The sequence below is a fragment of the Sinorhizobium sp. 7-81 genome (genome assembly GCF_030124405.1).
In the GTDB taxonomy this organism is placed as follows: domain Bacteria; phylum Pseudomonadota; class Alphaproteobacteria; order Rhizobiales; family Rhizobiaceae; genus Sinorhizobium; species Sinorhizobium psoraleae.
Genome location: NZ_JASKLT010000001.1, coordinates 35,055 through 150,397, shown reverse-complemented (window position 1 = coordinate 150,397; position 115,343 = coordinate 35,055). Strand labels below are relative to the sequence as shown.

At 62.0% G+C, this 115,343-nt stretch carries 100 protein-coding genes, 1 tRNA gene and 2 pseudogenes (1 of these 103 only partly in view); 48 read left to right on the top strand and 55 right to left on the bottom strand.

Annotated elements, in window-relative coordinates; all coding sequences use genetic code 11:
- Positions 1-685, bottom strand: the 5' portion of a protein-coding gene (locus QN224_RS00680; RefSeq protein WP_283975168.1) for a hypothetical protein. It extends 53 nt beyond the left edge of the window; the window shows 685 of its 738 coding nt (coding positions 1-685); its start codon is at positions 683-685; its stop codon lies off the left edge, out of view.
- A gap of 256 nt (positions 686-941) precedes the next feature.
- Between QN224_RS00680 and QN224_RS00675 the strand changes: the two genes are divergently transcribed.
- From QN224_RS00675 to QN224_RS00665, 3 genes are all read left to right on the top strand, one after another.
- Complete coding sequence (locus QN224_RS00675) at positions 942-1,931, top strand: KpsF/GutQ family sugar-phosphate isomerase (RefSeq protein WP_283976072.1); 990 nt, start codon at positions 942-944, stop codon at positions 1,929-1,931.
- Between the two features lie 201 nt (positions 1,932-2,132).
- Positions 2,133-4,178, top strand: a complete 2,046-nt coding sequence (locus QN224_RS00670; protein ID WP_283975167.1) for an acyltransferase family protein — start codon at positions 2,133-2,135, stop codon at positions 4,176-4,178.
- Positions 4,179-4,266: 88 nt separating this feature from the next.
- On the top strand, positions 4,267-4,734 hold the full coding sequence (locus tag QN224_RS00665) for a hypothetical protein (protein ID WP_283975166.1): 468 nt from the start codon (positions 4,267-4,269) through the stop codon (positions 4,732-4,734).
- A gap of 260 nt (positions 4,735-4,994) precedes the next feature.
- On the opposite strand, the gene QN224_RS00660 is transcribed toward QN224_RS00665, so the two are convergent.
- Positions 4,995-6,311 carry a polysaccharide pyruvyl transferase family protein gene (locus tag QN224_RS00660; protein WP_283975165.1) on the bottom strand — a complete coding sequence of 439 codons (1,317 nt, stop codon included), beginning with the start codon at positions 6,309-6,311 and terminating at the stop codon, positions 4,995-4,997.
- Between the two features lie 331 nt (positions 6,312-6,642).
- On the opposite strand from QN224_RS00660, the gene QN224_RS00655 reads away from it, so the two are divergent.
- Both QN224_RS00655 and QN224_RS00650 read left to right on the top strand, forming a co-directional pair.
- On the top strand, positions 6,643-8,448 hold the full coding sequence (locus QN224_RS00655) for an ABC transporter ATP-binding protein (protein ID WP_283975164.1): 1,806 nt from the start codon (positions 6,643-6,645) through the stop codon (positions 8,446-8,448).
- Between the two features lie 351 nt (positions 8,449-8,799).
- Positions 8,800-9,540, top strand: a complete 741-nt coding sequence (locus QN224_RS00650) for a sulfotransferase family 2 domain-containing protein (RefSeq protein ID WP_283975163.1) — start codon at positions 8,800-8,802, stop codon at positions 9,538-9,540.
- A 31-nt stretch (positions 9,541-9,571) separates the two neighbouring features.
- Here the strand turns inward: QN224_RS00650 and QN224_RS00645 are convergent, their stop codons facing one another.
- From QN224_RS00645 to QN224_RS00635, 3 genes are all read right to left on the bottom strand, one after another.
- On the bottom strand, positions 9,572-10,018 hold the full coding sequence (locus QN224_RS00645; RefSeq protein WP_173511308.1) for a CoxG family protein: 447 nt from the start codon (positions 10,016-10,018) through the stop codon (positions 9,572-9,574).
- Between the two features lie 124 nt (positions 10,019-10,142).
- Positions 10,143-11,759 carry a hydantoinase B/oxoprolinase family protein gene (locus tag QN224_RS00640; protein WP_283975162.1) on the bottom strand — a complete coding sequence of 539 codons (1,617 nt, stop codon included), beginning with the start codon at positions 11,757-11,759 and terminating at the stop codon, positions 10,143-10,145.
- A 31-nt stretch (positions 11,760-11,790) separates the two neighbouring features.
- Positions 11,791-12,597 (bottom strand): hydantoinase/oxoprolinase family protein, encoded by an 807-nt coding sequence (locus QN224_RS00635; protein ID WP_283975161.1) that lies wholly within the window; start codon positions 12,595-12,597, stop codon positions 11,791-11,793.
- On the opposite strand from QN224_RS00635, the gene QN224_RS00630 reads away from it, so the two are divergent.
- The 3 genes from QN224_RS00630 (at position 12,592) to QN224_RS00620 (ending at position 15,346) form a co-directional block, all read left to right on the top strand.
- Entirely contained in the window at positions 12,592-12,987 is a 396-nt protein-coding gene (locus QN224_RS00630; RefSeq protein WP_283975160.1) for a TOBE domain-containing protein, read from the top strand. The genes QN224_RS00635 and QN224_RS00630 overlap by 6 nt on opposite strands.
- Before the next feature lie 28 nt (positions 12,988-13,015).
- Positions 13,016-14,098 (top strand): extracellular solute-binding protein, encoded by a 1,083-nt coding sequence (locus tag QN224_RS00625; RefSeq protein ID WP_283975159.1) that lies wholly within the window; start codon positions 13,016-13,018, stop codon positions 14,096-14,098.
- A 78-nt stretch (positions 14,099-14,176) separates the two neighbouring features.
- Positions 14,177-15,346 (top strand): multidrug effflux MFS transporter, encoded by a 1,170-nt coding sequence (locus QN224_RS00620; RefSeq protein ID WP_283975158.1) that lies wholly within the window; start codon positions 14,177-14,179, stop codon positions 15,344-15,346.
- 187 nt (positions 15,347-15,533) lie between these two features.
- Here QN224_RS00620 and QN224_RS00615 read toward each other — a convergent pair.
- Positions 15,534-15,623, bottom strand: a tRNA-Ser gene (locus tag QN224_RS00615).
- 284 nt (positions 15,624-15,907) lie between these two features.
- On the opposite strand from QN224_RS00615, the gene QN224_RS00610 reads away from it, so the two are divergent.
- The 3 genes from QN224_RS00610 (at position 15,908) to QN224_RS00600 (ending at position 18,362) form a co-directional block, all read left to right on the top strand.
- Positions 15,908-16,225 carry a hypothetical protein gene (locus QN224_RS00610; RefSeq protein ID WP_283975157.1) on the top strand — a complete coding sequence of 106 codons (318 nt, stop codon included), beginning with the start codon at positions 15,908-15,910 and terminating at the stop codon, positions 16,223-16,225.
- A gap of 150 nt (positions 16,226-16,375) precedes the next feature.
- Complete coding sequence (msrA, locus tag QN224_RS00605) at positions 16,376-17,029, top strand: peptide-methionine (S)-S-oxide reductase MsrA (RefSeq protein ID WP_283975156.1); 654 nt, start codon at positions 16,376-16,378, stop codon at positions 17,027-17,029.
- Positions 17,030-17,369: 340 nt separating this feature from the next.
- Positions 17,370-18,362, top strand: coding sequence for a BMP family protein (locus QN224_RS00600; RefSeq protein ID WP_173511352.1), 993 nt, complete (start codon positions 17,370-17,372; stop codon positions 18,360-18,362).
- A gap of 89 nt (positions 18,363-18,451) precedes the next feature.
- On the opposite strand, the gene QN224_RS00595 is transcribed toward QN224_RS00600, so the two are convergent.
- Positions 18,452-18,661, bottom strand: a complete 210-nt coding sequence (locus tag QN224_RS00595; protein ID WP_173511353.1) for a SlyX family protein — start codon at positions 18,659-18,661, stop codon at positions 18,452-18,454.
- Between the two features lie 111 nt (positions 18,662-18,772).
- Positions 18,773-19,510, bottom strand: coding sequence for a sulfate transporter family protein (locus tag QN224_RS00590; protein WP_283975155.1), 738 nt, complete (start codon positions 19,508-19,510; stop codon positions 18,773-18,775).
- 263 nt (positions 19,511-19,773) lie between these two features.
- Here QN224_RS00590 and QN224_RS00585 point away from each other — a divergent pair, with 263 nt between their 5' ends.
- Genes QN224_RS00585 through QN224_RS00575 form a run of 3 tightly spaced genes read left to right on the top strand, consistent with a single transcriptional unit; the run spans position 19,774 to position 22,780 of the window.
- The gene (locus QN224_RS00585) at positions 19,774-21,135 is read left to right on the top strand and encodes an amidase (RefSeq protein WP_283975154.1); all 1,362 of its coding nucleotides are present in this window, start codon (positions 19,774-19,776) and stop codon (positions 21,133-21,135) included.
- A complete protein-coding gene (locus QN224_RS00580; protein WP_283975153.1) occupies positions 21,132-22,043 on the top strand; it encodes an ROK family protein in 912 nt (303 codons plus the stop codon). The genes QN224_RS00585 and QN224_RS00580 overlap by 4 nt, the downstream gene beginning before the upstream one ends.
- The gene (locus tag QN224_RS00575; protein ID WP_283975152.1) at positions 22,040-22,780 is read left to right on the top strand and encodes a copper homeostasis protein CutC; all 741 of its coding nucleotides are present in this window, start codon (positions 22,040-22,042) and stop codon (positions 22,778-22,780) included. Before QN224_RS00580 ends, QN224_RS00575 begins: the two co-directional genes overlap by 4 nt.
- Here QN224_RS00575 and nagA read toward each other — a convergent pair.
- Genes nagA through QN224_RS00555 form a run of 4 tightly spaced genes read right to left on the bottom strand, consistent with a single transcriptional unit; the run spans position 22,777 to position 26,625 of the window.
- Positions 22,777-23,937: an N-acetylglucosamine-6-phosphate deacetylase gene (gene nagA / locus QN224_RS00570; RefSeq protein WP_283975151.1), complete on the bottom strand. Its 1,161-nt coding sequence runs from the start codon at positions 23,935-23,937 to the stop codon at positions 22,777-22,779. The genes QN224_RS00575 and nagA overlap by 4 nt on opposite strands.
- A complete protein-coding gene (locus QN224_RS00565; protein ID WP_283976071.1) occupies positions 23,934-24,956 on the bottom strand; it encodes an SIS domain-containing protein in 1,023 nt (340 codons plus the stop codon). Before QN224_RS00565 ends, nagA begins: the two co-directional genes overlap by 4 nt.
- Positions 24,957-24,982: 26 nt before the next feature.
- The gene (locus tag QN224_RS00560) at positions 24,983-25,747 is read right to left on the bottom strand and encodes a GntR family transcriptional regulator (protein WP_283975150.1); all 765 of its coding nucleotides are present in this window, start codon (positions 25,745-25,747) and stop codon (positions 24,983-24,985) included.
- A complete protein-coding gene (locus QN224_RS00555; RefSeq protein WP_283975149.1) occupies positions 25,744-26,625 on the bottom strand; it encodes an N-acetylglucosamine kinase in 882 nt (293 codons plus the stop codon). Before QN224_RS00555 ends, QN224_RS00560 begins: the two co-directional genes overlap by 4 nt.
- 197 nt (positions 26,626-26,822) lie before the next feature.
- Here QN224_RS00555 and QN224_RS00550 point away from each other — a divergent pair, with 197 nt between their 5' ends.
- The 9 genes from QN224_RS00550 (at position 26,823) to QN224_RS00510 (ending at position 39,029) form a co-directional block, all read left to right on the top strand.
- Complete coding sequence (locus tag QN224_RS00550) at positions 26,823-27,722, top strand: N-acetylmuramic acid 6-phosphate etherase (protein ID WP_283975148.1); 900 nt, start codon at positions 26,823-26,825, stop codon at positions 27,720-27,722.
- Positions 27,723-27,774: 52 nt separating this feature from the next.
- Positions 27,775-29,034: an ABC transporter substrate-binding protein gene (locus tag QN224_RS00545; RefSeq protein ID WP_173511362.1), complete on the top strand. Its 1,260-nt coding sequence runs from the start codon at positions 27,775-27,777 to the stop codon at positions 29,032-29,034.
- 421 nt (positions 29,035-29,455) lie between these two features.
- A complete protein-coding gene (locus QN224_RS00540) occupies positions 29,456-30,406 on the top strand; it encodes a sugar ABC transporter permease (protein ID WP_283975146.1) in 951 nt (316 codons plus the stop codon).
- A 13-nt stretch (positions 30,407-30,419) separates the two neighbouring features.
- Positions 30,420-31,259 carry a carbohydrate ABC transporter permease gene (locus tag QN224_RS00535; RefSeq protein ID WP_173511364.1) on the top strand — a complete coding sequence of 280 codons (840 nt, stop codon included), beginning with the start codon at positions 30,420-30,422 and terminating at the stop codon, positions 31,257-31,259.
- Positions 31,256-32,320 carry a Gfo/Idh/MocA family oxidoreductase gene (locus tag QN224_RS00530; protein ID WP_283975145.1) on the top strand — a complete coding sequence of 355 codons (1,065 nt, stop codon included), beginning with the start codon at positions 31,256-31,258 and terminating at the stop codon, positions 32,318-32,320. Before QN224_RS00535 ends, QN224_RS00530 begins: the two co-directional genes overlap by 4 nt.
- A gap of 16 nt (positions 32,321-32,336) precedes the next feature.
- Positions 32,337-33,347: an ABC transporter ATP-binding protein gene (locus QN224_RS00525; protein WP_283975144.1), complete on the top strand. Its 1,011-nt coding sequence runs from the start codon at positions 32,337-32,339 to the stop codon at positions 33,345-33,347.
- A 390-nt stretch (positions 33,348-33,737) separates the two neighbouring features.
- Positions 33,738-34,961: an efflux RND transporter periplasmic adaptor subunit gene (locus QN224_RS00520; protein WP_312841702.1), complete on the top strand. Its 1,224-nt coding sequence runs from the start codon at positions 33,738-33,740 to the stop codon at positions 34,959-34,961.
- 10 nt (positions 34,962-34,971) lie between these two features.
- Positions 34,972-38,133, top strand: a complete 3,162-nt coding sequence (locus QN224_RS00515; RefSeq protein WP_283975143.1) for an efflux RND transporter permease subunit — start codon at positions 34,972-34,974, stop codon at positions 38,131-38,133.
- Positions 38,134-38,390: 257 nt separating this feature from the next.
- The gene (locus tag QN224_RS00510) at positions 38,391-39,029 is read left to right on the top strand and encodes a TetR family transcriptional regulator (RefSeq protein WP_173511369.1); all 639 of its coding nucleotides are present in this window, start codon (positions 38,391-38,393) and stop codon (positions 39,027-39,029) included.
- A 29-nt stretch (positions 39,030-39,058) separates the two neighbouring features.
- On the opposite strand, the gene polA is transcribed toward QN224_RS00510, so the two are convergent.
- Positions 39,059-42,073 (bottom strand): DNA polymerase I, encoded by a 3,015-nt coding sequence (polA, locus tag QN224_RS00505; protein ID WP_283975142.1) that lies wholly within the window; start codon positions 42,071-42,073, stop codon positions 39,059-39,061.
- Positions 42,074-42,578: 505 nt separating this feature from the next.
- Here polA and QN224_RS00500 point away from each other — a divergent pair.
- The 3 genes and pseudogenes from QN224_RS00500 to QN224_RS00490 all read left to right on the top strand — a co-directional run bounded on the left by QN224_RS00500 (position 42,579) and on the right by QN224_RS00490 (position 45,675).
- Positions 42,579-42,893 (top strand): annotated as a pseudogene (locus tag QN224_RS00500) (MarR family transcriptional regulator).
- A gap of 98 nt (positions 42,894-42,991) precedes the next feature.
- On the top strand, positions 42,992-44,383 hold the full coding sequence (locus QN224_RS00495) for a M20/M25/M40 family metallo-hydrolase (protein WP_283975140.1): 1,392 nt from the start codon (positions 42,992-42,994) through the stop codon (positions 44,381-44,383).
- Between the two features lie 341 nt (positions 44,384-44,724).
- On the top strand, positions 44,725-45,675 hold the full coding sequence (locus tag QN224_RS00490) for a YbhN family protein (protein WP_173511372.1): 951 nt from the start codon (positions 44,725-44,727) through the stop codon (positions 45,673-45,675).
- Between the two features lie 115 nt (positions 45,676-45,790).
- Here QN224_RS00490 and QN224_RS00485 read toward each other — a convergent pair whose 3' ends face one another.
- Positions 45,791-46,285: a hypothetical protein gene (locus QN224_RS00485; RefSeq protein WP_173511373.1), complete on the bottom strand. Its 495-nt coding sequence runs from the start codon at positions 46,283-46,285 to the stop codon at positions 45,791-45,793.
- A gap of 105 nt (positions 46,286-46,390) precedes the next feature.
- Positions 46,391-47,278: a DMT family transporter gene (locus QN224_RS00480; protein ID WP_283975139.1), complete on the bottom strand. Its 888-nt coding sequence runs from the start codon at positions 47,276-47,278 to the stop codon at positions 46,391-46,393.
- 482 nt (positions 47,279-47,760) lie between these two features.
- Here QN224_RS00480 and QN224_RS00475 point away from each other — a divergent pair, with 482 nt between their 5' ends.
- From QN224_RS00475 to dnaJ, 3 genes are all read left to right on the top strand, one after another.
- Positions 47,761-49,995, top strand: coding sequence for a transglycosylase domain-containing protein (locus QN224_RS00475; protein ID WP_283976070.1), 2,235 nt, complete (start codon positions 47,761-47,763; stop codon positions 49,993-49,995).
- A gap of 262 nt (positions 49,996-50,257) precedes the next feature.
- Positions 50,258-52,180 carry a molecular chaperone DnaK gene (dnaK, locus tag QN224_RS00470; protein ID WP_173511375.1) on the top strand — a complete coding sequence of 641 codons (1,923 nt, stop codon included), beginning with the start codon at positions 50,258-50,260 and terminating at the stop codon, positions 52,178-52,180.
- Between the two features lie 267 nt (positions 52,181-52,447).
- On the top strand, positions 52,448-53,590 hold the full coding sequence (gene dnaJ / locus QN224_RS00465) for a molecular chaperone DnaJ (RefSeq protein ID WP_283975138.1): 1,143 nt from the start codon (positions 52,448-52,450) through the stop codon (positions 53,588-53,590).
- A gap of 153 nt (positions 53,591-53,743) precedes the next feature.
- On the opposite strand, the gene QN224_RS00460 is transcribed toward dnaJ, so the two are convergent.
- Together QN224_RS00460 and QN224_RS00455 are read right to left on the bottom strand one after the other, a co-directional pair.
- Positions 53,744-54,748 carry an anion permease gene (locus QN224_RS00460; RefSeq protein WP_283975137.1) on the bottom strand — a complete coding sequence of 335 codons (1,005 nt, stop codon included), beginning with the start codon at positions 54,746-54,748 and terminating at the stop codon, positions 53,744-53,746.
- Positions 54,748-55,392 carry a DUF47 domain-containing protein gene (locus QN224_RS00455; RefSeq protein ID WP_283975136.1) on the bottom strand — a complete coding sequence of 215 codons (645 nt, stop codon included), beginning with the start codon at positions 55,390-55,392 and terminating at the stop codon, positions 54,748-54,750. The genes QN224_RS00460 and QN224_RS00455 overlap by 1 nt, the downstream gene beginning before the upstream one ends.
- Positions 55,393-55,623: 231 nt before the next feature.
- On the opposite strand from QN224_RS00455, the gene recF reads away from it, so the two are divergent.
- From recF to QN224_RS00440, 3 genes are all read left to right on the top strand, one after another.
- Positions 55,624-56,748: a DNA replication/repair protein RecF gene (recF, locus tag QN224_RS00450; RefSeq protein WP_336621099.1), complete on the top strand. Its 1,125-nt coding sequence runs from the start codon at positions 55,624-55,626 to the stop codon at positions 56,746-56,748.
- Positions 56,749-56,854: 106 nt separating this feature from the next.
- A complete protein-coding gene (locus QN224_RS00445) occupies positions 56,855-57,619 on the top strand; it encodes a molybdopterin-synthase adenylyltransferase MoeB (RefSeq protein WP_283975134.1) in 765 nt (254 codons plus the stop codon).
- Between the two features lie 8 nt (positions 57,620-57,627).
- Positions 57,628-58,095 (top strand): GNAT family N-acetyltransferase, encoded by a 468-nt coding sequence (locus QN224_RS00440; protein WP_283975133.1) that lies wholly within the window; start codon positions 57,628-57,630, stop codon positions 58,093-58,095.
- Positions 58,096-58,255: 160 nt separating this feature from the next.
- On the opposite strand, the gene QN224_RS00435 is transcribed toward QN224_RS00440, so the two are convergent.
- A complete protein-coding gene (locus tag QN224_RS00435) occupies positions 58,256-59,260 on the bottom strand; it encodes a D-glycerate dehydrogenase (protein ID WP_280660579.1) in 1,005 nt (334 codons plus the stop codon).
- A 226-nt stretch (positions 59,261-59,486) separates the two neighbouring features.
- On the opposite strand from QN224_RS00435, the gene QN224_RS00430 reads away from it, so the two are divergent.
- Entirely contained in the window at positions 59,487-59,996 is a 510-nt protein-coding gene (locus QN224_RS00430) for an SH3 domain-containing protein (RefSeq protein WP_246299657.1), read from the top strand.
- Between the two features lie 77 nt (positions 59,997-60,073).
- On the opposite strand, the gene QN224_RS00425 is transcribed toward QN224_RS00430, so the two are convergent.
- A complete protein-coding gene (locus tag QN224_RS00425; RefSeq protein ID WP_283975132.1) occupies positions 60,074-61,066 on the bottom strand; it encodes an adenosine kinase in 993 nt (330 codons plus the stop codon).
- A 186-nt stretch (positions 61,067-61,252) separates the two neighbouring features.
- Positions 61,253-62,029 carry an endonuclease III gene (gene nth / locus QN224_RS00420; RefSeq protein WP_283975131.1) on the bottom strand — a complete coding sequence of 259 codons (777 nt, stop codon included), beginning with the start codon at positions 62,027-62,029 and terminating at the stop codon, positions 61,253-61,255.
- 22 nt (positions 62,030-62,051) lie between these two features.
- Between nth and QN224_RS00415 the strand changes: the two genes are divergently transcribed.
- Positions 62,052-62,549, top strand: a complete 498-nt coding sequence (locus tag QN224_RS00415) for a DUF2244 domain-containing protein (protein ID WP_283975130.1) — start codon at positions 62,052-62,054, stop codon at positions 62,547-62,549.
- A 132-nt stretch (positions 62,550-62,681) separates the two neighbouring features.
- The gene (locus tag QN224_RS00410) at positions 62,682-63,554 is read left to right on the top strand and encodes a bifunctional helix-turn-helix domain-containing protein/methylated-DNA--[protein]-cysteine S-methyltransferase (protein WP_173511387.1); all 873 of its coding nucleotides are present in this window, start codon (positions 62,682-62,684) and stop codon (positions 63,552-63,554) included.
- A 48-nt stretch (positions 63,555-63,602) separates the two neighbouring features.
- Here the strand turns inward: QN224_RS00410 and QN224_RS00405 are convergent, their stop codons facing one another.
- The 6 genes from QN224_RS00405 to mepA form a co-directional block, all read right to left on the bottom strand.
- Positions 63,603-64,238, bottom strand: coding sequence for a 2,3-bisphosphoglycerate-dependent phosphoglycerate mutase (locus tag QN224_RS00405; protein ID WP_283975129.1), 636 nt, complete (start codon positions 64,236-64,238; stop codon positions 63,603-63,605).
- A 27-nt stretch (positions 64,239-64,265) separates the two neighbouring features.
- Positions 64,266-65,084 (bottom strand): 4-hydroxy-tetrahydrodipicolinate reductase, encoded by an 819-nt coding sequence (gene dapB / locus QN224_RS00400; RefSeq protein WP_283975128.1) that lies wholly within the window; start codon positions 65,082-65,084, stop codon positions 64,266-64,268.
- A gap of 20 nt (positions 65,085-65,104) precedes the next feature.
- Positions 65,105-66,910 (bottom strand): ABC transporter ATP-binding protein, encoded by a 1,806-nt coding sequence (locus QN224_RS00395; protein ID WP_173511390.1) that lies wholly within the window; start codon positions 66,908-66,910, stop codon positions 65,105-65,107.
- Positions 66,911-67,022: 112 nt separating this feature from the next.
- Positions 67,023-68,042: a glucokinase gene (locus tag QN224_RS00390; RefSeq protein WP_173511391.1), complete on the bottom strand. Its 1,020-nt coding sequence runs from the start codon at positions 68,040-68,042 to the stop codon at positions 67,023-67,025.
- 47 nt (positions 68,043-68,089) lie between these two features.
- Complete coding sequence (locus QN224_RS00385; RefSeq protein WP_269279679.1) at positions 68,090-68,470, bottom strand: methylglyoxal synthase; 381 nt, start codon at positions 68,468-68,470, stop codon at positions 68,090-68,092.
- A 115-nt stretch (positions 68,471-68,585) separates the two neighbouring features.
- Positions 68,586-69,671, bottom strand: a complete 1,086-nt coding sequence (gene mepA, locus QN224_RS00380; protein ID WP_173511393.1) for a penicillin-insensitive murein endopeptidase — start codon at positions 69,669-69,671, stop codon at positions 68,586-68,588.
- 205 nt (positions 69,672-69,876) lie between these two features.
- Here mepA and QN224_RS00375 point away from each other — a divergent pair, with 205 nt between their 5' ends.
- The 5 genes from QN224_RS00375 (at position 69,877) to QN224_RS00355 (ending at position 76,725) form a co-directional block, all read left to right on the top strand.
- Positions 69,877-71,724: an extracellular solute-binding protein gene (locus QN224_RS00375; protein ID WP_283975127.1), complete on the top strand. Its 1,848-nt coding sequence runs from the start codon at positions 69,877-69,879 to the stop codon at positions 71,722-71,724.
- A gap of 178 nt (positions 71,725-71,902) precedes the next feature.
- Entirely contained in the window at positions 71,903-72,985 is a 1,083-nt protein-coding gene (locus tag QN224_RS00370) for a microcin C ABC transporter permease YejB (RefSeq protein ID WP_173511395.1), read from the top strand.
- On the top strand, positions 72,985-74,118 hold the full coding sequence (locus QN224_RS00365; RefSeq protein WP_173511396.1) for an ABC transporter permease: 1,134 nt from the start codon (positions 72,985-72,987) through the stop codon (positions 74,116-74,118). The genes QN224_RS00370 and QN224_RS00365 overlap by 1 nt, the downstream gene beginning before the upstream one ends.
- 8 nt (positions 74,119-74,126) lie before the next feature.
- On the top strand, positions 74,127-75,755 hold the full coding sequence (locus tag QN224_RS00360; RefSeq protein WP_283975126.1) for an ABC transporter ATP-binding protein: 1,629 nt from the start codon (positions 74,127-74,129) through the stop codon (positions 75,753-75,755).
- A 10-nt stretch (positions 75,756-75,765) separates the two neighbouring features.
- Positions 75,766-76,725, top strand: a complete 960-nt coding sequence (locus tag QN224_RS00355) for a glyoxylate/hydroxypyruvate reductase A (protein WP_283975125.1) — start codon at positions 75,766-75,768, stop codon at positions 76,723-76,725.
- A 189-nt stretch (positions 76,726-76,914) separates the two neighbouring features.
- On the opposite strand, the gene QN224_RS00350 is transcribed toward QN224_RS00355, so the two are convergent.
- The 3 genes from QN224_RS00350 to QN224_RS00340 all read right to left on the bottom strand — a co-directional run bounded on the left by QN224_RS00350 (position 76,915) and on the right by QN224_RS00340 (position 79,621).
- The gene (locus tag QN224_RS00350; protein ID WP_283975124.1) at positions 76,915-77,769 is read right to left on the bottom strand and encodes an NlpC/P60 family protein; all 855 of its coding nucleotides are present in this window, start codon (positions 77,767-77,769) and stop codon (positions 76,915-76,917) included.
- Between the two features lie 22 nt (positions 77,770-77,791).
- Positions 77,792-78,142: a helix-turn-helix domain-containing protein gene (locus QN224_RS00345; protein WP_173511400.1), complete on the bottom strand. Its 351-nt coding sequence runs from the start codon at positions 78,140-78,142 to the stop codon at positions 77,792-77,794.
- Between the two features lie 87 nt (positions 78,143-78,229).
- Complete coding sequence (locus QN224_RS00340; protein ID WP_283975123.1) at positions 78,230-79,621, bottom strand: M17 family metallopeptidase; 1,392 nt, start codon at positions 79,619-79,621, stop codon at positions 78,230-78,232.
- 131 nt (positions 79,622-79,752) lie between these two features.
- Here QN224_RS00340 and QN224_RS00335 point away from each other — a divergent pair, with 131 nt between their 5' ends.
- Positions 79,753-80,574, top strand: a complete 822-nt coding sequence (locus QN224_RS00335) for a tetratricopeptide repeat protein (RefSeq protein WP_283975122.1) — start codon at positions 79,753-79,755, stop codon at positions 80,572-80,574.
- Between the two features lie 314 nt (positions 80,575-80,888).
- On the opposite strand, the gene QN224_RS00330 is transcribed toward QN224_RS00335, so the two are convergent.
- From QN224_RS00330 to QN224_RS00285, 10 genes are all read right to left on the bottom strand, one after another.
- Positions 80,889-81,872 carry a type II secretion system F family protein gene (locus QN224_RS00330; protein WP_173511403.1) on the bottom strand — a complete coding sequence of 328 codons (984 nt, stop codon included), beginning with the start codon at positions 81,870-81,872 and terminating at the stop codon, positions 80,889-80,891.
- A 16-nt stretch (positions 81,873-81,888) separates the two neighbouring features.
- Positions 81,889-82,899: a type II secretion system F family protein gene (locus QN224_RS00325; RefSeq protein ID WP_283975121.1), complete on the bottom strand. Its 1,011-nt coding sequence runs from the start codon at positions 82,897-82,899 to the stop codon at positions 81,889-81,891.
- Positions 82,900-83,063: 164 nt separating this feature from the next.
- A complete protein-coding gene (locus QN224_RS00320) occupies positions 83,064-84,527 on the bottom strand; it encodes a CpaF family protein (protein ID WP_283975120.1) in 1,464 nt (487 codons plus the stop codon).
- A gap of 32 nt (positions 84,528-84,559) precedes the next feature.
- Entirely contained in the window at positions 84,560-85,846 is a 1,287-nt protein-coding gene (locus tag QN224_RS00315) for a CpaE family protein (protein WP_173511406.1), read from the bottom strand.
- 20 nt (positions 85,847-85,866) lie between these two features.
- Complete coding sequence (locus QN224_RS00310; protein WP_283976069.1) at positions 85,867-86,562, bottom strand: CpaD family pilus assembly protein; 696 nt, start codon at positions 86,560-86,562, stop codon at positions 85,867-85,869.
- Between the two features lie 57 nt (positions 86,563-86,619).
- A complete protein-coding gene (locus QN224_RS00305; protein WP_283975119.1) occupies positions 86,620-88,215 on the bottom strand; it encodes a type II and III secretion system protein family protein in 1,596 nt (531 codons plus the stop codon).
- Complete coding sequence (gene cpaB / locus QN224_RS00300) at positions 88,187-88,999, bottom strand: Flp pilus assembly protein CpaB (protein ID WP_283975118.1); 813 nt, start codon at positions 88,997-88,999, stop codon at positions 88,187-88,189. Before cpaB ends, QN224_RS00305 begins: the two co-directional genes overlap by 29 nt.
- Before the next feature lie 136 nt (positions 89,000-89,135).
- Positions 89,136-89,669 (bottom strand): prepilin peptidase, encoded by a 534-nt coding sequence (locus QN224_RS00295; protein WP_283975117.1) that lies wholly within the window; start codon positions 89,667-89,669, stop codon positions 89,136-89,138.
- Positions 89,670-89,798: 129 nt separating this feature from the next.
- Positions 89,799-89,984, bottom strand: a complete 186-nt coding sequence (locus QN224_RS00290) for a Flp family type IVb pilin (RefSeq protein ID WP_173511411.1) — start codon at positions 89,982-89,984, stop codon at positions 89,799-89,801.
- A gap of 33 nt (positions 89,985-90,017) precedes the next feature.
- Positions 90,018-90,203: a Flp family type IVb pilin gene (locus QN224_RS00285; RefSeq protein ID WP_173511412.1), complete on the bottom strand. Its 186-nt coding sequence runs from the start codon at positions 90,201-90,203 to the stop codon at positions 90,018-90,020.
- Between the two features lie 316 nt (positions 90,204-90,519).
- Between QN224_RS00285 and QN224_RS00280 the strand changes: the two genes are divergently transcribed.
- The 7 genes from QN224_RS00280 (at position 90,520) to QN224_RS00250 (ending at position 95,952) form a co-directional block, all read left to right on the top strand.
- Positions 90,520-90,882: a pilus assembly protein N-terminal domain-containing protein gene (locus tag QN224_RS00280; protein WP_283976068.1), complete on the top strand. Its 363-nt coding sequence runs from the start codon at positions 90,520-90,522 to the stop codon at positions 90,880-90,882.
- Between the two features lie 112 nt (positions 90,883-90,994).
- Positions 90,995-91,618 carry a pilus assembly protein gene (locus QN224_RS00275; protein ID WP_283975116.1) on the top strand — a complete coding sequence of 208 codons (624 nt, stop codon included), beginning with the start codon at positions 90,995-90,997 and terminating at the stop codon, positions 91,616-91,618.
- A 7-nt stretch (positions 91,619-91,625) separates the two neighbouring features.
- The gene (locus tag QN224_RS00270) at positions 91,626-92,213 is read left to right on the top strand and encodes a pilus assembly protein (protein ID WP_283975115.1); all 588 of its coding nucleotides are present in this window, start codon (positions 91,626-91,628) and stop codon (positions 92,211-92,213) included.
- 134 nt (positions 92,214-92,347) lie between these two features.
- Complete coding sequence (locus QN224_RS00265) at positions 92,348-93,568, top strand: phosphopentomutase (protein ID WP_283975114.1); 1,221 nt, start codon at positions 92,348-92,350, stop codon at positions 93,566-93,568.
- A complete protein-coding gene (locus tag QN224_RS00260; RefSeq protein WP_283975113.1) occupies positions 93,565-94,533 on the top strand; it encodes an adenosine deaminase in 969 nt (322 codons plus the stop codon). The genes QN224_RS00265 and QN224_RS00260 overlap by 4 nt, the downstream gene beginning before the upstream one ends.
- Before the next feature lie 108 nt (positions 94,534-94,641).
- A complete protein-coding gene (gene upp / locus QN224_RS00255) occupies positions 94,642-95,271 on the top strand; it encodes a uracil phosphoribosyltransferase (protein WP_173511417.1) in 630 nt (209 codons plus the stop codon).
- A 156-nt stretch (positions 95,272-95,427) separates the two neighbouring features.
- Positions 95,428-95,952, top strand: a complete 525-nt coding sequence (locus tag QN224_RS00250) for a TIGR02281 family clan AA aspartic protease (protein WP_283975112.1) — start codon at positions 95,428-95,430, stop codon at positions 95,950-95,952.
- Here QN224_RS00250 and deoA read toward each other — a convergent pair.
- From deoA to QN224_RS00170, 16 genes and pseudogenes are all read right to left on the bottom strand, one after another.
- Positions 95,945-97,261 carry a thymidine phosphorylase gene (gene deoA, locus QN224_RS00245; protein WP_283976067.1) on the bottom strand — a complete coding sequence of 439 codons (1,317 nt, stop codon included), beginning with the start codon at positions 97,259-97,261 and terminating at the stop codon, positions 95,945-95,947. The genes QN224_RS00250 and deoA overlap by 8 nt on opposite strands.
- 8 nt (positions 97,262-97,269) lie before the next feature.
- Positions 97,270-98,067: a purine-nucleoside phosphorylase gene (locus QN224_RS00240; protein WP_283975111.1), complete on the bottom strand. Its 798-nt coding sequence runs from the start codon at positions 98,065-98,067 to the stop codon at positions 97,270-97,272.
- A complete protein-coding gene (locus QN224_RS00235) occupies positions 98,064-98,456 on the bottom strand; it encodes a cytidine deaminase (RefSeq protein ID WP_173511420.1) in 393 nt (130 codons plus the stop codon). Before QN224_RS00235 ends, QN224_RS00240 begins: the two co-directional genes overlap by 4 nt.
- A 5-nt stretch (positions 98,457-98,461) precedes the next feature.
- Positions 98,462-99,433, bottom strand: coding sequence for an ABC transporter permease (locus tag QN224_RS00230; RefSeq protein ID WP_173511421.1), 972 nt, complete (start codon positions 99,431-99,433; stop codon positions 98,462-98,464).
- Between the two features lie 4 nt (positions 99,434-99,437).
- The gene (locus tag QN224_RS00225) at positions 99,438-100,571 is read right to left on the bottom strand and encodes an ABC transporter permease (protein ID WP_283975110.1); all 1,134 of its coding nucleotides are present in this window, start codon (positions 100,569-100,571) and stop codon (positions 99,438-99,440) included.
- On the bottom strand, positions 100,568-102,103 hold the full coding sequence (locus QN224_RS00220; protein WP_283975109.1) for an ABC transporter ATP-binding protein: 1,536 nt from the start codon (positions 102,101-102,103) through the stop codon (positions 100,568-100,570). The genes QN224_RS00225 and QN224_RS00220 overlap by 4 nt, the downstream gene beginning before the upstream one ends.
- Positions 102,104-102,327: 224 nt before the next feature.
- Entirely contained in the window at positions 102,328-104,574 is a 2,247-nt protein-coding gene (locus QN224_RS00215) for a heavy metal translocating P-type ATPase (protein ID WP_283975108.1), read from the bottom strand.
- Between the two features lie 103 nt (positions 104,575-104,677).
- Positions 104,678-106,846, bottom strand: coding sequence for a glycoside hydrolase (locus QN224_RS00210; RefSeq protein ID WP_283975107.1), 2,169 nt, complete (start codon positions 106,844-106,846; stop codon positions 104,678-104,680).
- A complete protein-coding gene (locus QN224_RS00205) occupies positions 106,843-107,841 on the bottom strand; it encodes a glycosyltransferase family A protein (protein ID WP_283975106.1) in 999 nt (332 codons plus the stop codon). Before QN224_RS00205 ends, QN224_RS00210 begins: the two co-directional genes overlap by 4 nt.
- Before the next feature lie 60 nt (positions 107,842-107,901).
- Positions 107,902-108,291 carry a VanZ family protein gene (locus tag QN224_RS00200; protein WP_283975105.1) on the bottom strand — a complete coding sequence of 130 codons (390 nt, stop codon included), beginning with the start codon at positions 108,289-108,291 and terminating at the stop codon, positions 107,902-107,904.
- A gap of 115 nt (positions 108,292-108,406) precedes the next feature.
- On the bottom strand, positions 108,407-109,504 hold the full coding sequence (locus QN224_RS00195) for a glycosyltransferase family 4 protein (protein ID WP_283976066.1): 1,098 nt from the start codon (positions 109,502-109,504) through the stop codon (positions 108,407-108,409).
- A 392-nt stretch (positions 109,505-109,896) separates the two neighbouring features.
- A complete protein-coding gene (locus tag QN224_RS00190; protein WP_283975104.1) occupies positions 109,897-111,141 on the bottom strand; it encodes a glycosyltransferase family 4 protein in 1,245 nt (414 codons plus the stop codon).
- 7 nt (positions 111,142-111,148) lie between these two features.
- Entirely contained in the window at positions 111,149-111,910 is a 762-nt protein-coding gene (locus QN224_RS00185) for a polysaccharide deacetylase family protein (protein ID WP_283975103.1), read from the bottom strand.
- Positions 111,903-113,234, bottom strand: a complete 1,332-nt coding sequence (locus tag QN224_RS00180; RefSeq protein ID WP_283975102.1) for an O-antigen ligase — start codon at positions 113,232-113,234, stop codon at positions 111,903-111,905. The genes QN224_RS00185 and QN224_RS00180 overlap by 8 nt, the downstream gene beginning before the upstream one ends.
- Before the next feature lie 14 nt (positions 113,235-113,248).
- Positions 113,249-114,844: a GumC family protein gene (locus tag QN224_RS00175; RefSeq protein WP_283975101.1), complete on the bottom strand. Its 1,596-nt coding sequence runs from the start codon at positions 114,842-114,844 to the stop codon at positions 113,249-113,251.
- 194 nt (positions 114,845-115,038) lie between these two features.
- Positions 115,039-115,343, bottom strand: a pseudogene (locus QN224_RS00170) (GNAT family N-acetyltransferase); the annotation flags it as partial.

The window sequence follows — 115,343 nt, the reverse complement described above, 5'->3', positions numbered from 1 at the left end:
TGTTGGCGGCAATGTCGCTTCTATCACGAACGAAAGGCAGACCGATGTGCTCGGAGAGCTCCAACTCGGTCGTGAAGACATTTCCTCGATTTTTCAAACGCGTTAGAACGAAGGTGTCTTCGGCGATCTGCCGCCGGATTCTCCCCTTGTCGTCGTAAGAATGGCCCATCTTGGTGACTGAGAACCCGGCGAGGGTTACAGACGGCACCCCCACGAAAAGTCCGTAGCAGACGGCGGCAACTCCGTTCGTCACCTTCCCCAACTCCCCAATATCAGAGGGAAGCCCGCCGCTCACGACGTCGACGATAGCCTCGCGCTCATCCTTGGTGGCGCGCATCAGGCTCTTGTAACGCACGCGCGGCATTGAAAGAAGTTTCAGGTACATCACCCAAAGAGGCTTCGTATGGAGCCATAACAGACCTCTCGTCCTTACATAGGGATGCTCTTCCCACGACTTCTTCCGCTTCCGGAATGTCAAATCGGCGCGCGGGAGACCTAGTGCGTTGGCCGTCTTGCCCGAGTTATTAACGTCAACGCGCGCGCAATGTCCTATCAGATCCGGTGGTATCGTGGGGGACGGTGCGGAGCCGAGGATTAGCCACGGCCTATCGAGAATCCCGAGCCGCGAGAGCCAGCGGCGGTGCTTTTCTCGCAATGTTTCAAGCGCGTCAGGTTCAATCGTCATCACGAGTCCATTGGCCAAGTAGCGAAGGCGAGATTGACTTAGGGCTGCCATCTTATGTCTCGCACAAGCCCGGCCACGTGTCCATTCGCCGCCCAGTCTTCGTCTTCTGGCTGTGGGCAGTATGCAACTTCCTGGTCTTTCTGTCGGTCACGCGCCGGAAAGTGTGGGATATACTCGCAAACTCGCACAATTTAGCCATTTTGATTTGATTTCGAAGGTTCAACTCCAGCCATCGATAGTGTCGGGCAGTGTAGAAATGGATATGATTGTAAGCGACGCGATATTGGCGTCGATCCGTCGCACGATTGCCACTGCTGCTGACGGGATAGATGCGCTGGCGGTTTGTCTTGAGGGTGATCCGGGCCTGAGTAGCAGTTTCGTCGATGCCGTCGAACTGGTCGCCTCGAGGCATGGTCGCGTCGTGGTGGCGGGCATAGGCAAGAGCGGACACATCGGACGCAAGATCGCCGCAACGCTCGCTTCTACCGGCACGTCCGCCTATTTCGTGCATCCGACGGAAGCAAGTCACGGCGATCTTGGCATGATCACGGCGCAGGATCTGCTTATTCTGCTTTCATGGTCCGGTGAGACCGTCGAACTCGGGAACATGCTCACTTACGCCAGGCGCTTCAATGTTCCCGTGATTTCCGTCACCTCGAATCCCGACAGCATAATCGCTCGCAACTCCACGGTCGCGATTGTCCTGCCGAAAGTGTCGGAGGCATGCCCTCATGGGCTAGCCCCGACCACGTCTGCGATGCTGCAGTTGGCAGTGGGGGATGCTCTCGCAATAGCCTTGCTTGAGCGGAGAGGTTTTTCGGCTCAGGATTTCAAGACGTTTCATCCGGGCGGCAAACTCGGTTCTCAATTGCTTCTTGCACACGAGCTGGCCCATTCGGGCGAAGCCGTGCCCCTATTGCCGATTGGCAGTCCAATGAGCGAGGCGCTCATCCAGATGTCCTCGAAGGGTTTCGGGGTCGTCGGTGTAGTTGGTAGTGACGGTGATCTTGTTGGCGTGATTACCGACGGGGATCTGCGGCGGCATATGTCGGAGAATCTTTTGCTGCTCACTGTCGAGACCGTGATGTCACATACGCCAAGGGTGATTACGGGTGGAATGCTGGCCAGCGCGGCAATGGAAATGATGCAGTCGCAAAGGATCACGGTGCTATTCCTGATCGATGATCTGCGTCGGCCGCTAGGCATCTTGCACGTCCACGATCTTCTGCGTGCCGGCGTTGCGTAAGGCCGGCTGGATGGCTGACGGGCCGGTGTCCTAAGTAGCGCAGCGTACTATTCAACTGATGATCCCTAGAGTTGGGATCAATTCAGGGACAAAACCATGTAGCAACTCAATGCTCTGCAGCGACTTTGCGCGTCTTATTGGACGCACGGCTCTGTAGGGGTGAACGCAAATGTCGCTGGCTTTCGGCGGCAGGTCTCGGCAATGGGGAGCAGCTTGGCAGTAACCCACCAAGACTTCGAATATCGACCGGACCTGGACGGTTTGCGAGCCGTGGCGATCTTGCCGGTGCTCCTCTTTCACGCTGGCTTCAGGTCGTTCTCAGGAGGATTCGTCGGGGTTGACGTTTTCTTTGTGCTGTCCGGGTTCTTCATGGCGAGGATCATCCTGACCGAGCTCGAGCGCGGCAGCTTCAGTTTCCGGGCGTTCTACGTTCGACGGATGAGGCGCATTTTCCCGGCTCTGTTCTCGATGATCGCGGTTTCGACCGTGGCAGCGTGGTTTTTGCTCATGCCGCAAGAGTTCCGCTACTTCGGCGATAGTGTTCAGGCCGCTGCTTTATTCACTTCGAACGTTCTGTTCCGTAGCGAAAGCGGTTATTTTGATGTTGCCGCAGAGATGAAGCCATTGCTCCATATCTGGTCTTTGTCTGTGGAAGAGCAATTCTACCTGATTTTTCCCGTCGCGGTCTTCCTTTGCTTCAAATTCGCGCGCAGGCACATATTTGCAATCGTGTTGGCGGTGGCACTCCTGTCCTTCGGGGCAAGCACTTGGGGGATCACACACTCTCCCGAAAAGGCATTCTACTTGCTTCATTTTCGCATTTGGGAGTTGCTGACCGGAGTTCTCGTTGCCATTGCTCCGCGCCCCGCCTATGCGCCTCGGGGGGCGCAGGCACTGGCGGCACTCGGACTGCTGGCGATATTCCTAGCGGTTTTTACCTATACTCCTGATACGCCCTTTCCCGGCGCCCATGCCGCAGTGCCCTGCCTTGGTACAGCCCTTATGATCCACGCGCACTGTCGGGGCGGCTTGATCGCGCGCCTTCTAAGTAGCCCGGTTTCTGTCTTCACCGGACGCATTTCATATTCCCTCTACCTCTGGCATTGGCCGTTGATTGTGTTCGCGCGCTATGGTCTAGGCCACGAACTTACAACCGGATGGGCTCTGAGCGCCGTGGCGATGTCGTTCGCGCTAGCCTATGTTTCGTGGAGGTTCGTCGAGCAGCCTGCGCGATATGGCAGGATGGCATATTCGCCCGTCGCCATCATCGGCGTGAGCAGCGCTGCGATTTTTTCGGCGGTCGCCTTCGCTGGCATCGTCAACGGTCTACAAGGCATTCCCCAAAGGTTGCCGGAAGAGGCCCGCGCGCTTTACCAAGCCACCTATGATGAGAGCCGATTCTTCTCTGAGCGGTGTTTCGCCGATTCAAATGGAGAAGGTCTGACACCGGCCCAGATAAGGAGGGGGAATCTTTGCAGGGTGGGCATCGACACTACAAGCGCGCCGCAGTTCCTTGTGTGGGGAGATTCTCATGCCGCGGCCATCGCTCCTGCGATCGACGTTGCGGCTCGTCAAATGGGCATGTCGGGCATGTTCGTCGGGCGCGCATCGTGCCCGCCTTTGCCAAATACGGATTTCGCCGGCCCGGCAGCGGTCAAGCGGTGTATCGAGTACAATTCCGCCGTGATGTCACTGATCGAGCAGAAGAGGTTCGCCTTCGTTTTCATGGTTGGCTTTTGGCCGAAGTACGTCCACCGGGCAGAACTTCCTGGCGAGGGCGTCTTTTTTGATCCTCGCGTCGAACCCTCGCTGCCAGATTGGTCAGCGCCGGTAAGGACAGGTCTCAACGTGACTTTGACCAAGCTGGCTCGGCAAGGAACAAAGGCAGTCCTGGTGATGGATGTCCCAGAGATGGGACACGAAGTCCCCGAAGCCCTCGCACGAGCCGTTGTGTCAGGACGCCCGCTCGACATTGCCCCTCCCCTTGAATACACGAAGATGCGGCAAGCCTTGGCTCGGCGGGTGTTGAGTGAAGCGGCAAAATCAAGCGGAGCTTTGATCGTCGACCCGATGAACCTGATCTGCGACGCCACCAGGTGTCATGTCATGCGCGAGGGCACCGTTCTCTACAAGGACGGAGATCACCTGTCAGCGAAAGGTGCGGAAAGTCTCTCGGCACTCTTCCGGCCGGTGCTGAACATCGTGCGAGGGGGTGTCCAGTATTTGAGTTCTGAACCGAGATCTTGATCATCCCATTCAAAGAAGAAGCCGAAATGGTGCTCGTGCGCGTGTTTGTCGTCGACCGAATGGACGCGAAGGCCGTCTCGATCATCCAATGGCTTTGCTGATTGCACGGCCTCGCTTCCACCACGACTGCAGCAATTCCAAGTGCTGCAGCAATCTTGCCCGTCCGATTGGATGCGCGGCGCTGCAGTCTAAATTGCAAACGATCAACGCTGCTGTTAGTCTGCCAGCAAGCGTGCAATCACCGGGGGAGGGCGGAAGTTTGCATATCGACGATGACCGGCTGCGGGTCGCGACCCTGGAGTTTCTGGTAAAACTCCTTGTAACCAGTAAGGTCAGGGACACCCCTTTTTCTGACCTGAAGTATGACGTTCTCAGTGCCCTCGAACGTATATCGCCGCAATGCGCCTCCAATGAAGTGGAGCAAGCCGAGATCAGAGCAAGGATGCATGCGGAGGCGGATGCAATTCTGAGATGGGCCGTGGGCGGAGGGGCGAGCACGATTTCACCGATTGAGGGTAGACCGTTGTCTGTCTCGCACTATCGCGAATGGCGCTAGTTGGCGACATGCCCCTCGCCGTTATCGTCGAAAATATTACATGAACTCGGCCTGGTAGGTTCGGTGGTCCCCGGGCGTTGCGGGCTCCATGATTCAGAGTTGTCAGTGGGAAATAGACGATCGGCGAGAAAGTCATCGGGCCGGCAGCCGCGGGGTTCTAGCCCATCGACTATCCATTTCGCTTAATCCTGCGGGCCTTGGCAGGCAGCGATAATCTGCTCATGATCGTGCACCCTGATTTCCAAGAATGGGCGGCTGCTTTAGCTATAGGCGCGCTTCAGGAAGTGGAGGTATTTGTCCGCCATACCTGTTTCGCGATGGTCTTGCGACACGCCATCGCTTAGTAGCGTAACTGCCGCCGCGTTGAGATCTGTCTGCGGATGCACAAGTTTTATAAGAGGTGAGTATTGCTCTAGCCACTGGTTTTTGTGCGTTTTGACGTCGAAGAGCAGCGAAGGGACGTTACAGAGGAGACCGAAAATGGCCATGTGATATCGGCCACCAATGTGCAGGCGGCATTTTGAAATCGTCTCGGCAGCACGTTCGATGCTGGCTGTCTCAGCAAAAACACCGCCACGGGCAATGATCTCCGCCTCATAAGCATTGAAGCGCTCAACTGCGTGCGTAAGAACAACTGGCCGAAGCTTCAACGCCTGGCAAGCCCGCAGTGCGGCCTTCAAGATCCCAACGTCTTCTTCGGCATTGTTCCTGGCTCCGGTGGTTATCAGGCAGCCGTCGCGCTCGGACCAAGGTTCTGGCGCTATCCGAAGGAACGCAGCATCCGCTAGAAATTCGATTCCGTAATATTCAGCTGAAATTTCGTCGCGGGCGGCGACATGACCGAACTCCCGGAAGAGCCTTCTGAGATAGTCTGATCGTTCACCGTCATAGATAGGTATGGTTCCGTTCAAGACCGCGAACGGCTTGCCCAGCTTCCTGGCGGCAAGGACAGGAGTGAAGAAAGTCGCGAGCCCTTCTGCCGTTGTCCTATGATCCAACGATCCCTCCGGCTGCAGGATCACAAAATCGGCGGCCGTTATATGATCGATAGCGTCCTTGCCATACGCAGCAGAAAGGCGGCTTTCTGTGTCCGAGACTTCATTCCGTTCAGAGGATGTGTTTTTCGGGAATTCCTGTCTGAAGGCCGCGAAGTTGAAACCGATGGACGTTATCTCGGCCTCTGGGAACGCGCCCAGAATTTGTTGCTTGAGGCCCTGGCTCGTCAGCCGGCATCCGATATTGACCCTGAAGTCCGTATCGTTGAACAGAGCAATCTTAATTTTCGAGCGAGGCACTTCTTCGTGTCGGTTAGAGCGTCCGAGCTCGTCAACGAAGCTCTCGTAATGTCGCCAAAAGCCGGAAGGATCGCCGGCAGATATGTGCTCTCGGCAAACAGTACGAGCGTCCGAGTACATTTTGTCTGCGACGAGAAACCCCACGGCGCGCCTTGCTTTGGAAACGTCGGCTCCACGTCCCGTTGCTGCAAGCACCAGGTGCCTTGCAGCTTTCTCAGGATCCGATTTCCTCAGATTCTTCGCGAGCCGCCAATGTAGGGCGGACTTTATCCCCTCGAACAATTTCGTTAGTTCCGGTGAGTTGGATGCAGCCGTATAAGTGCACAAAATACAACCGGGTATCAAGAACTGCGGGATACATCATCTGGACCTCCTCCGTCAGTCGCAGAATCGACGGGACGGAAAACATGGGAAGGCAAATTGATGGCAAAGAGAGAACCTCTCCGACCTTGCTCGCACCCGAGACCCTTCGAAGTTTGCAGCGAGAGACACCGCTAGAAAAGCCGGGTGGGTGGGCTCGAGCAGGACTCGCCAAAGCGGCATCAAGACACTATAGAGACCGAGGGGCTCCGCGAGTGCACAGAACACCATGGGTGGTTGCAGGGAAGGCTTCTTGAACGTCAAGGGTCGGAAACAGCACGATATCGATCCCGAAACGATCACTGGGGTCCTAAAGCGCGTCTTTGCCGAAAACGGACGCGACCATATCCGCGGCTACGCGTTTGCCATTGCCTGCCTGATAGTTGTGGCCGCGACGACGGGCTTTATCGCCTGGATCAGTGAAACAGTGGTCAACGAAGCTTTCGCCAACAAGCGCGGCGACGCGGTTCTCCTCATCTGCTTTTCGATATTTGCTGCCTTCGTGCTGAGAGGTTTGGCGACTTACGGACAAGCCGTCGCTTTGTCGAAGATCGGCAACAGTATCGTCGCCCGTTACAAACGCCGGCTTTACGCGCATCTAATGGCATTGAGCGTCGGCTACTTCCAGGAGAAGCGCTCGGCACAGCTCACAGCCAAGATCAACCAGAACATCGCCGGCATCCGTGACGTGCTCAATATGACGGTCACCTCGATTGCTCGCGATCTTCTGACTTTGGTCGGCCTCGTCGGCGTCATGATCAGCAAGGACTGGCTGCTGTCACTTGTCATCCTTCTCGTCGCCCCGCCGTTGCTGTTTGGGCTTCGCTATCTCTCCAAGCGGCTGCGTCTGGCGACACGCGAAGCGGTCGAGGCCAACAGCCGCGTGCTCGGCGCGATGCAGGAGACCATTCAGGGCATTTCCATCGTCAAAGCCTTCACTATGGAGGAGGAATTGCGGCGCAAGGTCGAGGCGATCATCGATCGGGCCGAGAATCGGGCCAATCGCATCGCGCGCTTGAGCGAACGCTCGGCGCCGTTAACGGAGACCTTCGCAGGCCTGGCGATCTCGAGCGTCCTTGCCTACGCCACTTTCCGCATCATCTACAGCAACGTGCCCCCGGGCGCCTTCTTTGCCTTTGTGACCGCGCTTCTCATGGCGTACGACCCGGCCCGGCGGCTGGCTCGTCTGCAGCTGTCGCTGGAGCGCGCCGCCGTCAACGCACGCATGCTTTATGAGGTTCTGGATACCGCTCCGCACCAGCGAGACCTTCCGGGTGCCACGGAGCTGACCTTTAGCGAAGCGACTGTCGAGTTTCGCGACGTGCGCTTCTCCTATGCCAATGGCGAGGAGATCCTGAAGGGTGTCAGCTTCCGCGCGGAGGGTGGCAAAACGACCGCGCTGGTCGGCCCGTCCGGCGCCGGCAAGTCCACCATCATAAGCCTTGTCCCGCGATTCTACGATCCGCAGTCGGGCCAAATTCTGGTCGACGGCCAGGACATCGCCGCTGTCACCAAGCAATCGCTGCGCAATGGGCTCGCCTATGTCTCGCAGCAACCCTACCTCTTCGAAGGTTCCATCCGCGACAATATCCGCTACGGGCGGCCGGAGGCCACGGATGCGGAAATCGAAGAGGCGGCGAGGCTTGCCTATGCGCATGATTTCATCCTCGCGCAACCGCAGGGCTACGATACCCCCGTCGGTGAACAGGGGATGACACTCTCCGGCGGCCAGCGTCAGCGGCTGTCGATCGCTCGTGCGCTCGTTCGCAATGCGCCGATCCTCCTTCTCGACGAAGCCACCTCCGCTCTCGACACCGAATCCGAGGCTGCTGTTCAGGAGGCGCTCGATCAGGCGATGAGCGGTCGCACTGTCATCGTTATCGCCCACCGGCTTTCCACCGTCGTCAATGCTGACAAGATCGTCGTGATGAAGCAGGGTCTGGTCGTCGAGGAGGGGACGCATGAGGAGCTCGCGCATCGTCCTGAGGGTCTCTACGCTCGCCTCCACAATCTGCAAGGTGGCGATTTGGAATTGACCGTGGGGACCGATGTCACCTAGCTCGTACTCGACATCTCGCCGGCGAGTAACGATTTTAAGTGGATCGCGGGTATCAAGATCGGAAACCCTTCTGGCAGCCCGCTTCCTTGCTGCGCATCACGCTTCACGTTTGGCTTTATCGTCGAGTGTTGAACGCTTAGATCAAGTGAGGTGGCACAGGCAGTCGCAAAGGCGAGGAGGACAGGTTCAATTCGCCCTTAAGCGGGGGAATCTGGTGCGGGCGCCCAGGCTTACGGAATCGAGACAATGCACAGAACGCCGAGGCGGCGGGCATTGGCGTCAGCTTGCTGCCGTCATCGTGTTCATGATCACTCGCCGGTTCACCTTTCCGGCTAAGGATTTGGCCAGGCAATGATTATATCCCATCGCCATAAATTCATTTTCATCCACATACCCAAAACCGCCGGCAGCACGATCTCCGCTTATCTTGCTCGCGAATTCGGGCCATGGGACCTGCAACTCGGGTCCTGGAAGGATGCGCTCGGCAATGGAGCGAATGCAAATCGGCTAGCATTGATCGCTATCTTTTGCCATCTCTCTCCATTCAAGATCGCGAAAACGCTCGTCCGCAACGGCAAAGTCGATTCATTGGCCGGGGCTGCTCTCAGCCGTCGCTTTGCAGGAAAGCTCGCGGATCATTCAGGCGCACGCGAAATCGAGGCCTTCGATCCTTCTGCCTGGAAACAGTACTTCAAGTTCTGCTTCGTGCGGAACCCATTCGAACGTGCCGTTTCAATTTACAACTGGCACTACAGGAAGACGGAAACGCGGCCGAGCTTCTCGCAAATGCTCTGCTTGATCGAAGAAGGCGCCGCCAAGAGGGAGCGTATTAACTGGGAATCCTGGCAACTCTACACCAATAACGACGAGATCGTTGTGGATTTCGTAGGACGGCAGGAGCGCCTCTCGGAGGATCTACGCACGATATGCGACAGACTCGGCCTGCCGTTTGACGACCGCTTTCTGATAAGAGCGAAGGCGAACCCGACGCGGCCCGACATTCGCAGCTACTATGAACCGGGCGATCGTGAGCGCGTCGAACGGCTTTTCGGCCCCGAGATCGAGCATTTCAAATACCGTTTTCCCGATTAGCGCGGTGTCTCTGGGAGCAAGTGGAGTTCGATCAAGCAAGTTCGGTGATCTGGACCTCCAATCGTTGGAAGAACTCCTGTGCGAGCTTCTTCGCCGTCGAATCGATCAGCCGTGCGCCAAGCTGAGCGAGCTTGCCGCCGACCTGAGCGTCGACGTTATATCTGAGAAGTGTTCCCTCCCCCTCCGCTACAAGCGACATCGTCGCCCCGCCTTCGGCGAAGCCGGCGATCCCGCCCGCGCCCTTGCCGGAGATGCGGCAGGAATAAGGTGGCGTCAGGTCGCTGAGCACTACATCGCCGGTAAACCGCGCCTTCACAGGGCCGACCTTGATCGCTACCACGGCAGAAAAGGACTCTGCCGAATGACGTGTGAGGCTTTCGCAGCCCGGAATGCAGGCTTGCAGGACGTCTGGATCCAGGAGGAGTTCCCACGCCCGATCGATGTCGCAGGGAAGGCTCTGCTCGCCATTCAGTTTCATCGCATGCTCCTTGAATGATGGATATCGAAGCACCGCGCGGACAGCGCAGTGCATGTCGACACTTGTTCACGGGAAAAGACGCTCGCTCTTAAGAGGTGCTATCCTTTTCAATCCATCCTAACGATCAGGCATAACCGGCCTTCCTGTCTCGGCTGATAAGCGCACCGTCGCGGTTGGCGGGAGCGCCAAAGCCCGCGCCTCCAGGCGTCTTGAGGTGAATGCGATCGCCAGCGCGGATAACGTGCTGCACCTTCTGCTGGGCAGGAGTGAGCGGCTTGCCGTTGATTTCCAGAATGCCGGTCTTACCGTCCTCGCCACCATTGATGCCGGGAGGCGCGATCACCGTGCGCTCGGCATGGAAGCCGACAACGACCGGGCGTTCGGAGCGGTATTCCAGAAGCGTCTCCTGTCCAAGGCCGCCGCGATGCTTGCCGCTGCCGCCCGAGCCCTCGCGCAGGCGCTTGTGCATGACGCGGAAATTCGACTGCTGCTCCATCATCTCAACCGGCACGCAGGAGATGTTCGACGGCCAGCTTAGAACGTTGTAGCCGTCGCGTTGCGCTGTGCCGCCGGTGCCGCCGTTGAAGAAGAACTTGTTGACGTAGGTTTCGCCCTTGTCATTGACGCCGGAAGCCTGGAGGCTCCAAAGCGGCGAGCCGGGACCGGCTGCGACGCGCTCCGGCGCGGCCTTGGAAATCGCGCCGAAGACGGCAAATGGCAGGAAATGGCCGACGAGCGTGCGGGTCTGACCGGAGGCCGGATAGCGATGGTTGAGGATTGATCCTTCCGGCGCGATCACCTCGATCGGACGCAGCGCGCCGTCGTTGTTGAGCATGTCCGGCGCAAGAATGCACTTCAGGCCGTAGACCGTCTGTGCGTAGGTGTAGCAGAGCGCCACATTGATCGCGCGGTCGACCTGGGGCGAGGTGCCGTCATAGTCCACCAGGATGCTATCGCCCTTAACCTTCACGGCGATCTTGATGGTCACAGGCTCCACGATCCCGTCGGTTTGGAGCTCGTAGGTATAGGTGCCGTCGGGAAAAGCACGGATTGCCCCGCGCATCGCAGCTTCCGAACGATCGAGGATTTCGTCGGCAAGGCCCTCGAGTTCGTCGAGCTGATAATCGCTCATCAGGTCGAACAGGCGGCGTTCCATCAGTTCGAGCGCCGAGACCTGCGCCCAGAGGTCTCCGACCACCTGGTCCGGCACCCGCACATTCTTGCGCAGTAAGCTGATGAAGGTCTGATCGATGCGGCCTGCGTCCATCAGTTTCAGCATCGGCACCTGGAGGCCTTCTTCGAAGACGTCCCGGATGTCGGCCGTCCCGGTGCGACCGCCCATGTCGGGCGAGTGCGTGGTGCTTGCGGCAAAGCCTACATGCTTGCCGTCGCGGAAGAGCGGCTTGGCGACCGTCAGGTCCGGCAGGTGGCCGGTGCCCATCCACGGATCATTGGTGATGAGGACGTCGCCGGGCTTCAGTGTCTCGGCCGGAAAATGGTCGAGGAAGTGGCGCACCGTCTTCGGCAGGGTGCCGATGAAGGAGGGAATGGAGTCGGTCGCTTGGCCTAAGCAGCGACCCTTGGTGTCGGTGATGATGCACGAGAAGTCGTAGGATTCGCGCACGAGCGTGGAAAACGAGCTGCGCACGAGGGCTGCGGCGGCCTCGTCAACGACGGAGACCAGGCGCGTCCAGATGACTTCCAGGGTGACGGCATCGAAACGAACGGGTTGTCTAGACATTTGGGTGTCCTTGTTCGGAAACGGTTAAAACTCAGGCAGCGATGCCGACGAGGATGTTGCCGCTCGGCTCGACGGTGAGCGTGCCTTCTGGTCCGACGATCAGGGTCGATTCCGGCTCCTCGACCACGGCCGGGCCCTTGATGGTGATGCCGGCCGGCAACTTGGAGCGCTCGAAGACGCGCGTCTCGACAAAGTCCTTCACCTCCGGGAAGTAAACTTTGCGCACGTGCTTCACCGCAGCGTCGGTCGAGCCCTTGGCATCGCTCTCGCCCGCGCCGGCCATACCAGTCGGAGCGGAGACCGTGACGCGGATGTTGACGATCTCGATGCGATCGGTCGGAGGGTTGAGAGTGAAGACGTCTCGATAGGCGGCGCGGAACTTCTCCAGGATCACCTCGCGGCTGGTGCCGTCATAAGGACCTTCCGGCAGGTTGACCACCAGCTCGAAGCCCTGGCCGATATAGCGCATATCGGCAAGACGGCGCACCGTGATTTCCGAAGCTTCCGGAACGGTCTCGTTAATCGTCGCGCGCGCCTCGCTTTCGAGGTTGGCGTATGTCGCCTCGAGTTCAGTCCAATCGAGGTCGGAAACGGCGCGGGCAATGGTGGCGACGCGGTCGACGCGTGCCGGCGCGATCAAGAGGCCGAGCGCGGAGGCGACGCCGGCTGCCGGCGGGCACACGAGGCGTTTCAGGCCGAGCTTGCGGGCGACCTGGTAGCCATGCAGTGGGCCGCCGCCGCCGGTCGTGACCAACACGTATTTGCGCAGGTCCTTGCCGCGCTCGGCGATGTGGACGCGAGCTGCACTTGCCATGTTCTCGTTGACAATGTCGTGCACGCCCCACGCGAGTTCGCTGATCGAGAGCCCGGTCTCCTCGGCCGCGTGGACAAGGCAGCTTCAGGCGCCGACCACATCACGTTCCGGACGGAGTCTGGCCTTTCGCTCAAGGCGCTGTCGCCGCGGCCGGTCAAGGGAGACGAGGCGCAGGTGGCGATCCGCACGGCCTATATCGGCCTCGGCGCGACGGCGACCAGCCACGCGAACCGCATCGAGGGCCGCGTGGCGCGTCGCATGTTCCACGGCGATTTTGTCCAGTACCTCATCGACTGGCCGGCCGGGCAGCTGGTCGTGCGCCGGCCGCCGGCGGAACTGATCGAGGAAGGCGAAACGGTCACGATCGCCTTCGATGCGGAACACTGTGTTCTGCTCGAAGCGTCCACAAGCTGAACAGCCGCAGCAAGGGAGGAGGAATCCTATGAGAAAATGCCTGACAGCAGGATTGATGGTGATGGCGACGATGGTCGTTGCACCGTCCTTTGCGCAGGAGGATGCGCGCGCCACCACCTGCTCCAATCCGGTGGAAATGAAAGGCTTCACGACCTGCGCGGACGTGGCCAAGGCCGAAGCGGAAGGTGCGCTCGTCCTCTATTCGCCCGCGCCCGAGCCGGGGACGGTCAAGATCCTGGAGGAGTTCAACAAGCTCTTCCCGAACATCAAGACGAGTTACGTCCGGCTCCAGACCGGCGCCCTCTACGCCCGCCTGATGGCCGAGCGCCAGGCAGGCAGTTATCTGGCCGACGTGCTGCATATGTCCGACCAGACGCTCGTCCACGACTTTCAGAACAAGAACGGTTTCGCGCCCTATGCCTCCCCGCAGCTGTCGCACTATGGCGCGGAATACAAGAGCCAGCCGGAGGGCCTGTGGACCTGGGGCGCAGTGATCATGGCGGGCTTTGCCTACAATCCGGCCTTCCTCAAGGCCGAAGAGGCGCCAAAAACCTGGGCCGAGATCGACAATCCTCGCTGGGACGGCGCCGTCAGCGTGAAGTCGAGCAATTCCGGCCTCCAGTTCCTGACATGGGAGCTCGTCGGGCGGGCAAACGGCGGCGACGCCTTCTGGGAGAAATTCTCCGAACTCAAGCCGAAGGCCTTCGATTCCTACGTCCAGCAGTATGACCGTATCGTCAACGGCGACGACAAGCTGGCCGTGACAGCGCAATATTCCGGCTATCTGCTCTATCACAAGAAAGGCGCGCCGATGGAATTCGTCGCGCCCAGCGACGGCTTGCCGGCCGGCCCTGAAATCTGGGGCGTGACGAAGGAGGCTCCTCACCCTGAAGCGGCCCGCCTCTTCCTCGATTGGTTCCTCTCGCCGCTGGGGCAGAAAGTCCAGGCGGAGAATATTTTCCTGCATTCGCCTCGCACCGATGTCGATCCGCCGCCCGGCGGCGCGCCGATCGCCGAGCTCAAGCTGATGTTCCTGAAAGAATCCCCCGAGTTGCTCGCCCGACGGAAGGAATTCGTCCGCATGTGGAGCGCCATGAGCGGGCTGCGTTGACAATACCCGCCGGCCGCCGCCCTTCACCATCGGCGGCCGGTTCCTCCAATCCTGTGCGAGACCGCAATGCAGCCGATCATGAGCGAATTCCGAACGGCCTTCATTGGCGCTGTCATTGTCGCTCTCGGCTCCATAAGCATGTCGATCTACACGCCGGCCATGCCGCTCCTGGTTGACGAATTCTCGACTTCCGTGGCGGCCGTCCAGTTCACGCTGACCATCTATCTTGCGGGTTATGCTGCCGCCATTCTCGCCTGCGGCTCGCTCTCCGACGCCTTCGGCCGGCGGCGAACGGCGATCGGTTTCCTGGTCGTCTACCTGATCGGATGCGCCGTCGCGCTAGCGGCGTTCACAGTGGAGCTCCTCACGGCCGCGCGGCTGCTTCAGGGCATCGGGGCGGCCGCTGGGGTCTCGATCTCACGAGCGATCGTGCGCGACCAATACCACGGGCAGATATCGATGCGCATCATGAGCCTGATCGGCCTCATATTCGCCGTCGGTCCCGCTGTTGCGCCGACCTTGGGCGGAGCGATCCTCTCGGCGTTCGGCTGGCACGCGCTCTTCATCATGATGGCGGGCTACTCGGTCTTCGCGCTCGCTGTTATCGTCCTCCTATGCCGGGAGACGAACCTCATGCGCAGTTCCGACATGGTGAGACCGGCAGTGGTGATGCGGACCTATCGCGCGATCCTGATGAACCGCCACTTCCTGCACGGTAGCCTCGTGCTGGGCCTTTCGGTCGGGGGCATCTATACTCTTGCGGTCGTGCTTCCGTTCGTCCTCGTCGAGACCGTCAAGCTGACGCCGACGCAGTTCGGCATGGCAATGATCTTGCAGACCGGCGCCTATGTCATCGGCAGCGCGATCGCTGCGCGGCTCCTCAGGCAGATCCGAGGCGAGGATCTGCTAACGGCCGGCATCGGGATCGTGGCTGCGGCGAGCATCGCGCTCGCCTGCAGCGGTCTCCTCTACACGACGCTGTGGACAGTGATGCTGCCTGTCGGGCTATGGGCCTTCGGCGCCGCCTTCATCATCCCGGGCGCAACCACGCTCGCGCTTGCAGAATTTCCCCACGCAGCCGGCGCCGCATCGGCCATGACTGGCTTCATGCAGATCGGCGGCGGCCTCGTCGGATCTCTACTGGTTGCACTTCTCCTCGCGGCTCCGTCGGCGGCCTTCTACACCATCCTTCCCGCGATGGCCTTCGCCGCCGCGGCCTGCCGCCTTGGTTACCTTCTCAGGGTGTGATCGCCTCGGTGAGCTTGTACGCAGTTTCCGCCTTCTTGGCGTTCTTACCTTTGCGTCCGTAAGCACTCTGGCGCCCCGCTGATACCCGCATTTTCCATTTTTGATACCCGCATTCGTACCCGCTTTTCGCCGGGTTTCGGCGGTAAGTGAAACGTGGGCATGGATAAGGGTGCTTGGGAAAGGCTAATGGCGGACAGAGAGGGATTCGAACCCTCGATACGCTTTCACGTATACACGCGTTCCAGGCGTGCGCCTTCAACCACTCGGCCACCTGTCCATCCTTAAACAGCCGATGGTCAGTCCGGCTGGATGGGGGAAGAGCGAAGCTCCACCGACGTGCGCCGGACGAACCGGCGGACGGGCGCGATATATACCGATGATCTGCGCGGGATCAACTGGTTTCTGACAGTTTAATTGACATCTTGTGAAATGGCGTCGGCGAAGCCGACCATTGCGCTCGCAACTTGCGGCGCTTATCTCTGGCGCATAAGCGTAATTGATCGGACAAACGCGTGGCGCGTATCTGGAGCGTAGCGGGCCACGGCGGCCGAAAGGACGAAGATGCGGTTGCTGCTGAGGCTTGCAAGTTTTCTCGTGCTTACGGTGGCGGTGCTCGTCGGGACTGTTGACGCGATCCAGTCGGTTGCGGCTTCGGCGCCAGCGACGACCTCGCTCGCCGATGCCATGTCCGCCCTCGGCCCGGATGCGCTCAACTGGGTGCACGCTCTGCAGCGCACGGATGCCGGGCCAGCCATCTGGTTGGCGGGGCTGCAATGGCTGCTCGCCCGACCCGCCTTCGCGGTGCTCCTGGCACTCGCCCTGCTCCTCTGGATGGCAGGCTACAAGAAACGCCCCGCCGCGGGCCGATTTGCCGCCTGATTTCGACTACAGCGCCGTGCATCTTATCAGAAGCGCAAAGGACGCTGTGGCACTTTGAATTGCTGCATGTTTCCTTAAATCGGCTTCGATTTAAGGAAACATGCAGCAGCCCGTCATCGACGCTTTCCGCGCGCACGAAAGGAGCCGGAGATGTTTCTGATCGACATGTTCAAGAAGAAGACGATCCTGCCCGATGCGCAGACGGCGCTCCGCGGACGCGAGGAGGAAATCCCGACGGCGGAGATGCATTTCGTCTCCGGACGTCCGCTGAAAGGCCCCTACCCCGAAGGCATGAGGAGGGTGCTTTTCGGCATGGGCTGCTTCTGGGGCGCCGAGCGGCTGCTCTGGAACATCCCCGGCGTCTATGTCACCGCCGCCGGCTATTCCGGCGGGCTGACGCCGAACCCGACCTATCAGGAGACGACGACCGGGCTCACCGGGCATGCGGAGGTCGTGCTTGTCGTCTACGACCCGGCCAAGGTTTCCTTCGCAATGCTGCTCAAGACCTTCTTCGAGGAACACGACCCGACCCAGGGCATGCGGCAGGGCAACGACATCGGCACGACATATCGCTCGGCGATCTATGTCTATGACGAGGAGCAGCTTCGCGAGGCGGAGGCTGCCCGCGACGCCTTCCAGAAGGCGCTGACGGCTTTCAATCATGGCGGCCAGATCACCACCGAAATCGGCATGGCCGGACCGCTCTACTTTGCCGAGGACTATCACCAGCAATATCTGGCCAAGAACCCCGATGGCTATTGCGGCCTTCGCGGCACCGGCGTCAGCTGCCCGGTCGGGCGCTAGGTCTGTTTTCGCGCTATTGCATGTTTCCTTGGATCGTGGCCGAGCAAGAATAAAACCATGCAGCAATTCAAAGTGCCACAGCGTCCCTTTCGCGTCTGATAAGACGCGCGGCGCTGCAGGCACGGCGCACCGATTTGCTCCTTGAGTCCGGCGTTCGGCGGCCCCTCGCCGGGCGTCGGCATCTTTTTTACCATCCGAAAAAATTTGAGTGTTTTTTTGCGGAAGCCGTGCAAGGATGCGCCCACCCAAGCCTTAACAAGAGAGGGGCGGGTCGCGCGGACAGGCTCGTGGGGGCTGCCGGCAGACCCGATAAGATCAATAGCGACAATAGGGCTGCACGATGAAAAAAACCATTCTCGGTCTCTTTGCTTTCTCCATGATGTCCGCGACGGCACTGGCCGCCGACATCAAGCCGGCGATCATCTACGATCTCGGCGGCAAGTTCGACAAGTCCTTCAACGAAGCGGCTTTTAACGGCGCCGAAAAGTTCAAGGCCGAATCAGGCATCGAATACCGCGAGTTTGAAATCGCCAACGACGCTCAGCGCGAACAGGCGCTGCGCCGCTTTGCCAGCGACGGCAACAGCCCGATCGTGATGGCCGGGTTCAACTGGGCGGCATCGCTCGAGAAGATTGCCGTGGAATATCCGGACACGAAATTCGCGATCATCGACATGGTGGTCGAAAAGCCGAACGTCAAATCGATCGTGTTCAAGGAACAGGAAGGCTCCTATCTCGTCGGCGTGCTCGCCGGTCTCGCCTCCAAGTCGAAGACCGTCAGCTTCGTCGGCGGCATGGATATCCCGCTGATCCACAAGTTCGCCTGCGGCTATGTCGGCGGTGCGAAGTCGGTCGGCGCGGACGTCAAGGTGCTCGAGGCCTATACCGGCACGACGCCGGACGCGTGGAACGATCCCGTAAAGGGCGGTGAAATCGCCAAGTCGCAGATCGACCAGGGCGCGGATGTCGTCTATCACGCCGCCGGCGGCACCGGCGTCGGCGTGTTGCAGGCGGCAGCGGATGCCGGCAAGCTCGGCATCGGCGTCGATTCCAACCAGAACATGCTGCAGCCGGGTAAAGTGCTGACCTCGATGCTGAAGCGCGTCGATGTCGCCGTCTACGACGCCTTCATGGCGGCGAAGGACGACAAGTTCGAGTTCGGTATTTCCAACCTCGGCCTCAAGGAAGACGGCGTCGGCTATGCGCTGGACGACAACAACAAGGCCCTCATCACGCCCGAAATGCACGATGCGGTCGAAAAGGTGAAGGCCGACATCATTGCCGGCAAGGTCCAGGTGCACGACTACATGAGCACCGAATCCTGCCCCTACTGATTGCGGTGACCTGACATCAAGAGGCCGCCTGCTTCGCTTGAAGCAGGCGGCCTCTTCGTTTCCGGCGGAGCGGCATGAAGCGGCTTCCGTCAGTAATGCGGCGGGCGGGTCACCGGAACCGCATCACGCGCCTGCTCCTCGAGGCTCAGGAAGCGCTCCGTCAATCGGTCGAGCTTCGCCCTGGTCTGTTCGACCACCTTCCACTGTTCGGCCAATTGATCCGAAAGCTCCTCGATGGTCTTCGCCTGGTGCGCCAGCATTTCTTCCAGACGTACGATCCGGCTTTCTTTGTCACTCATGCCGTCCTCCATCGCATTCGTTTCAACTTGTTGGGGCCCGATGCGAGCGGAAAGCCTGCGCGGGATTTCCGGGCAGATTGTCCAAGTCACTGCCCCTGTCAAGCAATGGCCTCACGCGCCGGCCACCGCTTTGTGAGCCGCCGAGAAGCCTGGGTCACGTGCCGAAAGCATCTTGTGGAGATGCACCATCACGCCGGCGGCGAAGAGCGGTGTCAGCAGGTTCAGCAGCGGCACCGCCAGGAAGGCCGCCAGCACGAGCCCCGCGAGAAACACGGTCGAGCGGTGTTTGGTGCGAAAAAGCCGCGCCTCCGCGGGCGGGCGATAGCGCATGGCGGCGAACTCGAAAAACTCCCGCCCGAGCAGATAGCCGTTGACGAGGAAGAAGGCGATGAGATTGACGCCCGGCACAAGCAGCAGCAGGAGGGCGATGATGTTGCCGATGACCACGACGCCGAGGAATTTCGCCGATCCGGTCATCGCCTCCACGAGCGGCAGCGGCTTGCCGGGCGCGCCATCGGGGTAGTCACGCGTCTCGATCACCTCGGCGACGTCATCGAGGAAGAAACCGGCAATGAGGGCGGTGACCGGCGCAAGCAGAAGGGCGAGCGCCAGGGCCAGGCCGAGGCTCGCGAAGATGCCGACGACGAATGTGAGCCAGCCGGCCCAGTCCGGCATGCCCGGCATCAGCGCGTCGATCCAGGGCAGAGCGAGCCAGACGAACAGTTCGCGGAGCGCGAACCAAAGGGCGATGAGCGCGAGCAATGTCAGGCCAAGCACCTTCCAGAAGACCGAGCGGGTCTCCGCCGCAAAGAGATTTGCGAAGGCAAGTCGCGCCGCATCCATAATCATGACCGCTCTCCATCGACAGCAAGGTGGCTCAGCGGCATGTAGGCAGATCCGTTGGAAACAACAAGACAGGCAGCAGTTTCAGCGGCCGATCTGCGATTGCGTTGCAAGCCGCGCCGCATCGTGCCGCCTCGCCGCCGGCAAAAATCGCCTGGGTCATTGCCCCCAACCGCTGGCAAACGGGACGGAGGGCGATATGCTATGCCTAAAATCGATGCAGGGCGGTGTCGCGCCGACAAGACGTCGCGGCCAGCCAGGGAGACGAAATGACCAATCAGAAAACGCTCGCCAGCCTCGCCGTTCTTGTCCAGTCCGGCAAGCTCGATCCCGTCAAACTCGCCGCAGAGACGTTTCATCGCATCGAAGCCTGTCCGGACCAGTCGATCTTCGTCGGTCTGACGCGCGAGCGTGCGCTCAGGGAAGCGCAAGCCGCGTCAAGCCGGCTCAAGGCGGGACGTTCGCTCGGTCTGCTCGACGGCCTGCCCGTCGTCTGGAAGGATCTGTTCGATCTTGCCGGCAGCGTGACGACTGCGGGCTCGGTCGTCTTCAAGGACGATCCGCCCGCGACGGCCGACGCGCCCGTCGTCGGCGCGCTCGCCGCCGCCGGCATGGTCAGCGTCGGCCGCACGAACATGAGCGAGTTTGCCTTTTCCGGCCTCGGCATCAATCCGCACTATGGAACCCCACGAAATCCGGCATCGCCGGATGTCCACCGGATTCCCGGCGGCTCGTCCTCCGGCTCGGCCGTGGCCGTCGCGGCGGGCTTGGTGCCGGTTGCGATCGGTACCGATACCGGCGGTTCGGTACGCATCCCCGCGGCAATGACCGGTATCGTCGGCTACAAGGCGACGCGTGGCCGCTATGCGATGAGGGGCGTGTTTCCGCTTGCCGAAAGCCTCGATTCGCTTGGCCCCCTCTGCCATACGGTACAGGATGCAGTGTGGGCGGATGCCGCCATGCACGGCCTGACGGCACCGGTCATCCGCCGCGCCGAACTCGCCGATCTCTCGATCGTCATTCCCGAAACGGTCGTCTTCGACGACGCCGAGCCGGAAGTGGTCGCGGCCTTCGAGGCGGCGATCAAGCGGCTCGAGGCGGCGGGCGTCAAAGTGAGACGCGCGCACTTCCCGAGCTTCGCCGCCGTGTTCGATCTGGCGGCGCGCCATGGCGCGCTGGTGACGGCGGAAGCCTATGCGCTCCACCGCGAACGCCTGGCCGGTCCCGAGGCGACGCGCATCGATCCGCGCGTCGTGACCCGCACCCGGCTCGGCGAGAAGATTACGCTCAGCGACTACATCGCCATTCTCGATGCACGTGACCGATTGATCCATGAGACGGTGGAGGGCCTCGGGCCCGGCGAACTGATCGCGCATCCGACATTGCCGCATGTCGCACCGCCGATCGCACCGCTTCTTTCCGACGACGAACTCTTCTTCAAGACCAATGCCAAGACCTTGAGGAACACGCTGATCGGCAATTTCCTCGATTTCTGCGGCGTCTCCATCCCCTGCGGCACGGGTGCCGCCGGTATGCCGGTCGGCTTTCTGCTCTCCGCACCCCACCACCAGGACGATCGGCTGCTTGGCGCGGCCCTTGCCGCCGAGGCGATCATCCGGGGTGAAGCATGATCATCTGCTTCGATATCGGCGGGTCCGCGATCAAAGGCGCGATCACCCATTCGCCGGAGCGGATATTTCCCCTGCCGCGGCGAACCACGCCGCTTGATGATTTTCGTCGGTTCGTCGCAACGCTCGAGTCGGTGCTCGACGAAGCGGGCGGCCTGCCGGAAAGGGTCGCGATCTCGATCACAGGCGTCATCGATCCGGAAACGCGCCGGATCAAATGCGCCAATATTCCTTGTATCGACGGGCGGGAGCTTGCCGCCGAGCTCGAGGCCGCCTTGCACCTGCCCGTGGTGATCGCCAACGACGCCGATTGCTTCGCGCTAGCGGAAGCCGGTATCGGCGCGGGACGCGGCCATCGGATCGTCTTCGGGGCGATCCTCGGCACAGGGGTCGGCGGCGGACTGGTGGTCGACGGGAAGTTGATCAACGCCGATGGCGGCTTTGCGGGGGAATGGGGGCATGCTCCCGCCGTCGCGTCGGAGGCGGGACACCCTCCCATCGCCATACCGATCTTCGACTGCGGTTGCGGGCAGCGCGGCTGCGTCGACACCGTGGGCGGCGCGCGCGGGCTCGAGAGACTGCATACGACAGTGCATGGAAAATCTCTCTCCAGCCACGAGATCATCGACGCCTGGCAGAGCGGCGACGAAGAGGCGGCGCGGACGATCGATATTTTCGTCGATCTCATAAGTTCGCCACTGGCGCTCGTCATCAACATAACCGGTGCGACGATCGTCCCGGTCGGCGGCGGCCTCTCCAACTCCGAAGCCCTGCTTGCCGAAATCGACCGCGCAGTGCGCGGCAGCATCCTGCGGCGCTTAGACCGGCCGCTGGTCGTGCGCGGGGAATGCCGGCTCGAGCCGGGCCTGATCGGCGCTGCCCTGCTCGGATTCGGAGGGAAAGGCGCATGAGCGGCATCCTGCTCGAGGTTTGCGTCGACGACGCGGACGGCCTGATGGCGGCGGTCGAGGGCGGTGCCGATCGCATCGAGCTGTGCTCTGCCCTTGCGCTTGGCGGTTTGACACCAAGCCCCGGATTGATGGCGCTCGCCGGCCCGCCACCGGTGCCGGTCTATGCGATGGTCCGACCACGCGCCGGTGACTTCGTCTATGGCCCTGCCGATCTCGATGCGATGCGCCGGGACATCGATGCGGCCCGCGCCGCCGGGCTTGCCGGCGTCGTCCTCGGCGCATCGCTATCGGATGGCCGACTCGACGCGCAGATGCTCCGCAAGCTTACCGGCCACGCGGCGGGATTAGGGCTGACCCTGCACCGGGCCTTCGATCTGGTGCCCGATTTCGCCGAGGCAATCGAGATCGCGGTCGATCTCGGCTTCGAGCGCATCCTGACCTCCGGAGGTGCGAAAACAGCACCGGAAGCCGTCGACACACTGGTGCGGATTATCGAGTTGGCAGCAGGCAGGATTTCCGTGATGCCCGGCTCCGGCGTTACTATCGACACGATCGACGTGCTGCTCTCCAGACTTGCCGTCACGGAAGTGCATTCGTCCTGCTCCGTTCGTGAGTCGGCTCAGGATCCGCGGCTGGTGGCGATGGGCTTCGTTTCCGGAGGCCGACGCCGGACGGATGCGGCGACGATCAAGGCAATGAAGGCGCGACTGGACGCTGTGTGGACGCCAGGTGGTTAAGCCGAAAAGACCTGTTCGCCGCCAATCCAGGTCGACTTCATCGCAAGCTCCGGCGTCAGAAGCAAGAAATCGGCGTCCGTCCCGGGCAGCAGCCGCCCCTTGTGAGAGGCAATGCCCATGACATCGGCCGGATAGGCGGATGCCATGCGGATCGCTTCCTCGATCGGCAGGCCGAGTTTCTCGTGTACGAAACGGACCGAGGACAGCATGTCGATGTCTGCTCCCGCGAGCGTTCCGTCGGCAAGCGTCAGACGCCCGCCCTGGCGGAGGATTTCGCGACCATTGAGATGGAAGCTGGTCATCCCGGTACCGATCGGCGACATCGCATCCGTTACCAGGAAAATCTGTCCCGGTCCTTTCTTGCCCCGCAATGCGATGCCCATCGATGCCGGATCGACATGGAAACCATCAGCGATCATGCCGGCGTGCAGCGCGCCCGTTGCGAGCGCCGCGCCGACGACGCCCGGTTCGCGGTGGCCGAGGCCGCTCATCGCGTTGAAGAGATGCGTGACCGTCCGCGCGCCCGCCTTGGCATAGCTGGAGGCGGTTTCGTAACCGACATCGGTATGGCCGAGGCTGACGACGGCACCGGCATCACAAAGCGCGCGCACCTGCTCCCGCGTGGCGTTTTCCGGAGCGACCGTCACCATCAGGCAGCCCAAAGCGCGTGCGCAGGCGACCATCTCTGCCAGATCGGCATCCTCCATCGGGCGGATCAGCGAAGGGTCATGGGCCCCCTTGCGGGCGATCGAAAGGTGCGGGCCTTCAAGATGCAGGCCGAGAAAGCCGGCGACGCTCGCCCTTTTTGCCTCTAGTCCGGCCTTGATGGCGGCGCTTCGCACTTCGCGCCTGTCCGTGATCAGGGTCGGCAGAAGCGCCGTGGTGCCGAATTTCGCATGCGCGGCGCAAATTTGCCGAATGCCATCGAGGGTCGGCTGCTCGTTGAACAGAGCGCCTCCGCCGCCATTGACCTGCAGATCGATGAATCCCGGAACGAGAAGCAGGCCGTGTGCGTCGACCACGTCTGCATCGGCGGGCGCTGCGGCGGCCGGAGCGATCGCCTTCACGCGGCCCGCCTCTACGACGAGAACTGCGCCGTCATGCCAGTCGATGCCGTCGAAGATCCGCGCTCCGGTGATTTTCTTCTTCGCAATCATCGTGTCTCCGTCACCTTCTTGAGAGTTGCGGGCGCATCCGGATTGAGGCCGCGCGAGCGCGACCAGGCCTCGACGAAGCCATAGAACGGCAGAATCAGCGCCAGCGCATCGGTAATCGGATGTCCCGTCTCGACGAAGGGCAGGCGTTTCGCCTTCTGAGCCCTTGCCGAAGTGACATGCACGACCGCACCCTTGGCACTCATGCTGTCGGCGCTCTCGACCACAGAGACTTCGGCCGCATCACGAGCGGCAAGCGCCAGCACCGGAAATTTGGCGCCGACAAGCGCAACCGGACCATGCAAGACTTCCGCCGAGGAATAGGCCTCGGCATGCATGCCCGACGTTTCCTTGAATTTCAGCGCCGCTTCGCTCGCAATCGCCAGCGCCGGCCCACGGCCCAGCACGTAAAGCGATTCGGCCTCGCCGAGATCGGCGGCGAAATCCTGCCAATCGAGCTTCACAGCCTTGGCGAACTGGTTCGGCAGATCTGCAACGGCGCGCTTGAGCGCCGCGTCGCCCGTCCATTCGCCAAGCACGGCAAGGCCCGCGACGATGGAGTTAACATAGGATTTTGTCGCGGCGACGGCGAGTTCGGGACCGGCAAGAATGTCGAGCGGATGGGTGCAGGCCTCGGCGATCGGCGAAGGCACCGTGTTCGTGAGAGCGATCGACACCGCGCCGGCGCGTGTTGCCGACTGCGCCATCGCCACGATGTCCGGGCTCTTGCCGGACTGCGAGATCGCGATCGCAGCCGCATCACCGAGCTTCAGACTGGCACCGTAGATCGAAGCGAGCGACGGCCCGAGCGAAGCGACCGGGCGACCGGCCGTGAGTTCGATCGCATATTTCAGGAACAGGGCCGCATGATCCGAGGAGCCGCGCGCGATCGTCACGAGGCATGCCGGATCCTTTGCCTTGAGCGCCGCGCCTGCCGCGCTCATGGCCTTGGCAGAGCGATCCAGCAGCCGCGCGGTCGCTTCCGGGATCTCATCGATTTCTCGCCGCATGTTGGTTTGCATCATCCATTCCTTTCCTGGCGTCGCGGTCAGGACTCCGAAAGGGTCAGTTCCGCGACAAAATCATAGGCGTCGCCCCGATAGAGCGAACGGGTGAATTCAACGACACGCCCCGAGGCGAGATACGAGACACGCTCGATGGAAAGGCCGGCGGCGCCTACGGGGACACCCAGCATCGACGCGTCGGGATCCTTGATATTGCACGCGGAGATCCGCTGCACCGCTCGAACCGGCCGGGCACGGGTCTCGTCGAGCGCGGCATAGAGCGACGAGGTGACAGCCAGCGGATCCGGCAGGAATTCCGCCGAGACGCTGGCGCGCTCGATCGCCAGCGGCATGTCGTCGGCGATGCGAAGGCGGCCGAGACGCGTAACCAGCGCATCGGCCGGAAGACCGAGGGTCATCATTTCGTCGGGCGACGGGTGGAACAGCCCGCGCTCCAGCCATTCCGCCCGCGTATTGAGGCCGCGCCGTGCCATGTCCTCGGTAAATGAGGTCAGCCTCGACAGCGACTGCTCGACGCGGGAGACAGGTCTGACGACGAAGGTACCGGAGCCATGGCGGCGTACAAGCAGCCCATCGCGGACAAGGTCATCGACCGCCTTGCGCACGGTCACCCGGCTGATATTGGCATAGTCCGCGAGATCCCTCTCCGGCGGCAGCGCATCTCCATGGTTGAGCTTGCCGGAGAGGATCGCTTCCTCGAGCGACTGCCTGAGCTTCAGATAGAGTGGACCTGCTCCGCCCGATTGCAGGCCTTCCAACGGCAGAATGGCGGCAAGTTGCTGAGTCATGCGCCAACCTCCTTGGAACCGAAACGCGCGGCGGCCAGCGCCACCGCTCCGGTCAAGGCATCCGCCTCCGCTTCGACAAAGTGCTTCTGGTGGCGCTCGGCAAGCCACGGACGATAAAGCGGTGCCAAGCCGCCAAGCAGGCAGAGCCGCTCGCTTCCTCTCGATACAATCACGTCGAGCGCCTCGTCGATCGTCGTCGCGGCAGCCTTCAGCAAGCGCAGCGCCACGGCATCGCCGCGTTCCGCGTGTTCGAAGACACGCGGGGCGTAGCGTCCGAATTCGCCGGGCTTGGCAAGTCGCGCAAAGTCGACCACGTCCCTCGGATCGTTGTTGAATTCCGCCATAACGGAATCGGTTACCGGCGAGCCCTCGTGAATGCCATCGAAGGCGAGCAGGCTTTCCTGCAGCAGCGCATGACCGATGCGCGCACCGCTGCCATGATCGCCGATCGTGAAGCCCCAGCCGCCGACATAGCTCACGGCCTCGCCATTGCGCGCGATGTAGATGGTGCCGGTTCCGAGAATGGCGACTGCGCCGTCCTTGCCGCCGAGCGCGCCCTGGAGCGCGATCAGTCCATCGGACTCGATTTCCGCCACCGCAAAGGGGAGGCGCCGCTTCACATAATGCACAGCATCACCGACATTGTGGCCCGCAACGCCGACGATTGCGCTTGCGTTCGCGATCCCGGCCGGATCAAGGCCGGCATCTTCAAAGGCGGCCCGCGAGGCCCCCGCTATATTCGCAAGCGCTGTCTCCGGATCGGTCAGGATGTTTGCGGCACCAGACTTTCCGCGACCGAGAATTCGGCCGTCCGGCGCGGCCACAGCCGCGCGGCAGCTCGTTCCGCCACCATCGATTCCGATCAGATAAAACGTCATGGGCACCTCCGCATGGACAAGATACCAAAAAAAGACCAATAACCAAGCACGATTTCGTCAGGCAGCTAACATTTGAAATAAACCGTTGTTTTTCCGCGGATTTTTTCAGCATTCGACGTTCCAAGCCACAAAAATTAAAATTCTCCTAGACAATTGGTATTTTTTTGGCATTAATTCACGAAGAGGAGACAAAGCGCATGCCGTCAACGAAGACCGAAGAGCGCCACGACAATGCCAAGGGCCTGGATGTGATGCATCCGGCGCTGGCACTTCGCCTGCTCGCCTCCGGTCAGCAGGCGGCGGCGAAATCGGTCGATGCAGCGATCGAGCAGATCTCGGCCGCAGCAGCACTTGCGGCGCAAGTCCTTTCCGCCGGCGGGCGGCTCGCCTATGCGGGTGCGGGAAGTTCGGGTCTGATGGCCATGGCGGACGCGCTCGAACTGCCGGGAACCTACGGCATTCCGCAGGAACAGATCATCATTCTTCTCGCTGGCGGCGCGGCAAGTCTCGCCGATCTCGCCGGCGGCTATGAAGACGACATGGACCTTGCGCGTGCGGATGTGCGCAATTCCGGAATTACTGCCGGTGACTGCCTCATTTCCGTCTCCGCCAGCGGCTCCACGCCTTATGCGCTCGCTGCCGCCGACGAGGCGAAGAAGCGCGGCGCAAAAGTCATCGCCATTGCCAACAATGCCGCCGCGCCGCTGTTCAAGGGCGCCGACGTCTCGATCCTCTTACAAACGCCGCCGGAAGTCGTATCCGGCTCGACACGTATGGGCGCCGGTACGGCGCAGAAGATCGCCTTCAACATGTTTTCGACGCTGGTCGGCATTCATCTCGGCCATGTGCTCGACGGGCACATGGTCAACCTGCGGGCAGACAATATCAAGCTTCAAGGGCGTGCGATGCGCATCGTCTGCGACATCACCGGCGTCAGCGCCGCCGAGGCAGGCCGGCTGATCAAGGCGGCGTCGGGTTCGGTCAAGGTCGCGATCCTGCTCGCTTCCGGGGCAGAGGATGTCGCCGCCGCCGAAGCCGCGCTCAAAAGCGCCAATCAGAACTTGCGCCGGGCGATCGAAATCGTCTCGCATCGATAAAACTGGGATCCAAACCGCGCCTTGGCGGCGCCTATAAAAAGGGAGAACATGCATGACCCGCACAACAATGAAAGGCTTGCTGCTCGCCTCGAGCATCCTCGGCTCGGCCGGGCTTGCCCAGGCCCAGGACGTGACGCTGACGATCGAGAGCTGGCGCAACGATGACCTGGCGATCTGGCAGGAGAAGCTCATCCCCGCCTTCGAGGCAAAGAATCCTGGCATCAAGGTCGTCTTCTCGCCCTCCGCCCCGACCGAATATAACGCAGCCTTGAACGCCAAGCTCGACGCCGGATCCGCCGGCGACCTCATCACCTGCCGCCCGTTCGACACTTCGCTCGAACTCTTCAACAAGAAGCACCTCGCCGACCTGACCAGCTTGCCGGGCATGGAGAACTTCTCCGACGTGGCGAAGTCTGCCTGGTCGACCGACGATGGCAAGGCAACCTTCTGCGTGCCCATGGCTTCGGTCATCCACGGCTTCATCTACAACAAGGACGCCTTCGACCAACTCGGCCTTTCGGTTCCGACGACCGAGGAAGAGTTCTTTGCCGTTCTGGAGAAGATCAAAGCCGACGGCAACTATATCCCGATGGCGATGGGCACCAAGGACCTCTGGGAAGCCGCGACCATGGGCTACCAGAACATCGGCCCGACCTACTGGAAGGGTGAGGAAGGCCGCCTGGCGCTGATCAAGGGCGAGCAGAAGCTGACGGACGAGCCCTGGGTCGAGCCCTACCGCGTGCTCGCCAAGTGGAAGGACTATCTGGGTGACGGCTTCGAGGCCCAGACCTACCCGGATAGCCAGAACCTCTTCACGCTCGGCCGCGCGGCGATCTATCCGGCCGGTTCGTGGGAAATCTCCGGCTTCAACACCCAGGCGCAATTCAAGATGGGCGCTTTCCCGCCGCCGGTGAAGAAGGCCGGAGACACGTGCTACATCTCCGACCATACCGATATCGGCATCGGCCTGAACGCCAAGAGCCCGAACGCCGAAGCTGGCAAGACCTTCCTCACCTGGGTCGCTTCGCCGGAATTCGCGGAAATCTACGCAAATGCGCTGCCGGGCTTCTTCAGCCTGAACTCGACGCCGGTGAAGATGACCGATCCGCTCGCCCAGGAATTCGTCTCCTGGCGCGAAAAGTGCAAGCCGACGATCCGTTCGACCTATCAGATCCTGGCGCGCGGTACGCCGAACCTCGAGAACGAGACCTGGGTCGAATCGGCCAATGTCATCAACGGCACCGACACGCCCGAAGTGGCCGCCAAGAAGCTTCAGGACGGCCTCGACAGCTGGTTCAAGCCCGTCAAATAATCATGGAAAGGGCGCGCGATCCCCGCGCGGTAGCGCGCCCTTTCTCTTCGCACGAAATTTCCCTCGTGCGCTGTGAAGGACGCCGTATTTGTGTTTGGATGTCCGGTGCGAAGCCGGATGTGAAGGGACCAGGGAGCCCGGCTTAGCCGGCATTTTCCCATGTCACGGTGGTGCTTCGCCTGCGCCACACCTTCATGCTCGGCCCAGCTGGGCCCGCGCCACGCTCCATTGGAGAGGCGCAAGGGGCGAACCGATCATGACCAGGACATCCCGCGTTCGGGCAAGATCGCCGAACGTGAAGGGATAGCCTGAATCAAGGGACCGGGACGTCCTGGCGCGTCACGCGAGCGCGCTGCATTTCGGACGAAATCGGAGCTGTGCCAATAGCGGCCAGCCAGTTTATAGAGCGGGCCAGAGGCCGATGAACCCAAGCGATCCCAAAACGACGGACATCAACGAGATCAAGCGTCCCCGGCGCTGGCATATCCTCGTGTTCCTGCTGCCGGCCCTGATCGTCTACACCGCGGTGATGATCCTGCCGCTGATCGAGACGCTCAGGCAGTCTTTCTTCAACACCGTCGAAGGACAGTACACTTTCGTGGGCTTAGGCAATTTCAAGGTGCTCTTCGGCGACCCCCGCTGGGCGGCGGATTTCTGGAACGCGCTCAAGAACAATTTCGTCTTCTTCCTGATCCACATGGCCGTGCAGAACCCGATCGGCATTGCGCTGGCGGCCATGCTGTCGATCCCGAAGCTGCGCTTCAGTGCCTTCTATCGCACGGCCATCTTCCTGCCGACGCTCTTATCCTTCGTCATCGTCGGCTTCATCTGGAAGCTCATTCTCTCGCCGATCTGGGGTGTGGCCCCTTCCCTGCTGGATGTCGTCGGCCTGAAATGGCTGTTCGCGCCATGGCTCGGCAAGCCCGATTCCGCTCTGATCGCGGTCTCTCTGATCTCCGTCTGGCAATATATCGGCATCCCGATGATGCTGATCTACGCCGCGCTGCTCAACATTCCCGACGAGGTCATCGAGGCTGCGGAATGCGACGGCGTCACGGGCTGGAGCCAGTTCTGGAAGATCAAGCTGCCCTTGATCCTGCCGGCGATCGGCATCGTCTCGATCCTGACCTTCGTCGGCAATTTCAACGCCTTCGACCTGATCTACACGGTGCAGGGCGCGCTTGCCGGCCCGGACAAGTCGACGGACATTCTCGGCACCCTGCTCTACCGCACCTTCTTCGGTTTCCAGCTGCAGCTCGGCGACCGGTCGATGGGCGCGACCATCGCGGCGATCATGTTCCTGATCATTCTCGCCGGCGTCTCGCTCTACCTCTTCGTCATCCAGCGCCGCATGCGCCGCTACCAGTTCTAAGGGAGGATCCGAAATGTCGAAAGCACGCGCCTCCCTTGGCCGGACTGCCGGCGTTCACATCGCGCTTATCGCCTACACGCTCGTCGCGCTGTTTCCGGTATTTTTGACGATCGTCAACTCGTTCAAGAGCCGCAACGCGATCTTCCGCGAGCCCTTGGCGATCCCGACACCCGAAACCTTCAGCCTGATCGGCTACGAGACGGTTTTGAAACAGGGTGACTTCGTCGGCTATTTCCAGAACAGCACCATCGTCACGGTCGTCTCGATCGCGCTCGTCCTGCTCTTCGGTGCCATGGCCGCCTTCGCGCTGTCCGAATACCGCTTTCGCGGCAATGCCATGATGGGGCTCTATCTGGCGCTCGGCATCATGATCCCGATCCGCCTCGGCACCGTCGCCATCCTGCAGGGCATGGTCGCGACCGGCCTCGTCAACACGCTGACGGCACTCATTCTCGTCTACACGGCACAGGGCCTGCCGCTTGCCGTCTTCATCCTTTCCGAATTCATGCGCACCGTATCGGATGACCTCAAGAATGCCGGACGCATCGACGGGCTTTCGGAATACGCGATCTTCTTCCGGCTGGTGCTGCCGCTGGTTCGCCCGGCCATGGCGACGGTCGCCGTCTTCACCATGATCCCGATCTGGAACGATCTCTGGTTCCCGCTGATCCTCGCGCCGGCGGAGACGACGAAAACGGTGACGCTCGGCTCGCAGATCTTCATCGGGCAGTTCGTGACCAACTGGAACGCGGTCTTGTCCGCGCTGTCTCTGGCGATCTTCCCGGTACTCGTCCTCTACGTCATCTTCTCGCGGCAACTGATCCGCGGCATCACGGCAGGAGCAGTCAAGTGAGTTCAACCGTCAACCCGGTCCGCGTTCTTTGCGCAGGCCTCGGCAACATGGGGCGCAGCCACGCGCTCGCCTATCACCAAAACCCCGGCTTCGAGATCGCCGGTCTGGTCAATCGATCGAAGGTCGCATTGCCCGACGCGCTTGCGGGCTACGAGATCCTGCCATCCTTTGCGGAGGCGCTCACAGAGCTCAGGCCGGAGCTCTGCTCGATCAACACCTATTCCGACAGTCATGCAGACTATGCCGTGATGGCGATGGAAGCGGGCGCGCATGTCTTTGTCGAAAAGCCGCTCGCCACGACTGTAGCCGATGCGGAGCGTGTCGTCGCCTGCGCCCGGGCCAACGGCCGCAAGCTGGTGATCGGCTACATCCTGCGCCACCATCCCTCCTGGATGCGGCTGATCGCCGAGGCGCGGAAGCTGGGTGGCCCTTACGTCTTCCGCATGAACTTGAACCAGCAATCCAGCGGACCGACCTGGGCGACGCACAAGTCGCTGATGCAGACCACACCGCCGATCGTCGACTGCGGCGTGCATTATGTCGACGTGATGTGCCAGATCACCGACGCCAGGCCGGTCGAGGTCCGTGGCATGGGCCTGCGCCTCTCCGACGAGGTGGCGCCGGACATGTACAATTACGGGCATCTGCAGGTGATCTTCGACGACAAGTCGGTCGGCTGGTACGAGGCCGGTTGGGGGCCGATGATCTCGGAGACCGCCTTCTTCGTGAAGGACGTGATCTCGCCGAACGGATCGGTGTCGATCGTCATGGACCAGGACGCGAAGTCAGACGACATCGACGTGCACACCAAGACCGCCGTCATTCGCGTGCACAGCGCAGCGACCGGCCCGGACGGCCGCTTCCTCAAGTCCGACGAGGACCTGACAATGGAGGGGGAGCCGGGGCACCAGGAACTCTGCGACCGCGAGCAGGCCTTCGTGCTCAAGGCCATCAGCGAGAACATCAATCTCGACCGCCACATGGATGATGCCGTGCAATCGCTCAAGATCTGCCTGGCTGCGGACGAAAGCGTGCGCACCGGCATGCCGGTCAAGCTTTAACCAAGAGGGGCAACACGTGGGATCACTGCAGCTCAAATCCATCCGCAAGGCCTTCGGCAGCCATGAGGTGCTGAAAGGCATCGACCTCGAGGTGAAGGATGGCGAGTTCGTCATTTTCGTCGGCCCCTCGGGCTGCGGAAAATCGACGCTGTTGCGCACCATTGCCGGACTCGAGGACGCCACCTCGGGCAGCGTGCAGATTGACGGCGAGGAGGTTGGCCACGTCGCTCCGGCCAAGCGCGGCATTGCCATGGTGTTCCAGTCCTACGCGCTCTATCCGCACCTGACGGTCAAGGACAACATGGGCCTTGGCTTGAAGCAGGCAGGCGCGCCGAAGAAGGAGATCGACGAGAAGGTTTCCAAGGCGGCCGGCATGCTGTCGCTGGAGCCTTATCTCGCACGCCGTCCGGCAGAGCTTTCGGGCGGCCAGCGGCAGCGCGTGGCGATCGGCCGCGCGATCGTTCGCGAGCCAAAACTGTTCCTCTTCGACGAGCCGCTGTCGAACCTCGATGCGGCGCTCCGCGTCAACACGCGGTTGGAGATCGCCCGGCTGCACCGCAGCCTCAAGGCGACGATGATCTATGTCACCCATGACCAGGTCGAGGCAATGACGCTCGCCGACAAGATCGTCGTTCTGAACGCCGGCCAGGTCGAGCAGGTCGGTTCGCCGATGGAACTCTATAACCGACCGGCCAACGTCTTCGTCGCCGGTTTCATCGGCTCGCCGCAGATGAATTTCATCGAGGGTGAGCGGCTCGGCGACGCTCAAGCCAAGACGATCGGAATCCGTCCCGAGCATATCGGACTTTCCCGCGAGAGCGGCGAGTGGAAGGGCAAGGTCATCCACGTCGAACATCTCGGCGCCGACACGATCGTCTATCTCGATACGGAAAACGTCGGCACGATCACGGTGCGGCTGTTCGGTGAACACCGCTATGCCGAGGACAATATCGTCTATGCGACGCCGGTCATCGGCAGCATGCACCGCTTCGGCACGGACGATCGCGTGATCAATTCCGGGCGGTGAGGCCCGGATGTCGATGTGACTGCCCTCACCCTATCCTCGCACGCGGGAGAGGGGACTGGAACGGCGCGGCAAGCCCCTTCTCCCCGCCTGCGGGGAGAAGGTCGCGGCAGCGGGATGAGGGGCGGAAATCCGCTCTCGGAGCTCTTCGACGAAGTATCACGCATGCGTGATCGCCAGCAGCTGCATGGCCGAAACGCTTTGCAGCTGTTGGCTTTTTTCTTCTTCAGGTGTGATTTCCAAATCGGTGTTGCACTGCGGGAGAAATTAACATACATTTGTGTCTGTATATTAGCTCCCCGGTATGTTCCCACGCCGATACCGGACCCGCTTCATCTCACTTTCGGACCGCGCAACACTGCAAAGTGCAACGGCTGCGGGCGGTCCTTGATTATGGACATTGCGATGCGACGCATGAAACGACCGACACTGGCCGCGGCTCTGGCAACTGTGATTTTTCTTGCCGGCTGCCAGAAGAACGAAGAACAGCAAGCCGCCCCGGCTTTCCCACCGGCGGCGGTGGCCGTCTACACGACAGTGGCGGAAGCCCTGCCGATCACCAACGAACTGCCGGGCCGCATTACTGCGACGCGCATCGCCGAGGTTCGGCCGCGGATTTCCGGCATCGTCGTCGAACGCGTGTTCGAGCAGGGCACGATCGTCAAGGAAGGCGACGTGCTCTACCGGATCGACCCGGCCCCCTTCCAGGTGAAGGTCGACAGTGCCGAAGCGACGCTGAAGCGGGCACAGGCCGTCGCCGACCAGGCCAAGCGGACCGCCGATCGGCAGTCGCGGCTGAAGGAAGCACAGTTTGCGGCGGTGCAGCAATTCGACGACGCGATCGCGGCGCTCGCCCAGGCCGAGGCCGATGTCGGCATTGCCGAGGCGGGTCTCGCCGAGGCGAAGCTCAACCTGCAATATGCGAACGTCACCGCACCGATCAGCGGCCGCATCGGTCGGGCGCTGATCACCGAAGGCGCTCTTGTCAGTGCGACCGACACGCAGAACCTCGCGACGATCCAGCAGCTCGACCCGATCTACGCCGACTTCACCCAGTCGGCGACCGACCTCATCCGCCTGCGCAAGGCGCTCAAGGACGGTCAGATGATGAGCTCCGACAACGAAGCTGAAGTCCAGCTCATCCTCGATGACGGAACGCCTTATTCGCTGAAGGGCAAGCTGCTGTTCTCCGAAGCTGCCGTGGACGCGACCACCGGTCAGGTGACGCTGCGCGGCGAGTTCCCCAACCCGAATAACGATCTGCTGCCGGGCATGTATGTGCGCGTGCAGATCCAGCAGGGCTTGGAGAAGGATGCGATCACCGTTCCGCAGCAGGCTGTCCAGCGCAACAATGCCGGCCAGTCCCAGGTCTACATCGTAAGCGCCGACAACAAGGTCGAATTCCGCAACATCACGCTTGGACGCACCGTCGGCGACCGCTGGCAGGTGACTTCCGGCCTCAAAGCCGGTGAAAAGGTAATCGTCGAGGGCTTCCAGAAGGTTGGCCCGGGCGCGCCTGTGCAGCCGTCCAACTGGGACCCGAACGCAAAGCCTGCGACCGAACAGGCCAGCGCTCCGGAAGCCGCCGGCGAAAAGCCCGCCACCGAAGCGAAGTGAGAGCTTGAACATGCCCAGTTTCTTTATCGACAGGCCGATCTTTGCCTGGGTGGTGGCGATCTTCATCATGCTCGCCGGCATCATTGCGATTCCGCTCCTGCCGGTATCGCAATATCCGAGCGTGGCGCCGCCGCAGATCTCGATCAACACGAGCTACCCCGGTGCCTCGTCGCAGGACACCTATCAGAGCGTCACGCGCCTGATCGAGGATGAACTGAACGGCGTTGAGGGCCTGCTTTATTTCGAGTCGACGACGAGCTCTTCCGGCTCGGCCGAAATCAGCGCGACCTTCGCACCGGGCACCGACCCCAGCCAGGCCTCGGTGGACATCCAGAACCGCGTGCAGCGCGTCGAGCCGCGCCTGCCCGATTCCGTCAGGCAGCAGGGCGTGCAGGTGGACGAGGCCGGCTCCGGCTTCCTCCTGATCATCTCGCTCACCTCGACCGACGGGTCGTTGGACGCGACGGGCCTCGGCGACTATTTGAGCCGCAACGTGCTGAGCGAGATCCAGCGCGTCCCCGGCGTCGGCCGTGCGCAACTCTTTGCGACCGAGCGCTCGATGCGAGTCTGGCTTGATCCGGACAAGATGCTCGGCCTCAATCTGACGGCGGCCGACGTGACAGCGGCGATCCAGGCGCAGAACGCCCAGATCGCTTCGGGCTCGATCGGCGCGCAGCCGAACCCGATCACTCAGCAGATCGCCGCTCCGGTCATCATCAAGGGTCAGCTTTCGACACCTGAAGAATTCGGCGCGATCGTGCTTCGCGCCAATGCCGACGGCTCCGCCGTACGGCTGCGCGATGTTGCGCGGCTCGAGATCGGCGGCGAGAGCTACTCCTTCTCGACGCGCCTCAATGGCAAGCCTTCGGCGGCCATCGCCGTGCAGCTCTCTCCAAGCGGCAACGCGATGTCGACCTCGGCCGCGATCAAGGCGCGCATGGACGAACTCGCGGAATTCTTCCCGCAGGGGCTGGAATACTCCATCCCCTACGACACCTCGCCCTTCGTCGCGGTGTCGATCGAGAAGGTGTTGCATACCCTGGTCGAGGCCGTCGGCCTCGTCTTCCTGGTGATGTTCCTGTTTCTTCAGAACGTCCGCTACACCATCATCCCGACCATCGTCGTGCCGATCGCCCTTCTTGGCACCTGCGCGGTCATGCTGGCCATGGGGTTCTCGATCAACGTCTTGACGATGTTCGGCATGGTGCTGGCGATCGGCATCCTCGTCGACGATGCGATCATCGTTGTCGAAAACGTCGAGCGCATCATGTCGGAAGAGGGACTGACGCCGAAGGAAGCCACCCGCAAGGCGATGAAGCAGATCACCGGAGCGGTGATCGGAATTACCCTGGTGCTCTCTTCCGTGTTCATCCCGATGGCCTTCTTCCCGGGTGCCGTCGGCGTGATCTACCGCCAGTTCAGCCTGACCATGGTCGTCTCGATCCTGTTCTCGGCGCTGCTCGCCCTGTCGCTGACACCCGCGCTCTGCGCGAGCTTCCTGAAGCAGGTTCCGAAGGGTCATCATCACGCCAAGCGCGGGTTCTTCGGATGGTTCAACCGTAGCTTCGACCGGACGTCGCACGGCTATACCCGCGTCGTCAGAGGCGTCGTCCACCGCACCGGCCGTTTCATGGTCATTTACCTGGCGCTGCTCGCGGGACTTGGCTGGGCCTTCCTGCAACTGCCGTCGTCCTTCCTGCCGGACGAGGACCAGGGCTTTGTCATCGTCATGATGCAATTGCCTTCGGAAGCGACCGGGAACCGTACGACGGAGGCCATCGAGCAGGCGGAGAAGATCTTCGGCCAGGAGCAGGCCGTCGACACGATCGTTGCGATCAACGGCTTCTCCTTCTTCGGCACCGGCCAGAATGCGGGCCTTGCCTTCGTGACGCTCAAGGACTGGAGTGAACGTGACGCGAACAATGCAGCGCAGTCGATCGCCGGCCGCGCGACGATGGCCATGAGCCAGATCAAGGACGCGATCAGCTTCGCTCTGTCGCCGCCGGCGATCCAGGGCCTCGGCACGACCGGCGGCTTCTCCTTCCGCCTGCAGGATCGCGGCGGTCTCGGCGAAGCAGCCCTTGCGAAGGCACGCGACCAGTTGCTCGGGCTCGCCTCCCAGAGCAAGGTGCTGACCGGCGTCCGTTTCGAGGGCATGCCCGATGCCGCGCAGGTCACGGTCAACATCGATCGCGAGAAGGCCAACACCTTCGGCGTGACCTTTGCCGACATCAACTCGACGATCTCGACCAATCTCGGCTCGTCCTATGTCAACGACTTCCCGAATGCCGGCCGCATGCAGCGCGTGACGGTGCAGGCGGACGAGAGCCAGCGAATGCAGACGGCGGATCTCCTGAACCTCAACGTTCGCAACTCGAACGGCGGCATGGTTCCGCTCTCAGCCTTTGCAAGCATCGAGTGGATCAAGGCTCCGACCCAGACGGTGGGCTACAACGGCTATCCGGCGGTCCGCATCAGCGGCGAAGCCGCTCCCGGCTATTCCTCGGGCGACGCGATTGCCGAAATGCAACGGTTGGCAGCCCAGCTTCCGGCGGGCTTCGGTTACGAGTGGACCGGTCAGTCGCTGCAGGAAATTCAGTCGGGCTCGCAGGCGCCGCTTTTGATTGCGCTCTCGTGCCTGCTCGTCTTCCTGTGCCTGGCGGCGCTCTATGAGAGCTGGTCCATTCCTGTCTCGGTGATCATGGTCGTGCCGCTCGGCGTCATCGGCGCCGTGCTCGCGGTCATGATGCGCGACATGCCGAACGATGTGTACTTCAAGGTCGGCCTGATCGCGATCATTGGCCTCTCGGCGAAGAACGCCATCCTGATCATCGAGTTCGCCAAGGAACTGCGTGACCAGGGCAAGTCGTTGATCGACGCAACGCTCGAAGCAGCGCACTTGCGCTTCCGGCCGATCCTGATGACCTCGCTCGCCTTCACCCTCGGCGTTCTGCCGCTGGCGATCGCGACGGGTGCGAGCTCCGGCAGCCAGCGCGCCATCGGCACCGGCGTCATGGGCGGCATGATCTCGGCAACGGTGCTGGCGATCTTCTTCGTCCCGATCTTCTTCGTGTTCATCATGAAGATCTTCGGACGGAAAAGCGCGGCTGCCGCACCGCAAGCGGCCGTGGCGGAAGATACCGCATCCGAAATCGCCAAGGCTGCCGAGTGATCAACCATCGACGGCCCGCCTCATCCGGCGGGCCGTCGCGCTACTGCATGATTCCTTAAATGGGAATCGGTTTACGGACAAAATCATGCAGCAATTCAAAGCGCTACAGCGATCTTGGCACGTCCGATTGGACGCGCGGCACTGTAGAGCGGAATGAGGAGTATCCGCCCGCATCCCGCTCTCTAACTTCTTGGAATCGATCACGTTTAAGGTTTTGGATCGATCCGACCCAAAATCACGTGATCTGGGAGATATGCATGCGCCGAACGAAGGCCGAAGCCGAGGCTACCCGAAGCAGGATATTGAACGCCGCCGAGCGGATGTTTTTCGCCAAGGGTGTTTCCAATACGACGCTCGAGGAGGTGGCCAAAGCTGCCGGGGTCACACGCGGCGCCGTCTACTGGCATTTCGCCAACAAGACTGATCTCTTCCTCGCGCTCTACGACGCCGTGCCGCTGCCGCAGGAAGACATGGTCGCGCGCGAGGTCGAAACCGAAGCCTCCGACACCCTCGCGATCGTCGAAAGCGCCACCGGCGATTGGCTGGACATGCTTGCCAAGGACGAGCAGCGGCAGCGCATTCTCGCGATCATGCTGAGATGCGACTACGACAATGACATGTCTGCGGTGCTCGTCCGGCAGAAGGAGATCGATGACCGCCACAACGCAACGCTCGAACTCGCCTTCGCGCGTGCGCTGGAACGGGGGCAACTCCAAGTCAGCTGGACGCCGGCGTCCGCCACACGCGCCTTGCGCTGGATGATGATGGGGCTGTGCACCGAATGGCTGCTGTTCGGCCGCCGTTTCGATCTGGTGGCAGAAGGGCGCGAAGCGCTGAGGCGTCTCTTCGCCAGCTTCCGGCAACCCCAAACGGGAGCCGATCAGGCGGCCGAATAGACGGGCAACCGCTCCCCCGTCTCACGCGCTCAATGCGCCTCGTCCCAATTGAGCGCGGCGCGGGCGTCGACCTTCAGCGGCACTTTCATGTTCAGCGCCGGCATGGCGGCATTTTCCATGACTGAAACGACCACCGGGATGGTGCGCTCGATTTCACCGTCCTCGACCTCGAAGATCAATTCGTCGTGCACCTGCAGGAGCATCCGCGCGGACAGCTTCGCCTCCTCAAGCGCCGGCTCCATCTTCACCATGGCGCGGCGGATGATGTCGGCGGCAGAGCCCTGGATCGGCGCATTGATCGATGCGCGTTCGTTAAAGGCGCGATGCGAGGGGTTGGAGGAGCGGATATCCGGATAGTGGGCACGGCGGCCAAAGATCGTTTCGACATAGCCGTGCTCGCGAGCGAAGGCCTTGGTGTTCTCCATATAGTCGCGGATACCGGGGAAGCGCTCGAAATACTTCTTGATGTATTCACTCGCCTCCGAACGCTCGATCGAAAGCTGATTGGCAAGCCCGAAGGCGGAGATGCCGTAGATTATGCCGAAATTGATCGCCTTGGCACGGCGGCGGATTTCACCCGGCATGCCGTCGACGGGAACCCCGAACATCTCGGAAGCGGTCATCGCGTGGATGTCGACGCCGTCGGCAAAAGCCTGGCGAAGCTGCGGAATGTCCGCCACATGCGCGAGCACCCGGAGCTCGATCTGGCTGTAGTCCGCCGAAACCAGCTTGTGCCCCGGCGTGGCGACGAAGGCGGTGCGGATCTTGCGGCCCTCGGCGGTCCTGACCGGAATGTTCTGCAGGTTGGGGTCGGCCGAAGAAAGGCGGCCTGTAGTCGTCGCCGCCAGCGCATAGGACGTATGTACGCGCCGCGTTTCCGGATGCACGAAGCCCGGTAACGCATCGGTATAGGTGGATTTCAGTTTGGTGAGCTGGCGCCAGTCGACGATTTTGCGCGGCAGCTCATGGCCTTCGGCGGCAAGCTCCTCCAGAACCTGCGCCGAAGTCGACCATTGGCCGGTCTTGGTCTTGGAGCCGCCCGGCAATCCCATCTTGCCGAAGAGAATGTCGCCGAGCTGCTTCGGCGAGCCGATCGTGAAGGTTTCCCCGGCCAGGCGATAGATCTCGTCCTCGAGCGCCGCCGCGCCTTGCGCAAGCTCTCCCGAGAGGCGCGAGAGAATTTGGCGATCGACGGTGATGCCGCGCTCCTCCATATGGGCAAGAACGCCGACCAGCGGTCTTTCGAGCCGCTCATAGACGCGCGTCAGCCCCTTGGAGGAAAGTTGCGGCTTCAGGACGTGCCAGAGTCGCAGCGTGACGTCTGCCTCTTCCGCCACATAGGCCGTCGCCCTGTCGATATCGACGAAGTCGAACGTGAGCGAAGACCGCCCGCTGCCGGTGATGTCCTTGTAGGCCGTCAGCTTGTGATTGAGCCACCGCTCGGACAGAGAATCCATGCCATGAGCACCGTTGCCGGCATCGATGACATAGGACATCAACATGGTGTCGTCGAAGCTTTGCATGGTGATGCCATGCCGCTTCATCAACAGATAGTCGAACTTCAGGTTCTGCCCGACCTTCAACACCGACGGATCCTCGAGCAGCGCCTTTAGCCGGCTCAGCGCCTCGCGGATGGGGACCTGATTTTCGAGAAGACCACCACCAAGCAGATCGCCGGCGCCATTCTTGTGGATCAGCGGCACGTAAGCTGCCCGTATCTTCGCACCGGAGGGGTTGTCGCGGTAGTTCGCAATCGCCAGCGAAAAGCCGACCAGATCCGCCTGCATGGCGTCGGTCGATGTCGTTGCCACGTCGAGACCAACCACGCCGGCATCGCGCGCATCGGCGATCCATCGGTCGAGCGCCGCAAGATCGCGGATCGCGACGTAACCGGAACGATCGACGGAAGCCTTGGCAAAGAAATCGGCGCGCGCCCGCGCAAGGCCTTGTGAAGTCGCGCCGGTGACATCGGCATCCTCGGGGCTAGAAAGGAATGAAACGGCGGCCTTTGCTGCCTGCCCACGCGGCGGGGCGGTGCTTGACGATTCGGCAGAGGGCGGCGGACCGGCAGCCTCCCCGGTGTCGAGATCCGGTCCGTGCGCCTCGATGCCCCACTCGATCGGCACATGGGCCGCTTCCACAGCTTCAGCGTCCGTGTCGGTCGCCGCCGCCACGCGGCGCGTCAATGTGTTGAATTCCATCGTCTTCAGGAAGGCAATGAGCTTTGGCCCGTTTTGCGGCTCAAGCCGCAGATCCTCGAGCGGAACGTCGAGAGGGGTATCGTTCTTCAACGTCACGAGTTGGCGGGAAAGGCGAGCAAGCTCGGCATTGGCGATGATGTTCTCGCGCCGCTTCTGCTGCTTGATCTCGCCGGCGCGTGCCAGCAGCGTATCGAGATCGCCGTATTCTTCCAGAAGTTGGGCCGCGGTTTTCGGTCCGATGCCGGGAATGCCCGGCACGTTGTCGGTCGAATCGCCTGTCATCGCCTGGAGATCGATCATCTTCTCCGGCGGCACGCCCCATTTTTCGATCACATCGGGAATCGTGATCTGCTTGTCCTTCATGCTGTCGTACATCGACACCCTGGGCGTCAGCAGTTGCATGAGGTCCTTGTCCGAGGAAACGATCGTCACGTCGGCGCCCGCCTCTTCGGCAAGCCGGGCATAGGTCGCGATCAGGTCGTCCGCCTCATAGCCTTCCTTCTCAATGCAGGGCAGGTTGAAGGCGCGGGTGGCATGTCGGATCAACCCGAACTGCGGGATCAGATCTTCGGGCGGCGCGGTGCGGTTCGCCTTGTACTGGTCGTAAAGCGTGTTGCGGAAGGTCTTCGAGGAATAGTCGAAGATCACCGCAAAATGCGTCGGTGTCACGCCGACCGACGTATCGCGCGCATCGGTCAGGAGCTTCCAGAGCATGTTGCAGAAGCCGGCGACCGCATTGACCGGAAGGCCATCGGACTTGCGGTTGAGCGGCGGGATTGCGTGGAACGCCCGGAAGATGAAGCCCGAGCCGTCGACGAGGAAGAGGTGATCACCGTTTTTCATGCGGCCATGGATAGCGCGGGGTGAGGCAAAGGTCCATTGCGGTTTTCGTCCATAGCGCCTATCTCAAAACAGTTGCGACAGGAACACGCGGAGGCCGCCAGAAGGCTCACGGAAACGTTACACATTTGTAATGTGCGATTCAGTCGGACAATCCTTGAAAAGCCACATTTGGCTCCTCAAATTATCATCGAACGGCACTGAAATGATGCCGTCGTCTGGTGATTGGCCTGTCCCCCGCCCGCACCAGATGTGGACAAAGGCCTTATCCCCCTCTCCGGGCCTTTGTCCCGCTTTCAAAGAGCCGTCACGGCGCCGCCTCCGCGCCGCGACGGTTTTTTGTTGTCCACTCGAACAGCAGGATAACGAAAAGCTTGCGCGGTTTTCCGCTCGCATCGGCGCAGGGCTCCCCGCATCGGTGCAGGGCTCAAAGACCTGTGAACGCGGTTCAACTTCATCGCAAGCTTTGTAACTTGTCGTCGCTTCGGTTCACGCGTACCCACAGGTCATGGCCTTCAATCGCATGGAATCTGCGACTTACCTGGCCAGTCTGCTGGCCAGGAGCTTCTCGATCGGCTGGACATCGAGCAGGCAACCGTGGCCAACACGCTCGCCCGCATGGAGCGCGACGGGCTCATCACCCGCCGCAGGCACCCGAACGACAAGCGATCACAGCAGATCTTGCTGACCGACCGGGCGAGGGGGATCGAGGCCGCGGCCAAGGAAGCGGCACTCGCGATTTCGCCGCTTCGAATGGGACCTGATGCTCGTATACATGCGCATGCCGCTCGCCAACACTGCGCGCAACGACGGCGTTTCCTGATTCCTCGCATCGACAATTTACCGTTGCATCAAAAGATTTTGCTTAAAGCGACCGGCATTCGGCTTTAGGTTCCGCGCGAAACCCACATAAGGATTCGCATGATGGCAGATATCACCCCTGTGCTGGAGCGCGCCGACGCCAATCTTCCGAAGAGCCTCGACCGGCTTTTCGATCTCGTCCGCATCAAGTCCATTTCCACCGATCCGGCCTTCAAGGCAGAGTGCCGCAAGGCGGCCGAGTGGCTGGTGTCGGAACTGACCGCGCTCGGCTTCACCGCCTCGGTGCGCGACACGCCCGGTCATCCGATGGTCGTCGCCCACCACGCCGCTGCAAAGGCCGATGCTCCGCATGTGCTATTCTACGGCCATTACGACGTGCAGCCGGTCGACCCGCTGAACCTCTGGGATGCGCCTCCGTTCGAGCCGGCGATCAAGGAGGTCGAGCCCGGCCGCAAGATCATCACCGGCCGGGGCACGGCCGACGACAAGGGCCAGTTGATGACATTCGTCGAGGCGGCGCGCGCCTACAAGGAGATCCATGACGCGCTTCCTTGCCGGATCACCATTCTTTTCGAGGGCGAGGAGGAATCGGGCTCTCCGTCGCTGAAGCCGTTCCTCGAGGCCAACGCGGCGGAACTCAAGGCCGATTATGCGCTCGTCTGCGACACGAGCATGTGGGACCGTGAGACTCCGGCGATTTCCGCAGGCCTGCGCGGCCTCGTCGGCGAGGAGATCATCATCAAGGCGGCCGATCGCGACCTGCATTCGGGCTATTTCGGCGGTGCGGCGGCAAATCCCATCCACATTCTGGCCGACATCCTCGCCGGCCTTCACGACGAGACGGGCCGCGTGACACTCGAAAACTTCTATGAAGGCGTCGAGAAAACGCCCGCGCAGATCAAGGCGGCCTGGGACACGCTCGGCCAGACGGCGGAGAAGTTTCTCGGCGAGATCGGCCTGTCGATCCCCTCGGGCGAGAAGGGGCGCTCGGTGCTCGAACTGACCTGGGCACGGCCGACGGCGGAGGTGAACGGCATCACCGGCGGTTATACCGGCGAAGGCTTCAAGACTGTGATCGCGGCGCAGGCATCGGCCAAGGTGTCGTTCCGCCTCGTCGGCAACCAGGACCCAGCCAAGATCCGCGAAACCTTCCGCGCCTATGTCCGGTCGAAGGTGCCGGCCGACTGCTCGGTCGAGTTTCATGCCCATGGCGGCTCGCCGGCGATCCACCTGCCCTATGATTCCGCCCTGTTGAACACGGCGAAAGTCGCGCTTTCCGACGAATGGCCGAAACCTGCAGTCGTCATTGGCATGGGCGGCTCGATCCCGATCGTCGGCGATTTCCAGAGGATGCTCGGCATCGAATCGCTGCTCGTCGGCTTCGGCCTTTCCGACGACCGGATTCATTCACCGAACGAGAAATATGAGCTCATGTCCTTCCACAAGGGCATCCGCTCGTGGATCCGTATCCTCGACGCGCTTGCCGCCTGATTTGCTCTCGCAAACCGTGGCGGAAGTTCCGCCACGGTTTGCGATGGGACGTGCAAAGCCGGGATCGCCTCGTCTTGGCGTTCGCTCCCCCTGCCTTCAGCCCCGTCGCGATTTCCCGGATGAGTGTCGGAATCCGGTCATCGCTGCTTGACCTCGCGGCTATGGGATGTTTCCCTTTTCACAAAACAAACAGAATGGGGAAATGGGCTGTTGGTAAGGTCGAGGACCGAGACATCGCGTTCCGGACGCGGTGCTTTTAGAATGCGAGACTGGGATGGCATTCTTCTCCATCCTCCAAGGTCCCCTGCCAACCTCGCCTCCAGGAACACCCTGGCGCCGGCATGAAAAGGTTGAAAGCCTATTTCTGGCCTGTCGTCGGACTGGCGGCGATCCTGTTCTCGGTCAATGCGCTCTATCATGAGCTGCGAGGTCTTTCCGTCGATGAGTTCATCGCAAGCTTCCAGGCGATCTCGCTCGGAAGCTGGCTACTGGCCATCGGCGCGACCCTCGTCGCCTACGCGGCACTTGCCGCCTATGACAAGCTCGCACTCGACCATCTCGGGCATCACCACATTTCCATCTGGTTCATCACGGTCTGCTCGTTCACGACCTATGCCCTGTCGCATAATCTCGGCGCATCGGTGTTTTCAGGCGCCGTGGTGCGCTACCGGGCCTACCGCTCGAAGGGCCTGACGGCCGGCGAGGTCGGCGTTCTGGTCGCCTTCTGCTCCTTCACCTTCACGCTCGGCACGCTGATGTTGTCGGCGATCGTTCTCCTGGCGAAGCCGGACATCATCGAGCGCTTTGCGGAATTCCTGCCGATCGAGATGTCGCTGACGACCGGCGTCGTCATTCTCGCGCTCGTCGGGCTCTACGTGCTCGGCAGCCTGATCGGACTTCGGCCGATTCGCATGCGCTGGTTCCAGCTTCACTATCCACGGCCCTCGATCGTCTTCAGGCAATTGGTGATCGCTCCCGTCGAACTGCTCGGTGCCGCCGGAATCATCTATTTCGCCCTGCCGCAGGCCGGCAATCCCGGCTACGTGGTGATTCTCGGGATCTTCCTGGCGTCCTTCTCGGCAGCGCTGCTGTCGCACGCGCCCGGCGGCCTCGGCGTGCTCGAGCTCGTCTTCATCGCAGCGCTTCCGGAAATGGATCCGGCAGACGTTCTGGCGGCACTCGCGATCTTCCGGCTGCTCTACCTGATCGTGCCGTTCGTCATGGCGCTCGTAGTCATCCTGATTTACGAGCGCTCGCGCTTCCTGGCGCAGCGAAACGGCGGAATGCCGTAGAGCCTACCGCGCGATAGAGAGACGACTAAAGCGCGTCGCATTCAAGGCGACGCGCTTTAAGTCTTTGTTTGCGTGCATGTCGTTGTCCCGAAACCGCTGCTCCGGGCGACGCGCATTAGGGAACGTCGCAAACGGCGGGTATCGCCTGCTCGATCGGTCCTTCCACCTCCTTGAGCCGCGCCGCCTCGATCTGATAGGGCGTGAAGGGGGGCGCCTGCTGCGCCGGATTGATGATGCGGGCGACATAGCAGCCTGCAAACAAGCGAGTTTTTGTCGGCCGCTCGATAGATTTGACCGCAACGGGAATGGCGGCGTAGACGCTGCCGGCAGCACCCTCGGTCGTCACTTTTCCAATCCTGACCTCGACCGAAATCGTGTTCGCATAGCCGCGCGAGAAATCCGCGAAACCGCCGACAGGCTGTGTCTCGGCGAAATAACCGTAGGCGCGGGCATATTCCTTCCGGTTGATCGCGTTGTAGAGCGAACGCACAAGTGCCGCGCCATCGGACCGGTCGTCGACATAGGCGGCGACCACTTCCTCCGCCGAGGCTTCGGCCTTCACCACCGCAAGGGCTGCAAGCGCGAGCGCTGCCATCAAACAAACCTTCATCGCCTTCTCCTTTCACCGGACACCCATTCAAAGCCCGGCAAGTGGCAGCCAGAAGGCAAGGGAGGGTTCACCTGATCGCGAGGGCGATTTGAAGCCGATGCGGGATCACTGCGGCGGCAGGCCGGCCTTGCGCCTTGCAACCACGTGCTCGCGCCAGACCGTGAAGATGCCGGCCGCGACAACGAGGATCGAGCCGAGGATCATATTTGTCGTCAGCGTCTCGCCAAAGATGGTGACGCCCATGATCGAGGCGAAGACGAGTTGCAGATAGGTGAGCGGCTGGACGGCGACGGCATCGAGCATGTCGTAGGCGCGAATCAGGAAATAGTGGCTGGAGGTCCCGGTGACGCAGAGCAGCAGCATCCAGACCCAATCGGTCGGCGCCAGCGCCGTCCAGAAGAACGGGCCGACGAGGCTGATCGCAACCGCGCCGATGATGCCGGTGTAGAAGAAGCTTGTCATCGCCGAATCGGCGCGGCTGACCAGTCGCGTCGTGATAATATAGATCGCAAACATCAGCGCCGCCGAGAGCGGCAGCAGAAAGCTCTTGTCGAAGGTGCCCTGCTGCGGCTTCAGGATCAGAAGCACGCCGATAAGCCCTGCCGAAATCGCAGCCCAGCGCCGCCAGCCGACGCGCTCGCCAAGAAGCGGCATGGACAGGAGCGCGACGAAGAGCGGGGTAGCCGCCAGAATCGCCTGCGAATGCGCCAGGCCGACGACGGTGAAGGCTGTGATCACGACCACGATCTGCGTTGGTAGCAGCACACCGCGTAGCACCTGCAACACTGGCCTCTTCGTCACGATCGTGGCCTTCAGCCCACCCTGCGCCCGCGCCGCCAGGGCGACGGCAAAGGCGGCAAACGCCCAATAGCGGATCATCGACACGAAGACCGGCGGATAGAGGGTGCCAAGATGTTTGGAGATGCCGTCCTGGATCGCGAAAATGACGATCGCAGCAAGCGCGAAGACGTAGCCGTTTGCCCTGGATTTCATGAGCAACCTGATATACCAGCGCCGGGATTAAGGGAACATGCAGCAGGCGGATACAAAAAGACCCCGAGCCGGGAGGAGGTGGCTCGGGGTCCTTGAATTCGATCGGTTCCTGGGAGGAGGAGTGAAACCGATCCGCATCGGGCGCCGCGGGAGGAGGTGCAGCGCTTCGATGAGTTCAAGATAAATCATTTAGTCTGATTTAATACCGCTAATGCTGCAATGCAGCAATGCGTTGGACGCAGGGCGAGATGGCAACATGTGACCTGAAATCTGTCGCGGCAGAATTTGCGCTTTCCGGAAAATCGAGACGACCGTTCCCGTTGTTCAGCAACTCTTAACTCCCCCTTAAATTGCCGCATTTAGAGTCCAACGCATCGGCACGTGCGGGCAGATTAGCTCGAACCGCACGACAGGAATTGCGCCGCCGGGAATCGCTTTTGAGCGATGACGGATCGGACCTCAAAGGGATAGTTCCTTCCGGCATGGCAGCACGCGGCAAATCAGGACAACGGATCGAACCTTCCTTCGGCGGCGACAGCGATGACGACGAGTTGCGTGTCGAGGCGAGCGATCGCGTGAGCGGCGGCGCCCGCCGGCCCGCCCGTGGCAAGTCCGAAGCCGGCAAGCGAAAGAACCCCAAGCGCGGCGGCCGAAGCGGCTCCAAGTCCAGCGGCGGCGGCTTTTTCGGCCTTGTCCGCAGGCTCGCTTACTGGTGCGTCGTGCTCGGCATTTGGGGCGCAATCGGAGTCGGCGGTCTCGTGCTCTATTACGGCGCGCGGATGCCGAGCGCGACGAGCTGGTCGATCCCCGACCGGCCGCCGAACGTGAAAATCCTTTCGGTCAACGGCGACATCATCGCCAATCGCGGTGCGACGGGCGGCGAGGCGCTGTCGCTCGAAACCATGTCTCCCTACATTCCGCAGGCGGTGATCGCCATCGAGGATCGCCGGTTCTATTCGCATTTCGGGGTCGATCCGTTGGGCCTTGCCCGCGCCATGCTGACCAATCTGATGAGCGGCCGCATGGTCCAGGGCGGCTCGACATTGACGCAGCAGCTCGCCAAGAACCTGTTCCTCTCGCCCGAGCGCACGCTGGAGCGCAAGGTCCAGGAAGTGCTGCTCGCCTTCTGGCTCGAGCAGAAATACTCCAAGGACCAGATCCTCGCGATGTATCTCAACCGCGTGTTCTTCGGTTCCAACGCCTATGGCGTCGAGGCGGCGTCGCGACGCTACTTCAACAAGTCGGCGCGCGACGTCAATCTCGGCGAGGCGGCGCTGCTCGCCGGGCTCCTGAAAGCGCCCTCGCGGTTGTCGCCGGCGCGTGACCCGGAAGCGGCGGAGGAGCGCGCGCAGCTTGTGCTCGGCGCGATGCGCGAAGAGGGCTTCGTCACCGACGCCGAAATCAAGACGGCCATGTCGCAGACGCCGACCAAGGCGAAGAGCTTCTGGTCCGGCGCCGAACACTATGTCGCCGACATGGTCATGGACCAGCTCCCCGGGATGATCGGCGAAATCAGCCAGGATCTGGTGATCGACACGACGATCGATCTCACGCTCGAGAAGAAGGCCGAGGAAGCGATCGCCGCGGCGCTCGACGCAGACGGCGGCAAGCTCAACGCCTCTCAAGCCGCCCTCGTGTCGATCGACGGCACCGGCGCGATCCGCGCGCTGGTCGGCGGCCGCGACTATGCCGAAAGCCAGTTCGACCGCGCCTCCAAGGCCAAACGTCAGCCGGGCTCCGCCTTCAAACCCTTCGTCTATGCGGCAGCCCTGGAAATCGGCCGCACGCCGATGTCCGTCCGAAACGACGCGCCGGTCAGGATCGGGAACTGGACACCGGAAAACTACGACCAGAAATATCGCGGCGAGGTGACACTTGCCGACGCGCTTGCCAATTCGCTGAATACGATCGCGGCCCAGCTCGTCATGGAAGTCGGCCCGCAGAATGTGGTCAAGCTCGCGCATCGGCTCGGGATCGATTCCGAGATGCAGGCCAACGCCTCGATCGCGCTCGGAACGTCTGAAGTCAGCCTCGTCGAACTCACCTCCTCCTACGCACCCTTCATGAATGGCGGCTTCAAGGCGACGCCGCACGTCATCCGCCGCATCTCCACCGCCGATGGTACCGTGCTTTACGAAAATACCTACGATAACCCCCCGCGGGTGCTCGACCCGGCGATCGTCAGTGAAATGAACCAGATGATGGTGCGGGTGCTGACGAACGGAACCGGCAAGAAGGCGCGCCTGAAAGGCTGGGAGGCGGCCGGAAAAACCGGCACGACGCAATCCTTTCGCGACGCGCTCTTCGTCGGCTACACGTCCAATCTGACGACCGGCGTCTGGTTCGGCAACGACGATGGCAAGTCGATGAAGAAGGTGACCGGAGGCGGGCTTCCCGCCAAGGCGTGGCATGATTTCATGGCCGCGGCCCACGAGGGCCTGTCACCTTCGCCGCTGTTCGGAACCACCGGCGTGCAACCGGTCTTCGACGACGGTGGCGCCGTCGCAGGCGGCGGCGCCGTTCCGGACGGTTTCGCAAGCGGCAATCCCGATGCCTTCCCAGAACCGCCGGCGAGCGCGGACGGCACGGCGGCCATCGATGAGGTGCGGCCGCTCAACGAACAGAATGCCGGCGGCCCCATCCCGCCCGCAGGCGTCGGCGAGACGACCGGAGCGACCCGCCGGACGACGCTTTTCGAACTGCTGACAGGCGGTTGAGCCGCCGTGCCAACCGCGCTTTACGAACGGATTCGCCGACCGCGCTGAGGGGCCGTGCCGATATCGCTTCAACGCACCAGCAAGAGCGCTTGCTTTTGCCCCTGATCCGCCCGCAGAATGCCTTGCAGTCCGAAACGCCGGTCCTTATATACGCCGCATCGACGCAGCCGCGGCTGCGATGAAATCTAAAGACCATCCCGTTAGGGGCTGTCCCACGAATGCCTGACCGGGTTCCGACAGTCCGCTGCAAGGAGAGAACGACATGGCTAAAGTTATTGGTATTGACCTGGGAACGACCAACTCCTGCGTCGCTGTCATGGACGGCAAGGACGCGAAGGTGATCGAAAACGCCGAGGGCGCGCGCACGACTCCCTCGATGGTGGCATTTACCGACGACGGCGAACGTCTCGTCGGCCAGCCGGCCAAGCGCCAGGCCGTCACCAATCCGGAAAACACTCTTTTTGCAATCAAGCGCCTGATCGGCCGTACCTTCCAGGATCCGACCACCCAGAAGGACAAGGGGATGGTCCCCTACAAGATCACCAAGGCGGACAATGGCGACGCCTGGGTCGAAGCGCACGGCAAGGGCTACTCGCCGTCGCAGATCTCGGCCATGATCCTTCAGAAGATGAAGGAAACCGCCGAATCCTATCTCGGTGAGAAGGTCGAAAAAGCCGTCATTACCGTTCCGGCCTACTTCAACGACGCCCAGCGCCAGGCCACCAAGGACGCCGGCAAGATCGCCGGCCTCGAAGTGCTGCGCATCATCAACGAGCCGACTGCGGCCGCGCTCGCCTATGGCCTCGACAAGAAGGAAGGCAAGACCATCGCCGTCTACGACCTTGGTGGCGGCACCTTCGATATTTCGGTGCTCGAAATCGGCGACGGCGTCTTCGAGGTGAAGTCGACCAACGGCGACACCTTCCTCGGCGGTGAAGACTTCGACATGCGTCTCGTCGAATACCTCGCCGGCGAGTTCAAGAAGGAACAGGGCATCGACCTCAAGAACGACAAGCTTGCGCTGCAGCGCCTCAAGGAAGCTGCCGAAAAGGCCAAGATCGAACTGTCGTCCTCGCAGCAGACCGAAATCAACCTGCCGTTCATCACGGCCGATGCATCCGGTCCGAAGCACCTGACGATGAAGCTGTCGCGCGCCAAGTTCGAAAGCCTTGTCGATGATCTGGTCCAGAAGACGATCGCGCCGTGCAAGGCCGCGCTGAAGGATGCCGGCGTTTCGGCGGCGGAGATCGACGAAGTCGTTCTCGTCGGCGGCATGACTCGCATGCCGAAGGTTCAGGAAACCGTCAAGCAGCTGTTCGGCAAGGAGCCCCACAAGGGCGTCAACCCGGATGAGGTGGTCGCCATGGGTGCTGCCATCCAGGCCGGCGTTCTGCAGGGCGACGTCAAGGACGTTCTGCTCCTCGACGTGACGCCGCTGTCACTCGGCATCGAAACGCTTGGCGGCGTGTTCACCCGCCTGATCGAGCGCAACACGACGATCCCGACCAAGAAGTCGCAGACCTTCTCGACGGCTGATGACAACCAGTCCGCCGTGACGATCCGCGTTTCGCAGGGCGAGCGTGAAATGGCCGCCGACAACAAGCTGCTCGGCCAGTTCGACCTCGTCGGCATCCCGCCGGCACCGCGTGGCGTCCCGCAGATCGAAGTCACCTTCGACATCGACGCCAACGGCATCGTGCAGGTATCGGCCAAGGACAAGGGCACCGGCAAGGAGCACCAGATCCGCATCCAGGCGTCCGGAGGTCTCTCCGATGCCGACATCGAGAAGATGGTCAAGGACGCCGAGGCCAATGCCGAGGCCGACAAGAAGCGCCGCGAGTCGGTCGAAGCCAGGAACCAGGCGGAGAGCCTGATCCATTCTTCGGAGAAGTCGCTGAAGGAATACGGCGACAAGGTTTCGGAAGCCGACCGCAACGCTATCAGCGACGCGATCGCAGCCTTGAGGGCCGCAACCGAAGTTTCCGAGCCGGACGCCGAGGACATCAAGGCCAAGACCAATACGCTCATGGAAGTTTCCATGAAGCTCGGTCAGGCGATCTACGAAGCACAGCAGGCTGAGGCCGCCCATGCGGATGCCGCAGCCGACGCAGCTCGCGACGACGACGTCGTCGACGCCGACTTCGAAGAGGTCAAGGACGAGGACGGCCGCAAGCGGTCGGCATAACGTCTCTTTCAACCTTTGCAGTCGAGGAGCCCGGGAGCGATCCCGGGCTTTTTTGTTGCCCTCACGCCCGCCCGGCCCCGGTCGATGGATGCGGACGACCGCGCAACGGCCCGGATGCGCGCCATTTTTCGACAAAAAACCACGCGTAGCCCGAGTTGGCTATGGTATCACGCTTCAAGGTTTACTAAATCCTGTGGCAAGATAATCAGGCAGCAGCCGCCGGAACCCCGCGCTGGTACGCCTTGTCAACGGGACAATCTTTGAAGCATGAAACGTGATCTCTACGAAACGCTTGGTGTTGCGAGAAACGCGGATGAGAAGGAACTGAAAAGCGCCTTCCGCAAACTGGCGATGAAATATCATCCGGACAAGAACCCGGGCGACACGGAAGCGGAAAAGACCTTCAAAGACATCAACGAAGCCTATGAAACGCTGAAGGATCCGCAGAAGCGCGCGGCTTACGACCGCTACGGTCACGCCGCTTTCGAGCAGGGCGGCATGGGCGCCGGCTTCGGCAATGGTTTCGCGGGCGGCGGCGCCGGCGGCTTCTCCGACATTTTCGAGGACATCTTCGGCGAGATGATGGGCGGCGGCCGCCAGCGGCGCTCCTCCGGCGGACGTGAGCGCGGAGCGGATCTTCGCTACAACATGGAAATCTCGCTCGAGGAGGCCTATTCCGGCAAGACCGCGCAGATTCGGGTGCCCACATCGATCACCTGCGACGTCTGTAGCGGCAGCGGCGCCAAGCCGGGCACGAGCCCAAAAACCTGCGCGACCTGTCAGGGCTCGGGCCGTGTGCGCGCGGCTCAGGGCTTCTTCTCGATCGAGCGGACCTGCCCGACCTGCGGCGGCCGCGGTCAGACGATCACCGATCCCTGCACCAAGTGCCACGGTCAGGGCCGGGTGATGGAGGAGCGCACGCTTTCCGTCAACATTCCGGCCGGTATCGAGGACGGGACGCGCATCCGCCTTTCCGGCGAGGGTGAAGCGGGCCTCCGCGGCGGCCCCGCGGGCGACCTCTACATTTTCCTCTCCGTCAGGCCGCACGAATTCTACCAGCGCGACGGCGCCGACCTCTATTGCAGCGTGCCGATCTCGATGACGACGGCGGCGCTCGGCGGCAAATTCGACGTGGCGACGCTCGATGGTACCAAGTCCCGAGTGACCGTCCCCGAAGGAACGCAGGCCGGCAAGCAGTTCCGTCTCAAAGGCAAGGGCATGCCGGTGCTGCGCTCCACCCAGAGCGGCGACCTTTACATCCAGATCCAGATCGAGACGCCGCAGAAGCTCACCAAGCGTCAGCGCGAACTGCTGCAGGAGTTCGAGCAGATCTCGTCCAAGGAGAACAATCCGGAATCGACGGGCTTCTTCGCCCGGATGAAGGATTTCTTCGACACTCTCAGCGACTGATGCCGGTTCGAATGCGGCGGAATATCAAGCACCGCCGTCCAGGACCGAAGACATTTGGGGCGTTTCGCAGTCTCGATGAGACACCGAAACGCCCCAGCTCTTTTGAAGCTACGCTATTCCGGATGGGAAACCGTTAGACGTTCCTGAATTATCTTAGCCGATCAAGTCGACTGCGAAGTAGCTAAGAGCGGCTATCAGGGCAGCCGCCGGCATGGTGATCACCCAGGCGATGACGATGTTGCCGGCCAGCCCCCAGCGCACCGCCGACACGCGTCGTGCCGATCCGACACCGATGATGGCGCCGGTGATCGTATGCGTGGTCGAGACCGGGATGCCGAGCCAGGTGGCGCCGAACAGCGTGATGGCACCGCCCGTCTCGGCACAGAAGCCCTGCATCGGGTTGAGCTTGGTGATCTTCGATCCCATCGTGTGGACGATCCTCCAGCCGCCGAACAGCGTGCCAAGCGCGATGGCTGCCTGGCAGGTAATGACCACCCAGAAAGGCACGTGGAACTCCGACCCGAGATAGCCTTGGGAAAAGAGCAGAACAGCAATGATACCCATGGTCTTCTGCGCGTCGTTGCCGCCGTGCCCGAGCGAATAGAGCGAGGCGGAGACGAACTGCAGCACTCGGAAGGTGCTGTCGACAGCGAATGGCGTCTGGCGCACGAAGAGCCAGGACACGATCAGGACGAGAAGCAGCGCCAGGAAAAAACCGATGGCAGGCGACATGACGATCGCCCCCGCCGTCTTCAGGAGTCCGTGCCAGACGATCGCGCTGAAGCCGGTCTTGGCGAGCCCCGCGCCGACAAGGCCGCCGATGAGTGCGTGGGACGAACTCGAAGGAATCCCGAAAAGCCAGGTGACGATGTTCCAGACGATCGCCCCCATCAGCGCCGCGAAGATCACCTGCGGCGTGACGATGCCCGGATCGATAATGCCGGTCCCGAGCGTTTCGGCCACATGCAGCCCGAAGAACAGGAAGGCGATGAAGTTGAAGAAGGCGGCCCAGAAGACCGCATATTGCGGCCTCAAGACGCGGGTCGAGACGATCGTCGCGATCGAGTTGGCCGCGTCATGCAATCCGTTGAGGAAGTCGAAGAACAGAGCGACGGCGATGAGCCCCACGAGCAGCGGGAAGGCGAGCGTCGCATCCATCAGACGTTCTCGATCACGATGCCGCTGATTTCGTTTGCCACGTCCTCGAAGCGATCGACGACTTTCTCCAGTTCGCCATAGATTTCGCTGCCGATGATGTAGGCCATGGGATTGGTGGCGCCGTGACGCTGGAACAGATCCTTGAGCCCTTGGTCGTGCAACTCGTCCGAACGCCCTTCGACACGGGTCACTTCCTCGGCAATCGTGCTGAGGCGGTGAGAATTCACGCCGATCCGATTGAGCAAGGGTATGGCCTCGGCAACGAGATGGGCCGCCTGCACGACTGCGGCACCCATTTCCTGCATGCCGGGATCGAAGCTTTTCTGCTCGTAGAGCCGGATCGTCTTCACCGTCTTGTGCATCATGTCGATCGCATCATCCATCGACTGGATGAGATCCTTGATGTCTCCGCGGTCGAAGGGCGTGATGAAACTGCGGCGCACCGCGAGCAGGACTTCGCGGGTGATCTCGTCAGCCTCGTGCTCGAGCGCGACGATACGATCGCAATGGCGATCTATGTCCGGTCCCCCGGCAAGCAAAGCATTCAGAGCTTCCGCCGCTCCCATGACTGTGCGCGAATGCTGCGCAAAAAGATCGAAGAATCGATCTTCGCGAGGAAGAAGCTTGCGAAATAAGCCGATCATTAGCGATGCACCCAACCGTCGATTGTCATGAAACTGTCATATTGTACCCGCGATCCCAAGGAAAGTTCCGAAGCGCAAGAAAACAAAGGCTTCCCCCAGGGGATTCGGGGCCCGGCGAGACCAGATGACGCAGCGCCGCACGGACGGCAGAATCGGGGCCTGAATATCCTTTCGCCTTGCCTTGGCGCCGCTTTCATCCTACCTGACAGCAACGTCGAATCCGGACCCGAGATGCCCCACAAGGTCTTCCTCACTCGCCTGAAACTGACCGACTTTCGCAATTACGCGACGCTGGCGCTCGACCTCGACGCGCGCCACGTGGTGCTGACAGGCGAGAATGGCGCAGGCAAGACGAACCTTATGGAAGCGGTTTCGTTTCTCTCTCCCGGTCGAGGGCTGCGTCGTGCAGCCTATGCCGAGGTTGCGCGCGTCGGGGCAGCCGACGGCTTCTCGGTCTTTGCGGCGGTTGACGGCATGGAGGGGCCGGTAGAGATCGGCACGGGCACGGCCGGCACCGACGAAGGCCAATCGCGCCGCCTCCGGCTCAACGGGACGCCGGCCAAGACCGTGGACGAATTGACCGACCATCTGCGCGTGCTCTGGCTGACCCCTGCAATGGATGGCCTCTTCACCGGCCCTTCCGCGGATCGCCGGCGGTTTCTCGACCGGCTGGTGCTCTCGCTCGACCCTGAGCACGGGCGGCGCGCCAGCGAGTTCGAGCGCGCGATGCGAAGCCGCAACCGACTGCTGACCGAATTTCGGCCGGACCCCGCCTGGCTTTCGGCGATCGAGCGCGAGATGGCCGGGCTCGGAGTCTCCATGGCGCTGGCACGCCTCGAAATGCTGGGCCTGCTGACGGCGCTTGTCGAAAGAAGCCAAAGCGAGGGCACTTTCCCATCAGCGACGCTGTCGCTGTCAGGCTTCCTCGACGACCTCCAAGGCCTGCCTGCCTACGATCTCGAAGAGCGGTATCTCGCAATGCTACTAGAAGGCCGCAGCCGCGATGCCGCAGCAGGCCGCACGCTCGATGGTCCGCATCGCAGCGATCTCCTCATCCGTCACCGGGAAAAAAACATGGAGGCCGAGCGGTGCTCGACCGGTGAACAGAAGGCGTTGCTGGTCGGCCTCGTGCTCGCCCATGCCCGGCTTGTCGGCGACATGACCGGCCACGCGCCCGTGCTGCTGCTGGACGAAATCGCTGCCCATCTCGACGAGGCGCGGCGCTCGGCGCTCTTCGATCTGGTCGACGGCCTCGGCGGCCAAGCCTTCATGACCGGAACCGACCGGACCATGTTCACGGCGCTCGGTGAACGCGGCCGCTTCCTGACCGTTGCCAACGGGCAGGTTTCTGGGTGAGATTCGTTTTAGAGCGGACGAATTAGCGGTCTCCCTGCAGTTCAACGTCCTGGGACGGATCGCGCAGCAATTCAGAATCATCGTGCTCTACGGAAAGGGGCTCCGAATGACGATCGACGCAAAGCTCGACACCGCGGAAATCGCCCGCTACGCGCGCCATATCGTCCTGCCGGAAGTGGGCGGCGCGGGGCAGCAGAAGCTAAAGGCCGCGCGGGTGCTCGTCATCGGTGCAGGCGGCCTCGGCGCGCCGGTGCTCCAATATCTCGCCGCCGCCGGCGTGGGAACACTCGGCGTCATCGACGACGACGTCGTATCGCTTTCCAACCTGCAGCGACAGGTCATTCACGCAACCGCCGACATCGGCCGGCCCAAGGTCGAAAGCGCCATCCTGGCGATCAATGCGCTGAACCCGCACGTGACGGCTACGATGCATCACACACGGCTCGAGGCGGGAAATGCCGAGGAGATCTTCCGCCACTATCATCTCGTGATCGATGGCTCGGACAATTTCGATACGCGTTATCTGGCGGCAGACACGGCCGAAGCGGTGCAGGTCCCGCTCATCACCGGCGCCGTCGGCCGTTTCGACGGGTCCGTCACCGTGCTGAAGCCCTACGAAACCGACAGCGACGGCCATCCCAACCCGTCCTATCGCGACCTCTTTCCCGCCCCTCCCCCACCGGGTGTGGTTCCCTCCTGCGCCGAGGCCGGCGTGCTGGGGGCGCTGACCGGCGTCATCGGCACGCTGCAGGCGATGGAAGCGATCAAGCTCATCACCGGCATCGGCGAGCCGCTCGTCGGCCGGCTGCTTCTCTACGATGCGCTTGCCGCACAGTTCAGCACGATTCGCTACCGTCGCGGTGCCGTTTGAGCAAGGACATGGAGACGATTCGCATCGACGATCGCTTCGATCGCTTCGAAGAACTGCTGGCGCTGATCCTTGCATCCTTTGCGTATATGGACGGGCGGATCGATCCGCCTTCCTCCGCGCATCAACTGACGCCAGACGCGCTCCGGCGAAAGGCGGAGGACGAAATTGCCTTTGTTGCCCTCGCCGAGCGCGCGCTCGTCGGCTGCGTGTTCTGCAAGCCGGAACCGGATTGCCTCTATATCGGCAAGCTCGCCGTCGCGCCCTGGTCACAACGCAAGGGCGCAGGGCGGCTGCTTCTCGCCGCCGCCGAAGAAATGGCGCGCGATCTCAAACTTCCCGCCCTGCGGCTGCAGACGCGCATTGAGCTTTCCGAGAACCACGCCACGTTCTCGGCCTGGGGTTTCGTCGAGACCGGCCGTTCGGCCCATCCGGGCTTTACGCGCCCGACGTCGATCGAAATGCGGAAACGCCTGTAGCGCTACTGCATGTTTCTTTAAATCGTAGCCGATTTAAAGATAAAAACATGCAGCAATTCAAAGTGCTACAGCGTCCTTTGCGCGTCTGATAAGACGCGCGGCGCTGTAGGACGACGCAAATCCGGACGGAGAACCGCTACACACTTTTCCTGGATTTGCCCTAGTCGCGCCCCGGCAGCACACGGTCCGGCGGGCGGTGGCCGTCGAAGAAGGTGCGGATGTTGATCACCACCTTTTCACCCATGTCGATACGGCCTTCGAGGGTCGCGGAGCTCATATGCGGCAGGAGCACCACCTTGCCTTCGCCGGCGAGCTTGACGAGTTTGGGGCTGACCGCCGGCTCGTTTTCGAAAACGTCGAGTCCGGCCCCGGCGATCTTGCCTTCCCTGATGCATTTGATCAGCGCAGTCTCGTCGATGATGCCGCCGCGCGCGGTGTTGACGATGTAGCTGTCCGGCCGCATCAGCGCCAGCCGGCGCGCCGACAGCAAATGGAACGTCGCGGGCGTCGAGGGGCAGTTCACGGAGACGATGTCGACGCGCGCGAGCATCTGGTCGAGGCTGTCCCAATAGGTCGCCTCGAGCATTTCCTCGGTTTCGGGCTTGACCCGGTGCCGGTTATGATAATGGATCGAAAGTCCGAACGCCTTGGCACGGCGGGCGACGGCGGTTCCGATCCGCCCCATGCCGACGATGCCGATGCGTTTGCCGGCGATACGCCGGCCAAGCATCCATGTCGGCGACCAGCCAGCCCATTCGCCCTTGCGATCGGTCAGGATCTGCGCACCCTCGGCAAGCCGCCGCGGCACCGCGAGGATGAGCGCCATCGTCATGTCGGCCGTATCTTCAGTAAGCACGTTCGGCGTGTTGGTGACGGTAATGCCCCTCCGAGCGGCCGCGTCGACGTCGATATTGTCGACACCATTCGAGAAGGCGGCAATCAACCTCAACTGCGGTCCCGCCTGCTCGATCAGCGCCGCGTCGATCCGGTCCGTCACCGTCGGCACCAGCACATCGACGCGCTTGACCGCGGCAACCAGCTCCGGCTGGGTGCGCGGCGTGTCGTCGACATTCAGCTCTGCGTCGAAGAGTTCGCGCATGCGGGTTTCGACGACATCCGGCAGTTTCCGGGTGATGTAGACCGTTGGCTTCTTCTTGCTTGTCATTGTTATGCGCGGCCCTCGTTCACGGGTCCTTAACCAAGTTGGGTGATAGTTTCTCCCTGTAGTCGCAATTTCTACCAGACCCGGTGGGGAAGACAATTGAAAGTCACTGCCTAACACCGGATTTGCACCCCGAGCCGACGGGCCAGATCGAAGTGCGCCTGCAAGGCTTCGCTGCTATCGAAAAATGAGCTTCGTCATGCGTCATGTCGTTTCCAGGTTCTCGACCATGTTGGTAGCCGCCTGCATCGGGACGGCCGTGATGACCTCCGGCGCCTTTGCCCAGGCGGCGAAAGGTGCGAGCGGCCTGCCGCTGCCTCGCTTCGTCAGCCTGAAGGCAAAGAGCGTCAACTTACGAATCGGACCAAGCCTCGACTACGCCGTGGCCTTCCGCTACCTCAAATCAGGCGTGCCGGTGGAAATCATCCAGGAATATGACAACTGGCGCCGCATCCGCGACGCGGACGGGACGGAAGGCTGGGTGAACCAGGCGCTTCTTTCCGGCGACCGCACTGCACTTGCCGCACCGTGGATGCGCGGCAAGGGCGAGGGCATCTTCGTCAACCTCCGGCGCGATCCTCAAAGCACGGCCTCGATCGTCGCCCGGATGGAACCGGGCGTGGTCCTGCAGATCGGCGAATGCAATGGCGAATGGTGCCACGCCGAGACGCAAGGCGTCGAAGGCTGGATCGCACAAAGCGAGATCTGGGGGGCCTATCCGGGCGAAGCCTTTAAATAGGTCCGCCTCGCTTCATTCAATTCAAAATTTGCCGCCACTGTTGGACGCCCGATGGTCGGCGCGATGCGGAGGCAGCCTCAGACGAGGTCCGCTTCCTTGGCGGCTGTGGCGAGCGATATCATCGGACGCGGACCGATCTGGCCGATCACGATGCCGGCGGCGAGATTACCGAGCTTGCTGCAGATCTCGAGCGAGCGCCCCGACGTGTAGCCGTGAAGGAACCCGGCCGCATAGAGATCGCCGGCACCGGTCGTGTCGACGACCTGCTCGATGGCGTTCGCCCTGACGCGCACGCGCTCGTCGCCACGAACGACGACAGAGCCCTCTTCGCTGAGCGTCACGGCCGCAAGCTTGCAATCCTTCGCGAGCGCGTTGAGCGCAGCATCGAAATACTCGGTCTCGTAGAGCGCCAGCGCTTCCTGCCTGTTGGCAAAGACGATGTCGACGGTGCCGGAGCGCATCAGGTCGAGGAACTCGCCGCGATAGCGATGGACACAGAAACTGTCCGAGAGCGTCATGGCCATTTCACGGCCGTTCGCGTGGGCGATGCGAGCTGCCGCACGGATCGCATCCTTGGCGCGCGGCGGGTCCCACAGATAGCCCTCGAAGTAGGTGACCTTGGATTGCGCGACGACATCCTCCTCGACATCTTCGGGGCCGAGCTCGACGCAGGCGCCGAGATAGGTGTTCATCGACCGCTCGCCGTCTTCCGTAACGAAGATCATCGAACGGGCGGTCGGCGGCAGGCTTTCGAGCGGCTTGGTCTGGAAATAAACGCCTTGTGCCCGGATATCGTGCGTGAATATCTCGCCGAGCTGATCACTGGCGATCTTGCCGAAATAGGCCGCCCGCCCGCCAAGGCTCGCGACACCGGCCGCCGTATTGCCGGCACTGCCGCCTGAGGCCTCAACCGCCGGGCCCATCCGCGAATAGAGCAGTTCGGCCCGATCCGCATCGATGAGGTTCATCGCGCCCTTGATGATACCGTTGTCCGCGAGAAAGCTGTCATCGCAGCGCGCAATGATATCGACGATCGCGTTGCCGATCGTCAGCACATCGTATTTTGTCATGAACTCCGTCCGGTTTCCTGAAATGACCGGTCTCCGTTAATACCGGTTTTCCGACCATTTGGAAGTGACAAGGCGAAAAAGACGTGATCACCTCGGCATAGATCCGGTTGGATCCTCGACCTCGGAGTTCGGAAGCAGCCGCTGAAATGGACGTCCTCAGCCGACGGAGCATTAATCGGCGAGGTATCAACCGGCGACCGGCACGACCTGCGGCGGCAGTTCGACCAAAGGGGCCGGGATATCGCTGCTCTTCTCCGGAGACTTGCAGAGGTCGGCAATGACGCAACGCTCGCATTCCGGCCGGCGTGCCTTGCAAACGTATCGGCCGTGCAGGATCAGCCAATGATGGGCGTGGTATAGATAGTTCTCCGGGATGACGCGCAGGAGATGCGCTTCCACTTCATCCGGCGTCCTGCCTGGGGCCAATAGAATACGATTGGCGATCCGGAAGATGTGGGTATCGACCGCAATCGTCGGCTGACCGAAAGCCATCGACAGCACCACGTTGGCGGTCTTGCGCCCGACGCCTGGAAGGGTCATCAGTTCTTCGCGCGTGCGGGGCACTTCGCCGCCGAAATCGGCGATCAGCTTTTCCGAGAGCGCTATGACGTTTTTGGCCTTGTTGCGATATAGCCCGATCGTCTTGATGTAGTCCCGCAGCTTTTCCTCGCCGAGCGCCAGCATCTTTTGCGGTGTATCGGCGACGGCAAAGAGCGCGCGTGTCGCCTTGTTGACGCCGGCGTCCGTAGCTTGGGCCGAAAGCGCGACCGCCACGACGAGCGTGAACGGATTGACGTGTTCGAGCTCGCCCCTCGGCTCCGGGCGCTGCACCGAGAAGCGGCGGAAGATCTCCTCGACCTCGGCGGCGCTGTAGGCGCTGCGTTGCCGCGCCCCGGCCCGGCCAGCTGTCGCTGCGTTCAATTTCGGCGATTGTTTCGGCGATTTCAGCTTCACGTTTTTCATGCTGCATCTATAGTCATTGGTCATGACCGAAGGCAACGTCGAGACCTCCAACAATGAGCTGCCGATCTTCGTGGCCGAGCTCACGCCGCACCGTTCGCTCGGGCTCAAGGGGTTCACGATCCTCCTGATGATCGCCGGCGCAATGAGCCTCCTGCACATATTCGTGTTCCTGGTCATCGGCGCATGGCCGATCGTCTTCTTTTTCGGCCTCGACTTCGTGCTGCTCATCGGTGCCTTCTGGCTCAACTATCGTTCTGCACGCGCCCGGGAGGAAGTCAGCGTCTCGCATACTGACGTGTCGGTCAGGAAGTTTGCGCCATCGGGGAGAATGACCGAGCATCGCTTCAACCCCTTCTGGACACGGTTCAGCATCAAACGGCACCAGGAGATCGGCATCGTTTCGATGTGGATCATCGGCGGTGGCCGCCAGACCGATATCGGCTCCTTTCTCAACCGCGACGACCGCGAGACCTTCGCACTGGCCTTTGCCCGCGCACTCGCAACCGTCCGCCGGAGGTAACGTTTGAAACGACGCAATTCCGGACGGAAAACCGCTGTACACTTTTCCTGGAGTTGCCCTGCGCGACGCTCACAAGAATCGGGTGGTTATCTGCCCGCCACATGATTACCTGTAGCCTGACAGGAGATGATCATGAACGTTGTTACATCCATTCCCACCGACATCACTCCCGAAGGCACCGACTACGACACGGTCAGCCGCGTGATCGAGATGCTGACGGAGGATTACCGCGATCAGCCATCGCTTGAAACGGTCGCGCGCCGCCTCGGCCAATCGCCGACGCAATTGCAGAAGACCTTCACCCGCTGGGCGGGGCTTTCGCCCAAAGCCTTTCTCCAGGCGGTGACGCTCGATCACGCCAAGCGGTTGCTGCGGCAGGAGGACATGCCGTTGCTGGAGACCAGCATCGAAGTGGGTCTGTCCGGTCCCAGCCGCCTGCACGACCTCTTCGTCACGCATGAGGCGATGTCACCCGGCGAATGGAAGGCTCGCGGCGATGGGCTTACCATTCGTTATGGCTTCCATCCCTCTCCTTTCGGAACCGCGCTCGTCATGGTCACCGAGCGTGGGCTTGCCGGGCTTGCCTTTGCCGATCCCGGCGAGGAGCGCTCGAGTTTCGACGACATGGCTCGCCGGTGGCCGAAGGCGATCTATGTCGAGGACAGTGCCGCGACGGCGCGCTATGCCGCCCGCATCTTCGATCCGGAGCGCTGGTGCGCGGAGGAGCCGTTGCGCATCTTCCTGATCGGTTCCGATTTCCAGATCCGGGTGTGGCAGGCGCTGTTGAACATCCCGCTCGGAAAGGCGACCACCTATTCGAAGATCGCCGACGAAATCGGCCAGCCGACCGCGTCGCGCGCCGTCGGCGCTGCCGTCGGACGCAACCCGATTTCCTTCGTCGTGCCCTGCCACCGTGCGCTCGGCAAGAGCGGCGACCTCACCGGCTATCACTGGGGCCTGACGCGCAAGCGCGCGATCCTCGGCTGGGAAGCGGGCAAGGCCTGAAACAAAAAGGGGCGCTGCGGCGCCCCTTTCGTCAAGCGGTAAGGCGGCTCAATGCGCGCCCGACATGTCGCCCAGCACTTCCTTGGATGCAACCGTCGAATCCGCGTTCAGCTTGTAGACCATCGGCACGCCGGTCGCGAGGTTGAGCTTGAGGATCTGTTCCTTGGTCAACTTGTCGAGCACCATGACGAGCGAGCGCAGCGAGTTGCCGTGCGCGGCGATCAGCACCTTCTGGCCCGAAAGCACGCGCGGCAGAATGTCGGTGAGATAATAGGGCCAGACGCGCGCGCCGGTGTCGCGCAGGCTCTCGCCGCCCGGCGGCGGGACGTCGTAGGAGCGGCGCCAGATGTGCACTTGCTCCTCTCCCCATTTGGCGCGCGCATCGTCCTTGTTGAGGCCGGAAAGATCGCCGTAGTCGCGCTCATTCAGGGCTTGGTCGCGAATGGTTTCAAGCGAGGTCTGCCCGACGGCGTCGAGAACGAACTGGCACGTGCGCTGGGCACGGATAAGGGAAGAGGTGAAAGCGACGTCGAACTTGATGCCATACTCGGCGAGCGCCTTGCCGCCCGCTTTCGCTTCCTCGACGCCGAGTTCGGTCAGGTCCGGGTCGCGCCAGCCGGTGAACAGGTTCTTCAGGTTCCAATCGCTCTGGCCATGCCGAACGAGAACGAGGGTGCCGCTCATTTCATTTCCTCTTGAAAGATTTGAGTATCAGTTGAGCCCGAGGACATCGAGCATGGAGTAGAAGCCGGGCTTCTGGTTGCGACCCCAAAGGGCGGCCGTGACCGCGCCGCGCGCGAAGATGGAGCGATCCGTGGCGCTGTGGGATAGGGTGACCTGCTCGCCCTCGCCCGCGAGAATGACGGAATGTTCGCCGACGACGGAGCCGCCGCGAAGTGTGGCAAAACCGATCGCCCCCTCCGGCCGCGCGCCCGTGTGGCCGTCCCTCACCCGCACCGAATGATCCACAAGCTCGATACCGCGGCCCTTGGCCGCCGCCTCACCAAGCAAGAGCGCCGTGCCCGACGGGGCATCGACCTTGTGCTTGTGGTGCATTTCCAGAATTTCGATGTCCCAGTCCGCCGCCTTGAGCGCTCGCGCCGCCTGCTGCACCAGCACGCCGAGAAGATTGACGCCCAGGCTCATGTTGCCCGACTTGATGACGCGCGCATGCCGTGCGGCAGCGCGGATCTTTGCCTCGTCGTCCGCCGAGCAGCCGGTCGTGCCGATGACATGGACGATGCGCGCTTGCGCCGCCAGCCCGGCAAATTCAACCGTGCCCGCCGGCGAGGTGAAATCGAGAACGCCTTCCGCCTCGACGAAGGCCTCGAGCGGCTTGTCCGTGATGGCGACATCGATCGGTCCGAGCCCGGCGAGTTCGCCGGCATCGCGGCCAACGAACGGCGAGCCCGGCCGCTCCACTGCGGCGTGGAGACGCACGCCGGCCATGTCATGAACGATCCGGATCAGTGTCTGCCCCATCCGGCCGGCCGCGCCGACCACTACGAGCTTCATATCCGTTTCGCTCATCGTCGAATTTCCCTTGGCTTCTATAGGATTGCGGCTTCGGCCGTCATGTCTGAGGCGCTGCCCTGGAGATTGTGCAGGCGAGCGTAGAGACCGTCCGGACGCTGTGCAAGCTCTTCGTGCGTGCCTTCCTCGACGACCGCGCCATCCTTCATGACGATGATCTTGTCGGCGTTGACGACGGTCGAAAGCCGGTGCGCGATGACGATGACCGTGCGGCCGCTCATCGCGCGGTCGAGCGCCTTCTGCACCGCGGCTTCAGACTCGGTGTCGAGCGCCGAAGTCGCTTCGTCGAGAAGGAGGATCGGCGCATTGCGCACAAGTGCGCGGGCAATCGACAGCCGCTGGCGCTGGCCGCCGGATAGCGTCACGCCATTCTCGCCGACCGCCGTATCGTAGCCTTGCGGCTGCGCCAGGATGAAGTCATGGGCGTAGGCGAGCCGTGCCGCTTCCTCGATTTCCGCGTCCGTGGCCTCCGGCCGGCCATAGCGGATATTGTCGCGGATCGAGCCCTCGAAGAGGTACGGTTGCTGCGAGACATAGGCAAGGCCATTGCGCAGCGACTGCTTGGTGACGCCCGCAATGTCCTGCCCGTCGATCAGGATCTGTCCCGACTTCGGATCGTAGAACCGCGGGATAAGGCTGATGATCGTCGACTTGCCGGCACCCGACGGGCCGACCAGTGCCGTCGTCTTGCCGCCCTCGGCAAGGAAGCTGACCCCCTTCAGGATCTCGTCTCCGCTGGCATAGGCGAAACGCACGTCGCGCAGTTCGATCGTCGCTTCGCCGAATTTGATTTCGGTTGCATCGGGACGATCGCGCTGATGCGGAACGGTATCGAGAATCTCGTAGATCATGCGCGCGTTGACGGTCGCGCGCTCGAGCGACACCTGCAGGCGCGCCAGACGCCGCGCCGGGTCATAGGCCATTAGCAGCGCTGTGACGAAGGCGAAGAACGCGCCCGGCGGGACATTGCCGTAGATCGTGCGGAAAGCCGAATAGGCAAGCACGGACGAGATCGCAAAACCGGCGAAGGTTTCCGTCATCGGCGCGGTTCGTTCACTGAGACGTGCGATCCGGTTTGCCCGGTTCTCCGCCCGGTCGATGATCGATTCGACCTTGCGGCGCAGCTCGTTCTCCATCGTGAAGGCCTTGACGATGGAAATGCCCTGAATCGTTTCCTGCATGGCGCCGAGGACGCGGCTGTTGACCTCGACGGCCTCGCGCGTCGCCAGGCGCAGCCGCTTCGAGACATAACGCAGGCCGAGAAGCAGCGGCGGCGCGACGAAGAAGACGATCAGCGAGAGCAGCCAGTCCTTGCTGAACATGACGGCGACAAGCCCGACCAAGGTCAGAAAGTCGCGGGCGATCGAGGTGACCGTCATATTGAGGACGTCGCGGATGCCACTGACGTTCTGGCTGACCTTGGCGGCAAGCTGCGCCGAGCGCATATCGTGGAAATAGCCGACGCTGAGCGCCATCAGATGTGCGTAAAGCCGCCGCTGATAGCGGGCGACGATATTGTTGCCGATCTTCGAGAGCGCGACCGCCTGCCCGTAGGTCGCAAGACCCCGCAGGACGAAGGCCGCGAAGATCGCGGCGCAGATCCACAGCACGATATCGGCGCGCCTGTTGGCGAAGGCCTCGTTGATCACGGTTTCCATGATCCAGGCCGTAAAGCCCGTCGTCGCCGCCACGACCATCAGGCAGGCGATGGCAAAAGCATAGCCTCGGATATGGTCGCGGCCGTTCTCGGCAATGACGCGCCTCAGGATTCCGGTGATCGTATCGGAATCGACTGTACGCTGTTTTCTATTCTTGGCGTCCAATAAGCCCGTCTTCCCTGAGCTCGCTGCGGCGTTCCGTGTACCGGCATCGCCCGTCCGGGGCTCTATAGTGCTTTGATGCCGTTTTGGCGAGTCTTTGCGAACATCCGGCCGGTCAGCTTGTCCAGCGCCGTCCCTCCATTGCAACACCGAAGTCCCTCGGCGTGCGCGCGAAGGCGGCGAGACCGGAAAGCGCCGCCATCGGATGGACGACGGCGAAAGTCGGGATCGTTCGCATCAGTGCCGAATGCGGCGCCTTGTCCTCGAAGGCTGCGCGAAACTCCGGCCGCATCAAAGCAGGCAATATCTTCTGCGAGATGCCACCCGCCAGGAACACGCCGCCACGCGCCATGAAGATCAGCGCCATGTCGCCGGCGACGCGGCCAAGATAGGTGCTGAAGAGCGATATGGTCTCGACCGCCGTCGGATCGGAGCCTGAAAGCGCGCCGGTCGTAACCGCCGCCTGGTCGGTGAGCAGCGGCTCCTCGCCATTGGCGGCGCAGACCGCCCGATAAAGGTTCATGATGCCGCGCCCGCACAAAATCTGCTCGCCCGCCATCCGCCCCTCGATCGGCTCCAGGAACGGCCAGATCCGGAAATCACGCTCGGTACGCGGGCCGATATCGACGTGGCCGCCTTCGCCGGGCACGGGGATCCAGGTGTGCTGCGCGAAAACCAGGCCGGCGACGCCGAGCCCCGTTCCCGGACCAAGCACGACGCGCGAGGTGGACGGACGGATACTACCGCCGCCGATCTGAACGAGATCCTCGTCGGCGGGTGTTGCGACCGCGAGCGCCTGTGCCTCGAAATCGTTGATGATCAGAACGTCGTCCAGGCCAAGGCTCGCCAGCATATCCTTCGGCCGAATCACCCAACCGGCGTTCGTCAGCGGAATTTCGTCACCCTTGATCGGCCCTGCGACAGCCAGTATCGCCGAGCGCGGCTGAAGGGACGTCTTGTCGAGGATGCTCTTCTGCATCGCCTCCTCGATCGTCGCGAAATCGCCCGTCTTGATCGGCGGCAGCTGCTTCGGTTCGGGATAGGTATCGACCAGCAGCGCGAAGCGGGCATTCGTTCCACCGATGTCGCCGATCAATATCGGAAAGGGAAAGCCGTGGTCACTCGCACTGAGCATCGCAAAATCCGTCCTGATCGCTGTCTTGGAATCTTTGAAACTGTGTATCAGTTGCGCCTGAAGGCAATCAACTCTTCGGCCGTGGCGCGGTTGAGCGCCATCGGGATGTCGTAGACGATCGCCAGGCGCATCAGCGCCTTGACGTCGACATCATGCGGCATGGCCGTGAGCGGATCGACGAAAAAGATCAGGAAGTCCACGTCGCCGGTAGCGATCATCGCGCCGATCTGCTGGTCGCCGCCGAGCGGTCCGCTTTTGAGGCGGGTGATATCGAGCCCGGGACACGCGTCCAGAACGCGGCCACCGGTCGTCCCGGTGGCGACGATCTTCCACTTGGATAGCACCGCCTCGTTTGCCTTGGCGAAGGCGGCGAGATCATCCTTCTTCTGATCATGCGCAATCAGGGCAAGACATTTCCGACCGGCCATGCAGCCTCTCCAGCGTCAATTTTAAATCGATTTGAAAGCCCTATACATGAGCATCGTGCAGTTGGAAAGGCAGGCAGGGCCGGCCGGCCCCATGAGAGGCGCTCCGCCCGGACCGCTATTGCAACGCTGGGCGCGGCAACGGAACCGGAATGTTTTCCAAAGGCGCCGCGGCTGCGGCGCCGATGACGGCTTCGATACTCGTCGCAGCGGCGGGAACGGCAGCGGCGGGAGCGGGAGCGGCGGCCGCCGCGCGGTAGGCTGTGCCGTAGGTCGCTTCCTGCTCGGAGGCCGGAGGTGGACCGTCGAGCACAAGGGCGCAAGCCTTCGGCAGATCGGAAAGCTTCGCGAATTTCGGCTTCACGGGTTTTTCCGGCTTCTTCGTCGGCTTTGCCCAGGGCTCGTCGGTGAACCACCAGGCGAGCGACTTGTCGCAGCCGTCACCCACCGGCACGCGCGCCTGGCCCTTGCAGCCGACCGAACCCTCGGGGCACTTGATACGAATGTGGAAATGATAGTCATGACCGTAGATCGGCCGGATCTTGCCGAGTGCCGAACGATCGCCCTTCCAAGTGTCGCAGAGCTTCTTCTTGATCGCCGGATTGACGAAGACGCGCTCTACCTGGGGATAGCTTGCAGCCATCATGATCAGCCGCGCGTGACTGGGCGTCCATATGGACGGATCGACGGTCAGGAACTTATTCTTCTGCAGCATCGAGGTCGCGGAAATCGATTCGCGTTCCTCATAGGTCAGCGTCCTCTGCGGCATCGGCGTCAGCCAGATGTCAGCGTCGAGGCCGATCTGGTGTGATGCGTGGCCAGAGGTCATCGGGCCGCCGCGTGGCTGCGATATGTCCCCAAGCAAGAGGCCCGGCCAGCCGATCTTCTCGGCTGCATCGTGCGAGAAGCGCTCAACCAGCGCGATCATGTCCGGGTGACCCCAGCGTCGATTGCGCGACAGACGCATTGCCTGCCATGTCGGCCCGTCCGTCGGGATCGCAACGCCACCCGCAAGGCAGCCCTTGGAATAAAAGCCGTAAGAGGTCGGCGCCATCACCGCCGGCAATGCCTTGGCGCCGAAGAGTTCCTTCGCAGGCGTTCCGTCAGCCGAAGCGGCGTCGGTGGCCAGAAGGCTCGCCCCCAAGATCAAGCCCAGCGTTGCCGAACCGCAGCGTCGAAAGGCAGCCGCTATTTCAAATCCCATTCCAATCCCCCGATCGGCGGCAGCGCCGGTATCTCACGCGGTCTGCCATCACTCCTATCCTGAATCACCGCATTTGCCCGAGCCTTGCGGAATCACCCGGATGTGACTCAAAAATTTCGCCTGATTTTGGGCAGGTCCTGTCAATTGCCCTGAATTCGCCTATTCTGCTTCGAAAGATCATCGAACGACAAGGGGAAGCAACTGGATGCTGGAATTGAGCGGTATTGTGAAGACGAAACTGGCGACCGCGCTTCTGGCAATACCTCTGCTCCTACCGCTTGGCGCGCGCGCCCAGGAACAGCCCACTTGGCACCATGGTCTTTCACTCGTCGGCGAGCTCAAATATCCACCGGGCTTCCAACGCTTCGACTATGTGAACCCTGACGCGCCGAAAGGCGGCGACGTCCGTCTTTCGCAGACGGGAACCTTCGATACGTTCAATCCGCTCCTCGAAAAGGGCGAGGCGGCCGTTGGCCTTTCGCTCGTCTTCGACACGCTGATGAAACCGGCGGATGATGAAATTTCGACAGCCTATGGCCTGCTTGCCGAAAGCGTTTCGTTTCCGGATGACGTTTCGTCCGCCACGTTTCGCCTGAGGAAAGAAGCGAAATGGTCGGACGGCAAGCCCGTGACGCCTGAAGACGTTGCCTTCAGTTTCGAGAAGGGCAAGGAGCTCAATCCGCTTTACCAGAGCTACTACAAGCATGTCGTCGCAGCCGAAAAGACGGGCGAGCGGGAGGTCACGTTCCGCTTCGACGAAAAAAACAATCGCGAGCTGCCGCACATTCTCGGCCAGCTTCTGATTGTCCCGAAGCACTGGTGGGAAGCGCCCGGTCCGGACGGCAAGCCGCGCGACATCACACGCACGACGCTCGAGCCGGTGATCGGCTCGGGTCCCTATCGAATCGCCTCGTTTTCGGCCGGATCGACGATCCGTTACGAACGCCGAGACGATTATTGGGGAACAGACCTCAACGTCAATGTCGGGCAGAACAATTTCGGCTCCATCACCTACACCTTCTTCGGCGACAGCGGCGTCGAGTTCGAGGCCTTCCGCGCCGGTGACGTCGATTTCTGGCGCGAGACGCAAGCGCGCCGGTGGGCAACCGGTTACGACTTTCCGGCGGTCAAGGAGGGACACATAAAACGCGAGCAGGTGCCGTTCAGGGCGACCGGCGTGATGCAGGCGCTCGTGCCGAACATGCGCCGCAAGCCTTTCGATGACGAGCGCGTGCGCGAGGCCCTCAACTATGCCCTCGACTTCGAGGAACTGAACCGTACCGTCTTCTTCAACCAGTACACGCGGGTGGACAGCTATTTCTTCCTGACGGAACTCGCTTCCACCGGCCTGCCTCAGGGTCTGGAGCTCGAGATCCTGAACGAGGTCAAGGACAAGATCCCGCAGGAGGTCTTCACGACGCCCTATGCGAACCCCGTCGGCGGCACGCCGCAGAATGCCCGCGACAACCTGCGCAAGGCGATCGCGCTCCTGAAGGAGGCGGGTTTCGAGCTCAAGGGCAACCGCATGGTGAATGTGGCGACCGGGCGGCCCTTTTCCTTCGAGATCCTGCTGAGCAGCCCGATGCTGGAACGGGTGGTCCTGCCCTACGCCCAAAATCTCAAGCGGATTGGCATAGAGGCGAGCGTGCGCACCGTCGACCCCTCGCAATACACAAACCGCGAGCGGGCGTTCGACTACGACATGACCTGGGAGGTCTGGGGGCAGACCTTGAGCCCCGGAAACGAGCAGGAGGACTTCTGGGGATCGACGTCAGCCGCGCGTCAGGGTTCGAGAAACTACGCCGGCATCGCCGATCCGGGCGTCGATGCCTTGATCAACCGCGTCATCTTCGCCAAGGACCGCGAAACGCTCGTCGCCGCCACCAAGGCACTCGACCGGGTGCTGCTCGCTCACCATTACGTCGTGCCGCTCTATTACCCGCGTGCGGCGAATATCGCCTATCGCGACACGATCGACAGGCCGGCGGAACTGCCGAAATACGCGATCGGCTTCCCCGATATATGGTGGTGGACGGCCGCCGCCAAGCAATGAAACGCTTGCGCTCGAGGTGGCTCTCGATTCCAAATGCAAAAAACGAATCACTTAAATGCGGGGAACGCCCCGGCGCGGCGCACGGCAAGGAGTATCACGTATTGAGACGAAATAGACGGCAAGCGAGAGCCCCGCGGATCCACGCGATCGGCGGCAACACGATGCCGAGGTTCGCCTGATGGGTGCCTACATCCTGCGTCGGCTTCTGCTGATGATCCCGACGATCGTCGGCATCATGGCAATATCCTTCGCCGTCGTGCAATTCGCGCCGGGCGGACCGGTGGAACAGGTGATTTCGGAGCTAACGAACGCTGCCGGTTCGGACCGCCTCAGCGGTGGCGGCGGCGATCTGCTCCAGAGCGGCGGCGACGAGGGCGGCCGATATCGCGGAGCACAAGGCCTCGATCCCGAATTCATCGCAAAGCTCGAGAAGCAGTTCGGCTTCGACAAGCCGCCGCTCGAGCGCTTCCTGACAATGATGTGGAACTATGCCCGCTTCGATTTCGGCGAGAGCTTCTTCCGCAACACGTCTGTTGTCGACCTCATCATCGACAAAATGCCGGTCTCCATCTCGCTCGGCGTCTGGATCCTCATCTTTTCCTACGCGATTTCGATCCCGCTCGGCATCAGGAAGGCCGTCACCGACGGTTCCACCTTCGATGTCTGGACGTCCGGCATCATCATTATCGGCTATGCCGTACCGGGCTTCCTGTTCGGCATCCTGTTGATCGTGGTTTTCGCAGGCGGATCCTTCTTCGACTGGTTCCCTCTACGCGGTCTCGTCTCGGACAATTTCTATGAGCTCCCCTGGTGGCAGAAGATCCTCGATTACTTCTGGCACATGACGTTGCCGCTGATCACGCTCTTGCTTTCAGCCTTCGCAACGACGACGCTACTCACCAAGAACTCCTTCATCGACGAGATCAAGAAGCAGTATGTGACCACGGCGCGCGCGAAGGGGTTGGCGGAGCGGCAGGTGCTTTACGGCCACGTCTTCCGAAACGCCATGCTGATCATCATCGCCGGCTTTCCCGGCGCCTTCATCTCCGCCTTCTTCACCGGTTCGCTGTTGATCGAGTACATCTTCTCCCTCGATGGGCTGGGCCGGCTCGGCTACGACGCCGTCGTGAAACGCGACTATCCGATCGTCTTCGCGACGCTCTACATCTTCTCGCTGATGGGCCTCTTCGTCAGTCTGATCTCCGATCTGATCTATACCTGGGTCGACCCCCGCATCGATTTCGAGCGGAGGGACGTCTGATGAGCACCGTAGCGACATATTCCGGCGCACCGGAAAAGGGGTGGCTGACGCCGATCGGACGGCGGCGCTGGCAGAATTTCAAGGCGAACCGCCGCGGCTACTGGTCGCTCTGGATCTTCTTGATCCTTTTCGGCCTCAGCCTTTGCGCCGAGTTCATCGCCAACGACAAGCCGCTCGTCGCCTCATACAAGGGTGAGACTCTCTTCCCGGTTCTGGTCAACTATCCTGAGGAGAAGTTCGGCGGATTTCTTGCCGAAACGGACTACCGCTCGGATTTCATCCGTGACGAGATCGAGGCCAATGGCTGGATGATCTGGCCGCCGATCCGCTATTCCTACCAGACGGTCAACTCGAACATTCCCCATTCGGCGCCGACGCCGCCTTTCTGGCTGATGAGCAAGGAGGAGCGCTGCTCCGCCTACCCGCAAGGCGCCTCCGACCCGGGCTGCACACTCGGCAACCTCAACTGGCTCGGCACCGACGACCAGGCGCGCGACGTGATGGCGCGGATGATCTACGGTTTCCGTATCTCGGTCCTCTTCGGCCTCCTGCTCACGATCGCCTCCGCCGTGATCGGGGTTTCGGCCGGCGCTGTCCAGGGTTATTTCGGCGGCTGGACCGACCTGCTTTTGCAGCGCTTTATCGAAATCTGGTCATCGATGCCGGTGCTCTACATCCTGCTCATCATCGCCGCCATCCTGCCGCCCGGTTTCTTCATCCTGCTCGGCATCATGCTGCTTTTTTCCTGGGTCGGCTTCGTGGGCGTAGTCCGGGCGGAGTTCCTGAGAGCCCGAAACTTCGAATATGTGAACGCCGCGCGCGCCCTCGGCGTCGGCAACGGCACCATCATGTACCGTCACCTGCTGCCGAACGCGATGGTCGCGACACTCACGTTCCTGCCGTTCATTCTCTCCGGTTCGATCACCACGCTGACGTCGCTCGACTTTCTCGGTTTCGGCATGCCGCCGGGTTCGCCCTCGCTTGGCGAGATGATCGCCCAGGGCAAGTCCAACCTCCAGGCGCCATGGCTGGGGCTGACGGCCTTCTGCGCCATGTCGGTCATGCTTTCGCTGCTGATCTTCGTCGGCGAAGCGACGCGCGATGCCTTCGACCCAAGAAAGACATTCAGGTGAGCGCGACGATGCCAGAGACCCTTCTTTCCGTTCGCGATCTCTCCGTCGCCTTCCATCAGGGCGGCGCAACGTCGGTCGCGGTCGACCACATTTCCTTCGACATCAAGCGCGGCGAGACGGTCGCGCTCGTCGGCGAGTCCGGTTCGGGCAAATCCGTATCGGCGAATTCGATCCTGAAGCTGCTGCCCTATCCGGCCGCGAGCCACCCGAGCGGCGAGATCTTCTTCAACGGCAAGGATCTCCTGAAGGCAAGCGATGCCGAGCTCAGGCATGTCCGCGGCAACGACATCACGATGATCTTCCAGGAACCGATGACGTCGCTGAACCCGTTGCATACGATCGAGCAGCAGATCGGCGAGATCCTCGATCTTCATCAGGGCATCGAGGGCGCTGCGGCGCGGGCGAAAACGCTGGAGCTCCTGAACCAGGTGGGCATCCGCGAAGCGGAAAAGCGCCTCGGCGCCTATCCGCACCAGCTTTCCGGCGGCCAGCGCCAGCGCGTCATGATCGCCATGGCGCTCGCCAACCGGCCGGAACTCCTGATCGCCGACGAGCCGACGACGGCGCTCGACGTGACCGTGCAGGCGCAGATCCTGGAACTTCTGAAGTCGCTCAAGGACGAGCACGGCATGTCCATGCTCTTCATCACCCATGACCTCGGGATCGTCCGGAAGATCGCCGATCGAGTCTGCGTCATGACCAAGGGCACGATCGTCGAGACCGGCCCTACGGCGGAAATATTCGCCAACCCGCAGCACGCCTATACCCGCCATCTGCTCGCCTCCGAGCCCAAGGGCGAGCCGCCGCCTTCCGATACCTCGAAGCCGATCGTCATAGAGGCCAGGGACGTGAAGGTCTGGTTCCCGATCAAGGCGGGCTTCATGCGTCGTGTCGTCGATCACGTCAAAGCGGTGGACGGCGTCGACCTGACGCTCCGCGCCGGCCAGACGCTCGGCGTCGTTGGCGAGTCCGGGTCAGGCAAGACTACGCTGGGCCTGGCGCTGACGCGCCTCATCTCCTCGAAGGGTCGCATCGCCTTCGTAGGCAAGGACATCGAGGCGTACAGCTTCCGCGAGATGAAGCCGCTCAGAAACAGAATGCAGGTGGTCTTCCAGGATCCCTACGGCTCGCTCAGCCCGCGCATGTCGATCGCCGACATCATCGGCGAAGGGCTGAAGATCCACGAAAGCGCCCTCTCCGCCGAAGAACGCGACGCGCGTGTCGCCGCCGCCCTTCAGGAGGTCGGGCTCGATCCGGCGACCCGCTGGCGCTATCCGCACGAATTCTCCGGCGGCCAGCGGCAGCGCATCGCGATTGCCCGCGCAATGGTGCTGAAACCGCAATTCGTCATGCTCGACGAGCCGACCTCAGCGCTCGACATGAGCGTGCAGGCTCAGGTCGTCGACCTGCTCCGCGACCTACAGCGCAAGCACAATCTCGCCTATCTGTTCATCAGCCACGATCTCAAGGTCGTGCGGGCGCTTGCCAACGAGATGATCGTCATGCGTCTCGGCAAGGTGGTCGAACAGGGGCCGGCCGAGCGCATCTTCGAGGCGCCGGGCGAAGACTACACCAAGGCCTTGATGGCCGCCGCCTTCAATCTCGAAGCCGTCAATCTCTCCGCCATACATCAATAGAGTTCTGAGAATGCCCCCCAAGAGTCCCGTCATCGTCGACCTGAAATTCATTCCGGAGGAAGTGGAGGCCGCTCTCCGTGGCGCTTTTCCGGATCGCGAAGTGATTAATCGCGCGGATCCGGCGCAGAGCGGCCGCGATCTCTCCGGCATCGACTATGCGGTAGTCTGGAAATCGGCTCCCGATCTCTTTTCGCGCGCGCCCGATCTGAAAGTGGTCTTTTCCGGCGGCGCAGGCGTCGACCACGTATTGACGCTGCCGGGCCTGCCGGATGTTCCTCTGGTGCGCTTCGTCGACCGGACGCTGACGACACGCATGAGCGAATGGGTGGTGATGCAGTGCCTGCTGCATCTGCGCCAGCACCGCGCTTACGAGGCCTTGGCCCAGAAGCGTGAATGGCGAGACCTCATCCAGCCGGAGGCTGCCGACGTCACCGTCGGCATCATGGGCATGGGCGTGCTCGGCCAGGATGCCGCCAGCAAGCTCGCGGTCATGGGCTTCAATGTGATCGGCTGGTCGCGAACCAGGCGGACGATCGAGGGCATGGAAACCTACGGCGCCGCGGACCTCGACGCCTTTCTGGCGCGCACGGATTTTCTCGTCGGCCTGCTGCCGCTGACGCCGGAAACCAAAGGCATATTCGACGCCGACCTGTTCGCAAAGCTCAGCCGCAAAGGGCCGTTCGGGGCGCCGGTGTTCATCAACGCCGGACGCGGCGGCAGCCAGGTGGAAGCAGACATCCTGGAATGCCTTGATTCCGGCGTCTTGGGAGCGGCTTCCCTCGACGTCTTCGAGGAGGAGCCCCTCTTCTCGGATAGCCGCTTCTGGACCATGCCCAACGTCTATGTGACGCCCCATGTCGCCGCCTCGTCCGATGTCAAGGCGCTCTTTGCCCATGTCGAGCAGCAGATCGCCCGGTACGAAAGCGGCATGCCGCTCGAGCACATCGTCGATAGATTAGCCGGCTATTAAAACTTTGATCGGATCTACCGCTGCGGTTTGCCCCTCATCCGGCCTGCCGGCCACCTTCTCCCCGCAAGCGGGGAGAAGGAAAGGTGCCGCAACGCCTCAGTCCCCTCTCCCCGCGTGCGGGGAGAGGGTTAGGGTGAGGGGCAAATCTGCAGACCATGATGCCAACGGCGCCAGGAAAAAACGCCCGCTCTAAGGCCGGCGATAGCCGGTCGGCTGGTCGTAGAGCCAGCCGATGCGGCGGATCGCGTCCTCGAGCCCTTCGCGCGCAACCGTCATGGTATGGCCGTTGGCGTGGACCAGCGTGCGCTCGTCCTCCATGATCGCCACGTGACCCTTCCAGAAGACGAGGTCTCCGCGCCGAAGCTCCTCGCGGCTGATGACCTGACCAAGGCCGCTCGCCTGCATGTCGGAGTCGCGTGGCGCATTGCCTCCCACCATCTGCATCGCAAGCTGCACGAGGCCGGAGCAGTCGATGCCGAAACCGGACCGGCCGCCCCAGAGATAGGGAGTTTCGAGAAAGCGCGTCGCGACGCTCACATAGTCGCCGGCGAGTACCTCGCCGGCCGGGACGCAGTGATTGGCGATAACAGCCAATCCGCCGTCCAAGAGGAAATAGCGCGTGCCACGGGTTTCGGTGTCACCGACGACAGTGAGTCGGCTCCCCATGGACAGAGCGAAGGCTTGGGGGAAGCGCAGGTCGGCGCCGTGATAGACAAATGTTCGCGGCACCGCAACGATGTGGGTCGCCGGCTTTTCGGAAGAGGCCAGCGCGTCCTCAGGCACATAGCCGACATAGCCGTCGAGATCGGCCTTGATCCATGCCCAGCCGCCCGCAACGTCCAGCACACGCGCGGTCTCCCCGTAGAGCAATTCGGTGTCTGTCCCGCATTTAACGTCGGGCCTTGCCCGCAGCGGCGCGACGGAAACGGAGACGGTCGCCGGCGTGCCTTCGACATAGCGCGGCGCTTCGACAACCCCGCGCAGGCGCGCCTCCGCGAGATCATCGCGATAGGCATTGAGACGGCGGTCAGGCAATTGCGACATGGGCTAACTCACAAGGGCAGTTTTACAGGGGCAGTCTTCGACCCTGATTGATGATCAGATCGCCGAACTTTTCAAGATATAGCGCGCCTTCGACGGTGCGTTTGATGACAACATTGCGCCGGTCCCTTTCATCGCGCACCCGATCGACGAGGCCGAGCGCGCCCATGGTGTCGAGCGCGCGGGTGATCACCGGCTTCGTCACCCCGAGCGTCGCCGCGAGGCCTCGCACCGTATGCGGCGGCGGAACGAGATAGATCTGCAAGAGGATCGCCATCTGGCGCAGCGTCAGGTCGCGGCTATCGACCCGGACCTGCTCAAGCGTCACCGAATGCCAGAGCCCCAAGGCTTGCGAGGGCGTAAGCTCGACCGGCAATGAAAACTCCCGCGTAACGAATGCCTGTACGGATAGCAGGCGATCGTTACGCAAGCGTTTCTTTTACGCAGACCCGCCGTGTAGGCTCTATTTAGCGATCTTGCCTATGTGGTGATAGAGCGCCCGGATCGCCTGCGCTTCGCCGCCGATGGGAGAATGCGGGCGCTCGGCCTGAGCCCAGCCGAAAATGTCGAAATGCACCCACCTCTTCGCGTTGGTGACGAAGCGCTTGAGGAAGAGCGCCGCCGTAATCGCGCCGGCCATGCCGCCGGCGGGCGCATTGGTGAGGTCGGCGATCCGCGCGGAGACATCCTTGTCGTAACCCATATGGAGTGGCAGCCGCCACATCGGATCGTCGAAGCTGAGGCTTGCGTCGGCGAGATCATCGGCAAGCTCCCTGTCGTCGGTAAAGAACGGCGGGAGGTCCGGGCCAAGCGCGACCCGGGCGGCCCCGGTCAGCGTCGCCATGTCGATGATGAGATCGGTCTGATCCTCGTCGGCATAGGCGAGCGCATCCGCGAGAATGAGCCTGCCCTCGGCGTCGGTATTGTCGATCTGCACTGTGAGCCCTTTCCGGCTCCGGTAGATATCACCCGGCCGGAAGGCATTCGACGAAATCGAGTTCTCGACCACCGGAACGATGACGCGCAGGTCGACCTTCAGCTTGGCGTCCATGATCATCAGCGCCAGGCCCATGACGTTGGCGGCGCCGCCCATGTCCTTCTTCATCAGAAGCATCGAGGCGGCGGGCTTGATGTCGAGACCCCCGGTGTCGAAGCAGACGCCCTTGCCGACCAGCGTCACGCGCCGGTGGCCTTTCTTGCCCCACCGCATCTCGAGAAGCCGGGGCGCCTCGGCGCTGGCACGGCCGACCGTGTGGACCAGCGGAAAATTCTGCGCCAGCAGAGCCTCGCCCGATATCACCGAGACATCGGCCTTGTAATGGCCGGCAAGCGCCCGGAAGGCCGCCTCCAGCGCTTCCGGCCCCATGTCGTTGGTCGGCGTGTTTATGAGGTCGCGCGCGAGAAAGACGCCGGCAAGCTGCCTCTTGATGTCGGTCGCATCCGCATCGGCCGGGATGAGCAGCGTCGGCGCCTCCGCCTTGGCGGATTTGTAGCGCTCGAAACGGTAGGAACCGAGGCCGTAGCCGAGCGCCAGCCGGTTGGCGGTCAACGGCGCCGTTTCGATATGCCACTTGCCGGCAGGCAATGCGCGGGCGAGCCTTCCGGTGAGGAACGGCGCCTCTGAAGGATTGGCGCCGAGTCCGAACAGCGCGCCGCCGAGATGGCCGTCGGATGACGGAATGAGGAGAACGGCACCGGATTCCGCCTTGAACCCCGCCTTCTTCGCCCAGTCGAGCGCAATCGGATCGATGCTCCCCGTTTCAATGTGCGCCGGCGTGACCGCGAAGATCGGCAGCGTCTTGCCGGTGCTGGTGTTGAACGGCGACGGCCGCTCGATGAACTGATAGGGAGCCATGGAAATCCTCGACTGACAGAAACGGATCGCGCGATTAACGCTCCGTTAGGGTTAACAGATTATTGCTGGAGTGAAAGTTGCGCCGCTGATGTTGGGAGTTCCGGTGCGAACGCATGCTGGGGACACCACTCATGACTGCTCAAGCCATTTGCTCGCCCGTACTCCCTCGTCTGGTTCAGAGTACCGCCGTGGTGCTTGTCGCGCTGTCGCTCGCCGGCTGCGCCGGCCAGCAAAAGAAGGAGCTCACCACCGGCTCGATCCCGACGCTCTCGAAACCCGTACAATCGATGAACGCAACGGAACTGTCGCAGGCTACGGAGAGCATCGGGCAGGCCTATGAGCGCAACCCCAGGGATCGCGAGGCGGGTCTCAACTACGCCAATCTGTTGCGCATGACCGGCCGCAACGAACAGGCGCTCGCCGTGATGCAACAGGTGGCGATCAACCATCCCTCGGATCGCGAGGTTTTGGGTGCCTACGGCAAGGCGCAGGCCGCGGCCGGCCAGCTCGAGCAGGCATTGACGACGATCAGCCGGGCGCAAACGCCGGACCGTCCGGACTGGAAGCTGAAATCCGCGGAGGGCGCGGTTCTCGACCAGCTCGGCCGGTCGTCGGAAGCGCGTCTCAGATACCGCGAGGCCCTGGACCTGCGCCCCAACGAACCGTCCGTGCTCTCCAATCTCGGCATGTCCTACCTGCTGACGAAGGATCTCAGGACCGCCGAAACCTATCTCAAATCGGCCGCCGATCAGGCCGGCGCCGACAGCAGCGTCCGGCAGAACCTCGCCCTCGCCGTCGGCCTCCAGGGACGCTTCCAGGAAGCCGAAGCCATCGCCCGCCAGGAATTGACCGCGGAGCAGGCGGAAGCGAACGTCACCTATCTCAGGTCCATGCTGTCACAGCAAGGCGCCTGGAAGCAGCTTGCCAAAGCCGACGACGCAGACACCAACTAACGCCGGCTATTTTCTTCCAGCCCGGCCGCCGATGCCCCCGTTCTGCCGTCATCCTCGGGCTTGACCCGAGGATCCACGCGCACGTCGCAAGAACTCGAAAAACAGGGCACGCCCGGCCGGATGGACGGCATGCAGGAACAGCGCTTGCGATTGGATCCTCGGGTCAAGCCCGAGGATGACGCATTGGCGGGCGGCGCCCCCTCATCTCGCACGCCCGGCCGGATGGACGGCCAATGCCTCCGCGACCAGGCAGCGTTACAACGACGACAAGCAAGATCTGGAGCGCCGCGCTGACCCCTTGCAACGCGGACTTTCTAAAATTTGTCCGCGACCTGTATCCCTGCCGGGCCGAGAATGACGGCGACGAGGACCGGCAGGAAGAAAAGAATCATCGGCACGGTGAGTTTCGGGGGCAGTGCGGCCGCCTTCTTTTCCGCCGCATTCATGCGCTGGTCGCGGCTTTCCTGTGCCAGCACGCGCAGGGCCTGCGCCACCGGCGTGCCGTAGCGATCGGCCTGGATCAGGGCCTGGGTCACCGACTTCACGTCGTCGATGCCGGTGCGCAGGCCGAGGTTTTCGAGCGCGACGCGCCGGTCCGGCAGGAATGAAAGCTCCGCCGTCGTCAGCACCAGTTCCTCCGCCAGCGGCGGGGATTGCGCCGCGATCTCGTCGGCCACGCGGCGCATGGCAAGTTCCATGGAGACCCCCGATTCGACGCAGATCAGCAGCAGGTCCAGCGCATCGGGCCAGGCGCGGCGGATCGAATGCTGGCGTTTGGAGATCGCATTGACGATGAAGATATTCGGCGCATAGAAGCCGAGATAAGCGAAGCCCACCGCGAACAGCAGCCTGATCATGAGCGGCTTGTCGGCAAAATTGCCCAGGACGAAGATATAGACGACCGCGACGATGAGAAACAGAAACGGCAGGCAGAACCGGGCAAAAAGGAAGGTATTGAGCGCGTTCTGCGATCGATAGCCTGCTGTTTTCAAACGGTTGACGGTGTTGTCGTCGACGAGCGCCTTTTTCAGGTTCAGCCGCTCGACAATCTGGCGCACCGAGGTGTTGTTCTGCGTCCGGAGACTTCCTCTGCCACTGGCCGCTTCCGCATTCAGGCGCGCGCGCTCGCGGGCGCGAATGAGTTCGCGTTCTGTCGCCACCGATTTCATCCGCTTCGTCAGATCGCCCCGCTCGAAGAACGGGATGGCTAGCGAATAGAACGTCGCCAGCACCGCCATCGACACCAGGACGGCTATGATGATGTTCGGATCGGTCAGTGTTTTAACCCAGGCATCCACCGCTAGCGCTCCAACCTCAAATGTCGAAATTGATCATGTTGCGCATCATCCAGATGCCGATGCTCATCCAGACGGCGGAAGCACCCATGATGAGGTGGCCGCGCGGGTCGGTGAAGAGAATTATCATGTAGTCGGGCGACGTGAGATAAACGAGCGTCGCGACGATGAAGGGCAGCGCACCGATAATGCAGGCGGATGCCTTTGCTTCCATGGAGAGCGCGCTGACCTTCGCCTTCATCTTCTTGCGCTCGCGCAACACCTTGGAGAGATTGCCGAGCGCTTCCGAGAGGTTGCCGCCTGCCTGTGCCTGGATGCCGATCACGATGGCGAAGAAATTCACTTCGGGCAGAGGAATGCCCTGCGTCATGCGGGCACAGGCCTCCGGCACGGTGAGGCCGACCTGCTGGGAATCGACCACACGACGGAATTCCGTCTTGACCGGCTCCTGCCCGTCGCTGGCGATCAGCCGCAGCGCGTCGTTGAGGGGAAGGCCGGACTTGATCGAACGGACCATGACATCGAGCGCATTCGGAAATTCCTCAAGGAATTTCTTGCAGCGCCGCTTGATCATGAAGCCGATGATCCAGCGCGGCAGGCCGGCCGCCGCGATCAACGCGATGCCTGCGGCAACAAGCGGCCCGGTGCCGGAAATGAATGCAAGCAGGAAGGCGAAGACGCCGAAGAGAGCGCTGAAAAGATAAAACTGCGTCACCGATATCGAGAGGTTCGCCTGCGCCAGCCGAGTCTTCATCGATGGCGCAGCCTTCGCGGATTTTTCCTGCTGCTTCTTTTCGAGTTCCTTCAAGGAATCCTGAACCGACTTGCGCCGCTTCGACATTTCGTTGACGCGATCGCGCGCCGCTTTGATCTTGGTCCGGTCCGTTTCGGCGGCGCTGACCCGGCGGAAGCGACCTTCCGCCTTCTTCTCGTTCTCGATGCGCGAGAACAGCACACCGTAGGCGAGCGCCGCCGCCGCAACCGCGACGAGGCCGGCCAGTGCCAGAACGGTGATGTCTATGCCGAACATCGTCGAACCTGTTCCTTTGCTTCGGCGGGCACGAAGTCATTCGCGCCTTCGCCTGTCCCGCTCCAGTGCATTTCACCGTTTCATTGAAACAGGGAAATGATCTAACTCTTTGAAACTAAACAATGCCGGACGGAAAACCGTTACAGACTTTTCCTGGCATTGCTCTAGTTCTTTTCCATCGCGTCGAGCGTCGCAGCGAGCCGTTTGTCCTCGTTGAAATAGCGCGCGCGGTCCCAGAAATGCGGCCGCCCGATACCGGTCGAAACATGCCGGCCGATGATCCTGCCATTGGCATCCTCGCCGTCGATCTCGTAGCGCATCAGGTCCTGCGTGATGATCACGTCGCCTTCCATGCCGACCACTTCGGTAACATGCGTGATCCGGCGGGAGCCGTCGCGCAGGCGCGACGCCTGGATGATGACATCGACGGAGCCCGCGATGATTTCCCGAACGGTCTTCGCCGGCAGCGTGTAGCCGCCCATGGCGATCATCGATTCCATGCGGCTCAGGCATTCGCGCGGCGTGTTGGCGTGGATCGTGCCCATCGAGCCGTCGTGGCCGGTGTTCATCGCCTGCAACAGGTCGAAAACCTCCGGGCCGCGCACTTCGCCGACGATGATGCGTTCGGGGCGCATGCGCAGGCAGTTCTTGATGAGATCGCGCATGGTGATCTCGCCCTCGCCCTCGATGTTCGGCGGGCGGGTTTCGAGGCGAACCACATGCGGTTGCTGCAGTTGCAGTTCGGCCGAATCCTCGCAGGTGATGACCCGTTCGTCGCTGTCGATATAGCGGGTGAGGCAGTTGAGCAGCGTCGTCTTGCCCGAACCGGTACCACCGGAAATGACGATGTTGCAGCGGACGCGGCCGATGATCTGCAGGAGCACGGCGCCCTCCGGCGTGATCGATCCGAAACGCACCAATTGTTCCAGCGTCAGCTTGTCTTTCTTGAACTTGCGGATCGTGAGCGCCGTGCCGTCGATCGCGAGCGGCGGGGCGATGACGTTCACGCGCGATCCATCGGGCAGGCGCGCGTCGCAGATCGGGCTCGATTCATCGACGCGCCGGCCCACCTGGCTGACGATGCGCTGGCAGATGGACAACAGTTGCGCGTTGTCGCGAAAGCGGATTTCCGATTCCTGCACCTTGCCGCCGACTTCGATGAATGTCTGGCCGGCGCCATTGACCATGATGTCGGCGATATCGTCACGCGCAAGCAGCGGCTCCAGCGGCCCGTATCCAAGCACGTCATTGCAAATGTCGTCGAGCAGTTCCTCCTGCTCCGCGATCGACATCGCGAAATTCTTGATGGTGATGATATCGTTGACGATATCGCGAATTTCCTCGCGCGCGCTCTCGGTGTCGAGCTTGGAGAGCTGCGAGAGATCGATCGTGTCGATCAGCGCGGAAAAGACCTGCGATTTGGTGTCGTAATAATCCTCGGCCCGGGGCGCGCGGCGGCGTGCCGGCGGAGCCGCGGGTTGCGGACGGACCGGGGCGACAACGGGTTCGGCAAGAACGGGTGCCACCGGTCGCTCCGCAGCAGTCGGCTGTGCGGCCGGCATGGGCGGAACCATAGGGCTCATCGCGCCAGCCTTGCCAAAACCTTCATTTCCGCGTTTGCCAAACATCACTTCAATCCGGTTGCTTCATTGGACGACGCCTACCGCCCGCGGAGCCGGGCGAGCGCCTTGCCGAGCCCCCCCTTGCGCGCTTTCTTGATGGTCGCGCGTCCGGTCAGCAGATGCGCGAGCTGCGAGAAGGTTTCGGCGGCGGGAGACTTCCTGTCGATTTCTGCGATCATGCGTCCGCTGTTGGAGGCGTTGCCGAAGAGTACCGCATCGAACGGGATAATGGCGGCCGCCTCCAGCTCGAGCGACTCGCAGAACTCGTTGGGCGCGATTTCCGGCCGCTTGGGCATGCCCACCTGGTTCAGGATGAGGTGCGGCGCCCTGTCGTTCGGGCGAATTTTCTTCAGCGCGTCGAAGAGGTTCTTCGTGTTTCTGAGGCTGGCCAGATCCGGAACGGCCGTCACCACCACCTCGTCGGCCTCGGCCAGAACCGAACGGGTCCAGTCGGACCAGACATGCGGCACGTCGAGGACAGAAACGGGCGCGCTGCGCTGGAGGATTTCGAGGATCGGATGGAAGGCGCCGGCTTCGAAATCATAAGCGCGGTCGAGCATCGAGGGTGCTGCGAGCAGCGACAAATGCTCGGAACATTTCGTCAGAAGACGGTCGAGGAAGACCTCATCCAGCCTGTCCGGCGCAAAGACCGCTTCCGAAATGCCCTGCGGAGGGTCCTGGTCGAAATCGATGTTCGCCGTGCCGTAGGGCAGGTCGAGGTCGGCGAGAATGGTCTCCGTCGAAAACAGATTGGAAATGCCCCAGGCGCAATTGTGGGCGATCACAGACGATCCGCAACCGCCCTTCGCGCCGATGAAGGCAAGGCTTCGACCCAGAGGCTCGGCGTCCGGATCGACGAAGATCGCCGAAACCGCCGTCAGGACATCCGCCATCGACACCGGTGCGACCATGTATTCGGAAATGCCGTTGCGGATCAGATCGCGGTAGAGGGCAATGTCGTTGTAGCGGCCAATGATGACGACCTTGGTGCTCGGATCGCAGACTTCCGCCAGCGGCGCGAGTTCTGCAAGCAGCGAGCGCGGCTCCGTGCTGGTTTCGAGGATGATCAGGTTCGGGGTCGATACGCTGGCGAACATGTTGGCGGCAGCGGCAATGCTGCCGCCCGTGATCCGAAGGCTGACCTTGGCCATGCGGCGATCCTGACCGCAGCGCTCCATGAGGCGCTGCACGGCGTCACTCTCGCAAAACGCATGAATCGAAATGCGCGGCAGCGGCCTCAACTGATCGAGATCGCTCGGGCGCGCGGCGTCGACGGAAAGGTCGGCCGCTCCGCCGCTGTCGATATTGTATTCAATGGCGCTCATCGCTTTTCCCTGGGGGTCCATCAATTGAAGATGACCGTCGTGCCGCCGTTATCCGTCTCCGTGCCGCGCCACGTATTGATCACTTCGCCACGTTGCTCAGCGTCGATCGGCGACATCTGGCGCGGACCGATGAGATCCGTCGGATTGGCGATCTGGGCGGCGAGATTGGATTGCGTGGCGCAGCCGAAATTGTAGTAGTTGCGGTTTTGCAGCGTATTGAGCGTCAGATCCTCGGGCCACTCGCCGCAGGGAGCCGTCTGCGCTGCAATCGCGACGTAGCTCAGGCGGATCGGTGCCGCGTCGCCTGTTGCCCCAGCTTCGTAGCTGGTTTCGATTATCCGTTTCGCCGGCACGCCGACCGCCGCCAACTGACGGCGTATATCCTTACGGACGGCATGGGCGGCATGGCTGTTGGCCGATCCGCGCGGCAGCATGATCTGGATGATGCCGGTCGAAGCGTGGCGGTATTCCGCGGCAAATCCGCGGATGACGTCGCGGGTCCCTTGCGGCAGCCGCGTGTCTCCCGAGGCGACGGGAATATCGATCGTGCGCTCCGCCTCGGCAATGACGATCGGATGCCGTGTGCGATAATCGTCCGGGATTGCACCGGTCGCGAGCTTGTCCTTCGTGCCGCAGCTTGCAAGCAGCCCGACAACGATGGCGAGCGTTACCGCAGACGTTGAGCGGGCGAGAAAACGGCTTCGGTCGAGGGACATCCAGGTCTGCCTTTCAGGACTGTTCTGCGCTGCGCTTCGGTTTTTCATGACCCCGACCTATTTGTAGATGAAGCCGACATTGCCGTGATAACGACCGACAGGTGCCGCCACCTCCGGGCGTCCATAGATCCGGTTGACGCGACCGAGGAAGAAGCTCTCGAGATCGTTGGCCGGGTTGAAGTTGTCGTCGGGACGCGAAATCGCACTACGGGCGACGGGACGTACTAGATAAGGTGTGGCGATGATCACGAGCTCTGTCTCGTTGCGCACGAAATCCTTGCTTCTAAACAGAGTCCCTAGAATCGGGATCTTCGACGCGGCAGGCAGGCCCGACATTGCTTGACGGATGTTATCCTGGACGAGGCCAGCTATGACGATCGACCCGCCCGACGGCAGTTCGACACTGGTCGAGGCTTCGCGGCGGCGAATGCCGAGAAAGGTTTGACCCGGGATGTCGGTGAGCTTGTCGCCACTTACAAACGCACCCTCAAAGGTCGGCTCGGATACTTCCGTCTCAACCGCGAGGCTTATGCGACCGGGACCGAGAACAACGGGCTTGAAGTTCAGCCGGATACCGTACTCGACGTCCGTAACCTCGCGCTCGACGGTCGTCTTTGGCCTTCCGGTATCCTCGTCTATTTCCCTTGAGGTCTCCTGGCCACTGGCAAGACGGAAGTCGCCACCGACGTAGAATTTGGCCTCCTGACCGGAAATTGCCGTCAGGCTCGGCTCGGCCAGCGTGCGCATGACGCCCGCTTGTTCCATCGCGTTGACGTAGGTTTCAATGATGGTACTGCCGATCGTCTTGCCAATGGTGGCCGTCGGGTCGATGCCGATGGCACTGCCGAGATTAGCTGGATTGCGGAAGTCAATCGAACCCCAACTGCCGACTCCGGCAGTATTGAACCCCAGCTGCTTCAACACTTGCCGACTGACCTCGGCAACGGTGACCTTCAAGGTTACCTGGTCCTCGCCCTCGATCGTCAGCAGATTGACGATCTGCGAGGTTTGACGATCCTCGGCGAAAATATCGGCGTCGCCGTTGTTGCCCTGGGCGGTGATGTTGCGGGTCGTCGCCTCGCCGCCTTTCAGGAAGGCACGCGCCAGGTCGACGGCCTTGGTGGAGTCGAGCGGCGTGCGCACGGTACCGGTGAGGACGACGTTGTCAGAGATGATTTCGACCTTGATGTCCGCATCGGGAATGAAGCGCCGCAAGTTCGTTTCGAGGCCGGCAACATCGCGCTCGACCGCGACCTCGAGACTGACGATTTCCTCGCCATTCGGACCGAAGACGAAAATATTCGTCTGGCCGACAGCCTTGCCGAACAGATAGATACGCCGGGAGGTGCGGGTGACGGCGTCAGCAAGCGACGGATCGGCCACCAGAATGTCATGGGCATCCATCGGGAGATCGACGACGACGGCCTTGTTGAGGCCGAGACTGATGGTTTTCTTGACGCCCGGACCGCTGGTTGCGATTCTTACGACAGACGACGCGGCCGCCTCAGCCGCGGGCACTGCCGGCAGCGCCAGGCCCGAGAACGTCAGGCAGAACGACAGACCGGCTGCGATCGACGTCCGAAATATGTTTCCGTTCCGCTTCACCTTGCGCCCCAATCGATCTTCATTTCTGGTTCTGGACGACGGCAGCATCGCTCTTGACGATGGAGCCCGACTTGATGACCTGAATGCTCGGCTGACCGTCGCCGCTCAAAAGGTAGTCCGCAGCGTTCGTATCGGCTTCCTGCGCATCGGCGACGCTGCGAAGCGCCAGCGAAATGCGCTCGGCCATCTGCTGCGCAACGGTCATGACCTTGGATTGATCCGGCGTCAGTTCGAGCGTGGCGGTCGTGCCGACGACCGATTTCGAACCGTCTTCATTCTCCTCCACCTGCTGATCGATCGCCAGCACGCGGACATTGCTCAGCACGGTCTCGGTCAGGTAGATGTCGTCGCCTTCGGATTTGCGGACCATGATGACGTCGACGCGATCGTTCGGCAGGATGAAGCCGCCGGCGCCTGTCGCAACGGTGATTTCCGTCGCGACGGCCCGTTTGCCGGCGGGCAGCAGCGACGACATGATGCGGCTTGACGAGTCGGCGATTTTTTCCTGGCGGACCGGCTCACCGGTAAAGATCGGCAGGCGCACGACCGCACCGGAGAGGTCTTCGACCGCACCCGGTCGGTTTTCTTCCGTAATCAGTCCATCGACGATGCCATCCTTCGGCCAGGCCATCCAATGGATCGAGTCGGCTGCGAGCCGCGAGCCGACCGGCAGGCTTTTGCTGGCAACGAGCACGTTGACGGTTGGCGCCTGTTCGATGAGGGGTTCTGCCATCTGCGGCGCGGGACCACGGGTCAGCTTCATCGCAAGCAGCCCGGCCATGGCAGCCGAGGTCACGGCCACCGCCAGAATGATGATGCGCACCGGTTTCATGATCGTCCCCAAGCCCCAAGAAATGCCCCTTGGTGAGATTGATCAGGAATTGGTGTAATTATGGTTAACGAGCCGGATACGGACGTGGTTAACGAATACTTGAGAGGGCCGGTTTAACTGGCGGCAAGCCACATCCTCACGACAGCTGCGCGAACATGGTCCGCATCAGCGGCGATGAAGGGTAGGCCGCAAAGCCGCCGAGGGCGATGGCGATGCCGTAGGGAATCTTCTTGGCGGTGAAAAGCAGGTGCGGAACCGGCAGGCCGGTCGCCAGGATCGTGTTCTCCTGCTTGCGCAGAAACAGAACGACGAGCGTGAACGCGCCACCAAAAATGGATACATAAAGAAGAAACGTAGCGAGCGAGGCGTCGAGGCCGAACCAGACGGCACTGGCGGTTAAAAGCTTGGCATCGCCTCCCCCCATGACATTCGTCGCGAAGAGGCAGAAACATACAGTGAATACCGCTGCTGCCGCAGCAAGGTGCAGGCCGATCCCGACGAGGTCAAATCCCGCAAGTGGCGCGACAACGATGAAGGCGCCCAGCAGGACCGCGGACACGCGGTTGGGAATCGTCATCGTGAAAAGGTCCGAAACCGCGGCGAAGGCCAGGCAAAGCGGGAAGATTACAAAAACTGCAGCCTCGGTCACGTTTCCTAGCTCCTCGACCATTGGTGAAACGCCTGAAATTACCCGGTTGTCGCAGAAGTCCGTTGCTCTTCATTTTGCAACGAGCATTCCGGAAAACGAAGAGCCGCCCTTGTCGGGGCGGCTCCGTTCTCGAATCCGTCGAATCCGGGATTAAAGCTTGCCCGAGGTGCTCGTCGAGATCTTGGTGCCCAGCCCGGTGAACGTATTGTCGAGCGAGGTGCCGAGCGACGTGGCGCCGGCGATCAGGGCTACAGAGATAAGGGCTGCAATCAGGCCGTATTCGATGGCCGTTGCGCCGGACTCGTCCCTCAGCAGGCGCGCGAAAATCGTCTTCATGATGATTCTCCCTGTTTATGAAAAGGCCGCTGCTTAGAGCTTGCCGGTGGTGCTCGTCGAAAGCTTGGTGCCGAGCTTGTCGAAGGTCGTGTTGAGGGTGTTGCCCAGCGTGCCGGCGCCGGCGATCAGGGCGACGGAGATCAGGGCTGCGATCAGGCCGTATTCAATAGCCGTTGCACCGGATTCGTCCTTCAGCAGGCGTGCGAAAATCGTCTTCATGGTGATTCTCCTACTTCACGTGTTTGTTGTTCAGCACTTCCGCCAACTGTTTGCCGTTGATCGGATGCCCTGAAATTAGCGGGGGCTAATTGCCATCGGCTTAAGGAAACCGGTTATCGTGAAGTTAAGCTGCCATCCCGTTTTCTTGGGTAAATGCTCAAGAAGGGGACGCCTTAAATTGCCCCGCATCTGCGTAACGTTTCATTCACCAAAAGAAGCGAAGATGCGCCGGATAGCGTCATCAGGAAGCTCCATGAACACGTCCCTACCGCTGAAGCGGATCGTTACGCTCACATTTGCAGGCGCTGCCCTCCTCATGGTCACCGTGCCGGTCGCGGCGCGCGCTGAGGACAACATGATGCGCGTCTATATGGATCACGCGCGCGTGCTGAAGCTCGACCGACCGGTGAGCAAGGTAATCATCGGTAACTCCGAAGTTGCCGATGCCACGGTCGCGGACGCAAAGACGATCGTCCTGACGGGGCGCAACTTCGGGACGACCAATCTCGTCATTCTCGACCAGGATGGAAATGCCATTGTCGACGAACGCATTCTGGTGTCGATCGACGAAGGCAATACGGTGCGTGTCTACAAGCAGACCTCGCGTACGGTCCTTTCCTGCACGCCCAATTGCGAGCGTCATGCCGAACGCCAGGCATCGGCGGCAAGCACAAACTAGCGCGACGGAAAAGAATTCAAGATCGCTAAAATTCTTCCGGTTGTCGCAAACGAAATTTCAACAATCCCGCTTTATTTTTCGCCGATCTGACGTTGCATGACGGAACGGCGCAATGGCGACTGAGCGAAAGACATCTTTGCGGAACCGCGTGCCCCGCGGCCTGTTTCGTCGCTTTTGCGGGGACCGGAAGGGCGCAACCGCGATCGAGTTCGCGCTGCTGGCCCTCCCGTTCTTCGTGATCGTCTTCGCGTCGATCGAAACGTTCGTCGCCTTTGCCGGCGAACAACTGCTCGCCAACGCGACGGATACGCTGGCGCGAAAGATCCGCACCGGTGAGATCACCTTCGAGGACAGCAGCAAGCCCGGTTACATGACCGAGACGGAATTCCGCCAGGCTTTTTGCGAGGAGATCGCTATCCTCATGCCCTGCTCGGCGACCGAGGCGGCGGAGCGCGACAAGCTCTACATCGATGTCCGCAACATTACCGACCTCACGCAGTTTCCGCCCGCGGTTCCAAGGATCGGTTCTTCCTCATCCTCCGATCTCGACACCAGTGGCTTCAAATTCGCGCCGGGAGGCACCGGCGCTTTTACGATGGTGCGCGCCTACTACCGATGGGAGGTCATTACCGATCTGGTCCGGCCCTATGTGACGGACCTGCGCCCCGCCGGCAGCAGCATGCCTCGCGATTTCCTGATGATAGCAACTGCCACGTTCCGCAACGAAAGTTACTGAGGACGCCATGAGACGCTTGCATGGATTTTCGTTTGCCCGGCGCGTCTCGGCATCGCTGTCAGCGCTCATTCGCGACCGGCGCGGTGTCGGCGGCGTGGAGTTTGCGATCGTCGCGCCCTTGCTGATCATGCTCTATATCGGATCCTTCGAGATCTCCCTCGGCTTCACCGTGGCCCGCAAGGTTGCGCGCGCATCGAGCGCCGTCTCGGACATCGTCTCGCAGCAGACGGACGTCAATAAGACCCTGCTGGACAACATGAAGAATGTCGCGCTGAGCATCATGGCGCCGTACAACAGCACGGGCTACACGCTGAAGATCACGGGCATACAGGTCACCGGCACGACCAGCGGAAAGGTCGTATGGTCACGCGACCAGAACGGCGCAACGCCCTATGCCGTCGACTCCATCGCCACCGTCCCCGCCGAACTCGACGCCGTGAACGCCTTCGTGGTGCGTACGGAACTCGTCGTCCCGCATGATCTCCTGCTCTTTGCGCCGGGGCTCGAAAACAGCACGTTGAAGACGATCGATCTTTCCAAGACGTCCTACTATCGCCAGCGCTTTGGCGAGACGATCAAGTGCACGGACTGCTGACGGTATCCTAACTCCTTCAATTGCAATGCGCGCCTTGCCGCGCTATTCCTCCCGGATTGCGCGGGATCGCTCTCGCACAGCAGGCAGCACCGGATCGCGGTTCTTCACGACGCATCCGGATAACCGGGTGTTCCATGGCGCGTGCATTCCTCTTCGTCCTCGACTCCTTCGGCATCGGCAATGCGCCGGATGCGGAGGCCTTTGGCGATCTCGGGGCTGACACGCTCGGCCATATCGCCGAATTTTGCGCTGCCGGCGCGGGCGATCGCGCGGGTTTACGCGAAGGGCCGCTGCAACTGCCGAACATGTCCGCCCTCGGGCTGATGCATGCCGCGAAGCTCGCTACCGGGCGTCTGCCGGCCGGCATGCCGCTGCCGGAGCGGGTCTACGGCGTCTACGGCGCCGCCAGCGAAACCTCGCGCGGCAAGGACACCCCGTCCGGCCATTGGGAGATTGCCGGAACGCCGGTGATGTTCGACTGGGGCTATTTCCCTTCTGAGGGAGATGCGTTTCCCGCCGAGCTCGTCGAGGCGATCTGCCGCGAGGGCAATATCCCCGGCATCCTCGGCAATTGTCATGCATCCGGCACCGATATCATCGCCCGACATGGCGAGGAGCATATGCGGAGCGGAAAACCGATCTGCTACACCTCCTCCGATTCCGTCTTCCAGATCGCCGCGCATGAACAGGGCTTCGGGCTCGATCGCCTGCTGGAGCTTTGCCAGGTGGTCCGCCGGCTCGTCGACGACTACAATATCGGCCGCGTCATTGCCCGCCCGTTCGTCGGCGACGATCCGCAGAATTTCACCCGCACCGGCAACCGCCGCGACTACTCGGTGTTGCCGCCGGAACCGACGGTTCTCGACCGACTGAAAGAGGCCGGCCGCGGCGTGCATGCCGTCGGCAAGATCGGCGATATCTTCGCCCATCAGGGCGTGACGAAGCTCACCAAGGCCAATGGAAACATGGCGCTCTTCGACGCGAGCCTCGCGGCGATCGAAGAGGCCGAGGACGGCGATCTTGTTTTCACCAATTTCGTCGACTTCGACATGCTATACGGTCATCGCCGCGACGTGCCGGGCTATGCCGCGGCGCTGGAAGCCTTCGATGCACGCCTGCCGGACCTCGACCGGCGCCTCAAACCCGGTGATATCGTCATCCTGACCGCCGATCACGGCTGCGACCCGACCTGGCGGGGGACTGACCACACGCGCGAACGCGTGCCGGTGCTGATGTTCGGCCCGTCCTTGCGGAGCCGCTCCTTTGGCGTCGCCGACACTTTCGCGCATATCGGCGAGACGGTCGCCAGACATCTCGGTATCGCCCCCGGTCCCCACGGGAGAAGCCTCATTTGACCCTTCATCTGAAAAAGGCCGAACTGCATTGCCACATCGAGGGCGCGGCGCCGCCGGAACTCGCGTTGCGACAAGCCAGGAAATACGGGATCGACACCAGCGGCATCATCCGCGACAAGGCCTATGTCTGGGACGATTTCACCAGTTTCCTGAAGTGCTACGACAGCGTCGCGTCGTTGTTTCGGACTGAAGGAGACTATGCGCTTCTCGCCGAGGCCTATCTGACGGAGCTCGCCGAAGCGGGCACGATCTACAGCGAGATCATCGTTTCGCCGGATCACGGCAATTCCGTCGGCCTCGGCGCCGACGCCTACATCGAAGGTCTTGCCGCCGGCATGGACGCGGCGAAGGCGAAGACCGGCATCGAATCGCGCATGCTGATCACCGGCATCCGCCATCTCGGACCGGAGGCAGTCATCAGAACCGCAGAATATGCGGCCAGGCTGCGCCATCCGCTTGTCACCGGCTTCAACCTGGCGGGCGAAGAACGGATGCACAGCGTAGCCGAATTTTCCCGCGCCTTCGATATCGTCCGCGACGCGGACCTCGGGCTTACGATCCACGCCGGCGAACTTTCCGGCGCCTTCAGCGTGCGCGACGCCCTGGATCACGTGCGGCCATCGCGGATCAGCCATGGTGTGCGGGCGATCGAGGACGCGGACCTCGTAAAACGGCTCGCGGACGAGGGCGTCGTTCTGGAAGTCTGCCCCGGCTCCAATATTTCGCTGCAAGTCTTCCCCGACTTCGCCTCGCATCCTCTCAAGGCGCTGCACGCAGCCGGCGTGCGCGTCACGCTCAACTCCGACGATCCGCCCTTCTTCCACACGTCGCTGGCGCAGGAATACGAAATCGCCTCTCATGCCATGGGTTTCGAGGACAGTGAGATAAACGGGATGACGAGAACCGCGATCGAGGCTGCCTTCGTCGACGAGTCGACAAGGCAGAGGCTGCTGGCCGCGATCTGACACGCCCGTGCGGGGGTAAGGTCGGCCCGAGCGCTGCAACACCCTTGCAGCTTCGCCCCTTTCCATGGAAAAGAGGGCGGATATCGAAATTTTGCGGGAAGGTGAGCCATGGACGGCGTTACAGTGATCGATCATCCGCTTGTGCAGCACAAGCTGACCATCATGCGTAAGAAGGAAACGTCGACTGCAGGCTTTCGCCGGCTGCTTCGCGAGATCTCGACGCTGCTCTGCTATGAGGTGACGCGCGACCTCGAACTCACACTGGAGCGGATCGAGACGCCGTTGCAGGAGGTCGATGCGCCCGTTCTCGAGGGCAAGAAGCTTGTCTTTGCCTCGATCCTGCGCGCCGGCAACGGGCTGCTCGAAGGCATGCTCGAGCTGGTGCCTTCGGCGCGCGTCGCACATATCGGCGTCTACCGCGACCACGAGACGCTGCAGCCGGTGGAGTATTATTTCAAGGCGCCGGAAAGCCTGTCGGAGCGTCTGGTCATCGTCGTCGACCCGATGCTTGCGACCGGCAATTCCTCGATTGCGGCGATCGACAAGCTTAAGGAGCGCGGCGCGAGGAACATCCGCTTCCTCTGCCTGCTTGCGGCACCGGAAGGCATCCGCAATTTTCAAGGCGTGCATCCCGATGTGCCGATCTTTACCGCCTCGATCGACAGCCACCTCAACGAAAAGGGCTACATCATGCCCGGCCTGGGTGACGCCGGTGATCGCATGTACGGCACCAAATAGTTTTCTTTTCTTAACCACATCATTAAGCTATGCGCGGCCGCCGGATTTCCCGGCGGCTTTTTTGCGTCCCGTTAGCGATCGGCTGTTCATATAGCTCGCGTGTGGTTCCTTGCATGCGCAAAAACGCGGGTCCGCACGAAAGCGGGAGCCTGCGCAATGATCACACGTCTGCTTGCCATTGTCGGCGGCCTCACCCTCGTCGCGCTGGTCGTTCCCGATCTCGCCTCCAGCTACCTCGAACGGCAGAACGAGACAACGACGGAGGGCGTTCCGCGTGCCGCGCCCGTTACCGCCGCTAAATATGCGAGCGGCAAAAGCATCGTTCTCGAAGCGGATGCCGCCGGTCATTTCTTCGGCACGTTTCGCATCAATGGGCGCTCGGAGAGGGGTCTTGTCGATACGGGCGCGAGCACGATTGCGATCAACGTGTCAGCCGCGCGTCGCTTCGGCATTTCCGTCGGCAGCCTCGCGTTCAATGCGCGAGCGCAGACCGCCAACGGCATTGTCGAGGCGGCCTATGTCCGTCTGGATCGCGTCGAGATTGGTGGCATCGCGCTCAAGGGTGTCGACGCCATGGTCCTGCCCGACAAGGCACTTTCCGGCATGCTCGTCGGCATGAGTTTCTTGAGCCGGCTATCGTCCTACCGTGCCGAGAACGGCGCCCTCTATCTCGTCAGGTGATGCGGGCGACGATGACCGGACGCGGATCCGGCCTCTGGTCCTCGATCGTATAGAGCGCAGCCACCTTTTTCCTGATGTCTTCGGCCGTGTCCCGATCGGTGGCATGAACGAATGCGATCGGCTCGCCCTTGCTCACCTTCGTTTCAAGCGGGCGAAAACCGGAGAGACCGACGCTATGGTCGATCCTGTCGTCCGGACGGATCCGTCCGCCGCCGAGTGCAATAACCGCCATGCCCAGTTCACGCGTCTCGCAAGCCGCAAGATAGCCATCCCGGCTCGCCTCCACGGCCACCACGACCGGCGCTTTTTGCAGATAGGCCTGCGGCCGGTCGACAAAATCGGCCGGCCCTCCGAGGCGATGGACCATGCGGCCGAAACGCTCCATCGCGGCGCCGCCGTCAACGGCTTGGCGCGCCATCGCTTCCCCTTGCTTCGAATCGGCCGCCAGTCGGCCGGCGACAAGCATTTCCGCCGCAAAGGCCATGACCACGGCGTCAAGGCGCGTGCCTTTCTTCTCGCCACGCAGATAGGCAAGGCAGTTGTCGATTTCGAGCGCGTTGCCGGCGGCATCCGCGAGCGGCTCGTTCATGTCGGTGATCAGCGCCGACGTGCGGACGCCGGCACCGTTGGCAACCTCCACGAGCGAGCGCGCAAGGATCTCCGTCTCGTCCGGGTCGGTCAGGAACGAACCGTTGCCGAACTTCACATCGAGCACGAGCGATTGGAGCCCGGCTGCAAGCTTCTTCGAGAGGATGGAGGCGGTGATCAGCGGCACCGAATCGACGGTCGCCGTCACGTCGCGAATGGCGTAGAGGCGTTTATCGGCTGGTGCAAGGTTCGCCGTCTGGCCGATAATCGCGCAACCGACCTCATCGACAACTTTTCGAAAGAGCGCCGGGGCAGGCTGGATGTCGTAACCCGGAATGGCTTCGAGCTTGTCCAGCGTGCCGCCGGTATGACCGAGGCCCCTTCCGGAAATCATCGGCACCGCGGCACCGCAGGCGGAAACGATCGGCGCCAGCATCAGCGAAACATTGTCGCCGACGCCGCCCGTCGAATGCTTGTCGACGATCGGGCGCTCCATGGCACTCCAGCTGAGCGTGTCGCCGGAATCGCGCATCGCCAGCGTCAATGCCACGCATTCGTCGCGGCTCATGCCGGAAAACCAGACGGCCATCGCAAAGGCGGCGACCTGGCCTTCCGAGATGGAACCGTCGGCAATGCCTTTGACGAAGCCGGCGATCTCGGCTGCATCGAGTTGGCCGCCGTCCCTCTTCTGTCGGATCACTTCCTGTGGGAGCATGGTCAGACCGCCGTTCAGGCTTCGCTCGCGATCATCTCTTTGAGGATTGCCGCCAGCCGCTTGCCGCCGACAGGCGCCATATCCTTCGTCTCGTGATGGCTGAGCTCGGCGCCGGTCATGCCCGCGCCGAAGTTGGTGATGACGGAGGCAGCGGCAACCCGCAATCCGAAAAAGCGCGCGAGGATGACCTCGGGAACCGTGGACATGCCGACGGCGTCGGCCCCGAGAATGCGCGCCATCCTGATTTCGGCCGGCGTCTCGAAGCTCGGACCCGAGAACCACATGTAAACGCCACTCTGCAGCGGAATGCCGAGCCGGGCCGCAGCCTTTTGCATCCGTTCGGAAAGCTCCGCGTCATAGGCATTCGTCATGCCGACGAAACGATCGTCAGTTTCGACGCCGATCAGCGGGTTCAGGCCGGAGAAGCCGATGTGATCGGCAATGCGCATCACCGAGCCCGGCGGCATGTCTTCCCGCAGCGATCCGGCCGAATTGGTCAGGATGAGACTTTCGACGCCGAGCTGTTTCAGCATTCCGATCGGCACACGCATCGCATTGGCGTCGCCGCGCTCGTAAAAATGCATGCGGCCGGAGAGCATCGCAACGGGCACGCCGCCAAGCCTGCCCGCCACAAGTTCGCCGGCATGGCCGGAAACGCTGCTCAAGGGAAAGCCCGGGATCTCCGCATAGGGCACGCGGATCGGTTCCGTCACCGCCTCGACCAGGGCACCCAGCCCGGAGCCGAGCACAATTCCGTAGCGCGGGGAAAGCCCGCCGAGTTTCGTCTTCAGGAATTCCGCGGCGTCACTCATCCGAGGATCTCTGTCTCGAAGCTGTGCGGAAGAAGATCCGAGAGCGCCAGGGTTTTCTTCACGCCCGTCTCGTCGCAGAGATAGATGCGCGTGCTTGCGCCGGAGAACTCCGCCAGCCGCTGGCGACAGCCGCCGCAAGGCGGGCAGAGCGCAAGCTTCTCGGCGATAACCGCAACTTCCATGATCTTGCGCTGACCGGCCATGACCATGTGGCTGATCGCCGTCGTCTCGGCGCACCAGCCTTCCGGGAACGACAGGTTTTCGATATTCGCGCCGGTATAGATCTTGCCGTCCTCCGCGCGAATGGCGGCGCCCACCGGGAACTTGGAATAGGGCGCATGCGCCTTTGCCATGGCATCACGCGCGGCGACGAACAGATCGTTCTCCATCATGGTTAGCGCTCCTTCACGTATGGTACGCCACCCGCCTTGGGCGGAATGGCCTTGCCGATGAAGCCGGCAAGCAGGATGACCGTCAGAATATATGGCAGAGCCTGCATCAGTTGCACCGGAACCTGGCCGACGAGCGGCAGCGGCGTGCCCTGCAAACGTATGGCGAGGGCATCTAGGAAGCCGAAGAGCAGGCAGGCAAGCATGACATTCTTCGGCCGCCATTTGGCGAAGATGAGGGCGGCAAGCGCAATATAACCCTTGCCCGCCGTCATGCCTTTGACGAAGCCCGCCGTCATCGCCAGCGAGAGATAAGCGCCGGCAAAGCCGCAGAGAATGCCGCAGCAGATGACCGCGCGATAGCGCAGCCAGATCACCGAGATACCGGCGGTGTCGACGGCGCCCGGGTTCTCGCCGACGGCGCGCAGCCTCAGGCCGAAGCGGGTGCGATAGAGGATCCACCAGCTTATCGGCACCATGGCGAAGGCAAGGTAAGTGAGCAGGAAGTGTCCGGAAAGCAGGTCCGCATAGATCGGCCCGAGGATCGGCACCTCGCGGATCGCGTCGGCGCCGGGGAAATTGACGATCTGGAACCTTGCGCCTTCGGCCAGTGCCGGTGTGCGGCCGCCCTGACGGAACCAGGCTTCGCCAAGGATGACGGTGGAGCCGGCGACGATGAAGTTGATTGCAACACCCGAGACGATCTGGTTGCCGCGCTGGGTGATCGAGGCATAGCCGTGGACGAGCGACAGCAGTATCGAAACGAGGATCGCGGCGATGAGGCCGACCCAGACCGACTGGGTCACGGCGGCGACGGCGCCAGCGGCGAAAGCGGCACCCAGCATCTTGCCTTCGAGGCCGATATCGAAGACGCCGGCCCGCTCGGTGAAGAGCCCGGCGAGCGCAGCAAAGACCAGCGGAACGGAAACGCGGATCGTCGATTCCAGGAGCACGACGAGGACGTGGAAGAAATCCATGGCATCAAGCTCCCTTGGTCTGCGCCACGGCGGCCGCGCGCCGGCCCTGCATGGCAAAGGCGCGCGTGATCGCAGGCCGGAACATGTTTTCGAGCGCGCCGGCAAACAGGATGACGAGGCCCTGGATGATGACGATCATGTCGCGCGAGATCGACGGCATCTCGAAGGCGATTTCCGCCCCGCCCTGATAGAGCACGCCGAAAAGGATCGCGGCGGGGATGATCCCGCCCGGATGCGAACGCCCCATCAGCGCGACGGCGATGCCGACAAAGCCTGCGCCCTGGACGAAATCGAGCTGCATGCGGAACTGCTCACCCATGATCGGGTTCAGCGCCATCATGCCGGCAAGTCCACCGGAGATCATCATGGCGATGACGGTGATCCGGCTTTCGCGAATGCCGGCATAGCGGGCGGCCGACGGGCTGTGACCCATGGTCCGCATCTCGTAGCCGAGCTTCGTACGCCAGATCAGCACCCAGACGGCAAAAGCCGCAGCCAGCGCCAGCAGGAAGGAAATGTTGAACGGCGCCGTGCCAATGTTCAATCCGAAGAAGGACAGCAACCAGTCGAGTTTCGGCAGTTGCCCGCCTTCGGCGAAGGTGCGCGTTTGCGGCGCCATCGATCCGAGCGGCTTCAAAACCCGCGTCAGCAGATAGACCATCAGACTCGAAGCGATGAAGTTGAACATGATGGTGGTGATGACGATGTGGCTTCCGCGCTTCGCCTGTAGCCATCCGGGCAGGAACGCCCAGAGCGCGCCGAAGAAAGCCGATCCGATGATCGCGAGCGGGAAGACCACGTACCAGGGCATGGTCTGGTCGAGCCATAGGCAGGCAAGCGCTACGCCGATGCCGCCGACATAGGCCTGTCCTTCCCCGCCGATATTGAAGAGCCCGCAGTGGAACGCAACGGCGACGGCAAGGCCGGTAAAGATGAAGGTCGTCGCATAGTAAAGCGTGAAGCCGATATATTCGCCGCGACCGAAGGCGCCATTGATCAGGTGATAGGCGGCCTCGAACGGATTTTCACCGACGAGCAGAACGACCAGTCCGGCGACGACGAAGGCGACGGCAAGATTGATCAGCGGGACCAGACCGTATTCGGCCCAGCCCGGAAGCTTTGCGTAAGGGGTGCTCATTCTGCGGCCTCCTTGCGGCCTTCGACGCCGGCCATCAAGAGACCGAGTTCGCCTTCGGTCGCATCGGGGCTGCGCTCACCGACGACACGTCCGGCAAACATCACGAGGATGCGGTCGGAAAGCGCGCGGATCTCGTCGAGTTCGACGGAGACGAGCAGGACGGCCTTGCCCTGGTCGCGCATCTCTATGATCCGCTTGTGAATGAATTCGATGGCGCCGACGTCGACGCCGCGGGTGGGCTGGCCAATGATCAGCACGTCCGGCCCACGCTCCATTTCCCGCGCAAGCACGATCTTCTGCTGATTGCCGCCGGAAAAATTGGCCGTCTTCAGCCGCGCGTTCGGTGGACGGATGTCGTATTTGGCGATCTTTTCCTCAGCATCCTTCCGGATCGCGTCGATGTTCAGGAAGATGCCGTTGAGATAGCGCGGGTCATGATGGTAGCCGAGGATCGCGTTTTCGCTCTCTTCGAATTTCAGCACGAGCCCGACATGATGCCGATCTTCCGGCACATGCGCGAGCCCTCGAGCTCGGAGTGCTGCGGGATCCCTATGGCCCGTTACATCGACGGACTCGCCGTTCAGAAGCACCGTTCCCGTCGCTGCCTTGCGGATTCCGGCGATCGCTTCGAGCAGTTCCGACTGGCCATTGCCGGCGACGCCGGCGATGCCGACGATCTCGCCAGCCCGGACGTCGAAAGAGACGTTGTCGACCATGGTCACGCCGCGGCTGTCCTTGACCGTCAGGCCCTGAACCGAGAGCTTCACATCGCCGGGCGTGCCCTCCCCCTTCTGGACGCGCAGCAGCACGCGGCGGCCCACCATGAGTTCCGCGAGTTCTTCCACCGACGTCTCGCTCGTCGTGCGGGTTGCGACCATTTCGCCGCGGCGCATCACGGAAACCTCGTCCGTGATCGCCATGATCTCGCGAAGCTTGTGCGTGATGAGGATGATCGTTTTCCCCTGGTCCTTCAGCTGTTCGAGAATGCGGAAGAGATGATCAGCTTCGGCCGGCGTCAGCACGCCGGTCGGCTCGTCGAGGATCAGGATGTCGGCCTTGCGATAGAGCGCCTTCAGGATTTCAACGCGCTGCTGGAGACCGACCGGCAGTTCCTCGATCAGCGCATCGGGATTGACCTCGAGCGCATATTCCTTCTCGAGCCGCCTGAGCTCGACGCGTGCCTTCGCGATGCCCTTGTTGAGGATCTGGCTGTCTTCGGCGCCGAGCATGACGTTTTCGAGCACGGTGAAGTTCTCGACCAGCATGAAATGTTGGTGCACCATGCCGATGCCGGCGGCGATTGCCGCATTCGGGTCGCGGATCGTGACGGGCCGCCCGTCGACGATGATCTCACCACTATCGGCCTGATAGAAGCCGTAGAGGATCGACATCAAGGTCGATTTGCCGGCGCCGTTCTCACCGATGATGCCGTGGATGGTGCCTTTGCGAACCTTGAGGTTGATATTCTTATTGGCGTGGACGGGGCCGAAACTCTTGTCGATCCCACGCAATTCGATGGCAATATTATCCATATTGGCCCTGCGATCCCCAATCTTGCCCGCTTCGGTTTTCTCTACAAACCGTGCCGGCAATTTTTTTACCATTTGGTATAGGTTTATCATCGATTTTCGGGCGCGAAAGCCCTCAATCGCGATCTCCTTATACTCTCCCCGGATCGCTGGTGAGAGTCCAGCGGGAATATACACAGCCAGATCGGGCGATTTTCCGGCGCCAAACGGCAGCGGGCTCGATTTCTTCAGGCGGAACCGGACGGTCGCAAAAGCCGCAAAGCGTTCATCGTGACCAGGACGGTGGCGCCCGTATCCGCCAGGATCGCCGGCCACAGACCGGTGATGCCGGCGATGGTTGTTGCAAGGAAGACGGCCTTCAGCCCAAGCGCCATGCCGATATTCTGATAGATATTGCGCATCGTCGTCTGTGAAAGCCTGACCATGGCGGCGATGTCGGAAACACGCGCATGCAATGAGGCAGCGTCGGCGGTTTCGAGGGCAACATCCGTTCCACCGCCCATGGCAATGCCGACATCCGCTGCCGCCAGCGCCGGAGCGTCATTGATACCGTCACCGATCTTGGCCACATGAAGACCCTCGGCTTTCAACCGACGAATGATGCGCTGCTTGTCCTCCGGCAGCAGTCCGGCGTGGACCTCCATGCCGAACGGACGAGCGATCGCCTCGGCCGTGCGATGATTGTCGCCCGTCAGCATTACGACGCGGATGCCGGCATCGCTCAGCGCCTTCAATCCCGTCGCCGCATCGGCGCGCGGCTCGTCGCGCATCGCCAGGGCGCCGGCGATCCGACCATCGACAACCAGTACGGAAACGGTCTTTCCTTGGTCGTGAAGGGCGGCGATGCGCTCCTTCTGTGCCGTGGTCAGCGGTGCACGTTGATCCGCTGCCTGCGGCGAGCCGAGGAAAAGCCCTACGCCGTCGACCGAACCTTCGATCCCCTTGCCGCCAATTGCCTTGGCGCTTGCCACCGGTGGCAGCACTAGCCCGTCCGCATCGGCGCGCGTCCGGATAGCCAGCGCCAGCGGATGGCTGGAGCCCTGCTCGAGCGCCGCCGCGTGGCGGAGAATCTCCGCCTCCGCCAGCCCAAAGCCGACGAGATCGGTGATCTTCGGTTTCCCTTCAGTGAGCGTGCCGGTCTTGTCGAAGGCGGCAGCGGTGATCCGGCCGATGCCTTCGAGAACGGCGCCGCCCTTCATCAGCAGACCGCGGCGCGCACCCGCCGAAAGGCTCGCAGCGATAGCAGCCGGTGTAGAGATCACCAGCGCGCAGGGGCAGCCGATCAGCAGGATCGCGAGCCCCTTGTAAATCCACTCTCCCCAGGCGGCATCCCAGAGGAGCGGCGGCATCACCGCAACCAAGCCGGCGACGATGACGATTGCCGGCGTGTAATAGCGGGAGAAACGGTCGATGAAGCGCTCCGTCGGCGCCTTGCTTTCCTGCGCCTCCTCGACCAACCGGATGACACGCGCAATGGTGTTGTCGGCAGAAGCGGCGATGACCCGCACACGCAGCGCCCCGTCGCCATTGACCGTTCCGGCAAAGACCCTGTCGCCTGCCTCCTTGCGGACCGGCGTGCTTTCACCCGTTACCGGCGCCTCGTCGACCATGCTTTCGCCGGAGATGATCACGCCGTCAGCGGCAATTCTGTCTCCCGGGCGCACCAGGATCATCGCTCCGACCGACAGGCTCTCGGCCGGAACTTCGCTTGTCCGCCCGTCAATCTCGACGAGCGCCGATTTCGGCACGAGCGCCGTCAGCGACTGAATGCTCGCCCGCGCCCTGTTCGCGGCGACGCCCTCCAGAAGTTCGCCGATCAGGAAGAGGAAAACGACCATCGCTGCCTCCTCCGTGGCGCCGATGAAAACGGCTCCGATAGCGGCGACGGTCATCAGCGTCTCGATGGAAAAAGGCGTGCCGGCAAGCCCCGCCATCAGCGCGCGTCTTGCGATCGGCACCAGGCCTACAAGCATGGCTAGCGTGAACATCCAGGGCTCGGCGGCCGGAAGAAGTTGGCCGGCGCCATAGGCGACAGCGAGCGCGAGGCCGCAGGCGATCACGAGCCGCCCCTTGACGGTTCTCCACCAGGGAGCGGCGGCGGATCCATGATCACTCCCGGTGACCGGAGGTGGGGCCTCGCCGGAATGGGCATGGATCCGCTTATCCCCTGACGGGGAGCGATCGTGCCCATGCGCGTGGTCGCAACAAGAATGATCTCTGGCGCCACGCGCTTCGCCGGCGGCCGTGCCGGCGAGCGGCGAAAGCCTGTAGCCGAGACCGCCAATCTTGCGCGTGACCACCGGGCCGATTTCGTGTCCGTCTGCGTGACGAACCGTCATGGTGCCCGCGGTCACCGAAACCCTGACGTCTTCCACGCCGGCGATGCGCCGCACGGCAGTATCGATCTTTGCCGCGCAGGACGCACAATCCATGCCTTCGACGCGATATCTGCTTTCCCGAACGCTGCCCGTCATGCCTTGCTCCTTACCAAATCGAGAACAGGCTACGACCTCTAGCCACTAGAGGTGCAAGGCAGAAAATGCGCATTGGGATTTCGCTTTGATGGCCGTCCGCGGATCAGCCTTCAAGTTCGAGGAGAAAATAGGTCGTCGGCCCGTCGGGAGTGTCGTTCGAAAGGCGGAATGAGATCGGTCCCGTTCCGCTTTTAACCGGAGAATGAACGGTGCCGTCGAGGCCAACGGGCGAGAGCTTCCATTTTGCCGCCGTTCTCGACAGCGTCAGGTCGACCTCCCCTTTCCGGATCAGGACCGGCAATCTGCCGAAGTCCTCGATGACCTTTTCTTCGCTGTCGCGAAAGATCATGCCGGTGTTCTGAGCATCGGTCGCAAAGGTCAGCAGAAAACGCCGGGCGTCGGCAAGGGTGCCGGGCCCGTCGAGCGCCGAGAGCGCCACGAGACCGTTGCCGTCCGCCCGCTCTATCCGGAGCAGACCGAGGTCCACCGGCTCGCGAAGCGAGGAGAATGCCGCGGCTTCGGTCGACGGCGTCGAGACGCGCAGCTGCCCGACCGTGCGATCCAGCACGATTTCTCCGGTGTCGCTCTGATAGAGCCCGCGCTCGACGTCCGTGCCATTGGCGGCGGGCAGGATTCCGATGTTGCGGAGATCAGCGAGGATATCCGCGCTGGCTTGGGCCCGTGGTTGTGCAACGCCGGTGTCGAGGCGCGACGGATCCGAGCGTTTCAGCCCTATGCGGCCGACCAGAGCCAAATCGGTCAATCGCTCCGGCTCGCGCGCCTGCATGTCCTCGCCTAGGTCTTCCTCGCCGCGAACCGCGAAAGGAATCGTGATGCCAGAGGTCGCGATATCTCCCCGTCTATAAAGAAGCGCTGCAAGCGTCTCGCCCGCGCGGGCGACCGGGTCGAGCGCAATCGCATAGGGAAGCATCGACTTCTTGTGAGGATAGGGTTCGCCGTAGGCGAGCGCGATCGGCCCATGCCCATGCCGGCAGAGCACATCCCAGCCCTGCAGTGCCGCATAGGCCGGCATAACGAGCCCCGCCTCGTAACGGTACCGATTCCAGAAAAGGTGATCGTATTCGCTGACGACGAAGGGCTTTTCGAGCCAGCGCGCAGCCGCGATCATCCGCATATAGTTGGCGCCGTCGGCGATGGCGCTTGCCTGCAGGAGCGCACTGCCCGGCGAATAGCCGCCGACCCAGTCGTGATAGGTATTCATCGTCACGGCCTCTAGGTCGCGCCTGCTCAGCGCAGTCTGCACCGTCGGCCAGTTGTTGTAGGTGCTGATCAGCCCCCTATACCCGAGGTCTCGCAGGGCTTTGCTCATCCGTGCCGCCGATGATCGCTCGACGTCCACGATGAAGGCCTGAAGATCGCGCATGCGGGGACTATCGGCATAGCGATCGGCAGGCAATTTCACCGACCCCGCCTCGAGCCGTTCGTCGTCCTCGAGACCGCCCCAGGCTTTCGCGAGCATCTCGGTCGACGAGTAGCGCTCCACAAGCCAGCGGTTGAAGGGGGCAGCGAGCACTCGATCATAGGGCGGCTTGCCCGGGCGATCATGCACGACACCATCGAACTCAATGCCGTTCTCATTGGCGAGGATCACCAGCGCCAGAGCATCATCGTGGATCGGCGCAATCCCCGTATAGGGATTGACCCGGGCCATGAATTTCTCCTGTAGCTTTTTCCAATGGACGAAGGCTTCCTCATCGAGATGAAGCAGGAGCTTCAGATTTCCATTCGCGTCCCAGCGATCGTCGTAGCCGCCGTAAGCGCCGCGCGGCGACGACAGGCCGTCGAAGATCCAGTGGATGCCGTTGCGCTTCAGCGCGGCGAGCAGATACTGGATGCGGTCGAGCGTCTCCGGATCGAAGTCGAAATCCTCCTGGCGGCCGAACATCAGGCTCGCATCGGTGAAGTGCAGCCGCGCGATGTTGTAACCATGCAGCGCCAGTTGCCGGGCGTAGCGGTCCGCGCCGTCGTGATCCGGAAAGCCGCCGGAAGCCGGGCTCCAGGCGAGCGAGGCGCAGAGCATCCTGACCGGCTTTTCCGGTGCTTCGGCGAACGCCAAATGACCTTTCGGACCGGTAGTCAGCCGATGGCCCGCATCGATGGGCCGGTTCGGCAAGAAGGACGAGAAGTCGAGCGGGCTGCCCGCGCGAACCTCGAGCGAGATTTCCCGGACCGGCAGCCATTGGTCGGAGGCGTGGACGGGCAGACAGCCGAAAAATATCGTTGCTGCGAAAAGCAGTAAGCGGCCTCTCATGCGGGTTTGCCGAGGATTCTGCTCTCGATCGGGGCACTCGGCTTCTTCCGCGAGCTGAACAATCCAACGGGCAACGCAGCGGCGTGGAAGAACCAGGCAACGACCGTATAGAGGCCCATGCCAAGGCCGCCCTTTTTCAGGCTGACCAGCAGGACAACGGCCGCAAGCATGGCTGAGACCGAGGCAATCGCCATGCTCTTGTCGGGCAGGAACAGGACCAGGCCGAGAGACAATGTCCACCAGAGATAGACGAAGGCCCACAGCTTCAGTTCCGGCAGTTCCCGCAGCACCTGGATGAAATAAGGCTTGCCGAGGGAAGCGCGCAGCAATTCGCCGATACCGTAGAGATATTTGCTCTTCCAGCGGCGGACGAGCAGCCGGTAGGAATTGACGGTGTGACCGAAATGCTGGACGAAACGACGGTCGAGACGATGGAGCCCCCACCCGGCGCTTCTCAGGCGGACACCGAGGTCGAACTCTTCGTAGCCGTGAAGATTCCGGTCCGAAAGATAGCCGACGTTCTCGATGGCGGTGCGTCGGTAAAGGCCGCCTCCATTCATGCGGTCGATCGGGCCGATGCGGTTCTCGGGCGCGTTGCGTTTGACGCGCCGTGCGAATTCCAGGTTGGAAACGAGCATCTCCTCCACGTGGCCGGTGACACCGGCAACGGAGGGGTTGTCCGCAAGAAAGCCGATCGCCGCGTTGAGAAAACCGGGATCGAGCAGCATGTCGCCGTCGAGCAGGCAGACGTAGTCGTATCGGGAATATTGAAAACCGAGTTGCGGGCCGATGCCGCAGCTCGGGAGAGCCGGCGGTATGATCTGCGCTATTGTGACCGGATATTTTAAAGCGATCTCCACGGTCCGATCGGACGATCCGCTATCGGCAATAATGATTTCGCCCTGCTTGCCTTCCAGCGCCGCAATGACGCTTTCGATCGTCGCGGCAATCCGCTTTTCTTCATTCAAGGTCTTGATGATGACGGATATTGTCAAAGGAGCCCCCAGATGCCGGCAGGGTGTCGCGACCACGCAAGAGCGTGACAGCAACCGTTTCTAGCCCGGATAATTTGAGTTTTGGTTTATTCGCGGCGGCCGGTGCGCGAAGCGCGGCCAGCGCCGCGCCATGAACCGTCCGGCCGCAACGCCACACCCGCCACCGGCAAGCTTGACCGCAAAATCTTCCCAGCGCGCATGGCGGTCCATGGACAGCATTTGCAGCAATTCGAATCCGACCGCCGTCGCGAGCACGATTGCAACGACGAGCGGCAAACGTGCCGGATAGGCGCCAGCGAACAGAAGGCCGAGCAACCCGAAGGCGCCGAACCTTTCGACATGCGCCCATGTGCCGATATGCGGGCGCATGCCGATCGGAGACAGCGTCGAATAGGCGATCACGGCGAACAGGAGCCATGCGAGTAACGATGCGATGCGTTTGAAATTCATGACTTGGTCCAAATCGTCGTGACCGGCTTTTCCTCAAACCGGAGCCGAACCCGAGAAGAAATATGCATTCATTCAAAGCGTTACGGCGACACCCGTGTCCGAAAGAGGACCGGGCTCATTTCACCAGCAGTGCCCCATAGACCGCCAGCGTCTTTGCAGCGACGCCCGTCCAGCTGTAGGTCAGCTCGGCGTGCGTTATCTGGGAAAGCACCTGCTCCTCGCTCGGAGGATTGGCAATCTTGCTGCCGATCGCCGCTGCGAGGGCGTCTATATCCCCCAGCGGAAAATAGTCATCGGAAGGACGCTCCAGCTCGCGGTTGGCGACGATGTCGCTTGCCAGCACCGGCAGGCCATGGGCGATTGCCTCCAGGAGTGCGATCGGCATGCCCTCATGACTGGAAGGCAGCACGAAGAGGACTGCGTTAGCGAAGAGTTCCGCCAGCCGGTCGCCGGTCTGGAAACCTGCCAAGACGACGCCCGTGACGTTCGCGGCCATCGCCTTCACCTGCTGAACGTAGGGTGTCTCGAATTCCGCGTCGCCGGCGAGCACGAGTTTGTATCCGGCCTTGCCCAGTTTCGCGAACGCCTGGATCAGGTCCGTCTGCCGCTTCTCCGGGACAAGCCGCGCTGCAAGGAGAATATATCGTCGCGGCTGCAGTCCGAACTCCTCGAGTATGCCGGTGGTGCCGCAGAAGGGTGAAACAGCAACCCCGTTTGGAACGAAGGTTACCGCTGCCTTGTGCCTCTCGCTCATGGCCTGGACGATTTCCTTCGAGATCGCGATGCGGCCGTGAGAGAGGCGCATGCCCATGAACTCCCCCAGTCGCAGCATGAGTCTGGCGAAGGCGCCCCATTTCTGCCGATCGTAGTCGTAGCCGTGGTGGGTGACGACCACCTTCATGCCGAGAAGCCTGGCAAGCGGTACAAGGAGCGCCGGTCCAATGGCGTGAATATGCAGGATATCGGGCCGGCGCAAAGCCGCGAAACAGACACCGACGAAGGTATGAACGAAGGCTTCCAACGCCATCCGTCGCGGGGCCCAGAGCGCAAACACCCGAATCCCGTTCCAGGAAAACGACGACGGCCTCTGAAGATAATGGCGGCGTCCGATGACCTCCGCATCCCAACCATGCTCCACGAGCTTGCCCGCGAGCATTTCGACATGCTTCTCGACGCCACCCTGGACGTTCGGGATGCCGCGCAAGCCGAGCATTATCACGCGCCGCCGCGCACGTCCGCTGCTCGGAGGCCGGATGGTGGAGATTTCTTCCGGTACACCGGCGCCGCCAAGCAGGCCATTACCGGACGCCCTCAAATCACCCACCGAACTCGGCGAAACTTGGCCGGCGGCCACGGCCTGCGGGCGCGGCAGGATGCTCGGCGGCGTCAGCCGATTTCGCGAGACTTCGGAGTTTCTGCTCATGGTTGTCTGCTCCAGGGATTTCCCTCGGTGGCTTATGCATCCCAAGCGCTTACTATCCCGGTAAGAAATTCGGTAAACACCGAAGGAAATGCTCGAAAATCAAACGCCCTGCCCGACGCAGGCGGACGGATTCCCAGACGGAGCCAGCCGCTTTCTGATATCGCGGAACTTGTTCCAGGTTTTCAGGCAGCCCCGACTGTTGCGTAAAGGTCGAGCGTCCTGGCGCGATAGGCGGCCGCTGAGAAGTCGCTGGCGATCCAGGCCCGGCCCGCGGCACCCATTTGCGCGCGAACGGCAGGTGTCAGACCGGCCATGGCGTTCAGGGCTCTCGCGAGGTCTTCGACCTCGCCGGACGTCGCCATCAGGCCGGTTTCGCCTTCCTTCACCATCTCCGGAATACCGCCGATGGCCGCGCCGATGACCGGACGCTGCAGCGCGTAGGTCTCGAGAATGCTGACCGGAGCGTTCTCGTACCATTCGGAGGGGAGCACGAGCGCGAGGGACTCGCCGATGAGCCGATGCAGATCCTGCCCTGAAAGATAGCCGGCGAAGGTCACATCCGCATTCAGTTCGTCCGCAAGCCGCCTCAGAGCCGCTTCTTCGGGCCCGGCACCGGCGACGATCAGCCGTTGTTTCGAACGGGCGACGGCCCGGATCAGCGTCGCAAGCCCCTTTTCCGGAGCGAGCCGGCCGGCAAAAACAAAGTAACCACCCTCCTGCCAATCGCTGCGATAGTCCTCGACATCGACGAAGTTCGGGATGTGGATCATCTTTTCGCGCGGCCAGTTCCATTCGACCAGCTTTTCCAGGTAAAACCGGCTCGGCACGACGAGCCGGTCCACCTTTTCGCGGTAGAGCCCGAGCAGCCGATGCAGCATGGTCTCGGCGAGGACGACGGCGCTAAGCGACGCGGAGTCCTTGACGCAACGGTGGCGCAGGACGTTGTAAATTCGCCCGCCGCTGCAATCCTCGCATACTTTTCCGTCACGGAGCATCTTGTAGGACGGACAAGCGAGCTTGAGGTCGTGAACGGTCATCACCACCGGAATGCCCGCAGATTTGAGCGTCGAGAAGATTGCCGGCGACAGATGGTGATAAACATTGTGTGCGTGGGCGACAGACGGACGCACGCGTTCGATCAGCCGGGCAATATTGCGTTGAGCCTCGACGGAATAGATGACGCTCGCCGCCTGGGAGACTTTCCGCAGCAAGCCCGTTTGCCGGCCGTATTCGATCTCCGATACGAAATATTCCGACCATGGCGACGCTTCGTTGCTGTCGTGCTGCATCGCGAACGGCACGACATCCCAGCCGATCTCTCCGAACATCGCCATGTGGTCGAAAAAGACCGTCTCCGCGCCACCGCGACGGTAGAAGTAATTGTTGATCGCCAGCAGTCTCTTTCCGGTGCTTTCGAACGCCTTCATACGTGCCTCACCAGTTGATCCGGTTCAGCACCCGGTCGACCGGAAGCACCTGGCATCCCTTGTCGACCGCGTAGCGGACCAGATGATCGAAGGCTTCGGGGCTGCAGCCGTAGGGCGTCGGAGATGGCGCAATGTCATGGGTAAAAAAGACGAGCCAGCCGGGGCGTTCGACAACGTCGTCTATCCACCGGGTCAGCGCGCGCGCATGCTGCTCGGGCTGGCGGATCTCGACCGCCTTGAGCATCAACGGATCAATCGCTCCACGATTGATGGCCTCGCCGCCGCCGCGGCACGTGCGATAACGCCTGCGAAGCTCCGCACGCGCCCAAGGCCAGGCGGCGTTGTACGGAAAGGCGAAGTTTGCCGCTGCCGGCGTGACGCCGACATTTTGGAGATAGTCCGCGTTGCGATCGAGGTCCCGGCTAAGAGCGGCCACGGACATGTCGCGTATCCTGCGATGAGAAAAAGTATGGCAGCCGATTTCGTGCCCTCGAGCCAGTAGCTCTCCGCAGCCGGCCGGCGAAATCAACGTTCGGTCCGGCTCCACCTGACCGGCAAGCCCGCCGGCGATGTAGAAAGTGCCGCGCGCGCCGTGCCGTTCGAGAATGGTCGCACCATGATCGAGCGCACTGTCGGGGACGTCGTCGAAGGTGAAGGAGACGAGCGGTGTCTCCGTTGCCAGGCTGCGCCGTTGCCGGGCGAAGCGCCAGATCGCCCGGTTTGCCAAGCGATCGACCAGCCCATCGATCTTGCGTGCGATCTCAGGCATGCGCCACCGTGCTCCTTTTCACCGGTTGCCGATCGACCGTCAACACGGCCGAGGATTGCAGATGCAGACCGTAGAGCGCGAACATGAACGTGAACCAGATCAGGTTTCCGCCTTCGAAGAACAGTGTCTCGAGGCCGGCATGGAAGATCGTGTAAAGCCAGATGCGAATGAACAGCCGCGTGAGATGTGAGTGCTCGCGTCCCGGAGCGATCCGCGAGATGTCGCGAAGCGGTAGCAGAATGACCCAGATCAAGGTCAGGATCAGCCCTGGAAATCCGGTCATCAATGCGACGTCCAGATAGGAATTGTGCCCATTGGCCGCGGCGACGGCCCACGTCTCCACCGAACCGCCGCTGTAGACCAATTCTTCTGTCTGCCAGAAGGCCCTGAAGCCATAGCCAAGCAACGGATGCTCCGCCAGCGCCGAGAAGGCGAAACGCCATATATCGGCCCGGTTCGTGAATGTCGCATCGATCCCAAGCCCGCTAATGAACTCACCGAGCGGAATGAAGACAGCCGAGCCGACGGCGAAGAGATTGAAGAGCCCGACACCGCCGACGGCAATCGGAATGCGCAGGAAACGCGCATGCTCGAAAAGCCACGCGAGGATCAATATCGCGGGAAGCATCGCTGTCGAGGTCTTTCCACCGGTGTGGACGAGAAAGACGCAGCACAGCGCAATGATCGCGATGCCGGCGATGCGCGACCAGGTGTTCATGACGAAGAAACCGAAGAACGCACCAATCACCATCGCGGCGGCGGCGCTGTTCTTGTGCGGAAAGTGACCCCGCCACAATCCGGCATTCATCGGTTCGCGCAGTTCTGACGCCTGGTGTATGGCAAGCGACGGCTTGAAAAGGATGCCGTAATAGGCAACCGCCAGCATGATAAGTGTGCCAATCCCGAGCATCTTGGCGAAATGCCGTTCCGAGGCCGGCATCAATAGATAGATGCCGGCGTTTACCGCCATCATCACGCTGAGAACGACGCCCTTGATGCCGAGGATCGGATGCGCGGAAATGATCGAGACGAGAAGAAACCACGTGAACAGAGCGCCCAAAAGGAGGCGCGGCTGCAGGATCGTATTCCGCATCGGATGAAGCACGCCGTAGCAAAGCGTGCCGGCGAAGAGAGCCAGCGATATAATCTGATTCAGCCGACTGGAATTGCCCGCAGAAGGGTCCAGGATCGCCGCGCCCGTGAGGTCGACAAACGGGTCGATGGAGATCCACAGGAACAGGAATATCGCCATGAACAGAAAGGTTCCGGCGGGCGCCATCAGGCTCTCCGTAGACCGGGCCTCGCTGTAGCTGGCACTGCTCATGCCTGCGGCTCCCTTTATCCGGCCGCCGGCCGCGGGCCGCGAACATACTTCCATGCGCCAAGGGTCAGCGCGGCGGCCACACCCACAAAGAGCCCCAAGATCCCGCCCGCGATCAGGAGGATGACCGTCCGGGGCGGCCAGGTTCGGGAGTTCGGTGGCATCGCGCGCGAGATGACACGGACATTCGTCGCGTCGATCTGCTGGCGCTCGGCGACCTGTTGCGCGCGGGCCAGATGCGTCTCGTAAATCGCCGCCTTTGCGCGGGCGTCGCGCTCGAGGTCTCGCAGTTCGACCTGGGCCTCATTGTCGGTGAAGACGTTCGACTTCTCGGCGCGTGCCTTGTTACGCAACGCGTCAAGCGCCGCTTGCTCCCGGTCGAAGTCGGCCTTCGCGCGCTCCAGTATGCGGCGGGCTTCCTCGTTCATGGCGGCTTCGAGCGTGGTTTGTTCGGACCGCGCGGAAACAAGGCGCGGGTGCCTGTCACCATAGGTGAGCCTCATCGAACCGACCTGCTGCTGGAGCGCGTTGTACTGCTGCCGCAGACTAGTCATATTGGCGGATTCGAAAACCGAAGCGCTCGCGGTCTGCTTTTGGGCGATGGCCAAGCGCATCTGCTTATAGCGCGTTTCGGCCTGGATGAAGCCCTGCTGGGCGGCCAAAACCTGGGTATTGAGCTCGCTGGAAAGCTGGTTGCTGACGAGCTCGCCGTTGCTGGACTGCAATCCACTCGAGCGCCGGAAATCCTCAACCTTCTTCTCGGCCGCCGTCACGTTGCGGCGCAGTTCGTCGAGGCGGGCGTTCAGGTTCTGGGCGACACGGCCGGCGCTTTCCGCAGCCGATTGGAAAAGCTCGGTTTCAAAGGCGTCGACGATCGCATCCGAGAGGACGACGGCCTTCTCCGGTTCTTCGCTCCAAACCTTCATGACGACGACGAAGGAGCGCTCCTCCCGCCGTGCCTCGACCCGCTCTGTCAGGGCGCGCATCACTGCCAGGTGCTTGTCGGCGTCTTGGTCGGCATCCGACAGGAACAGGTCCTTCAGAAAATCCAGAGGGGATGGTCTGACGAACTCAGCATCTTTCGTCAGCTGCAGCTTGTCGATGACGCGCGCCAAAACGTTCCGCGACGTGAGAACCCTGAGCTTGCTTTCGACTTCGAGCAACTGCGCGTCGCGCTGAGGATTCGACGTGAAGACGTCGTCGCTGACGACGTTGAGGTTGGATGGGTCGACGACAATATCGGTATAGACGGTGTATCGCGGCGACGCCGTCAGCGCATAGGCAAGAGCGGCAGCGACGCAAAGGACCACGGCGATGACGATCCACCGCACGCCGTCACGCAGCCACAGGATGACATCATCGACGCCGATCTCGCCGAGCAGTTGAAGACGGGGGAGCCATTCGCCAACGGTCGCCGGGCGCGGCTGCAAGACCGGCGGCGACGGTGGAAGATCCGCTGCGCGGGAAGAAGTCCTGCGTTCTTCGAGAACCGTCGCCTCTTCCTCGTCCGTTGTAGGGACGAGATCGAGCAGCGAGCCTCCGCCAGAGCGAAGCCGCCGATAGCGTGTCTCAAGGCGTAATCCTTGTTCTTCGGGCTCGCTCCGCCGATACATCCGTTTTTCCCCACGCGTGCCCTTGAAGCCACCAAAGAGCGTCCTGCGTACCCCGCATCGATTGTTAAGAATTAGGCCCGCACGGTGAATATTCCGTTAAGTGCTACTTGTGGTCGGTAACCTTCCACGGCTCCTCGAGCTTGAAACCACGCAATTCCGGACGGAAAACCGCTGCGCACCTTTCGTGGATTGCTCTAGAAATCCGTAAGCAGCCTGCTCCAGCTCTCCGACGCAAGACCGCCGATATAGATGTCATTGCGCAATGCCGCCTCCTTGAGATCGGCGTGACGCGTAACCATGCAGAAATAACCCCTGTGGCGGAAGGATAGCCACCGCTGGCGCGATATGGCGTTCATCAGGAAGGGCTGTGCCATGCCGACGGCAGCGGCGTAACCTTCGCGATCGAGGGAGGCAAACAATTCGGCGGTGACGTCGAATTCGCGGCCCTCCTCGCATAACACGTTCAGCACATTGGCAATGCCGTTCTCGCTGCCGACGA

Coding starts and splice junctions, on each gene's coding strand:
- QN224_RS00230 (WP_173511421.1), bottom strand. CDS start 99,433: ATGGATTTCTTCCACGTCCTCGTCGTGCTCCTGGAATCGACGATCCGC.
- QN224_RS00595 (WP_173511353.1), bottom strand. CDS start 18,661: ATGAGTGACAAAGAAAGCCGGATCGTACGTCTGGAAGAAATGCTGGCG.
- QN224_RS00555 (WP_283975149.1), bottom strand. CDS start 26,625: ATGACGTTTTATCTGATCGGAATCGATGGTGGCGGAACGAGCTGCCGC.
- QN224_RS00625 (WP_283975159.1), top strand. CDS start 13,016: ATGAGAAAATGCCTGACAGCAGGATTGATGGTGATGGCGACGATGGTC.
- QN224_RS00275 (WP_283975116.1), top strand. CDS start 90,995: ATGGCGACTGAGCGAAAGACATCTTTGCGGAACCGCGTGCCCCGCGGC.
- QN224_RS00290 (WP_173511411.1), bottom strand. CDS start 89,984: ATGAAGACGATTTTCGCGCGCCTGCTGAGGGACGAGTCCGGCGCAACG.
- upp (WP_173511417.1), top strand. CDS start 94,642: ATGGACGGCGTTACAGTGATCGATCATCCGCTTGTGCAGCACAAGCTG.
- QN224_RS00235 (WP_173511420.1), bottom strand. CDS start 98,456: ATGGAGAACGATCTGTTCGTCGCCGCGCGTGATGCCATGGCAAAGGCG.
- recF (WP_336621099.1), top strand. CDS start 55,624: ATGCCCCACAAGGTCTTCCTCACTCGCCTGAAACTGACCGACTTTCGC.
- QN224_RS00190 (WP_283975104.1), bottom strand. CDS start 111,141: ATGAAGGCGTTCGAAAGCACCGGAAAGAGACTGCTGGCGATCAACAAT.
- QN224_RS00650 (WP_283975163.1), top strand. CDS start 8,800: ATGATTATATCCCATCGCCATAAATTCATTTTCATCCACATACCCAAA.
- QN224_RS00620 (WP_283975158.1), top strand. CDS start 14,177: ATGAGCGAATTCCGAACGGCCTTCATTGGCGCTGTCATTGTCGCTCTC.
- QN224_RS00215 (WP_283975108.1), bottom strand. CDS start 104,574: ATGACGGGCAGCGTTCGGGAAAGCAGATATCGCGTCGAAGGCATGGAT.
- QN224_RS00640 (WP_283975162.1), bottom strand. CDS start 11,759: ATGTCTAGACAACCCGTTCGTTTCGATGCCGTCACCCTGGAAGTCATC.
- QN224_RS00340 (WP_283975123.1), bottom strand. CDS start 79,621: ATGGCTCCCTATCAGTTCATCGAGCGGCCGTCGCCGTTCAACACCAGC.
- QN224_RS00490 (WP_173511372.1), top strand. CDS start 44,725: ATGAAAAGGTTGAAAGCCTATTTCTGGCCTGTCGTCGGACTGGCGGCG.
- QN224_RS00185 (WP_283975103.1), bottom strand. CDS start 111,910: ATGCCTGAGATCGCACGCAAGATCGATGGGCTGGTCGATCGCTTGGCA.
- dapB (WP_283975128.1), bottom strand. CDS start 65,084: ATGAGCGAAACGGATATGAAGCTCGTAGTGGTCGGCGCGGCCGGCCGG.
- QN224_RS00425 (WP_283975132.1), bottom strand. CDS start 61,066: ATGACAAAATACGATGTGCTGACGATCGGCAACGCGATCGTCGATATC.
- QN224_RS00460 (WP_283975137.1), bottom strand. CDS start 54,748: ATGGATGCGACGCTCGCCTTCCCGCTGCTCGTGGGGCTCATCGCCGTC.
- QN224_RS00315 (WP_173511406.1), bottom strand. CDS start 85,846: ATGAGCGCCATTGAATACAATATCGACAGCGGCGGAGCGGCCGACCTT.
- QN224_RS00515 (WP_283975143.1), top strand. CDS start 34,972: ATGCCCAGTTTCTTTATCGACAGGCCGATCTTTGCCTGGGTGGTGGCG.
- QN224_RS00670 (WP_283975167.1), top strand. CDS start 2,133: ATGGGGAGCAGCTTGGCAGTAACCCACCAAGACTTCGAATATCGACCG.
- QN224_RS00310 (WP_283976069.1), bottom strand. CDS start 86,562: ATGTCCCTCGACCGAAGCCGTTTTCTCGCCCGCTCAACGTCTGCGGTA.
- QN224_RS00240 (WP_283975111.1), bottom strand. CDS start 98,067: ATGAGTGACGCCGCGGAATTCCTGAAGACGAAACTCGGCGGGCTTTCC.
- QN224_RS00435 (WP_280660579.1), bottom strand. CDS start 59,260: ATGACAAGCAAGAAGAAGCCAACGGTCTACATCACCCGGAAACTGCCG.
- QN224_RS00645 (WP_173511308.1), bottom strand. CDS start 10,018: ATGAAACTGAATGGCGAGCAGAGCCTTCCCTGCGACATCGATCGGGCG.
- QN224_RS00325 (WP_283975121.1), bottom strand. CDS start 82,899: ATGTTCGGCATAGACATCACCGTTCTGGCACTGGCCGGCCTCGTCGCG.
- QN224_RS00545 (WP_173511362.1), top strand. CDS start 27,775: ATGACCCGCACAACAATGAAAGGCTTGCTGCTCGCCTCGAGCATCCTC.
- QN224_RS00270 (WP_283975115.1), top strand. CDS start 91,626: ATGAGACGCTTGCATGGATTTTCGTTTGCCCGGCGCGTCTCGGCATCG.
- QN224_RS00455 (WP_283975136.1), bottom strand. CDS start 55,392: ATGATCGGCTTATTTCGCAAGCTTCTTCCTCGCGAAGATCGATTCTTC.
- QN224_RS00350 (WP_283975124.1), bottom strand. CDS start 77,769: ATGTCGCAATTGCCTGACCGCCGTCTCAATGCCTATCGCGATGATCTC.
- polA (WP_283975142.1), bottom strand. CDS start 42,073: ATGAAAAACGGTGATCACCTCTTCCTCGTCGACGGCTCGGGCTTCATC.
- QN224_RS00415 (WP_283975130.1), top strand. CDS start 62,052: ATGACCGAAGGCAACGTCGAGACCTCCAACAATGAGCTGCCGATCTTC.
- QN224_RS00405 (WP_283975129.1), bottom strand. CDS start 64,238: ATGAGCGGCACCCTCGTTCTCGTTCGGCATGGCCAGAGCGATTGGAAC.
- QN224_RS00265 (WP_283975114.1), top strand. CDS start 92,348: ATGGCGCGTGCATTCCTCTTCGTCCTCGACTCCTTCGGCATCGGCAAT.
- QN224_RS00575 (WP_283975152.1), top strand. CDS start 22,040: ATGAGCGGCATCCTGCTCGAGGTTTGCGTCGACGACGCGGACGGCCTG.
- dnaK (WP_173511375.1), top strand. CDS start 50,258: ATGGCTAAAGTTATTGGTATTGACCTGGGAACGACCAACTCCTGCGTC.
- QN224_RS00370 (WP_173511395.1), top strand. CDS start 71,903: ATGGGTGCCTACATCCTGCGTCGGCTTCTGCTGATGATCCCGACGATC.
- QN224_RS00585 (WP_283975154.1), top strand. CDS start 19,774: ATGACCAATCAGAAAACGCTCGCCAGCCTCGCCGTTCTTGTCCAGTCC.
- QN224_RS00600 (WP_173511352.1), top strand. CDS start 17,370: ATGAAAAAAACCATTCTCGGTCTCTTTGCTTTCTCCATGATGTCCGCG.
- QN224_RS00495 (WP_283975140.1), top strand. CDS start 42,992: ATGATGGCAGATATCACCCCTGTGCTGGAGCGCGCCGACGCCAATCTT.
- QN224_RS00430 (WP_246299657.1), top strand. CDS start 59,487: ATGTTGGTAGCCGCCTGCATCGGGACGGCCGTGATGACCTCCGGCGCC.
- QN224_RS00195 (WP_283976066.1), bottom strand. CDS start 109,504: ATGCTCGGCTTGCGCGGCATCCCGAACGTCCAGGGTGGCGTCGAGAAG.
- QN224_RS00580 (WP_283975153.1), top strand. CDS start 21,132: ATGATCATCTGCTTCGATATCGGCGGGTCCGCGATCAAAGGCGCGATC.
- QN224_RS00665 (WP_283975166.1), top strand. CDS start 4,267: ATGGCTTTGCTGATTGCACGGCCTCGCTTCCACCACGACTGCAGCAAT.
- nth (WP_283975131.1), bottom strand. CDS start 62,029: ATGAAAAACGTGAAGCTGAAATCGCCGAAACAATCGCCGAAATTGAAC.
- QN224_RS00360 (WP_283975126.1), top strand. CDS start 74,127: ATGCCAGAGACCCTTCTTTCCGTTCGCGATCTCTCCGTCGCCTTCCAT.
- QN224_RS00355 (WP_283975125.1), top strand. CDS start 75,766: ATGCCCCCCAAGAGTCCCGTCATCGTCGACCTGAAATTCATTCCGGAG.
- nagA (WP_283975151.1), bottom strand. CDS start 23,937: ATGATTGCGAAGAAGAAAATCACCGGAGCGCGGATCTTCGACGGCATC.
- QN224_RS00375 (WP_283975127.1), top strand. CDS start 69,877: ATGCTGGAATTGAGCGGTATTGTGAAGACGAAACTGGCGACCGCGCTT.
- msrA (WP_283975156.1), top strand. CDS start 16,376: ATGTTTCTGATCGACATGTTCAAGAAGAAGACGATCCTGCCCGATGCG.
- cpaB (WP_283975118.1), bottom strand. CDS start 88,999: ATGAAACCGGTGCGCATCATCATTCTGGCGGTGGCCGTGACCTCGGCT.
- QN224_RS00180 (WP_283975102.1), bottom strand. CDS start 113,234: ATGAGCAGTGCCAGCTACAGCGAGGCCCGGTCTACGGAGAGCCTGATG.
- QN224_RS00280 (WP_283976068.1), top strand. CDS start 90,520: ATGGTCACCGTGCCGGTCGCGGCGCGCGCTGAGGACAACATGATGCGC.
- QN224_RS00250 (WP_283975112.1), top strand. CDS start 95,428: ATGATCACACGTCTGCTTGCCATTGTCGGCGGCCTCACCCTCGTCGCG.
- QN224_RS00335 (WP_283975122.1), top strand. CDS start 79,753: ATGACTGCTCAAGCCATTTGCTCGCCCGTACTCCCTCGTCTGGTTCAG.
- QN224_RS00440 (WP_283975133.1), top strand. CDS start 57,628: ATGGAGACGATTCGCATCGACGATCGCTTCGATCGCTTCGAAGAACTG.
- mepA (WP_173511393.1), bottom strand. CDS start 69,671: ATGGGATTTGAAATAGCGGCTGCCTTTCGACGCTGCGGTTCGGCAACG.
- QN224_RS00535 (WP_173511364.1), top strand. CDS start 30,420: ATGTCGAAAGCACGCGCCTCCCTTGGCCGGACTGCCGGCGTTCACATC.
- QN224_RS00610 (WP_283975157.1), top strand. CDS start 15,908: ATGCGGTTGCTGCTGAGGCTTGCAAGTTTTCTCGTGCTTACGGTGGCG.
- QN224_RS00220 (WP_283975109.1), bottom strand. CDS start 102,103: ATGGATAATATTGCCATCGAATTGCGTGGGATCGACAAGAGTTTCGGC.
- QN224_RS00560 (WP_283975150.1), bottom strand. CDS start 25,747: ATGACTCAGCAACTTGCCGCCATTCTGCCGTTGGAAGGCCTGCAATCG.
- QN224_RS00210 (WP_283975107.1), bottom strand. CDS start 106,846: ATGAGAGGCCGCTTACTGCTTTTCGCAGCAACGATATTTTTCGGCTGT.
- QN224_RS00305 (WP_283975119.1), bottom strand. CDS start 88,215: ATGCTGCCGTCGTCCAGAACCAGAAATGAAGATCGATTGGGGCGCAAG.
- QN224_RS00365 (WP_173511396.1), top strand. CDS start 72,985: ATGAGCACCGTAGCGACATATTCCGGCGCACCGGAAAAGGGGTGGCTG.
- QN224_RS00175 (WP_283975101.1), bottom strand. CDS start 114,844: ATGTATCGGCGGAGCGAGCCCGAAGAACAAGGATTACGCCTTGAGACA.
- QN224_RS00295 (WP_283975117.1), bottom strand. CDS start 89,669: ATGGTCGAGGAGCTAGGAAACGTGACCGAGGCTGCAGTTTTTGTAATC.
- QN224_RS00590 (WP_283975155.1), bottom strand. CDS start 19,510: ATGATTATGGATGCGGCGCGACTTGCCTTCGCAAATCTCTTTGCGGCG.
- QN224_RS00485 (WP_173511373.1), bottom strand. CDS start 46,285: ATGAAGGTTTGTTTGATGGCAGCGCTCGCGCTTGCAGCCCTTGCGGTG.
- QN224_RS00225 (WP_283975110.1), bottom strand. CDS start 100,571: ATGAGCACCCCTTACGCAAAGCTTCCGGGCTGGGCCGAATACGGTCTG.
- QN224_RS00565 (WP_283976071.1), bottom strand. CDS start 24,956: ATGCAAACCAACATGCGGCGAGAAATCGATGAGATCCCGGAAGCGACC.
- QN224_RS00445 (WP_283975134.1), top strand. CDS start 56,855: ATGACGATCGACGCAAAGCTCGACACCGCGGAAATCGCCCGCTACGCG.
- QN224_RS00520 (WP_312841702.1), top strand. CDS start 33,738: ATGGACATTGCGATGCGACGCATGAAACGACCGACACTGGCCGCGGCT.
- QN224_RS00390 (WP_173511391.1), bottom strand. CDS start 68,042: ATGCTCAGTGCGAGTGACCACGGCTTTCCCTTTCCGATATTGATCGGC.
- dnaJ (WP_283975138.1), top strand. CDS start 52,448: ATGAAACGTGATCTCTACGAAACGCTTGGTGTTGCGAGAAACGCGGAT.
- QN224_RS00480 (WP_283975139.1), bottom strand. CDS start 47,278: ATGAAATCCAGGGCAAACGGCTACGTCTTCGCGCTTGCTGCGATCGTC.
- QN224_RS00200 (WP_283975105.1), bottom strand. CDS start 108,291: ATGAATTTCAAACGCATCGCATCGTTACTCGCATGGCTCCTGTTCGCC.
- QN224_RS00385 (WP_269279679.1), bottom strand. CDS start 68,470: ATGGCCGGTCGGAAATGTCTTGCCCTGATTGCGCATGATCAGAAGAAG.
- QN224_RS00410 (WP_173511387.1), top strand. CDS start 62,682: ATGAACGTTGTTACATCCATTCCCACCGACATCACTCCCGAAGGCACC.
- QN224_RS00320 (WP_283975120.1), bottom strand. CDS start 84,527: ATGTTTGGCAAACGCGGAAATGAAGGTTTTGGCAAGGCTGGCGCGATG.
- QN224_RS00540 (WP_283975146.1), top strand. CDS start 29,456: ATGAACCCAAGCGATCCCAAAACGACGGACATCAACGAGATCAAGCGT.
- QN224_RS00675 (WP_283976072.1), top strand. CDS start 942: ATGGATATGATTGTAAGCGACGCGATATTGGCGTCGATCCGTCGCACG.
- QN224_RS00475 (WP_283976070.1), top strand. CDS start 47,761: ATGGCAGCACGCGGCAAATCAGGACAACGGATCGAACCTTCCTTCGGC.
- QN224_RS00285 (WP_173511412.1), bottom strand. CDS start 90,203: ATGAAGACGATTTTCGCACGCCTGCTGAAGGACGAATCCGGTGCAACG.
- QN224_RS00550 (WP_283975148.1), top strand. CDS start 26,823: ATGCCGTCAACGAAGACCGAAGAGCGCCACGACAATGCCAAGGGCCTG.
- QN224_RS00510 (WP_173511369.1), top strand. CDS start 38,391: ATGCGCCGAACGAAGGCCGAAGCCGAGGCTACCCGAAGCAGGATATTG.